Source organism: Clostridium sp. TF06-15AC (assembly GCF_003481165.1).
Lineage (GTDB): Bacteria > Bacillota > Clostridia > Lachnospirales > Lachnospiraceae > Otoolea > Otoolea fessa.
This window is the reverse complement of record NZ_QUKS01000005.1, coordinates 114507-229849: the sequence shown is the minus strand read 5'-3', so window position 1 is coordinate 229849 and position 115343 is coordinate 114507. Positions and strand designations below refer to the sequence as shown.

At 49.1% G+C, this 115343-nt stretch carries 108 protein-coding genes and 1 tRNA gene (2 of these 109 cut by a window edge); 18 read left to right on the top strand and 91 right to left on the bottom strand.

Annotation, left to right across the window (positions count from 1 at the left end; genetic code table 11):
• From DXC57_RS11670 to DXC57_RS11420, 50 genes are all read right to left on the bottom strand, one after another.
• Nucleotides 1–334, bottom strand: partial view of a phage tail family protein gene (locus DXC57_RS11670; protein WP_118652730.1) — the 5' end (the start) only. It extends 554 nt beyond the left edge of the window; only the first 334 of its 888 coding nucleotides appear in the window; the start codon lies at nucleotides 332–334; the stop codon falls past the left edge of the window.
• A 3-nt stretch (nucleotides 335–337) separates the two neighbouring features.
• The gene (locus tag DXC57_RS11665; RefSeq protein ID WP_118652728.1) at nucleotides 338–3334 is read right to left on the bottom strand and encodes a PblA; all 2997 of its coding nucleotides are present in this window, start codon (nucleotides 3332–3334) and stop codon (nucleotides 338–340) included.
• 205 nt (nucleotides 3335–3539) lie between these two features.
• Nucleotides 3540–3944 (bottom strand): hypothetical protein, encoded by a 405-nt coding sequence (locus DXC57_RS11655; RefSeq protein ID WP_009297822.1) that lies wholly within the window; start codon nucleotides 3942–3944, stop codon nucleotides 3540–3542.
• A gap of 49 nt (nucleotides 3945–3993) precedes the next feature.
• Complete coding sequence (locus DXC57_RS11650; protein ID WP_002591275.1) at nucleotides 3994–4557, bottom strand: major tail protein; 564 nt, start codon at nucleotides 4555–4557, stop codon at nucleotides 3994–3996.
• Nucleotides 4558–4564: 7 nt separating this feature from the next.
• Nucleotides 4565–4891, bottom strand: a complete 327-nt coding sequence (locus DXC57_RS11645; protein ID WP_118652726.1) for a hypothetical protein — start codon at nucleotides 4889–4891, stop codon at nucleotides 4565–4567.
• Complete coding sequence (locus DXC57_RS11640) at nucleotides 4888–5319, bottom strand: hypothetical protein (protein WP_002591273.1); 432 nt, start codon at nucleotides 5317–5319, stop codon at nucleotides 4888–4890. Before DXC57_RS11640 ends, DXC57_RS11645 begins: the two co-directional genes overlap by 4 nt.
• 2 nt (nucleotides 5320–5321) lie before the next feature.
• On the bottom strand, nucleotides 5322–5660 hold the full coding sequence (locus DXC57_RS11635) for a hypothetical protein (protein ID WP_227129905.1): 339 nt from the start codon (nucleotides 5658–5660) through the stop codon (nucleotides 5322–5324).
• Nucleotides 5650–5985, bottom strand: coding sequence for a DNA-packaging protein (locus tag DXC57_RS11630; protein ID WP_118652724.1), 336 nt, complete (start codon nucleotides 5983–5985; stop codon nucleotides 5650–5652). The genes DXC57_RS11635 and DXC57_RS11630 overlap by 11 nt, the downstream gene beginning before the upstream one ends.
• Nucleotides 5986–6002: 17 nt before the next feature.
• Nucleotides 6003–6383, bottom strand: a complete 381-nt coding sequence (locus DXC57_RS11625) for a hypothetical protein (protein WP_021904695.1) — start codon at nucleotides 6381–6383, stop codon at nucleotides 6003–6005.
• A 52-nt stretch (nucleotides 6384–6435) separates the two neighbouring features.
• Nucleotides 6436–7668 (bottom strand): phage major capsid protein, encoded by a 1233-nt coding sequence (locus DXC57_RS11620; protein WP_118652722.1) that lies wholly within the window; start codon nucleotides 7666–7668, stop codon nucleotides 6436–6438.
• A 28-nt stretch (nucleotides 7669–7696) separates the two neighbouring features.
• The gene (locus DXC57_RS11615) at nucleotides 7697–8293 is read right to left on the bottom strand and encodes an HK97 family phage prohead protease (protein ID WP_009297816.1); all 597 of its coding nucleotides are present in this window, start codon (nucleotides 8291–8293) and stop codon (nucleotides 7697–7699) included.
• Entirely contained in the window at nucleotides 8283–9563 is a 1281-nt protein-coding gene (locus DXC57_RS11610; RefSeq protein WP_009297815.1) for a phage portal protein, read from the bottom strand. The genes DXC57_RS11615 and DXC57_RS11610 overlap by 11 nt, the downstream gene beginning before the upstream one ends.
• 17 nt (nucleotides 9564–9580) lie before the next feature.
• Nucleotides 9581–11023, bottom strand: coding sequence for a terminase large subunit (locus DXC57_RS11605; protein WP_243032069.1), 1443 nt, complete (start codon nucleotides 11021–11023; stop codon nucleotides 9581–9583).
• Between the two features lie 219 nt (nucleotides 11024–11242).
• Nucleotides 11243–11596, bottom strand: a complete 354-nt coding sequence (locus DXC57_RS11600; protein ID WP_154253358.1) for a hypothetical protein — start codon at nucleotides 11594–11596, stop codon at nucleotides 11243–11245.
• A gap of 105 nt (nucleotides 11597–11701) precedes the next feature.
• On the bottom strand, nucleotides 11702–12001 hold the full coding sequence (locus tag DXC57_RS11595; RefSeq protein ID WP_055056147.1) for an HNH endonuclease signature motif containing protein: 300 nt from the start codon (nucleotides 11999–12001) through the stop codon (nucleotides 11702–11704).
• 181 nt (nucleotides 12002–12182) lie between these two features.
• Nucleotides 12183–12761, bottom strand: a complete 579-nt coding sequence (locus tag DXC57_RS11590) for a hypothetical protein (protein ID WP_118652720.1) — start codon at nucleotides 12759–12761, stop codon at nucleotides 12183–12185.
• A gap of 20 nt (nucleotides 12762–12781) precedes the next feature.
• A complete protein-coding gene (locus DXC57_RS11585) occupies nucleotides 12782–13177 on the bottom strand; it encodes a single-stranded DNA-binding protein (protein WP_118652718.1) in 396 nt (131 codons plus the stop codon).
• Nucleotides 13178–13257: 80 nt separating this feature from the next.
• A complete protein-coding gene (locus DXC57_RS11580; RefSeq protein WP_118652716.1) occupies nucleotides 13258–13536 on the bottom strand; it encodes a DNA-binding protein in 279 nt (92 codons plus the stop codon).
• Nucleotides 13533–13700: a hypothetical protein gene (locus DXC57_RS15535; protein ID WP_002591258.1), complete on the bottom strand. Its 168-nt coding sequence runs from the start codon at nucleotides 13698–13700 to the stop codon at nucleotides 13533–13535. The genes DXC57_RS11580 and DXC57_RS15535 overlap by 4 nt, the downstream gene beginning before the upstream one ends.
• On the bottom strand, nucleotides 13693–13926 hold the full coding sequence (locus DXC57_RS11575) for a hypothetical protein (protein WP_002591257.1): 234 nt from the start codon (nucleotides 13924–13926) through the stop codon (nucleotides 13693–13695). The genes DXC57_RS15535 and DXC57_RS11575 overlap by 8 nt, the downstream gene beginning before the upstream one ends.
• Nucleotides 13919–15187, bottom strand: coding sequence for a DUF3850 domain-containing protein (locus tag DXC57_RS11570; protein WP_118652714.1), 1269 nt, complete (start codon nucleotides 15185–15187; stop codon nucleotides 13919–13921). The genes DXC57_RS11575 and DXC57_RS11570 overlap by 8 nt, the downstream gene beginning before the upstream one ends.
• A gap of 208 nt (nucleotides 15188–15395) precedes the next feature.
• Nucleotides 15396–16199 (bottom strand): ParA family protein, encoded by an 804-nt coding sequence (locus DXC57_RS11565; protein ID WP_118652712.1) that lies wholly within the window; start codon nucleotides 16197–16199, stop codon nucleotides 15396–15398.
• 27 nt (nucleotides 16200–16226) lie between these two features.
• Nucleotides 16227–16637 (bottom strand): VRR-NUC domain-containing protein, encoded by a 411-nt coding sequence (locus DXC57_RS11560; protein WP_055214531.1) that lies wholly within the window; start codon nucleotides 16635–16637, stop codon nucleotides 16227–16229.
• A 215-nt stretch (nucleotides 16638–16852) separates the two neighbouring features.
• Nucleotides 16853–17026 carry a hypothetical protein gene (locus DXC57_RS11550; protein ID WP_003023394.1) on the bottom strand — a complete coding sequence of 58 codons (174 nt, stop codon included), beginning with the start codon at nucleotides 17024–17026 and terminating at the stop codon, nucleotides 16853–16855.
• A gap of 1 nt (nucleotide 17027) precedes the next feature.
• On the bottom strand, nucleotides 17028–17795 hold the full coding sequence (locus DXC57_RS11545; protein WP_022279754.1) for a hypothetical protein: 768 nt from the start codon (nucleotides 17793–17795) through the stop codon (nucleotides 17028–17030).
• A 171-nt stretch (nucleotides 17796–17966) separates the two neighbouring features.
• Entirely contained in the window at nucleotides 17967–18473 is a 507-nt protein-coding gene (locus DXC57_RS11540; protein ID WP_118652710.1) for a hypothetical protein, read from the bottom strand.
• Nucleotides 18470–18790, bottom strand: a complete 321-nt coding sequence (locus DXC57_RS11535; protein ID WP_002591249.1) for a hypothetical protein — start codon at nucleotides 18788–18790, stop codon at nucleotides 18470–18472. The genes DXC57_RS11540 and DXC57_RS11535 overlap by 4 nt, the downstream gene beginning before the upstream one ends.
• Nucleotides 18780–19034 (bottom strand): toxin PIN, encoded by a 255-nt coding sequence (locus DXC57_RS11530; protein ID WP_117552286.1) that lies wholly within the window; start codon nucleotides 19032–19034, stop codon nucleotides 18780–18782. Before DXC57_RS11530 ends, DXC57_RS11535 begins: the two co-directional genes overlap by 11 nt.
• A complete protein-coding gene (locus tag DXC57_RS11525) occupies nucleotides 19024–19752 on the bottom strand; it encodes a single-stranded DNA-binding protein (RefSeq protein ID WP_118652708.1) in 729 nt (242 codons plus the stop codon). Before DXC57_RS11525 ends, DXC57_RS11530 begins: the two co-directional genes overlap by 11 nt.
• Before the next feature lie 20 nt (nucleotides 19753–19772).
• Complete coding sequence (locus DXC57_RS11520) at nucleotides 19773–20072, bottom strand: hypothetical protein (protein WP_118652706.1); 300 nt, start codon at nucleotides 20070–20072, stop codon at nucleotides 19773–19775.
• 12 nt (nucleotides 20073–20084) lie between these two features.
• Complete coding sequence (locus tag DXC57_RS11515; protein ID WP_118652704.1) at nucleotides 20085–20426, bottom strand: long-chain fatty acid--CoA ligase; 342 nt, start codon at nucleotides 20424–20426, stop codon at nucleotides 20085–20087.
• 5 nt (nucleotides 20427–20431) lie between these two features.
• Nucleotides 20432–20674 (bottom strand): hypothetical protein, encoded by a 243-nt coding sequence (locus DXC57_RS11510; protein ID WP_118652702.1) that lies wholly within the window; start codon nucleotides 20672–20674, stop codon nucleotides 20432–20434.
• A complete protein-coding gene (locus DXC57_RS11505) occupies nucleotides 20671–21657 on the bottom strand; it encodes a DNA cytosine methyltransferase (protein WP_117552290.1) in 987 nt (328 codons plus the stop codon). Before DXC57_RS11505 ends, DXC57_RS11510 begins: the two co-directional genes overlap by 4 nt.
• A complete protein-coding gene (locus DXC57_RS11500; RefSeq protein WP_242994050.1) occupies nucleotides 21620–21970 on the bottom strand; it encodes a hypothetical protein in 351 nt (116 codons plus the stop codon). The genes DXC57_RS11505 and DXC57_RS11500 overlap by 38 nt, the downstream gene beginning before the upstream one ends.
• A 235-nt stretch (nucleotides 21971–22205) precedes the next feature.
• Nucleotides 22206–22279: transfer RNA gene (locus tag DXC57_RS11495), tRNA-Ile, on the bottom strand.
• A gap of 19 nt (nucleotides 22280–22298) precedes the next feature.
• Nucleotides 22299–22688 (bottom strand): hypothetical protein, encoded by a 390-nt coding sequence (locus DXC57_RS11490; RefSeq protein WP_118652700.1) that lies wholly within the window; start codon nucleotides 22686–22688, stop codon nucleotides 22299–22301.
• Nucleotides 22689–22717: 29 nt separating this feature from the next.
• On the bottom strand, nucleotides 22718–22912 hold the full coding sequence (locus DXC57_RS11485) for a helix-turn-helix domain-containing protein (protein ID WP_002591239.1): 195 nt from the start codon (nucleotides 22910–22912) through the stop codon (nucleotides 22718–22720).
• 255 nt (nucleotides 22913–23167) lie between these two features.
• Nucleotides 23168–25333, bottom strand: coding sequence for a glycoside hydrolase family 13 protein (locus DXC57_RS11480; RefSeq protein ID WP_118652698.1), 2166 nt, complete (start codon nucleotides 25331–25333; stop codon nucleotides 23168–23170).
• 587 nt (nucleotides 25334–25920) lie between these two features.
• Nucleotides 25921–27729: an ATP-dependent zinc metalloprotease FtsH gene (gene ftsH, locus DXC57_RS11475; protein WP_347502051.1), complete on the bottom strand. Its 1809-nt coding sequence runs from the start codon at nucleotides 27727–27729 to the stop codon at nucleotides 25921–25923.
• A gap of 57 nt (nucleotides 27730–27786) precedes the next feature.
• Entirely contained in the window at nucleotides 27787–28311 is a 525-nt protein-coding gene (gene hpt, locus DXC57_RS11470) for a hypoxanthine phosphoribosyltransferase (RefSeq protein WP_022360393.1), read from the bottom strand.
• Nucleotides 28304–29695, bottom strand: coding sequence for a tRNA lysidine(34) synthetase TilS (gene tilS, locus DXC57_RS11465; RefSeq protein ID WP_243101468.1), 1392 nt, complete (start codon nucleotides 29693–29695; stop codon nucleotides 28304–28306). Before tilS ends, hpt begins: the two co-directional genes overlap by 8 nt.
• A 264-nt stretch (nucleotides 29696–29959) precedes the next feature.
• The gene (locus DXC57_RS11460) at nucleotides 29960–31378 is read right to left on the bottom strand and encodes a SpoIIE family protein phosphatase (RefSeq protein WP_118652694.1); all 1419 of its coding nucleotides are present in this window, start codon (nucleotides 31376–31378) and stop codon (nucleotides 29960–29962) included.
• A gap of 166 nt (nucleotides 31379–31544) precedes the next feature.
• Nucleotides 31545–31889 (bottom strand): septum formation initiator, encoded by a 345-nt coding sequence (locus DXC57_RS11455; RefSeq protein WP_181986250.1) that lies wholly within the window; start codon nucleotides 31887–31889, stop codon nucleotides 31545–31547.
• A 7-nt stretch (nucleotides 31890–31896) separates the two neighbouring features.
• A complete protein-coding gene (gene yabQ / locus DXC57_RS11450; RefSeq protein WP_118652692.1) occupies nucleotides 31897–32295 on the bottom strand; it encodes a spore cortex biosynthesis protein YabQ in 399 nt (132 codons plus the stop codon).
• A 10-nt stretch (nucleotides 32296–32305) separates the two neighbouring features.
• Nucleotides 32306–32590, bottom strand: coding sequence for a sporulation protein YabP (gene yabP / locus DXC57_RS11445; RefSeq protein WP_022360387.1), 285 nt, complete (start codon nucleotides 32588–32590; stop codon nucleotides 32306–32308).
• A gap of 85 nt (nucleotides 32591–32675) precedes the next feature.
• Nucleotides 32676–39584: a carboxypeptidase regulatory-like domain-containing protein gene (locus DXC57_RS11440; protein ID WP_118652690.1), complete on the bottom strand. Its 6909-nt coding sequence runs from the start codon at nucleotides 39582–39584 to the stop codon at nucleotides 32676–32678.
• Complete coding sequence (locus tag DXC57_RS11435; RefSeq protein WP_118652688.1) at nucleotides 39554–39820, bottom strand: hypothetical protein; 267 nt, start codon at nucleotides 39818–39820, stop codon at nucleotides 39554–39556. Before DXC57_RS11435 ends, DXC57_RS11440 begins: the two co-directional genes overlap by 31 nt.
• Nucleotides 39821–40055: 235 nt before the next feature.
• Complete coding sequence (locus DXC57_RS11430; RefSeq protein WP_118652686.1) at nucleotides 40056–40721, bottom strand: TetR/AcrR family transcriptional regulator; 666 nt, start codon at nucleotides 40719–40721, stop codon at nucleotides 40056–40058.
• A gap of 38 nt (nucleotides 40722–40759) precedes the next feature.
• Nucleotides 40760–40999 carry an RNA-binding S4 domain-containing protein gene (locus DXC57_RS11425; RefSeq protein ID WP_118652770.1) on the bottom strand — a complete coding sequence of 80 codons (240 nt, stop codon included), beginning with the start codon at nucleotides 40997–40999 and terminating at the stop codon, nucleotides 40760–40762.
• Nucleotides 41000–41131: 132 nt separating this feature from the next.
• The gene (locus DXC57_RS11420) at nucleotides 41132–41407 is read right to left on the bottom strand and encodes an HU family DNA-binding protein (RefSeq protein WP_022360642.1); all 276 of its coding nucleotides are present in this window, start codon (nucleotides 41405–41407) and stop codon (nucleotides 41132–41134) included.
• Nucleotides 41408–41940: 533 nt separating this feature from the next.
• Here DXC57_RS11420 and DXC57_RS11415 point away from each other — a divergent pair.
• Nucleotides 41941–43269, top strand: coding sequence for a Na+/H+ antiporter NhaC family protein (locus DXC57_RS11415; RefSeq protein WP_347502032.1), 1329 nt, complete (start codon nucleotides 41941–41943; stop codon nucleotides 43267–43269).
• A 425-nt stretch (nucleotides 43270–43694) separates the two neighbouring features.
• Here the strand turns inward: DXC57_RS11415 and spoVT are convergent, their stop codons facing one another.
• The 4 genes from spoVT to DXC57_RS11395 form a co-directional block, all read right to left on the bottom strand.
• Nucleotides 43695–44243, bottom strand: coding sequence for a stage V sporulation protein T (spoVT, locus tag DXC57_RS11410; protein ID WP_107001695.1), 549 nt, complete (start codon nucleotides 44241–44243; stop codon nucleotides 43695–43697).
• 125 nt (nucleotides 44244–44368) lie between these two features.
• Entirely contained in the window at nucleotides 44369–45757 is a 1389-nt protein-coding gene (locus DXC57_RS11405; RefSeq protein WP_118523026.1) for a uracil-xanthine permease family protein, read from the bottom strand.
• A 954-nt stretch (nucleotides 45758–46711) separates the two neighbouring features.
• On the bottom strand, nucleotides 46712–47287 hold the full coding sequence (locus DXC57_RS11400; protein ID WP_242995794.1) for a chromate transporter: 576 nt from the start codon (nucleotides 47285–47287) through the stop codon (nucleotides 46712–46714).
• Complete coding sequence (locus tag DXC57_RS11395) at nucleotides 47284–47826, bottom strand: chromate transporter (protein ID WP_118469435.1); 543 nt, start codon at nucleotides 47824–47826, stop codon at nucleotides 47284–47286. Before DXC57_RS11395 ends, DXC57_RS11400 begins: the two co-directional genes overlap by 4 nt.
• 228 nt (nucleotides 47827–48054) lie before the next feature.
• Between DXC57_RS11395 and DXC57_RS11390 the strand changes: the two genes are divergently transcribed.
• Entirely contained in the window at nucleotides 48055–48993 is a 939-nt protein-coding gene (locus DXC57_RS11390) for a LysR family transcriptional regulator (RefSeq protein ID WP_118652684.1), read from the top strand.
• Nucleotides 48994–49134: 141 nt separating this feature from the next.
• Here the strand turns inward: DXC57_RS11390 and DXC57_RS11385 are convergent, their stop codons facing one another.
• The 9 genes from DXC57_RS11385 to DXC57_RS11345 form a co-directional block, all read right to left on the bottom strand.
• Nucleotides 49135–50631: a Na+/H+ antiporter NhaC family protein gene (locus DXC57_RS11385; protein ID WP_107001699.1), complete on the bottom strand. Its 1497-nt coding sequence runs from the start codon at nucleotides 50629–50631 to the stop codon at nucleotides 49135–49137.
• 154 nt (nucleotides 50632–50785) lie between these two features.
• On the bottom strand, nucleotides 50786–51070 hold the full coding sequence (gene spoVG, locus DXC57_RS11380) for a septation regulator SpoVG (protein ID WP_118467740.1): 285 nt from the start codon (nucleotides 51068–51070) through the stop codon (nucleotides 50786–50788).
• Between the two features lie 35 nt (nucleotides 51071–51105).
• Nucleotides 51106–52227: a glucose-1-phosphate adenylyltransferase subunit GlgD gene (gene glgD, locus DXC57_RS11375; protein WP_022359575.1), complete on the bottom strand. Its 1122-nt coding sequence runs from the start codon at nucleotides 52225–52227 to the stop codon at nucleotides 51106–51108.
• Complete coding sequence (locus DXC57_RS11370) at nucleotides 52224–53498, bottom strand: glucose-1-phosphate adenylyltransferase (RefSeq protein ID WP_107001700.1); 1275 nt, start codon at nucleotides 53496–53498, stop codon at nucleotides 52224–52226. Before DXC57_RS11370 ends, glgD begins: the two co-directional genes overlap by 4 nt.
• A 256-nt stretch (nucleotides 53499–53754) precedes the next feature.
• Nucleotides 53755–54717: a LysR family transcriptional regulator gene (locus tag DXC57_RS11365; RefSeq protein ID WP_118652682.1), complete on the bottom strand. Its 963-nt coding sequence runs from the start codon at nucleotides 54715–54717 to the stop codon at nucleotides 53755–53757.
• A gap of 138 nt (nucleotides 54718–54855) precedes the next feature.
• A complete protein-coding gene (locus DXC57_RS11360) occupies nucleotides 54856–56145 on the bottom strand; it encodes a TRAP transporter large permease (protein ID WP_207722853.1) in 1290 nt (429 codons plus the stop codon).
• Nucleotides 56142–56642: a TRAP transporter small permease gene (locus tag DXC57_RS11355; RefSeq protein WP_107001703.1), complete on the bottom strand. Its 501-nt coding sequence runs from the start codon at nucleotides 56640–56642 to the stop codon at nucleotides 56142–56144. The genes DXC57_RS11360 and DXC57_RS11355 overlap by 4 nt, the downstream gene beginning before the upstream one ends.
• A gap of 23 nt (nucleotides 56643–56665) precedes the next feature.
• Nucleotides 56666–57745, bottom strand: a complete 1080-nt coding sequence (locus DXC57_RS11350; protein WP_118652680.1) for a TRAP transporter substrate-binding protein — start codon at nucleotides 57743–57745, stop codon at nucleotides 56666–56668.
• A gap of 43 nt (nucleotides 57746–57788) precedes the next feature.
• A complete protein-coding gene (locus DXC57_RS11345) occupies nucleotides 57789–58652 on the bottom strand; it encodes a DUF6282 family protein (RefSeq protein ID WP_118652678.1) in 864 nt (287 codons plus the stop codon).
• A 351-nt stretch (nucleotides 58653–59003) separates the two neighbouring features.
• Between DXC57_RS11345 and asnS the strand changes: the two genes are divergently transcribed.
• From asnS to DXC57_RS11330, 3 genes are all read left to right on the top strand, one after another.
• Nucleotides 59004–60395: an asparagine--tRNA ligase gene (gene asnS / locus DXC57_RS11340; RefSeq protein WP_022359577.1), complete on the top strand. Its 1392-nt coding sequence runs from the start codon at nucleotides 59004–59006 to the stop codon at nucleotides 60393–60395.
• A 127-nt stretch (nucleotides 60396–60522) separates the two neighbouring features.
• Nucleotides 60523–61593 carry a DNA repair exonuclease gene (locus DXC57_RS11335; protein ID WP_117796652.1) on the top strand — a complete coding sequence of 357 codons (1071 nt, stop codon included), beginning with the start codon at nucleotides 60523–60525 and terminating at the stop codon, nucleotides 61591–61593.
• Nucleotides 61594–61598: 5 nt separating this feature from the next.
• Nucleotides 61599–63458 (top strand): AAA family ATPase, encoded by a 1860-nt coding sequence (locus DXC57_RS11330; protein ID WP_118652676.1) that lies wholly within the window; start codon nucleotides 61599–61601, stop codon nucleotides 63456–63458.
• A gap of 122 nt (nucleotides 63459–63580) precedes the next feature.
• On the opposite strand, the gene DXC57_RS11325 is transcribed toward DXC57_RS11330, so the two are convergent.
• The 5 genes from DXC57_RS11325 to DXC57_RS11305 all read right to left on the bottom strand — a co-directional run bounded on the left by DXC57_RS11325 (nucleotide 63581) and on the right by DXC57_RS11305 (nucleotide 69588).
• Nucleotides 63581–64762 (bottom strand): ribose-phosphate pyrophosphokinase, encoded by a 1182-nt coding sequence (locus tag DXC57_RS11325; RefSeq protein ID WP_022359580.1) that lies wholly within the window; start codon nucleotides 64760–64762, stop codon nucleotides 63581–63583.
• A 107-nt stretch (nucleotides 64763–64869) separates the two neighbouring features.
• Nucleotides 64870–65862, bottom strand: coding sequence for an ATP-binding protein (locus tag DXC57_RS11320; RefSeq protein WP_118652674.1), 993 nt, complete (start codon nucleotides 65860–65862; stop codon nucleotides 64870–64872).
• On the bottom strand, nucleotides 65849–66913 hold the full coding sequence (locus DXC57_RS11315) for a DnaD domain protein (protein WP_118652672.1): 1065 nt from the start codon (nucleotides 66911–66913) through the stop codon (nucleotides 65849–65851). The genes DXC57_RS11320 and DXC57_RS11315 overlap by 14 nt, the downstream gene beginning before the upstream one ends.
• A 548-nt stretch (nucleotides 66914–67461) precedes the next feature.
• Nucleotides 67462–68853, bottom strand: coding sequence for a UDP-N-acetylmuramate--L-alanine ligase (gene murC, locus DXC57_RS11310; protein WP_118652670.1), 1392 nt, complete (start codon nucleotides 68851–68853; stop codon nucleotides 67462–67464).
• 225 nt (nucleotides 68854–69078) lie between these two features.
• Nucleotides 69079–69588 (bottom strand): QueT transporter family protein, encoded by a 510-nt coding sequence (locus DXC57_RS11305; RefSeq protein WP_107001712.1) that lies wholly within the window; start codon nucleotides 69586–69588, stop codon nucleotides 69079–69081.
• Nucleotides 69589–70005: 417 nt separating this feature from the next.
• Between DXC57_RS11305 and sstT the strand changes: the two genes are divergently transcribed.
• Nucleotides 70006–71229 (top strand): serine/threonine transporter SstT, encoded by a 1224-nt coding sequence (gene sstT, locus DXC57_RS11300; RefSeq protein ID WP_118652668.1) that lies wholly within the window; start codon nucleotides 70006–70008, stop codon nucleotides 71227–71229.
• Nucleotides 71230–71618: 389 nt separating this feature from the next.
• On the opposite strand, the gene DXC57_RS11295 is transcribed toward sstT, so the two are convergent.
• On the bottom strand, nucleotides 71619–72383 hold the full coding sequence (locus DXC57_RS11295) for a type III pantothenate kinase (protein ID WP_107001714.1): 765 nt from the start codon (nucleotides 72381–72383) through the stop codon (nucleotides 71619–71621).
• A 6-nt stretch (nucleotides 72384–72389) separates the two neighbouring features.
• Nucleotides 72390–73013, bottom strand: coding sequence for an ECF transporter S component (locus tag DXC57_RS11290; protein WP_022359587.1), 624 nt, complete (start codon nucleotides 73011–73013; stop codon nucleotides 72390–72392).
• A 598-nt stretch (nucleotides 73014–73611) separates the two neighbouring features.
• Here DXC57_RS11290 and coaBC point away from each other — a divergent pair.
• Complete coding sequence (gene coaBC, locus DXC57_RS11280) at nucleotides 73612–74805, top strand: bifunctional phosphopantothenoylcysteine decarboxylase/phosphopantothenate--cysteine ligase CoaBC (protein WP_118652666.1); 1194 nt, start codon at nucleotides 73612–73614, stop codon at nucleotides 74803–74805.
• 109 nt (nucleotides 74806–74914) lie between these two features.
• Here coaBC and DXC57_RS11275 read toward each other — a convergent pair whose 3' ends face one another.
• The 3 genes from DXC57_RS11275 to DXC57_RS11265 form a co-directional block, all read right to left on the bottom strand.
• Nucleotides 74915–75190, bottom strand: a complete 276-nt coding sequence (locus tag DXC57_RS11275; RefSeq protein WP_107001717.1) for a hypothetical protein — start codon at nucleotides 75188–75190, stop codon at nucleotides 74915–74917.
• Between the two features lie 59 nt (nucleotides 75191–75249).
• Nucleotides 75250–75519 carry a hypothetical protein gene (locus DXC57_RS11270; protein ID WP_118492978.1) on the bottom strand — a complete coding sequence of 90 codons (270 nt, stop codon included), beginning with the start codon at nucleotides 75517–75519 and terminating at the stop codon, nucleotides 75250–75252.
• A gap of 434 nt (nucleotides 75520–75953) precedes the next feature.
• Nucleotides 75954–77087: a M20/M25/M40 family metallo-hydrolase gene (locus DXC57_RS11265; RefSeq protein WP_118652664.1), complete on the bottom strand. Its 1134-nt coding sequence runs from the start codon at nucleotides 77085–77087 to the stop codon at nucleotides 75954–75956.
• Between the two features lie 333 nt (nucleotides 77088–77420).
• On the opposite strand from DXC57_RS11265, the gene bsh reads away from it, so the two are divergent.
• From bsh to DXC57_RS11225, 8 genes are all read left to right on the top strand, one after another.
• A complete protein-coding gene (gene bsh, locus DXC57_RS11260; protein ID WP_118524016.1) occupies nucleotides 77421–78395 on the top strand; it encodes a choloylglycine hydrolase in 975 nt (324 codons plus the stop codon).
• Between the two features lie 194 nt (nucleotides 78396–78589).
• Entirely contained in the window at nucleotides 78590–79030 is a 441-nt protein-coding gene (locus DXC57_RS11255; protein ID WP_022359593.1) for an FKBP-type peptidyl-prolyl cis-trans isomerase, read from the top strand.
• A 284-nt stretch (nucleotides 79031–79314) separates the two neighbouring features.
• Nucleotides 79315–79767, top strand: coding sequence for a MarR family transcriptional regulator (locus DXC57_RS11250; RefSeq protein ID WP_118469461.1), 453 nt, complete (start codon nucleotides 79315–79317; stop codon nucleotides 79765–79767).
• Nucleotides 79757–81115 carry an MATE family efflux transporter gene (locus DXC57_RS11245; protein WP_118652662.1) on the top strand — a complete coding sequence of 453 codons (1359 nt, stop codon included), beginning with the start codon at nucleotides 79757–79759 and terminating at the stop codon, nucleotides 81113–81115. The genes DXC57_RS11250 and DXC57_RS11245 overlap by 11 nt, the downstream gene beginning before the upstream one ends.
• 294 nt (nucleotides 81116–81409) lie before the next feature.
• Nucleotides 81410–81928 (top strand): Hsp20 family protein, encoded by a 519-nt coding sequence (locus tag DXC57_RS11240; RefSeq protein WP_022360671.1) that lies wholly within the window; start codon nucleotides 81410–81412, stop codon nucleotides 81926–81928.
• Nucleotides 81929–82086: 158 nt separating this feature from the next.
• Nucleotides 82087–83274, top strand: coding sequence for a J domain-containing protein (locus tag DXC57_RS11235; RefSeq protein ID WP_118652660.1), 1188 nt, complete (start codon nucleotides 82087–82089; stop codon nucleotides 83272–83274).
• Between the two features lie 366 nt (nucleotides 83275–83640).
• Nucleotides 83641–85482 carry an NAD(P)-binding protein gene (locus DXC57_RS11230; protein ID WP_118652658.1) on the top strand — a complete coding sequence of 614 codons (1842 nt, stop codon included), beginning with the start codon at nucleotides 83641–83643 and terminating at the stop codon, nucleotides 85480–85482.
• A complete protein-coding gene (locus tag DXC57_RS11225; protein ID WP_118652656.1) occupies nucleotides 85476–87230 on the top strand; it encodes a [FeFe] hydrogenase, group A in 1755 nt (584 codons plus the stop codon). Before DXC57_RS11230 ends, DXC57_RS11225 begins: the two co-directional genes overlap by 7 nt.
• 116 nt (nucleotides 87231–87346) lie before the next feature.
• On the opposite strand, the gene DXC57_RS11220 is transcribed toward DXC57_RS11225, so the two are convergent.
• The 5 genes from DXC57_RS11220 to DXC57_RS11200 form a co-directional block, all read right to left on the bottom strand.
• On the bottom strand, nucleotides 87347–88309 hold the full coding sequence (locus DXC57_RS11220; protein ID WP_181357259.1) for a carbohydrate kinase: 963 nt from the start codon (nucleotides 88307–88309) through the stop codon (nucleotides 87347–87349).
• Between the two features lie 97 nt (nucleotides 88310–88406).
• Nucleotides 88407–89882 carry a glycoside hydrolase family 32 protein gene (locus tag DXC57_RS11215; RefSeq protein WP_118570563.1) on the bottom strand — a complete coding sequence of 492 codons (1476 nt, stop codon included), beginning with the start codon at nucleotides 89880–89882 and terminating at the stop codon, nucleotides 88407–88409.
• A gap of 36 nt (nucleotides 89883–89918) precedes the next feature.
• Entirely contained in the window at nucleotides 89919–90905 is a 987-nt protein-coding gene (locus tag DXC57_RS11210) for an ABC transporter permease (protein WP_107001726.1), read from the bottom strand.
• A complete protein-coding gene (locus DXC57_RS11205; protein WP_107001727.1) occupies nucleotides 90905–92413 on the bottom strand; it encodes a sugar ABC transporter ATP-binding protein in 1509 nt (502 codons plus the stop codon). Before DXC57_RS11205 ends, DXC57_RS11210 begins: the two co-directional genes overlap by 1 nt.
• Before the next feature lie 99 nt (nucleotides 92414–92512).
• Entirely contained in the window at nucleotides 92513–93541 is a 1029-nt protein-coding gene (locus DXC57_RS11200; RefSeq protein WP_107001728.1) for a sugar ABC transporter substrate-binding protein, read from the bottom strand.
• A 381-nt stretch (nucleotides 93542–93922) separates the two neighbouring features.
• Between DXC57_RS11200 and DXC57_RS11195 the strand changes: the two genes are divergently transcribed.
• Together DXC57_RS11195 and DXC57_RS11190 are read left to right on the top strand one after the other, a co-directional pair.
• A complete protein-coding gene (locus DXC57_RS11195; RefSeq protein ID WP_118652654.1) occupies nucleotides 93923–95920 on the top strand; it encodes a LacI family DNA-binding transcriptional regulator in 1998 nt (665 codons plus the stop codon).
• 136 nt (nucleotides 95921–96056) lie between these two features.
• Nucleotides 96057–96308, top strand: coding sequence for an AAA family ATPase (locus tag DXC57_RS11190; protein ID WP_118652652.1), 252 nt, complete (start codon nucleotides 96057–96059; stop codon nucleotides 96306–96308).
• A gap of 244 nt (nucleotides 96309–96552) precedes the next feature.
• On the opposite strand, the gene DXC57_RS11185 is transcribed toward DXC57_RS11190, so the two are convergent.
• The 3 genes from DXC57_RS11185 to DXC57_RS11175 form a co-directional block, all read right to left on the bottom strand.
• Nucleotides 96553–97551, bottom strand: a complete 999-nt coding sequence (locus DXC57_RS11185) for an isocitrate/isopropylmalate dehydrogenase family protein (protein WP_022360657.1) — start codon at nucleotides 97549–97551, stop codon at nucleotides 96553–96555.
• Nucleotides 97552–97729: 178 nt separating this feature from the next.
• Nucleotides 97730–99043, bottom strand: coding sequence for an SLC13 family permease (locus DXC57_RS11180; protein ID WP_118652650.1), 1314 nt, complete (start codon nucleotides 99041–99043; stop codon nucleotides 97730–97732).
• 13 nt (nucleotides 99044–99056) lie between these two features.
• Nucleotides 99057–99920, bottom strand: a complete 864-nt coding sequence (locus DXC57_RS11175; protein ID WP_022360659.1) for a DUF6282 family protein — start codon at nucleotides 99918–99920, stop codon at nucleotides 99057–99059.
• 211 nt (nucleotides 99921–100131) lie between these two features.
• On the opposite strand from DXC57_RS11175, the gene DXC57_RS11170 reads away from it, so the two are divergent.
• Nucleotides 100132–101052, top strand: a complete 921-nt coding sequence (locus DXC57_RS11170; RefSeq protein WP_118652648.1) for a LysR family transcriptional regulator — start codon at nucleotides 100132–100134, stop codon at nucleotides 101050–101052.
• Nucleotides 101053–101198: 146 nt separating this feature from the next.
• On the opposite strand, the gene DXC57_RS11165 is transcribed toward DXC57_RS11170, so the two are convergent.
• The 10 genes from DXC57_RS11165 to DXC57_RS11120 all read right to left on the bottom strand — a co-directional run.
• Nucleotides 101199–102509: a M18 family aminopeptidase gene (locus DXC57_RS11165; RefSeq protein WP_118652646.1), complete on the bottom strand. Its 1311-nt coding sequence runs from the start codon at nucleotides 102507–102509 to the stop codon at nucleotides 101199–101201.
• Nucleotides 102509–103933: an amino acid permease gene (locus DXC57_RS11160; RefSeq protein WP_118522871.1), complete on the bottom strand. Its 1425-nt coding sequence runs from the start codon at nucleotides 103931–103933 to the stop codon at nucleotides 102509–102511. The genes DXC57_RS11165 and DXC57_RS11160 overlap by 1 nt, the downstream gene beginning before the upstream one ends.
• A gap of 443 nt (nucleotides 103934–104376) precedes the next feature.
• Nucleotides 104377–105585 carry a TolC family protein gene (locus DXC57_RS11155; protein ID WP_118652644.1) on the bottom strand — a complete coding sequence of 403 codons (1209 nt, stop codon included), beginning with the start codon at nucleotides 105583–105585 and terminating at the stop codon, nucleotides 104377–104379.
• A 111-nt stretch (nucleotides 105586–105696) separates the two neighbouring features.
• On the bottom strand, nucleotides 105697–106938 hold the full coding sequence (locus DXC57_RS11150; RefSeq protein WP_182457293.1) for a TolC family protein: 1242 nt from the start codon (nucleotides 106936–106938) through the stop codon (nucleotides 105697–105699).
• Nucleotides 106939–106940: 2 nt separating this feature from the next.
• Nucleotides 106941–107600: a TetR/AcrR family transcriptional regulator gene (locus DXC57_RS11145; RefSeq protein ID WP_107001738.1), complete on the bottom strand. Its 660-nt coding sequence runs from the start codon at nucleotides 107598–107600 to the stop codon at nucleotides 106941–106943.
• A gap of 88 nt (nucleotides 107601–107688) precedes the next feature.
• The gene (locus tag DXC57_RS11140) at nucleotides 107689–110739 is read right to left on the bottom strand and encodes an efflux RND transporter permease subunit (protein WP_118652640.1); all 3051 of its coding nucleotides are present in this window, start codon (nucleotides 110737–110739) and stop codon (nucleotides 107689–107691) included.
• A complete protein-coding gene (locus tag DXC57_RS11135) occupies nucleotides 110736–111857 on the bottom strand; it encodes an efflux RND transporter periplasmic adaptor subunit (protein ID WP_227589701.1) in 1122 nt (373 codons plus the stop codon). The genes DXC57_RS11140 and DXC57_RS11135 overlap by 4 nt, the downstream gene beginning before the upstream one ends.
• A 360-nt stretch (nucleotides 111858–112217) precedes the next feature.
• Complete coding sequence (locus tag DXC57_RS11130; RefSeq protein WP_181357261.1) at nucleotides 112218–112769, bottom strand: TetR/AcrR family transcriptional regulator; 552 nt, start codon at nucleotides 112767–112769, stop codon at nucleotides 112218–112220.
• Nucleotides 112770–112924: 155 nt separating this feature from the next.
• Entirely contained in the window at nucleotides 112925–114604 is a 1680-nt protein-coding gene (locus tag DXC57_RS11125; RefSeq protein ID WP_118652638.1) for a potassium/proton antiporter, read from the bottom strand.
• Between the two features lie 101 nt (nucleotides 114605–114705).
• Nucleotides 114706–115343, bottom strand: the 3' portion of a protein-coding gene (locus tag DXC57_RS11120) for a DUF1576 domain-containing protein (RefSeq protein WP_118652636.1). It continues 643 nt past the right edge of the window; 638 of the gene's 1281 nt are visible here — the last part of the coding sequence; the start codon falls outside the window, past its right edge; the stop codon is at nucleotides 114706–114708.

Here is a 115343-nt window from a genome sequence, read left to right as displayed (position 1 = left end):
TGCAATCAATCACACGCTTAAAGCCGCCGTACTCATACACCAGCGTAGCGCTAAGCTCTGGGTTAAATATCTTAAGCATACGGCGGCGCAGTTCCAATGCCTGCGCCTTATCCCGTGTGTTGATATGTCCCACTACGTCTATGTCCCTCGCCTCGATACGCTGCCCTACGTAGGTGTCGCCGTGCTGTCCCATACTGTTTGTGCTGTAAATGACGCTCGTAACGCCGGAAATGCCCTCTACGTCTTTACTTATATTGCAATGGTATACGCTGTCTACTCCCAGCTCTAACCGCTCGCCCCTTGAATTTATGTAAGTCAGTTTTTCATTTTCCATGTGTTACACCGTCCTTGCTATCATTCTGAACTGTCGGGCTGCCTCTTTCTGCTGTTTTGCATAGTCCGTGGTATTCGCATAAATATACTGATTGACAACTACGCCGCCTGCTGCACTGCCGCCTCTCGGCTTTGGCTTTTTGTCGTCGTTATCATACTTAAATTCATTGCCTACATTTACCTTTGCGTCTACGTCAAATTCCTGCGGTACGCTGTCCTCAATCATTTTCTTAACACCGCCGATTTCATTAGAAAAGCCAACGCCGATACCCTGCGCCAGATATACGCCGATTTCGTCACGCATCAGCTTAGACGGGCTGGCAATTCCGAATAAATCTTTAAGGAAATCGGTAACATCTCCTACCCAGTCGCTTATTTTGTCTTTTATCCACCTCGTAGCGCCGCTTATGCCGTTCCAGATGCCCTCTACCATGTTTTTACCGAACCCTGCAAACGTACTGCCAATATCCTTAAATACGTCTGTTATTCCAGTAATTACATTTTTCATGCCCTCTACGGCTTTGTTCTTTACTTCTGTACCCCATGTAGCCACTTTGGAAATTGCACCAGAAATGCTGTTATAAATCTTTTGCGGTATTTCCTTAACAATCGTAACAATGCCCGTTACCATGGCATTCATTACCTCTTTGGCTTTCGTAAGCATATTGTTGCCCCACGTAGCCACTTTGGTAACTGCCCCTACTATGCTGTTCCAGATTTTCTGCGGCAGTTCCTTAACAATCGTAATAACGCCTGTTACCATGGCATTCATTACCTCTTTGGCTTTCGTAAGCATATTGTTACCCCACGTAGCCACTCTGGTTACTGCCCCTACTATACTGTTCCAGATTTTAGCAGGCGTTTCTTTCACAATCGTTACAATGTTCGTAAGCATTGTGTTCATTACTTCTTTGGCTTTGGTCTGCATATTTGCGCCCCACGTAGCCACTCTGGTTACTGCGCTTACTATACTGTTCCAGATTTTCTGCGGCAGCTCCTTAACAATATCTATAACTTTCGTTACAAAATCTGTTATAACTGTGCCGCCTTTTTCCTGCATATTTGCGCCCCACTCTGCTATTTTCTCAACGCCCGCAGCGATTGCCTGCGGTATCAGAGTAGGTAGCTCTTTTATTTTATTTATGATTGTCGTTACCAGCTTGCCCGCCGCCGTCAAAATCTTAGGCAGCCCCGTAATCAGTCCTGTTACAATGGCTGCTATAATCTGCGGTATGGCTGCGATTAAAAGCGGTACTGCATCTATGATGCCGTCAATCAATGCAACTATAATATCGCCCGCACTTTCGATAATAAGCGGTATGCCCTCAACCAGTGCATTTATGATAGCCGTTATGATTTCCGGCAGTGCCTCAATCAGTACGGGCAGCGCTGCTACAAGCCCCTGTGCCAGTCCCGTAAGCAGCTGTAATGCTGCTGTAATCAGCAACGGTATATTTTCTATCAGCATGGTTACAATGTTCGTAACCACCGTTACGATTGTTGGCAGCAATGTAGGTAACGCTTGTGCGATACCTTGCGCCAATTCCGTAATAATCTGTACGCCTGCCTCTAAAAGCTGCGGTAATATAGTAAGCAGCGTATCTATGATTGTCGGTATAATCTGCCCGATTATGCTTATCATTTCCGGCAGCATTCCAACCAGCGTATTAAGCAAGTCCTGTACGCCGCTCATTAAAGGCGGTAATAACTCCTGTATAACCTGTGGTATATACGTTGCAAGCTGCTCTACGATTTCTCCCAGTCCGCTTACCAGCCTCGGCACTGTTTCTATTACCCTCGGTGCTATATTCCCTACCACTGTTACAATACTGTCTACCAGATTGCTTGTAAGCTGTGAGAAATTCGCCTCGCTGTCTGCCATTCCAGCTACCCAGTTGTCCCACGCTGAACTCATAGAACTAACCGAACCCTCTATTGTTGTACTTGCCTCTTTTGCCGTTGTCCCTGTTATGCCCATTTCCGTCTGTACGACGTGAATAGCGTCTACAACGTCTGAATATGATGAAATATCATACTTAATGCCGGATAGCTTGCTTGCATCATCAAGCAGTCGCTGCATTTCCTCTTTTGTACCGCCATATCCCAGTTTTAAGTTATCCAGCATGGTATAATTCTGCTTTGCAAAACCGTTATAGGCGTTCTGTATAAGCGATATATCAGTACCCATTTTATTTGCATTGTCTGACATATCCGTAATTGCCACGTTTGCCTTTTCTGCTGCCGCTGCCGTGTCATTATTCATACTGGCAAGCAGCGACGCTGAAAAGCTGGTAACTGTTTCCATGTACTCATTTGCAGACATTCCGGCTGTTTTATATGCGTCGTTTGCATAACCAACAACCGTATCAGACGACGTTTTGAAAAGAGTTTCTACACCGCCTACAAGCTGTTCCTGTGCTGCGTATCCCTCTATCGCTTTTGTGGTAAGCGCTCCTATGGCTGTTGCCGCTCCCGCAACTGCTGCCGCCGTCGCCGCTGCTGCTGCTTTAAGCGCTGTACCCATTCCACTTAGCACGCTTGTAAATCCAGAAAATTTCCCCTTTGCGTCGTCTGCCTGTTCCCCGCTGTCTTTTATTTCCTTTCCCATTTCGTCAGCGGCTTTTTCTGCTTTTTCCATTTCGTCAGTCGTTTTGCCTAATTCCTGCTCTGTCTTTACAAGCGCTGCTTTCTGGTAATTTAACTGGGTTTCAAGTTTTTTACTTTCTTCGCTATTGTCTCCTGTTGCCTTGCGACATTTTTCTAATGCCGCCTCGGTTTCTTTTACCTTTTTTGCCTGCTCGTCGTATGTTTTCTGTAGTACCGTCTGCTTTGCTTTCAGCGCATCTACGCTGCTTGCATTGTCCTTATATTCAGCCGTTACAAGTTTCATTTCAGAATTAAGCACTTTAAGGGTGCTGTTAATTTCCTTGCAGGCTGCTTTATACTCTGCCTCTCCGTCAAAACTTAACCTTGTTTTGACGTTCTGCGTCTTATCTGCCATAATTAAAAGCCCCCTAACGCTATGTCTATATCGTCCATGTTTTCTGTGGCTGCTGGTGTCCCCGCCTGTTTCTGTCGGAAAATGTGCGGGTTATATTCCTTGTGATATTTAAACAGTGTCGTTATCTGGTATGGTGTTTTTCTCCACGCCTCACGTTCCCTGTATCTCAAAAGCACTACTGCAATATACAAAAGCCGTGCAGTATCTAATTTTCCTGCACGGCTGCCCTGTTTCCCTCTTCTGTTGTTTCTTCTCCGTCGTTTTCGTTCTCTGTGTCGCTGTTGTCTCCCGCAGTTCCTCTGTAGAACGATTTAAAAATAGCGTTCTGTACTTCCTGCAAATTTCCTGCGTGTATCAGTCTGCCTACCCTCTTCTCTTCAAGCAGCTGGGCGTTTTCGTCCTCTGCTAAAAGTGCCTCGTTAATAAGCAGCGTAAGTAACCACCTTGTATCTTTAAAAAGGTTTGGGTTATCTTTATTGAATACCTCGCTTAATTTGTCGTAGCCCCCAAACTTTTCCTGTACTTCGTCTAATGCGTTCAGCGAAAAAAGTAAACCATATTCTTTGCCGTTCAGCTCTACGGGAAAAGCCCCGCTCTTTAATGCTCCCATGATATAAAATTAAGGCGCAGCCCATGCTACGCCTCTCTCCTTTCCTGTTTTATACACTTTCCATTGCTGCTGCCTTTTCCGGCACTGCTGTAAACCACGTTTTAGCCGCTGCGCTTTCCTCTGTTCCCACAAAGTCTGCTTTCCACAAGTTATCTTTCTTTCTTGTTGTAAAAGATGCCTCAATGTCCGGCGTGTTAAATTTGATACTCTCGCCCTTTGTTTCGTACTTTTCAGACGGTACTTTAAATTTTGCTTTAAGCAGCCATACGTAACGGTATTTACCACCCGTTTTCTTAGCTCTGAACCCTACAGCAACATACGGCGGCTCGTCCTCTTTTCCCGCCCATACTACGCTGTTCTTATCTACTGCCTGTCCCAGCAGCTCTGCCAGCACTTCCGGCGTAAGGTCTTTAATTCCCAGCTTAAGCGTTCCGCTTGCAAACTCCGTGACGCTCTCGCTTAATGTGTCGTCTGCATACAAGCTGCCGTCTGCTGTCTTTACGGATAAATCGGCGCTCATTGCCTCTGCCATTTTCTTAGGTGTCCCGTAGCTCTCTGCTCCGTCTGCCTCTGTGCATACGGCGTAATATAAATCTTTCAGTCCCAGTGTCATTGTTTAATCACTCCTCTTTCAAAATCTCGACTGTGATAGGCACTAACCAGTACCCCGTTTCTGTTTCGTAGCTTTCTGCGTCTATGCTGTTGATATAAACGCCTGCTGCTTTCAATACCTCTTTTGTCTTATCAAGCTGCGCCTCAAAATCGCCCTTATGGAAAAGCGTAACTCTATACATTTCCCTGCGCTCTTTCTCTTCGTCGTCTGCATTTACCGCAGGCGTACACAGCAGCCGCAGAAACGTATAATATGCGTCTGGCTTATCCCGTCCAGTGTAAACGCCTCTCTGGGCTGGCAACCCTGCGCTTTCTAAAATCTCCTGTATACTCATTCGCCTGTTTCACTCTCCCATATACTGCGCTGTGCCTCTACTACCTTTTCGTGCGCCTTTTCGTTTGCCACTGTCATATAAGGGCGTGCAGCGTGGCTACTTGTGCCGTACTCTGCCACAAAGCCGATTGTTGCATAGCGCACCTTGCTTTTATCTCCTTTTCTGTCGTTTCCATGCTTTGCCCGTCCCTGTGGGTATATCTCTACGTATTTCTCCGTATCGTCGCCCTTTACGTCCGTAGCTTTTATGGAATTGATAAAACCGCCCGTTTCATTCAGTCCCATTGCCTGTGCCTCTGCTCTCTGTGCCTCTATCAGCACATCAGCACCAGCTTTAAGCATTTTGGGGACTGCCTCAACTGTAGCCGCCTCTCTCCGGCTAAAAGCGTCTATAATATCTTCCAGCCCGACTGTGTTAAACTCTCCCATGCTTACACCTCGTTTCTGTGGCGTAAATCTGTAAGCGTAAGCTCTATGGTGTCTGTTCCTGTATCGTAGGTCTTAAGTACAAAATAGCGCCGCCCGTTTACTTCTACTACGTCCTCGCCGCCATAATCTGCCTTGTGTACCTCGTACTTTGCCTCTACCAGTTTTCCTGTCTGCTGGCTCTTAAAATATTCGCTGTACCCTACTGATTTTTTGTTACAGAATACAGTGCGGGTGCTTTCTTCCGGCTTTACTGCAAAGCCGTTTTTATTTACCCTGTTTTCTGCTGTTGTTTCTGCAATAAGTGTTAATTCGTCCAGCCACTCCACCGCTTTACACCCCACTTTCTGTGCTGTTGGTGTCCGTTTCGGACACTTGCGGCGCTGTGTTGTATTCTGCTGATAAAGATAAGCGCATTTTAAGTGCGTCGTATGACTTTCTAAATTGTTCCGCAGCATTGTTAAAACCAAACTCTGCCTTGCAATACAGTGTAATTGCTCTGATAATCAACCCGTCTGTCTCTTTTATCACTTTTACGCCGTCGTTTTTCATATCAGCTTTGCAGGCGGCTATACAGTCGTTTATTTCCTCTGTGATTTTCTCACTGGTGCTGCTGATACGCAGCGCCGCCCGCATTTTCTCGGTTAATGTTGTGGTATCTGCTGCCACAGCCTGCACCCTCTTTCTTACTCTTCTATTACTGCTGCTACGCCTGCCTCTTCCAGAACTGCTGCACGTTCTCTGCTTACTGCGTATTCGTCCCCAGTATCCTTAATCTGGTTTAATTCCTTGTCAAGGAAACGGCGCTGTGCTTTTACTTTTACAAGCTCTGTGGCTGCCTCTTCCTCTTCGGCTTTCGCTGCTGCCTCTGCTGCCGCCTCTTCCGCTGCTCTTTTATCCTCTTCTGTAAGCTCGCTTTCGTCCGGTATGTCTACCTCAACCGCTGCGCAGCGTGTAGCAATTTCTTTCTTTGTTCCCTCTGCATCTACACCCAGCTGCTTTGCCAGTTCCTGCAAATCTTCTTTCTTGTAGCTTTCCAGTTCTTTAGCGTCTAAATACCCTTTCATGGTCTACCTCGCTTTCTGGCAGCCAGTGTTTATACACCAGCTGCCTTGTTAATTACACTGCTTCGATTTTCTTTACAACTACAAGGCTGTTTTTGTCTACTACCTTGCCGTCTACAAGCATAATGCCCTTTGTAATCTGGTCGTCTGTGTCGTTGTCCTCATACTTCTTTACGCCCATAGAGTAGTTTGTATTAAGCACGTAGTCCTTGAAATTGAAAAGGAATGCAAAAATTGTATCTTTCGCAAGTGCTGCGCTGTAGCTTGCTACGTAATCGCAAAGTACAACTGTTCTGCCTAAAAGCGTTCTCTCCGGCTTTCCAGATGTTCCATAGTTCACTTTTGCGATAGGCTGCCCGTTCTTATCTGTCATGCCTACATACTCCATAAAGGTCTTTTTACTCATGCACCACACAGCGCCATTTTCATAAGCCATAGGTAAAGCACCCTCTGCCTTAATCAAATCACTGTAAGACGGTGCGGCGCTCTCGATTGTCTGCCCGTCGGCTGGTGTCTCTGCTAAAATTCCTTTCGGTTTTCCTGTTCCGTTTCCGTCAATGATTGCCTGCTCTAACGCTTTTGTCATTGCCTCAACAATATTGTTAATAAGCAGTGTTTCAAAAGCGCTGATTGCCATTGTATCTACTTCCAGAGATACGGCTACTGCGCAGCGCAGCTTATGGTATGCAAAAGTAATCATGCCGTCTTTTGCAATATTCTTTTTCTGCTTGTCGCTGCCTGCTCCCTCATTTACCCATGTTGCAGTAGGCTTTACAGTAGATACAGGGATAGAAACGCCGCCCTTGTATGCAGTTCTGGTTACAAGGGCTAAAATCATACCTGTGCTTTCCAGCTTTTCTACAATCTGGTTAAGCACTGTGGTAGGGATAACTGCGCCTACGTCTGTGCTTTTGCTTACCGCATCTGCTCTGTACTCTTTCGGCAGCGCCTCGCCTCTGCATACATATTTCATAAATGCTTTGCGGTATTCCATGCTGCCGTATTTGTCGTCGTTATCGCCCTCGCCAGCTACTCCCTTGAAATTTCTAAGCACTCTCTGCTGTCCGCTGCCGTCTCCCTCTCCGTCGCCTACGCTTTCGCCTGCTGCAATTCTCGCAAGCAGTGCGCTACGCTTTTCTGCTGCTGCCTTAATTGCCGCTCTCTCTTCCTGTAAGGCTGTTACCTCATTCTCCAGCGCTGTAATTTCTTCCTCTTTCAGCTCCGCTGCTCTTGTGGTAAGCTCGTTTTTAATTGCTGCTAATCTTTCCTCAATTTCTTTTAATCTCATTGTTATGTTTCCTTTCTGGTCTTGGATTTTATAAGCTCGCTCTAATCTTTAGTATTGCTGCCCGCCTCTTAAGCAACTCCTGCCGCTCCTGCTCGTAACTCCTACTCGCAAAAGCACGGGCGCTTATTTCAGTATCGCCGTTTGCTGGAATGCTCACGGCTGATACATCATAAACTTTCTTGATTTTCAAAATCGTCCTTGTATGTGTTTCTCTGTCGTAGCTTTCCTCTGCTACGCTAAAAGCCCATGACATTTTATTTATCATGCCCGCCTCTATGTCTTGGTATAGCCCACGGGCTAAATCTGTCTTGCCTAAATCAGCCGCCACCTTAAGCCCTTTATAGTCCGGCTGTAAAATCAGTGTCTTATTTGACTGTCTGGCAAATACCCTGCCCTCATGGTCGTACTGCATGATAACGTCGCTCATGTCTGCACCGTCTAAAGCGTGTGCGTCTATTCTTTCGTAAATCTTTGTGCCGTCCTCAAATTCATACAGCAAATATGGCGTATCAAACGTAGTGGCGTAACCCTCTACGTAATACTCCGTCTGTATCAATTTCGTTGCACTCTGCGCTGTCAATGGCGCTGCCAGCGCCCTATATTCCCGCTCTTTCTTAATCGGCATTATTTACACCCTCTTTCTCTCCCAGCCCGCCTGCTGGTTCGCCTGCTGCCGCTGGCGGTGTCTGCTGCGGCTCTGCCTGCTGCCCTGTTGCTATGGGCGCTTGCTGTATAATTATCTGTGGCTTTCCATTACTGTTTTGCAGTTCGCTTACCTCGGTATACTCTTTGCGGATATAATACTTTTCCCCGTCCTCAACGTGTGCCATGTTCCATATATCCATAACGCCGTTTCTGTTCAATAGCGCACGGTCAAAAAGCTGTGTGCTTACACTTAACTTTGTGGCGTTGCTGGCATATTGCAGGCGGTTTGCTGAAAAGAAAATAGCATTACCGCAAGCTCTTTCTCTCTCGGTAAAACTCATATTTGTCATAACAAGCGATAGCTGTATTGCAAACGGTTCTATTTTCCCCTCGTAGTAAGCATTCCACGTATTTTCATCAAATTTATTTTGTAAAATATCCATGTTTGTACCAAAATGCGTGCATACATTTTCCTGTATATTCTGCATCTGCAATGCGTTTGGCGTGTATGGTTTGCTCTCTACCTGTTTCAGCTCACTAAACTTGTTATCATAAATTATCATGCCGCTATCGTTGTCGGCGCTTAAGTTATCCTCGGTAAAACGCTGTCGCTCTTTCTTTATATCCTCTGGTTTCAACATATTTGCCACTTTTGCCAGAAAGCGGATATTTGCAGAATTTTTGACAGCGTTTATAATTCCCTCGTTTTGCGTATGTATCAGCTGCATTGTTGGCTTAAGTGTTCTGTTGTCCTCTCCGAAAAGGTCGTCTGTGTATTCAAAGTCTGTCATAATGCCTACACGTTCAAACTCTATAGCTCCATGCTCGCCATTTGCAAACAGATACCGTAAATACACCTGCCCTGCTGCCTCTACGACTTCGCAGCGTTGTGCTCTCAATGGATACCAGCCACAAAGCCGCCCGTACTCGTCCTCGATAGGTATAATAAAAGCGGTGTGTTCCACCGCTACATACGTTGCCAGACGCTTAATAAATTTTGTTGTGTCCATAAAATAGTTGGGCTTATGCTGTAGTGTCTTTTCCAGTGACTTAAGGGCGCTGCCCTCAATCTCCGGCTTAAGTTTACTGCAATGTGTCGCAAAGCTGTTTACTGCCGTTCTGGTTAAATCCATTTCATATACGCCGCCGTTATAACTGGTAAACGTCGGGCTGTATCCGTTCAGCATTTTAAAATAGCTGTCGATATATCGCAGCTCTTTACCATGAAAAAGATAATCTAAAAATTTCATGCCGTTTACTCTCCTTTCTATGCGGCATTTTTAAGCAGCTCGCCGCACTCTTCCCAGTATTTCTGCCGCACGGTCATTGCATCTATGACAGATACAAAGCCGTCGATATGCGCCCGCTGCTCGATTTTTATAGGTCTGAATTTTCTTGTTTCCATGTTGTGCTTAAGCGCAACATTTAAGAAATGTGTCTTTAGTAAATTGTTGTCGGCTATCTTAAAATCGCCGTCTTTTATGATGCCCTCAAACTCCCTTATAACTGGTGTAAGGTTTTCGCCTTGGTAAACGTCGTCCATGTGAAAACCATAATTTGCCATATCGGTAATAAGGTACTGGGCGCTGTATCTGTCGTAGCCGATTTTTAAAGGTCGTATGCCGTAATCTTCCAGTAACATAGTAAACCAGTCGTAAACGTCGTGGTAGTCTACGTAATTCTCGCCGCTTAAGGTTATCAGCCCCTTTTTAACAAATATGTCATACGGCACGCCGTCCGTAGCCTGTAAGTATTCCAGCCTGCCCCGTGGCATAAAGAACTGCGTAAACGCATACAGTGTGCCGTCTTTCTGAATAACCACACTGGCTGCCGTTAAGTCCGTTGTCTGGCTTAAGTCAATACCGCCCACTGCGTAGCAGTCCCTAAAGTCCTCTAAGGTCTTTTCTACTCCGGCGTTCTCTACTGTCTGATATTCCAGCCATGCAATAGAGCTGTTCTGCTTGATATTGCAATACTTTGTAAGGAACTCTGCTTTTTTACTTAAGCTGCCCTCTGCTACTGCTATCTCGTCCATAAAGAAACTTTCTTTTACGGATACGCCCATGTTAGGGTTAGCCTTTTTCAGTTCGTCTATGTCGTTCCACTTCTCCACATCATCAATCATGTAAAGGAATGGTAATAGCCTGCGCTCTTTGCTGTTTCCTTTCAAGAAACTTGTGCTACGTTTCATTAGTTCATCATAAATACTGTCGTTGATATATCCGGCAGTGCTTATGCTCAATATCATAGGTTGAGTACGTGCGCCTAAAGCGGATTTCATAACCTCATACTGCTTTAGTCCAGCGTCCCCGCTCCATGCTGCCATTTCATCACATACCACAAGCTGCGGGTTAAATCCGTCTGACTTCTTGGCATTAAAAGCAATCGGTTTTATTACCGTGTTGCTCTCCGCAATATAAATATCGCTGCGCCGTTTCTTTGCCAGCTCCGCTAACTCGTCCTCTGCCTGTACCATTTGATAAAATCCGTCATACACCAGCGCCGCTTGGTCTAATTTCGGCGCTAAGCAGTATATTTCTTGTCCATACTCCGGCTCTAAGTACGCCATATATGCAATAATCGCAGATGCAAATAAACTTTTTCCGTTTTTTCTGCCAATTACAATAAAAATTTCACGGAAAATACGTATTTTTTCTGCGTCCTGTATGCCAAAAATAACAGAAACTATGGCTTTCTGCCATAGCTCCAACTTGATTAAATCATTACGTCCCTTGCTGTGGTGGCAAAAGTTCTCTATGAACCGTATAGCCTTATTCGCAGCCTTTGCATTAAAAAAATACTCCTGCTTTTGCAGCCCGTTTATAATGATTTCGTATATTTTCTTTATCCATTTTCCCGCTATGATTTCGCCGCTTGTAATCTTTGCGTGGTACTCATAGATATAATTTCGATAAGGCGGCAATATTGCTTACTCTTCCCGCAAAGCCGCCAGCCTGCTTGTCTTTCGTTTCGCAGCTGGTACTAATTCCGTAAGCTGCTTAATCACTGCTGCATAGTTCTTACTAAGCGCTATGTAGGTTTCTGCCTCTGGGCTTTTCTTTGTTCCCCACTGGTTCTGCCCGTTCTGGTACTCGCTCGTCCAGCCGTCTTTTTCAAGTTTCGCCTGCAAGTCGTCCAGCTCAACGCTCATAAATGCAGCCTTTTCTATCAGCGGCGTTACTAATTTTCTTTTGTTTTCGTCTAAGTCCTTGAAAATTCCCTTAAGTCTGGTCTTTTCGGTCTTTATCCTCTGTTCTTTGGTTTTCTCTTTCTTTGTTGCCATTCCTTTACCCCGCTTTCCATTCCTGCGCCGCACCACACCCCCTACACCACCCGTGCGCACGCCCGTAGGGTAATTTTAGGGTATCCCCCTCGGTATTCGCCCCCTTTAATTATTTTTCTGATATGGGGGGAGTATGCCGCCGTTCTCGTCGAACTGATACCGCTTATGCCTCTCCTGTTTGTGGTGTTCCTTGTTGTGACAGTCTTGGCACAACGCCTCTAAGTTATCCCAGCACAACGTAACGCTTATGTCGTTTATGTTCTCTCTGTTAAGCCAGCGCTTATGATGCACTATCTTTGCGGGCTGCCCGCAGCGTTCACAAATATAATCTTGTGACATTAAATAAGCGGCTCTGGTTTTTTCCCATGCCGCTGATAAATAAAAACTCTTAGCCCATGCTTTCATACTGTCCCCTCTCTTTCTTCATTCCCCAGCGCCCTAAGTTTCATGCGCTGGGTGGAGGCTAAAGAATGAATAGAAAAAGAGTAGGCAACTGCTGCCGCACATGGCTTAAGCTATCGCCTACTCATTTCATGCTACCATTGTATCTCTTTTGTTTTCCCATGTAAACACCACGTTTTTACCATTACTTTACCACGCCAGCTGTGCGCTCTTCATCAATCCCCCACAACAATACTGACAGCTCGTTTATGATACCTGTTACCCAGCGCCTCGGTGTGTTCTTTCCTGTGTCCAGTTCCTCTGCAATTTCCGCATAGTCCATGCCTTGCATGAAATACATTTCAAACGCTTTATACTCTACGGCTCTTCCTGCTGCCTCTCTGCGGCGCTCTATCTCTTCTACCGCTTTGTCTATATGTGCTGTCATTATCAATGTCTTAAAGCGTGTGCGTCTGATACTCTCTAAGTATGTACGCTGCTGCTCGTCCGTCATGCCCTTAAGCTCTAACTGCTGCCCGTCGCTTATTGCGTTCTCGATATGAAAAGCCATATCACGGTAACATTTCATAAGCGTAAAAGTGTTGTGGTATTTTTCTTTCTTCCGCTCCTGTTTCTCCTGTCGTTTTAGTTCCGTTATTGCAGCCTTTGCCTGTTTCTGCATCAGCTCTGTTAATTCGCTTTCATGCAGCTGTACCCAGCTTTCAGCCTCTGGCGGCATTTCTACCCCTGCCGCCGCTGTTGTCTTTGTTTCTTCCTGCTCCATGTTCTGTACCTCGCTTTCTGTTAATTAAATGGTAGCTCTTCGTCTGCTCCCTCTGGTATGTTCATAAACCCGTCACTCTCCGGCAGCTGCTGCCCTCTCGCCTCTGCCTCTGCTTTGCTCTCTCCAAATCCTACGTTATTTGCCACAACCTCTGTGTAATATACCTTACTGCCCGTGCGCTGGCTCTCGTAGCTGCCTGTTTTAATCTTGCCCGTAACCTCTGCCCTGCTGCCTTTGCTTAACCATTTCTGCGCCCATTCCGCAGTACGTCCGAAACACTTAATATTTATAAAATCTGTGTCTTTCCCGTCGTCTACCGCAAGCGTAAAGCGGGTAATAGCTGTGCTGTTATCCTGCCCGCCGTATCTAAGCTCTGGTTCTCTTGTAAGCCGCCCTGTAAGTGATACGTTATTCATGCTTTCTGTTCCCCTCTTCCAGTTTGTCCATCTTTGAAAATATAGCCAGCAATTCCAGTGCTATAATTCCCAGTAAAATATTAGTCATTTTCTACCGCCTCGCTTTCTTCTCTCAATCCCGCTGCCATATTGCTAAGCGCCGCTGCTACGTTCTCACATAATGTCGCCAGTGCTGGCTTTATACTCTGCACCCAGCTGTTAATAGCTGCCGTCAATGTTTCTGCTGCTGTTGGCAATGTTTTATTTATCTGTCTTGCCATTTTTCTTGCAAGCCTGCGCTGTTTTCGCTTGTCCAGCTCTAACGGCGGGTTTACTCCGTGCTTTTTCTTGTAGTTCTTTTTCCACTGTCTGTATTTCATTCCTTGCGCCCCTTTCTCCACATTTTATACGGCAGCAGCCATACTGGCGCTGTTATTATCAACGCCAGTTTTGCTACACATATCAGCATATATACCGCTATGTCTACTGCTGCCTGTCCAAATTCTTCCACTGCATTTACTATGCCGTCCATATACTCAAACATTTACTACCCCGTTTTCCTGCTTAATCTCAATATTTCTGCCGCCTCGCTGCTTTATAATTGCCTCTACGTGCAAGTATGCAGGCAGCATAACCACGCTGCCTGTTCGTAACTGATATTCTACGCTTTTCCGCATCTTCTCGTATTGCTCTGCCTTGCAAAATGCCGTACAACCCAGAATAATTGTAAATACCTGTGCTTTCTTCTTTTTCCGCTGCCGTCTATTCATGCTCTACCCCGCTTTCCGTGTCCGTTTCGGACACCTTACCCGTATAGTCTGTTACTCTGATACCCAGAATACAGTAGCCCTCTGTAAGCCCTGTGTAATCTTCCAGCATATAAATAATATCTGCATCAATCGTGCGCCCCGTGTGCTTACCGTCCTTAAATTCCAGCATTTTAAGGCTGTCGCCCTGTTTGTAGCCTCTGTCATTCTTCCGCAGCTCAAAGCTCTTTTTCCCGCTTACTACGTCCTCGTAATCAGATGCCACTATTTTTATCTCATGCTGCTTATGCTCTATATTTCCCTCACTTGGCAGATGCTCCATTTTTTCTGCGTCTGCCCGTTCCTGCAATTTCTTCTTTGTCTGGCGGTCTATAGCGTCCTGCTCTTCGCTGTATCGCTGTTCGTCTGTCTTTTCAGCCTCTGCCTTGTTTATGTACTGGTCGCATTTCTGGCACGTTCCCGTTTTTACGTTGCAGTCCTTGTATTTCTGGCAGGAATAGCACAAGGACGTTATGCTCTCTGGGTGCGGTGTTTCGTAATCGTCCCCCGCCTTTTTCTCTGCTACCTTTTCCGCTATTTCCTTTGCTCTCACATTTTCGCCCGCTGCTGCTTTTTCCGCTATTTCTTTCTGCTCGTCCTCGTCCAACTTGGCTGCCTCGTATGCAGCAGTGATACCTAAATTTCCCTCTTTCAGCTGCTCTTTAATCTCCGGCGTTGCGTTGTTGTTGATTGCGTCCATTCTCGCTACGTTTGTGCTGCTCTCATTTATCATAGCCGCCACTAAATCACGCATTTTGCCCTGTATCTCTAAGCCGTCCTCTTCCTTGGCTCTGATAAGCGCCGCTTTGGTACGCTCTACTAATCTGGTTTTTTCATAGGCTGTAAGCTCCTGCGTAAATCCGTTGCCAGCCAATAAGCGCAGCTCATACATTGCCTCGCTCATATCCATAAAGCGGTAAAGCACTTTCTCATACTCCTTATGCCCCCGCTCTAAGTTCAAAATATTTGCCGCATTACGTCTGTGTCCGTCGATTATACGGTATTCCCCGTTTACTCTTGCCAATACTGTAGGCTGTTCCTGTCCTACGTGCAAAAAGCTGTCTGCCAGCTCTTCTATGTTCTCTAATTTCTGGTGTGTATTCTCCTGCGCTGCCTTTACCTCGTAAGGGCTTAAATAAATCTCTTTGTATCCGTCCGTCTGTGCCTGCTGCCCTGCTGCTTTCGTCTTTGCGTTCAGAATGTCGTTAATGCCAAACTTTGCCATATTCTCTACCTCGCTTTCTCAATCCTTTGTTTTTTCTTACACTGTCCCATTACTCCGTTACACATTTCGCACGTTCTCCAATGCTCGCAAGCGTCGCTTTGCGGGCATTTCTGCCCTGCAAATTTGCCGCCCCAGTTCCAGCACTCCGTACCGCCAGTCCTGCGGCAATGCCAGTAAACGCATAATCTCTCTTTATGTGCCACGCTTGCTACCTCGCTTTCCCTGTATACGCTGTTACAAATTTCTTGTACCCCTGCGCCGCTCCGCAGCATGGGCTATACTCATAAATCGGCTTACGCATGAAAGTATTTTCTGCTACTTTCTTGGAATACCGAATAATACCCAAAATATTAAAATCTGTCTTTTGTTCCAGCCACTCTATGCCTGCTGCCTCTCCGTCTGTGTTCTGGTATGACGTAATCAGTACGCCTGCCAGCTTTAATGCTGGCTTAAACGCCTTTGCGTCCTCTATCTGCTCTGTCACAATGTCCAGCCCCTCTAAAGCGTCCTCGTCCACCTTTACGGGTACTATTACCTCGTCCGTGATTGCCAGCGCATTTACAACATTAAGCCCAATATCCGGCGGGTTATCAATGATGCAGTAATCATACGCCCGCTCTGTTTCTATGTAGTCAAATTTTGCATACCCGAACCCCAGCACTTTCGCTGTTACCAGCGCTTTGTATCTCTCTATCTGGTTTTCGCTGTCCTCTTTTGTTAAATTCCATGTAGCCCCAAATAGTGACATATTCGCCGTTACAATGTCGATACCCTCATACTCTGTATGCTGTATCAGCTCGTCTGCGCTTTCCCAGTCCCCAGCCAGCAGCCTTGTAACTGGTGCTACGTTCTCTGCATCATATCTGCTGTACGCCTTGCTTAAATTTCCCTGCTTGTCGTTGTCAATCAGCAGCACCTTATAACCTCGCCTGTAAAGCTCATACGCCATGTTTGCCGCTGTAAAGGTCTTGGCTACGCCGCCCTTTAAGTTCAAAATGCTTATTGTTTTCATTCTTTGCCTCTCTTTCCTGCGTCGCCTCTAACGCATGGTTACTGTTTCCTGCTCTTTTGTAAGCTCGTCTGAATGTAATAAATACTGCTCTATCAGCTGCGCTGCTGGCTGCCAGCCGTAGCAGACGGCGGTATAATATCCCTGCTGTCGCAGATACTCTAACCACTCTTTCTGTTTCTTGGTCGTCGTGTTCTCGCCTGCCTTAAGCTCTATGTAAAGCCCATGATACCCAGCCCTTGCAGCTGGTAGCATAATATCCGGCACGCCAGCCTTTACGCCCTGCCTCTTAAGCACCGCTGCTGTTGCTTTATCACGTTTGCCACCGTTTGGCACATGATACATATATTGCAGTTCTGGCATAAGCCCTGTTCTGTATGCAGCCCAGCTAAATAATGCCTCTTGATGCCCGCTTTCGTCGTCCAGTCTAAAGTTTCTCATTTTCTCGCCTCGCTCTCTGCTTAAATTCTACATACTGGCAAATTCTGAAAAGCAGCCCGTCCTTATGCGGCTTGCTGTTCTCTATCGCCAAAAGCGTTATTGTTTCCTCGCTTTGTAGTCCCGCATTTCCCAGTACGTCCCAGCGGCATATATCGTAGTATCTGCACCGCAGGCAGCAGCGCTTACAGTCCTTGCCTTTCTGGAATAACCAGTATTTAATTTTTTCTATCATGTTTTCTGCCCTTTCTGCTGCCGCTGTCTTTCCAGCTCTCCTGCTGCTCAAAAATAGCCGCCGCAATTCTAAACGCCAGATATGCCGCCACAATCAGCGCCAGTAGTCCGGCTATTATCAGCACTGCTGCAATGGCAATGCCCTTGATTATCTGCATTTCAGCCCCCCCTATCTGTTATTTTTACTAATGTGTATCTTAAATACCCATAGCCGTAATATTCTGGGCTATGTACTCCCATGCTTACGCTGTTCTTATCCACGTAATAGCCCTTTATTGCCTTTGGCTCTTTCTTGAAATACTCACGGTCTGAAATTATGTGATACTCTGGCTCTGGTCTTACTAAATTCTTGCTGCAATTCCAGCGCTTTCCCTGTAATGCTCCGTCAGTACCCTTTTTGTGCGTTCCTGTGTACTTGATTAAATAACTTGCCAGCTCTGCATAGTTGCCGCTGTCGTCCAGTGGGAATACCTTAACCCTGTTATGCCCCTCGTATGCCTTATACCAGCAGCGCTGTAAAATCTCTGTGTCAATTTTATTTACTACAAGGTGGTGATGCCTCGCACCTTTCTTGCCTATCTCCATAACGTGTATGTATTTGAACTCTAACCCTGCTTTTCTGTACTCCTTTCTGCACTCCCTCAAAAATACGTCTATGTCCTGCCGCATCTGCTCCGGCGTTCTGTCTGGCTCTCCTTTCCTGCGGATATAGTCAAGCACTAAATGGTAGTCCCCATAGCCATAGTTCGCATTTATGAGTATCCTTAACTTTCTCTCTGCCTGTCTGGTGTTTACTTTCTCCTGCTCTTCTTTTGTTGGCTTTACCTTATCCCCTCTGCTAATACCTTTCTTTTTGTATCTGCTGGTAAAGTACCTCTCTATCTCTATCGTATTTCCCGCTTTTGTTACCCTCTCTACGTATGGCATATATCTACCTCTCTGTCGGTTCGTTAATACTTTTATCAAGTGTTAAAACGGGCTGCCTGCCCGTTAAATTTCTTGACTTTGCGCCATACATAGCTTATAATTTTTATAGTATTTCAAAGCTGTATAGCTTAGCGCCTATGGTGTTTCCCCACCGTAGGCGCTTTTATTTTTTCATGTTTCCTGCCGCTCTCTTATGCGGCTTAAGGCATACTCATAAGCCCGTCTGTATGGCTCTCTGCAATCGTAGCCCGTGCAGCTGTATAATTTGCTGCCCTTGCAAAATTCGCAGCTATGCAGCTTTGCGTAATCGCTCGCCGCCCTCTCCTGTCGCTTTTCCCCATATTCCAGATGCCGTTTAATCTGGTTTGCATCTATAACCGTAATTCCCAGCATATTTGCTGTATGTATTTCTCTGTCCATTCCCTCTGTTATGCCGTATTTCACACCAGCAATAACAAAATCGCAGCCTTTCAGCAGCGCAAGCCCCGCAGCCATGCCCCTTGCCCGCTCTTCCGGCTTTTTATCGTCCATGCACTGCGTCATATATAAATGCGGCGTAATGGGTGCTAAGCCCGCCTCTAACGCCTGCCGTGTCAGCTGCTGCGCATAATCTATGTTTCTGTCCAGCTCTGCGCCGTCTTTCGCCCTGTATGGGCTGCATATATAAACCTTTCTCATGCCTTTTTACCCGCTTTCTGTTGTGCCTCTGCCCGTGCCTGTTCATTTCCTGCCAGATATGCTGCTAAGCACATCAGCTCGTCTGCTCCCTTTTGGTCTATAAAATTACAATCAACGCAGCATTTACAGTACCCCGTAATCTGTAAATATCTGTCGTATACTTCCTGTGGTGTCTGGCACTGCTTTAAGCTGTCCACCATGCCTGCAAGCTGCTGTATTGCCTTTATGCCTGCCTCGCCGCCCTTTCCGTGTATCCCTACTGTAATCTGCCGCATTTTTGTTGCGCCGTCTGCTCCTAAAATTGTTTTACTCTTCATTCTGTGCCTCGCTTTCTTCCTTAAACACAGCCAAAAGCATAGTCATTGCATCTATCGCTGTATCAAAATGTTTCCCCAGCTCTGCTGCGTCAATAAGCCCCTGCTTTATGTTTCTTCCGTTCCCTTTCATTACTTGCGCTTGCAAAATAGGTTTTAACTGGCTAAGCCCAGCTATGCTGTTCTCTAACTCTTCCTCGCTCACGCAGATTTTTACATAACCCTTGCCGATATGTTCAACGCTCATTTTCTGCCTCTTCCTTTCTTCTAATCAGCCGTACCGATACCTCATAAGCTGTGCGCTGTTCTCTTTCTCCTGTGGCTGCGTCAAGCACCTTTTCATACTGGCGGCTCTGATACCGTCCCAGCAGCTCTACAGTGTCGCCCTGCTGCCACTGCGCCGCCTCGTCTGCCTGTTCCTGCCAGCAGATGCACGGTAAAAAGCAGCTGCCGCCTGTAAGCTCATTTCTTACCTTTACCGTAATATCAGTAATGCGCTTGCCTCTCGGTGTTTTTCTGTATGTTGGCTTATTCGCTATAACGCCTCTTACTGCTGCCTCGTCCTGCTCTACTGCCTTTTCCGATACCGCCACAAAATCTGCCAGAATATATACCAGCAGTCTACCGCTCTGGAAGTCCTTAAGCGTCTGCACCTTACCTGTCAGTAAAAGCCTGCTGCCCTCTACAAATTCCTGCATAACGTCAAATTCTATGCCGTTGCAAGCCCTGTATGGTACGTCCTCTGCAAATACTACCGTTACCTCGTCCGGCACGCCGCTTGGTCTTACCGTTTCCAGCTTTGCCATATAACCACAAAGCGGCAGCCCGCATAGCTGCTTAATTTCCTTAATCTGTGTAAGCGTTCCTACCAGTCCCGCTACATTTCCCTTGATACCGCCACCTGTAAGCTCGTCCATGATTGCAGTATCTAAATCCCGTAAAAAATCTGGCTTTTTCTTTGTCATACTTCCTGCCCTTTCCTTTCTTATATGTAAATGGTGTAGTAAAGCGACATCTGCAAATCACTAAACTTATACTGTGCTGTCTGTTCTGGCTCTAATGGTTTCATAAGCCCCAGCTCTTTCCAGCGTCTGTGCGTTATCTCCGGCACTGCTCTAAACTTCTTTACCTCATGCCCGCTGTATTTTCGGTATTCCTCGCTTATCTCATGGTCTGCAAACGGTTTGAACGCTGCCAGATACCCTACGTAAGCCTCTGCTTTGCCCTCGATAATGCGCAGGCGGTCTGAACTTTCCAGCGTGCCTATAAATTCCTTTACTGTCACTGTCTGCCTCTCCTACTTCTCCGGCATTTCGTACAGCCTCGGTATTACTGCCGCAAACGGCTGTACGTCCATGCCGCCCCTTATTACGGCTGCACCACCAGCCGTAAACAGATAACTTACGCACGCTTTCTGTATCTCGTCCAGCACTTCTAAGCAGCGCTCTTTTGTGGCATACTCTCCAATTTCTTCTAAACACCCGTCACTTATGCAAATTACGTGGCGCTTTTCGTCTGCCTCTGCGCCGCCTCTCTTTTTCTTTATGTCCTCGTGCTCTCCATACTCTACGCAGGCGTAATTACCGCCCAGTCTATACAGCTTTTCTTTATTCTGGCTGCGTATATATACCTCGCTCATTGTCTTTATCTCCTTGCCTCTAAGTTTTCCATTTCAGAAATGCAGTTTGACGGTATCAGCTCATAAGCTGCCGCCTCTATTTCTGTAAGCACCTCTTTGTACTCAATGTATCCCCACGCCTGCCGTTCTATCTCTGGTACGTTCTGCCGTTCCTCAAAATTTTCTATATGTAAAATCTCGTTTCCCTGCGGCTTTGGAAATGTTCCCAGTGATAACGGGCGTAAAGGGCTGTAATATCTGTGGCTCATTCTCCCGCCCCGCTTTCCGTTGTTTCGCCCAGCAATATTTTTCTAAACATACTCTCAAAAATCGGTACTGGTATGCTGTTCCCCGCCTGCTTATACAGTGGCATTGTGTAACGCCCTACTTTTTTATGTACCGCAGCCGCCGCCTCGTAGTCTGCATCTGTATAGCCTTGCAAGCGCCAGCACTCCCGTTCTGTAAGGTATCTGTAGCGCCCGCCGCCCATATCTATTACCTGTGCTGGTGTTCTGTCTTGCCTTGCGGTAATTGTAAAAGCGCAATCCTCTATTACCGTTGCCCGTCGTATTCCTTTCTTTCCGATTGCATCTAAAACGCTCGGCTGTGTCACGTCATACACTGGCGGCGCATCTGGTAGTAAAAAGTCGTTAATATCTTTCATGGGCGTTTTTATTAAATCATCAAAAGAAAATTTTTCTTTTCCCAATACAGATACTGTGAAAACTCTTTCTCTTGATTGTGGTAAACCAAACTCTCTTGCGTCCAGTATTTCAAAATTGCTACTATATCCCAGCCGTTCCATTTCTGATAAATACAAGTTGAAATTTACCCGCATATAGCGGCTTAACACATTTTTGACGTTTTCCCATATTACGTACTTTGGTTTCCATTCTCCCATTTGTTCGATAATATGAATTGTTTCCCACATAAGGCTTGAACGTGTGCCGCTACCTTTGTCTGCTCCCTTACCTCTATTTATCCGTCCCGCCTCTGCTGTCGCTTTTCCTTGGTGTCCTGCTATACTAAAATCTTGGCAAGGGCTGCCATGTATTAAAATGTCTGGTTTTAAATTCCAGCCTACGACGCTTTGCGTCTTATATGGCAGCTCGTCCGCAAACATTGCGTTATAGGAACGTACTGCCTTTTCGTCTATCTCTACATAGTCAATGGCTTTTACTGGTATGCCAATATTGCGCAGTGCGCAACGTGGGCTACCTATCCCGCCGAACAATTCTAAAATCTGTATCATGGTTCTTTTTCCTTTCTTTCGTAGTAAAATAGTAATCATTCATAATCAGCATTTCTTTACTGAAAATGCACGTAAGCCCCAGCGGTACTGTAATAAATGCTATCGTTATGTCGCCCTCTGTCGCCCATACTGCCAGCACGGTAATTGCAAGCATTGCAAGCCCACAGGCTTTCTGTTTAATGAAATACCAACGGCGGGCTTTCTTTGCCTGCTCCTGTTGCCGCCTCTGCTCTTTTTTCTTACGCATATCTGCCATTGCATCTGCGTAGCCTTTCTGGTATGCGTCCTCTACTATCAATGCCTCTGCTGCCATTCTCTGCCTCTCTTCCTTTCGGCGGCGCTCTCTGTCTTTCCATGTGTGCCGCTCTCCTGTTCTGGCGTTTGGTTTTACCGTGCGGGCTGCTTTTCGCATTAAAAAGCAACTGAAAACCTGTTGACTGTCCACATACTTTCTGGCTGGTATGACCGCCGCTATTTTTCCACGGTATACAGATTGCAGCTATTAGCCTGCTGCCCTCTGCCGCAGGCTCGCCATGCCTGCTACACAATGTGCCGTGTGGGACTTGAACCCACGACTTGCCGCTTATGAGGCGGCTGCTCTAACCAACTGAACTAACGGCACTCGTGGCGGCTGCTGCCGCCTACTCATTAAATAAAAAGCCTTTTTCTATTAAAAACCTTATCCAGTCGCAGCCCGTTACGTCGTCCCGCTCAATGAATTTGTAAAAGCTCTCTGCGTCCTCTATTCCGTATTTCTTCAAAATGTTTCTTGCGTTCTTTACTGCTGGCGTAGTAAAAACATTCTCTGCGTAAAATGTAGCCTCTATAGTCCCGTAGCTGTTCTTTCCTGCTGGTGTTCTCATTTCCACTACGACTACATTCTTTTTGCTTTTTCTTCCTACGCCCTTTCTTATTACTACTGCCTCACTGAATAACCAGCCATTCCAGCCGCTACGCATAGGTGCAAACTGTGTGCGTGGCACTTCTACTAAGTCGCCTACCTGCAATTTATTAAAATCTACTTTTTTCATGTGTCTTACCTCTCTTTTGTTATTCTTGTTTATAACGCCTGCTGCCCTGCTGCCGCCGTGTAGGTTTTCAGTGTGGCGTTGCAACGTTTGAACTCCCTATAAATTGTGTCCCTATGCGTTCCCAGTGCCTCTGCAATATCGCTTACACTGCTGCCCTGCTTACTCATAGCCTCTATGGTCTGCCTGTCCTCGTAATGCAGACGCTTGTACTTTCGTTTCGCCATGTTCTATGCTCCTTTCCGTCCTCATTTGCTTTTATGGTAAAAAAATAAGCGTGTCAGAGTCTTTACGCTCTGCACGCTCTTCTTTTCTGCTGTTTTCTATAAAAAAAGAAAATCGGCAGAGGCTTTATAACCTCTTGTCGATTTTCATTCTAAAACTTATCTATTTTATTTAATATTTTTATTTCCATTTTTTCCTGCTTTTGATTCTTCTCGTTCAACTGCCAGAAATCATATATCTTGTCGAAGCCGCATTTCCTACAATGCCGTATCATTTCCCGTCAAAACGATACTTCCGACCGGTGGGATTTTCACCTCGATATAGCCGTCCTTTATCTCATGTTCAACCTGTCCGGCGTTGTAACCGTCCTCATAGGTCATCATTTCCCGGCGCAGGACCGCCCCGTCGCGCGCCCCGATCTGCCAGACCGGAATCTTGAGCGTCAGCCAGTCATCACCTGTATTGACCGCCGTCACGCCGCAGCACGCGCCGCCAGCTCTCTGAGCACTCTGAAAACGTCCATAGGCAATATAGCCATCTCCCGCCGCCAGCGCTTTCAAGGAACCATTTCTAAATGCCGGACAGCGTTTCCGGATGCCGCTCATGTATCGGTGGAACTCGATCAGCTCCAGGTTTTCCCCGCCCCACGGGTACGTCCGGCGGCTGTCCGGATCGGTCCATCCACAGACGCCCGCTTCGTCGCCGTAATAGATCGTCGGCGCGCCCGGCCAGGTCATCTGCATGACAACACCCTGGCGGAAAATGCCATAGCTGATGCCTTCCTCCGCTGCTTTTGCACCTGCCGACGCAAGACGGCCCACCCGGCGGTTTGTCCGCGTCATAAAGCGGGAGTGATCGTGGTTGGACAGCTCGTTCATCGCACACTGCACGGAAGCCGTCGGCATTTCACTCATATGGTAGCGCATCGCCTCAAAAAAGGCGCATCCATCCCCAAACAGCGTCGGATTTTCTTCGTCACTGTGCTTCTCCATCCCGGTCAGAAACCATGACAGCGGCTCCATAAACGCATCATAATTCATGACCGTATCCCACTGATCGCCCTTCAGCCAGTCATACGGGCTGCCGTAATGTTCCGCGATCATGACCGCCTCCGGATTTGCCTCCTTGACTGCCGCGCGGAAATCACGCCAGAACTGATGGTTCATCCCGGCGCTCCGCCCCAGATCTGCCGCCACATCCAGCCGCCAGCCATCTGCTCCAAACGGCGCCGACACCCATTTTTTCGCAATCCCCAGAATGTACTGGTACAATTCCGGCGATTCCTCGTAATTGAGCTTCGGAAGCGTCGCGTGTCCCCACCAGCCGTCGTAGCTGTCATTAAACGGCCAGGCATTTTCATTGTGGAACTGGAAAAAATAGCGATACGGGCTGTCCTCCGAGACATATGCCCCCTGCGGATAGCCGCCCGCGTGCTGGTACAGAAGTTCCGCATCCAGCCATTTATTGAAAGAACCACAATGGTTGAACACACCGTCCACCAGCACCCGGATTCCCCGCTTGTGTGCTTCCTCAATCAGGCGGGCAAAAAAGGCATCGCTCGCCTCCAGGTTCTGCTCATCCGCCGTCCGCGTCATATATTTATGTGCGCGGTCATTGTCCGTATCTTCCGGGCACACCAGCCCGTCTGCGTCCTCCAGAATCACTCCATAATGCGGATCGATATGGTCGTAGTCCTGACAGTCATACTTATGGTTCGACGGTGATACAAATACCGGATTTAAGTAGATTGCTTCTATCTTGAGACTCTTTAAATAATCAAGTTTATCTAAAACACCCTGCAGATCACCGCCGTAAAACCGTCCCACATCGAGTGTACTGATCGGTTCCTTCCAGTCCGTCACCCGGGTGACCGGCTTTTTCAGATAAATATATTCATTGGTTTCCGTATCGTTTGTAGGATCGCCGTTGCAGAACCGATCCACATAGATCTGATACATCAGCGCGCCCTTGCTCCACTCCGGCACATGAAATCCCGGAATCAGGCGGAACGGGTGCGCCGCCGCATCCTCTGTCAGCCCGATCCGGTTGTAAAGACAGACGTTCTCGCCCCAGGTTACCTGAAATACATACGAAAATGTTTTCGTTCCCAGAGTCAGCGCACAGCTGTAGTAATCAAAACGGCTGTCTGACTTGTCAGCCATACCGCTACCATCTATGCCTCGATTTGTATCTGCACCGTTCCCAACGCTGCCAGCACAGCACTCCCACGAAAGCCGTTTCATCTGCCACTCCTGCAAAAGCGCCCCGGTCTCCGGGTCATATTCCAGCAGTACAACCGCATCTGCTCCATTTTTCTCTGTTCTGAAATAAAATGTAACGACTTCACCCGCATCTGCCTCCGAAGGACAACGGTAATCCTCTGTCTCGTCACAAAATAGCGCGTCGCGATTGATCTGCTCCATCTGTTTCCCTTTCCAGCGGTTTCACCGCTTTCACAATCATGTTATTTTCTGCCCATATTTTACAGGATTTCCCAAAATTACACAAGTTATTTTCACACCCCTAATTTTAGGTAATAAAAAAGAATGTGCCTTGGCACATTCTCGCGCCGAGCGCGGTCGCTTGCGACATGTTTCTGCTTCGCGCGAGTGCGCATCCTCGCGGAGCGTTTTTTGTTTCATAGGACGTAATTTCCTATGAAATAAAAAAGGTCAGCGGGGTAGCTGACCTTTTTAGGAGAAGGTATTTCGTTTTATGGGGTGTAGCAAAAACTATATAATGTATTGGGGGGGTTACGTCTATTATAATAGCATAGGAGCGGAAATAAGTGTGCACAAACATCGTTTTATTTCGATTTCTTTTTTGTGCAAATCAACACTCTCTCCCGAAATGTCCAGCAAAATCCGCCTGAAATTTGCATAAAAGAAGGTGCCGCCGCTGCCATTTCCATCTATCCGATGGCTGTCCGGGATGTCTCCCGCACATTCTGGCAGCTGACTGGCACCTTTTTTCAGGCTTATTTGCAGACCTGTTTCATGCTTTGAACTTTTTATGCTTCTGTCACCGGAGTTTCAGCTTCCCCTGACGGCTTTTCTCCATCCTGGAACAGCGCTTCAAACTCAGCCTGACCGATCTTCTCTTTCTCCATCAGCAGGGCACAGCAGGAATGAAGGACATCCTCGTGATCGAGAATGATCTGTTTTGCCTTGGCATAGCATTCGTCGATGATGCGTTTTACCTCACTGTCGATCTCGCTCGCCACTTCCTCGCTGTAGGTTCTCGTATGCGCCAGGTCGCGGCCAATAAAGACCTCGTTGTTGTCTCCACCGTAGTTGATCATACCCAGTTTTTCTGACATACCGTACTCGGTTACCATCGCGCGCGCCATCGAGGTCGCCTGCTTGATATCCTGGGAGGCGCCGGTCGTAATGTCGTCAAAGATAATCTCCTCGGCGATTCGTCCGCCCAGCGAAACCATGATATTCTGAAGCATTCTGCCCTTCGTCATATGAAGCTCATCCTGCTCCGGAAGCGGCATCGTATAGCCTGCCGCACCGACACCGGTCGGAATGATCGAAACGGTGTGAACCGGTCCCACATCCGGGAGGACATGGAACAGAATCGCATGACCCGCCTCATGGTATGCGGTAATCTTCTTATCTTTCTCAGAAATCACCTTGCTGCGCTTTTCAGCACCGATTCCCACTTTAATAAAGGCTTTCTCAATATCCGTCTGGGTCAGGAACTTACGTCCTTCTTTTGCGGTATTGATCGCCGCCTCATTCATCAGATTTTCCAGATCGGCTCCGGTAAATCCAGCGGTCGTCTGCGCGATGCGGTGTAAATCCACATCCTCGCCCAGCGGTTTTTCCTTCGTATGAACGCCGAGAATCTCCTCGCGTCCCTTGACGTCCGGTCGTCCGACTGCCACCTTTCGGTCAAATCTGCCCGGCCGCAGAATCGCCGGGTCGAGAATATCCACGCGGTTCGTCGCCGCCATGACGATGATGCCCTCATTGACTCCGAAACCATCCATTTCAACCAGGAGCTGGTTGAGCGTCTGCTCTCGCTCGTCGTGACCGCCGCCCATGCCGGTACCACGCTGTCTGGCAACCGCATCGATCTCATCGATAAAGACAATACACGGGGCATTTTTCTTGGCTTCCTCAAACAAGTCGCGGACACGGGATGCGCCGACACCGACAAACATTTCAACAAAATCCGAACCGGAAATCGAGAAGAACGGGACACCCGCCTCGCCCGCTACGGCCTTAGCAAGCAAGGTTTTACCAGTTCCTGGAGGTCCGACTAGGATCACGCCTTTCGGGATGCGCGCCCCGACACCGGTGTATTTCTGCGGGTTTTTCAGGAAATCTACGATCTCCTCCAGTTCCTCTTTCTCCTCTTCCAGACCGGCAACCTTGGTAAAGTTGACCTTGCTGGTCGATACCATCCGGGCACGGCTGCGTCCAAAATTCATCATCTTGGCATTTGCCCCGCCGCCGGAACGGGAATTGATAAACATAAACAGGAAGATCAGGACGCCTGCGGACAAAGCGATCGGCAGGATCACCGTCATAAAATAGCTGTCCTGGCGGACGCTGGTGGTCGTGTACGGAACCCCCGCCTTGCGCAGCGCCATCTCTACTTCCTTCACATCCAGCACATTGAACTCCTCCCGGTCGTCGGAGGTTGTCTCAAAAATAACCTCACCGGTCGGCACCTCGCGGTTCGGGCGGATCTGTGCACTCTCTACGGTCTTATTTTCCAGATATACCATGAACTCCGGATAGCTTAATTCCCGCTCCGTCGCCATTCCAGGGACTTTCAACGAGAAAAACATGATAACGAGCAGCATGAGGATCAGAAGCCCCACGCCTCCCATCGACTGACGTTGTTTCAACTGGCTTCCTCCTTATACTTCCACAACACCGATGTACGGCAGGTTGCGGTATTTCTGATCATAATCCAGGCCGTAACCTACGACAAACTCATCCGGGATTGTAAAGCAGGTATATTTAACCTGAACCTGTTTTTTCACGCGGCGCTCCGGCTTGTCAAGCAGGGTGCACAGCTCGATATTTTTCGGATTTCTCTGTTTTAATACCTCGATCAGATATGCCAGGGTGCGTCCGGAATCGATGATGTCCTCCACGATGATGACATTCTTGCCCTCCAGCGGCTCGTCCAGATCCTTGATAATCTTTACCACACCGCTTGACTTGGTGTCGGAACCGTAGCTGGATACAGACATGAAATCCAGGGAAACCGGAATAGTCAGGCGTTTTGCCAGTTCGCAGGTAAAAAATACGCCGCCCTTTAAGATACAGATCAGGTGGACTTCCTTTCCCTCATAATCTTTGTTGATCTGTGCTGCCACTTCACTGATCTTCTTGTTTACTTCTTCTTCCGTTAATAATACACGAATCTTATCAGCCACTGCTTTTTCCTCCGTTAAATTCCACCTCAAGGATGGTTTTTGTCTGTTCTGTTATCTTATAATATGCGCTGATCCGGTGCCCCACTATCCACAGGATATGTTTTTCTTCCGCCAGAAGCCAGATTTGCTCCCGCTCCTGTCTCGGAATTTTCTCATCAATCATCCAGGATTTCAGTGTTTTCCGACCACCGGACGGCAGTGTCAGGTAGTCCCCCGGCTGCCGGTGTCTCAGCGATAAGGTACCTTTTATTTTATCATAGTCAAACCATTTCGTATACTGGTTTTTCGGAAATTCATCCCCATTTTCACAGGGGAAAATATGCATCTGCAAAAGATTCTCATCCTGGCTGCCCGGAAGCAAAACCTCTTTTCTTTCCCCTGGATGACTAAGCGAGCGCACTTCAAGAAATCCATATACATTCACCGCCCGGAACCCATGCGGCAGCGAAATACTCTTTCCGGTTCCCTGATGCAGAAGTTCCCGCACCGCCTGCACATGCGTCTCCGTCACGTCCCGGAGCGGCATTTTGCTCTTTAAAAACAACCGCCGCACAATATAGCCCTGCACAATCTCCGCCTGTTCTGCCAGCGCTCCTGCATCCGCCTTTCCGTCCGGTGCATGCTTTTGAAGCCATTCCTCTGCCACCTCTTCCAGATAGGCATCTGCCTGCCGGATGCGTCTGCCCGCCTGGTCGATATGACGGACTGCCTGTACATTCAGGCGCTCTTCTACCGCCGGAAGCAGTTCATTCCGAAGCCAGTTGCGGCTGTATTCACTCTCCCGGTTCGTCGAGTCCTCGACCCAGTCCTGTCCCTGCTGCAAAAGCCATGCCTGAATCTCACTCCGCTGCGCCCAGAGAAGAGGACGGATGATGCGCCCCCGCACCGGAGCAATGCCGGAAAGCCCGGTCAGACCGCTTCCGCGGAACAGGTTAAAAAGAACCGTTTCCGCATTATCATCCGCATGGTGGGCGGTGGCGATGTGAACCCGGGCGGCTGCCGCCTCTTTTTCCCCCGCATTCTCCGATGTCAAATCCGGACACATCTCTTTCTCCCACGCAAGCGCCGTCTCCTCATACAGGCGGTACCGCGCCTGCCGTCCCGCCTCCTCGATGGAACATTTCCGGTCAAGCGCCTCTTTTGCCGCATCGATACGGAACTCATAAAAAGGAATTTCCAGCCGTTCACACAGCATCCGTGAAAATGCCGCATCTCTATCCGCCTCCGCGCCGCGCAGCCCGTGATGGACATGGAGCGCCCGCAGGGAAATCTGAAACGTCTCCCGCAGCTTCCAGAGCACCAGCAAAAGACCGACGGAATCCGCTCCCCCGGATAAACCGACCAGAACGCCATCCCCCGGCCTGGTCATATGATTTTGTTTCATATAAATTACTGTTTGTTTCTGCATTCTTTTATATTTCTTTTTATCCCTCTTAAAAATAAATCCACTCGTAACTGTTCAGTACCTTCACAGTATAACGGATCTCTCCTTATTTCTCAACCTGCCAGATTCTACGTTACTGTTCACGCATACGTGCCCAGTAACGGAATTTGCCGTGGCTTCGCATTTAAATACGGCAAATTCCTGCTGCCACCACGTTTTCTTACGGCACTTTCGGTTCCAAAAGTGCCTACCCGTAAACAGTAACTACCCACGTTCCAGCACCGTCCCGACCAACACTGTGCAGTCATCCACCACACCCCCGTCCGAAAGCCCGGACGCAAACGCCAGGATCTGTTCTGCCAGTTCCTGCGGGTTGCCGCCGGAAAGGTTTGATACAAATTCCATGAACGTCTCTTCCTTGTGTTCCCCCGGCATCGCTTCGAGAATACCGTCGCTTATCATAATGATTTTTTCGCCGTCCCACATTTTCCGCGACATCAGAACCGGCTCCGCGTTCTGTACGATTCCCATCGGCAGCCCGCCTGCTTCCAGAAACTCAACACCCTCACGCCCCAGAATAAAGGTCGGCACCGCGCCCAGCTTCATCGCTTCCAGCACACCTGTCCCCAGATCGATACAACATAGATCGATTGTTGCCGGATTCTGCTCCGTACCCGCCAGCAGAAGCACCGTATTTACCAATTTGAGCGCCGATCGCGCCGAAAATCCCGTCTCCAGCAGGCGCTGGGTCAGCTCAATGACCTTCTCGCTGTCCTCGCTGGCGCTTCTGCCGCTTCCCATGCCGTCCGACAGGCTCATAATCACCTGCCCCGGAAGCCCGGTCTGCACCGTGCACGTGTCGCCTGAAATCGGTTCTCCCTCCCTGGGGCTGCACGCCATGCCGTACACCATCCGGTATTTACCTTCTTCCACAAAACGGAAGGTCGCCGCATTGCGGGTGATCAGGCTTTTGCTGTCTTTCGCCACACTCCAGTGGCTTCCGGCGATCGCGCGTCCCAGAAGTTCCGCCACATCCCGCGCCGTCATGCATCGCCCGTTGACGCTGCGCAGTGTGAGAAACGCCTCCTTCTGCTGATTTTCATATTGAAGCACCAGCATGTTGTCCACACGCAGATGGTTTCTGCGGAGTATCCCTGAAAGCACCTCCTCCCAGGATGCCGTCACATCCGCCGCCTGTTCCATCTGGTTGGAAAATTCCTCCAGAATCGCCGCCAGCTCCCGGAACTGGACGATTACCGCGTCCCGGCTTTCCAGAAAACGGTTTTTCCACCCCAGATTCATCGTCGCCCGCCCGAGACTCCGGTTCAATTCCCGCAAATACGCCTCTCTCTGGGAACAGATCTCATGAAACAGGCGAGGCATGTCCTCCAGGTCGATTTTCCCTTTCTGCTCGAACGTCCGAAGCAGATAATAGAGATAATAACTGTCGTCCCGGCGGCTGCCATAATACAGGTTGCACCGTGTACAATCGCCGCATACCGCCGACGCCGCCGTCTGCATTGCCGCCAGCCCGTCCTCCTTCGTCAGATGCCCCTGCCCGCCGATCTCATCCGCAAACGCCTGCGCCAGACCGCCCAGCGACAGTGCCATGCTCTTTAAACGTCTTGCCGTGTAGACGTTGACATCAGCCATATCTCTATGTAAAGTTCTCCGTTTAAGCACAAAAAATCCCTCCTAACCTGTATAACGCCATTATATACAGGCTGGAGAGAAATATTTGTCAAACGGACAGAGCAAAACCAGGGAAAACTTCGACATTTTCCGACCTATCTATGAACACTGCTCCCCCGTGTGCCATACTCCAGGCATTCTATGATGTGCTGCAAGTCTAATTCGGATTCGACGGCTTGAGCAGGATCTCATTGCGGTTTACAAGCCCCAGCTTCTCCTTCGCTACCTTCTCGATATACTGCTTGGTCTGCACGTATACGCGGTATTCCTCAAGCTGTTTGGCACGTTCTTCTTCTTTCGCAACCTGCGCCTCCAGATTTTCCTCACGAATTGAATAACTCCTATCCTTTTCCTTGAGATCGATGCCCTTGATGTGCACGGCAACCGCCAGACTCAGCACTACCATCGTAACGCCCACAAGCGCCATCCGGTTGTTTAAATTATCCTTTTTCTTTTTCCGCACATTTCCACCCGGTCTGCCTTCCGACATCTGTCTACGCATTCTCATCTCACTTCCTTTCCATGTTTTCTGCCTGTCCCCTTGTTGTACGTTTCTTTCCGGTCTTCTGGCTTTTTTTGCCTCTTCTTTTCATTTTAATCCATCCGCTGCATTTTTTCAATACCGCAAACAAAAGACGGCTGCCCGTCCGGTCATAAAACACCATGCCGCCGAGCACGCCCGCCACCGCATAGCCGCGCAAGACTCCGTCATTCTGCCCGAACAAAAGCCGGAACGTCGCAAAGCTGGCAAAAAGCCAATACGCCGCATCCTCCATGCCTGTCCAAAATGAGCCGTGCCGTACCAGCCACCGGAAGATCCTAAGCCCGTCATACATCATCATCAGCGCGATTCCCGTACACACACTGCCGCCAAGCAGCCATATTTCCCCTCTCACCGTCCCGTTCATCCGCCACCACCTAACGGAACAGCCGTCCAAAGAACGACTCCTGCGATTTCCGGTGGGACTCGTTGCAGGAATACGAAAAGCTTTCAAACTCGCCCTCAATATCCACTTCGCCCTTTTCCAACGTCAGACGGCTCACATGCAGCGCCTTCCCACGCACCGTCAGAAGCCCCATGTTTGTATCGAGAATCATCTGGTTCTCATCAAATGACACCACATCCTGGATCCCCGTCACACTCCCCTTTTCCCGGTTCAGAAGCTCCAGCTTGTGAGGTCTGGCATCCAATTTTTCTTCCATGCAAAAAACCTCCCAATTTATCTAACTTATAGCCTATAGCTGCCTATTGTTAAATATATTGGGAGGTTTTCAGGTTTATGAATGATTATCTGGCCGGTTCCCAGACACCGTCTGCATTTACATAATAGCCGTCCGGTGTCCACTCAGCCATATAAAGGGAGCCGTATGGACGCCCTGCGCCCTCCATGTAAACCCAGGTTTTTAATGCTTCATCATACGCCCAGGTCGGCTGCGGTGCATACGGATTTAAGTATACATAGCCTAAATCCGGAATCAGCTGCCACTCCGTCAGCATCTCTCCCGTTACCGGATCCAGATAATACCATCTGCCGTCCTGCGGATCCAGATACCAGCCCGTCCGCATGCCTGTGTTTTCATCCACATAGTACCATTTGCCTGCGCTGTAATCATAGACCCAGCCCGTCCGGATATATCCGTCGGCTCCAAATGCCCACCATGCGCCCCGGAGCTGTTTCCACACAACCTGTTCAACCTGCCTGCCGGTCGCCGGATCCAGAACCAGGCTTCCGGACAGATACGTGCCATTTGACAGGCGGTAGCGCCATCCGGCACTCTCTTTTACCCATGTGCTGGTACTTCTGTCGCGGCCGGAAGTGGCCGTTCCCTGCGGATTGCCTGGGGTGGACGGGGTCGGATTCGATGGATCCGGTTTCGTCGGATCGGACGGGTCAGACGATGCTTTCTTTGTCTGGACCGCGACCGCCTCGCTGGCTGCGGATGCCGTCGTATTGACACCTTCTTTGAGTCTCACATAGAAATTGTAAGTCGTTTCCGGTGTCAGCCCGGTAAATAGCGGTGAATCCTGCCATTCTCCCTGATCCACGCAGTATTCCAGTTCGTATCCCGCCGGAATCGCGGTTCCATCCACAAATGCAGACGTTGCTTTCAGGGTCACGCTGGTGTCTGTCCACGCTGCTGCCTGCGGTGCTTTCGGGGTCTTCGTTGCTATCTTCTTGATCGTCAGTTGCACCGTAATCGGATCACTCATATAACTTACGTTGCTGTCCGGGATCTTAATCTTACAGGAATACGTTCCCGCATTGGTCGGCGGTGTCGTGCTGGAATAAACGGTTCCGTTCACACCTTTATAGTACACCTCATACTGACCCAGAAACTGTTCCGAAAGATCCTGTCCACCTATCGTTGCCTGAATTCCATCCCCCACAGACTTCGGCGTTCCATCGTAATCAACCTCTTTATCCGTACCATTCAGTGTAACCTTATCTTTGTCCCCAAAATACACATGTGTCTCAACATCCTGCGCCGGCATCTTAAAGGAAGCCGTCCATTTGCCGTCGGATTCGGTAAATTTCGGCGGGTAAATAACTACAAGTAAACCACCGCTGTATGTAAGGCAAGCATTCTTGTTCGGATTCTCCTTCATCCGTCTGACACCTTCATCTGTCAAGGTCGCCGTTACCTGCTTCCCGGCGTTTGCTGTAGTCTTGTCCAGCGTATAATAAGAACTGCTTTCCGGCTTCTTCGTAATTGAAAATACTGCACTTGGATCATCCTTAACCTCGATATCCACAGCCACCATGCCCGGTCCATCTAAGTATACATAGAGAGTCGGGAGACCGGTTGTATCATCTGTTTCAATGCAATAATCGCCGTTGTTATTAAGATCTGCTTTCCTATTTACCTTTTTCGGTGTAACTGAATCTTTCTTATAGAGCGACATTGACTTTATCTTAAATTCTTTAAACAGCTTGCCGTTGATAATCTTTGTTACTTTCAGAGAACCAATATGGTCGCCTCCACTCCACTCTTCGGTTTCAAAGGCTGCCGTTGTTCCCCAAGTACCCCATTCCTGTCCTACGAACCAGGTATACTGGTACGCGTTCATATTTTCCGCATAGGAAACCTGTACGGAGGCATCTGAACATGGCATCGTAAAGCAATACACCGTCGGATTCTCCAGATTGCAAATTGTCGCATTCACTTTTGAATTATTCTCACCGGTAATCGTTACTTCGCTTACGACATCTTTCGGATCCAGACCCGTAAATGCAAGGTACACTTTTTCTCCGGCTTTCCGTGAAAATGTAAATGTACCAGTTTCACTACCTATCGTAGAAATCGGATTTGTTTCCTTTTTTGCATCATCCAGGGATGCATACGCTTTCACAACTGCATTCAGGGAGTTTATCGTATTCTCCCGTCCTACTGTAACTGTGTGCTCCGCCGTATCAACTGTCAGCTGGCATTCTGCCTGCTTGGAAGGATCCGCCTTGCTGATGGCTGTGATTATATAGGTTCCATTTGCCACATCCGCAGCGGTTACCAAGCCGTCCTCTACCTTGACTGCCGGATCACTGCTTTTCCACGTCACTTCTCTGGACGCTCCGTTTGCCACATCGACGGTTGCAGTAAGCTGGACGCTTCCTCTTGGGTAAATCGTCTCATTGGTCTTATCCAGCGTAATTCCGGTAACCGAAGGTGTCAGATCCAGCGTCAGATCCGGACGTAAAGTCTGGTTTTTCAGAATCGGGAAGGCATACTCGCCGGTTGAATCCATCATCCAGGTAGAATCAAAATCCCAGCCCAGCCCCTTATAAAATGCCGGATTTTTCAGATCTGCCGCCGCTGCGTCCGCTCCATATAGCTTATCTGCCCCCATCATATCCGGTTCCGGGGTCAAAATCATTCCATCTGATTTTCTCGCAACTGTGCCGGCAAAGCCGTAGTTGTTCTGGTAACTTCCCGTTCTTCCACCAATCCGGTTGAGCGATCGCATCTCCGGGAAAATGCTGACACAGGAGGAAATCGAACCGTTGCTGGAAATGCCCGCCACGGATGCGCCAGTGGGATTTTTTGTCAGCGTTTCGCCTGCCGCGTAGCTGTGGGAGATCGTTACGTTGCCGCTTCCTACCAGTCCGCCGATATAATATCCCTTATCAACGTCCATATCCACAACTGCATAGCTGTTGTCAATGGTTGTAGTTCCACCGGTCCAACCGACCAAACCACCTGCAAATCCCTTGTCGGTGGTTCCTTTGATTTTAGCATCTGCATAGCAGGACTTAATATTTACCGAATAATTCGAATACTCCCTTACGTTTCCAATCAAACCTCCTGCCGATTCAATCTTATTTGTTCCATCTGCAGTTTCGATTGTTCCACTGACGTAACAATTTTCTACTGTCAGAGAACCATATACATCACCAACCAGGATGCCAACTCTCGCTTTATCGCCGGAAGCCTTAACCACCGCATTTTCTATGGTCAGATTCTTAATTTCACAATTCGAAGAAATTGCTCGAAACAATCCCACATAAGCATCGCCGACTACATTCAAGCCTTGAATCGTATGTCCGCATCCATCAAATTCAGCTCCGGCCTGATTAATCGGGGCAAAGTCGTGACCGCCCATATCAATATCGCACATCAGTTTCGCTTTCCAGTTTGAACTGTTCGTATCTCGGAAATACGCAAGCTCTGCCCCTGTACTAATTTGATAATAACCATTTTCATCTTTGGCCGGTTCCACAACCGCCTGTCCATCCCACTGATCCTGCACCCATACCGCCTTAAATGTCACATTTCCTTCCGGCATTGTATAACTTGCACCGCTGGCATATGTCTTAGTTTCGTCACTCCAGCCTCCAAAATTCATGCCGTATACCTTAAAGGTATTCTCCGGAAGCGTAATCACGGTTCCGGCTGCGGCATTTTCCAGTGTCGGCGCCTCTCCCTGTGAATCCTTACGTCCAGACGTAAAGGTAATTGCATACTTCGCCGCGATTGGAAGATTTATTTCGATTGTATCTGTTTCTGTTGACGCGCTATCAGCGGTATAGCTCAAAACAATCGTTCCCGTGATACTTCCGTTTTGTCCCGGATCTGTTTCGTCTGTTGCCGGTGTTAGCTTAAAACCTTTTTCATCGGACCACTTCGCCTGAATTTTGTTATTTGTGATAACAATCTGTACAACCTGCAAAATTTCCTCTGATGTCGTCTCATTTGTCACTGTCTTCGCCTGCAGCGCTGCCGCTACCGCTTTTTTGACATCCGCTAATGTCTGCTCGGAAAATTCATAGGTTCCACTCTTCTCTTCCTCGCTGTCATCATAGGTTGAACCATCGCCCGTTGCTTGGACTCCAAACGTATAGGTTCCGCTATCTGCAATCTGGGAGGTAAAATCGTAACTGGCTGCATCCGCCCCAAGTGTTACCCCAGCCCCCAGTGATGAACCATTCTTATAGAGCTGTACTTTATAACCCGACGCATTCTCAACCGGACTCCAGACGGCTTTTCCTTTTACTGTCTCATCCCATTTGACATCCGCAGGCGCTGCAAGCTGAACAAGATTCACCTCTTTTGTCAGCGTGATTGAGCCAATCAAGCTTCCCTTATAATGGACATAAAGCTGTTTTTCATTTATACTGCCAAGAGCCAGCGATTTAGCAAATCGAATCTTTATCCCCCATCCATTTTCTGTTTTTTCCACTCCAGAAATTGTAACTTCGCCATACTCCATTCCATCTTCCTCGGATGAAAGGGTAAAATCTTTCGGCTGCAAACTATCTGTTCCTGCATATATAAGTTTAATTTCCCCTTCTGCTGTGGCACTTTCCGCATCGGTTGTCTGGAAAGTTCCTGTCACAGTTTGTCTCGCAGGCATGGAAACCGGGTTGGCTTCCAAGGTGAAATCAAGGTTTCTTGGAATTGTAACACTATCTGTCCACGTCAGATATCCGGTCTTTTTGATTGTTACCGTATAAATTCCGTTTGCGAGTTCAATCTCAAAATCACCATCTGCATTGGTTGTGGTACTTTTTTCACTATTCCCCTTCTTAAAGATAATCTCCGCACCATCAAGTCCTGTTTCTCCAGAGCTTACAGTTCCTGTTACCATATTGATTGCCTGGAGGTAATCTGGTAAATCATCACCTGAAAATATCACATCACCATTTGTTGTTTCCAGCGAAGGGAACTGATCTGCTTCAATTTTCCAGCTTGAATTTGAGTCATTTCCCCAGCCGATCTTGTTTTCCCAGAAATTGGTTGTTAAAAGTTCTGCTTTCGTGACACCTTCGCCATGGTGCTCTGTATGTTTGTTAGCAAAATTTCCATTATATCCGCCTGCCATATTTTGATAAGCATAATTTTGATTTCCTGATACATAAACGGTTGAATCTCCACTATAGCCAAAAATTCTATCTACATAACTACTAAGGTTTTTTGTGGAAACTGTTTTCTGTAATGCTACACTTTTTTCGATTATAACATTTACATTTCTTCCGCCAACTAAGCCACCGCAGCCACTATTACACTCTGTTGAAACACTTCCCATTGCCATGCAATTTTCAATGTTTAATATATTTTTTGCTGAAACCAATCCAACCAAACCACCAGCCAATGAATTTTGAGAATCTGAGCCTGTACTCTTAACATCCGCATTAACAACACAATTCTTTACCGTCAACGTGCTACTTGAAGGAACCTGTCCAATTAGTCCACCCGCTGCGTAGTTTCCTGTATTAAGAATCCCCGCATCATCATCGCCATTGTCCTTGGCACCTTCAACATAACAATTTTCAATGATGGCTGTACCTGCTGTCGTTCTAGCAATCGCGCCTACATGTTTGAAATTTTTCGCCTCTTTAATTTTCACATTCGATAAAACTAAATTTTTTACCGTTCCTTTCACACTGCTAAACAACGGCTGTGAAATTCCACTCAAAGTATAGCCATCACCGTCTAAGCAAGTTGTTAATGTTCTTTCCTCCCACGGGTCAACTTCGCTAAGATCAATATTATTCCCCAATTTAATATATTTATTTACATTAGAATTGTACTGACCACTTCCATTATACTGATTTTTATTTCCTTTACCCATGACGATAGACCACTGATCTGCCGTCGTAATCACATACGGATCTTCCAATGTACCGCTTCCCGTGATTCCTTCATCCGCATACAGCGCAATCCCCGCGTCTCCCACCTGCACATGGATCTCCGGCAAATCAGTGTCTTCCGGTATCTCTTCGCTTTCCGGAATCACCGGAATATAGGTATAGATCGCCCCATTGTATTCTTCATTGGCTTTATCGTAGCCCTCCCAGGTCTTTTCTTCAGTTTCTTCTGGTTCGCCGTCCTCATCGAAGCGGTCAAAATAGTCCTCCGGTGCCAGTCCGCCCTGAAATTCGGAATAGTCGCTGTTTTCCTCATCCAGTTTCCACGTGATACCCGACAAAGTCCGCTCGGTGGTTTCTTCTCCCATCGTCTCACGCACGGTGAGAGTCTCCGGGAACTGGATGTCGGATTCTTTGCTTCCAAGCGGGAGAATCTGATCGGTGATCGATTCTTCCAACGGTGCAAATTCCAGCGTCGTTTTCGCCTGCTCTTCTTCCAGGACCGTGATCTGGATCACTGGAAGTTCGTCCTCATCTACCTCATAATTGCTGCTTTTCAACTCTGCACGGAACAGGTAGATACCCGGATTTTCTCCATCATAACGGGATGCCTGGCTCTCTTCTGCATCCAGAACCCAGCGCACCTTTACTTTTCGCCAGAAACCTTCCTTTTCGTCAATCTCTTCCTCGGTCTTCTCATCCGTCTTGACATCTTCCCTCGGTTCATCCGTTTTTCCGTTCGAAGAACTGCCCTCTTCATTCAAATCTGCATTTCCACCTGAAGAACCAGAATCTGTCTTACCGGAATCGTCTTTCTCATCGGATTCACCGTTCCCCGGATTTGCATTTTCATCCTGAGAGTCCCCATTTTCCGCCGAATTTCCATCTTTCCCAGAATCTCCCTGTTCACCTGAACCGGATTCCGCTTTCTCTAAGCCCTCTCCACCTTCGCTTTTGTCTTTGCTATTCTCTCCGGCATCTTTTCCTTCGGTATCTTTTCCTTCAGTATCTTCTTTTTCTCCATTCTCTTCACCGTCCGTCTTTTCCAGCACGGCATCATCATTTGTGCGGTTGGCAAACGCAGCTACATTCTCATCGCTCCCTGCGTCAGGCACATCTTCATTTTGCCCCCCCCGCTGACAAAAACGTCTATGCTGTCCGGCATCTCCAGATCCTGATACCGGGTTCCATAGGGAACTTTCTGATACAGAACCTGTTCCGATAAACTCTCGATCTCCCTGATCTGATAAAAATTCGTGTTCGCATAAACTCTAGGCACAGAGCCATATGAACTGCACGTTATCACTACCACCATTCCTGCTGCCAGGATTCTTCTTTTTCTCCTTCTCATACGCTTTTTCCTCTCATTCTCGAAATGTTGATTATCCGTCATAAAGTGTGTATACACAAATGAGTCGTCACTATATTTATATTATAATAATCAACTCTTACAAATTCAAGACAGAATCTGTTCTTTTAAGCGCATAAAGAAAAACGAGACGACCGAAGTCGTCTCGTAAAAGTCTAACTTTGAGGGGACACCTCAATTCTCTTGACTTCTTTTTTTATTTCCGTTCTTTATATGATTATTTCTCCAGGTTCTCCGGGGTTCTGCACCATGTTAGGAGCATTTCTTTTAAAAATTCCAGTTCCTGCGTGTGGTCTGCCTTGTGATCGTCCGCCCACACAATTCCCTGTGCATAGCGCTCAGCCACCGCCAGCATCGCAATCGCAACGCTTGTAAATAACTGCTGCTCCGGGATATCGGTCCGGATGCTTTTATCGCTCCTCGCCTGCTCATAGAACTTATGATACAGCGCTCCTGCCGGCTTCAAAACATCCAGATGTTCAGCCAGCGCTTCCTCCTTGATTTTCTCCCGGGAGATAAAGTTTTTATAGTTATTACTGAACCGGAGTATTTCCGGGCGTTCCCGGTAAATCCGGATGATCTGGTCCGTATAAAACTCAATGTACTGATACGCCGTGAATGATTCAAATATCTCCGATCCCTTTTCTTCCAGAATCTCCTTCCAGAGATCGCCCCAGATTTTTCCGCTGATCGCTATCACAAGCTTGACCTTCGTCTGATAATAGTTATATAGGGTCGCAACGCCCACTTCCGCAGCGTCCGCCACTCTTTGTAAGCTGACATTCTCGATCCCATATTGCGAAAACAGCCTGAATCCAGCTTCCATCAGCTGTTCTTTCCGGCGCATCGCCTCTTTTTCATCCCGCTCTATATTTCTTGGCATTTCGTCCTCCGCGCCTTTTACTGACGTCTCTTGGATTTTTACAGGTATTCAAACATTTCTTTGGCATCTTCCTTGCGGATGGTCTCCTGTACGCTTGTAATGCGGACCTTCACCGATTTATTGCCGAAGGCAATTTCAATCACATCCTCAACCTTAACCTCTGCACTGGCTCTTGCCACTTTATCATTCAGCATCACTCGTCCGCTGTCACACGCTTCATTGGCTACGGTTCTTCTCTTGATGATGCGGGACACTTTCAAATACTTATCTAGCCTCATATTTTTCCTTTCCATACCCCCTTGCAGGGCACTTTCATATCCTGGCGGAATCCCTTCGCTCCTATAATACTAAAGCCCTCCATGATATTTCATCACGAAGGGCTGTCTGTCACACATATATGTCTGAGATAATTATGCGTTTACCATATCCTTTAATGCTTTACCAGCTTTGAACTTCGGAGTCTTGGAAGCTGCGATCGGCATGGTCTCGCCGGTCTTCGGGTTTCTTCCCTCTCTAGCTGCTCTCTCAGCTACCTCAAAAGTACCAAAGCCAACCAGCTGAATCTTTCCGCCCTTAACCAGTTCCTCGGATACTGCATCTGTGAAAGCCTTGATTGCCTTCTCTGCGTCTTTCTTGGAAAGCTCTGCTTTCTCAGCTACAACTGCGATTAATTCTGTCTTGTTCATCGTATATTCCTCCTAGCTTATATCTTTGCACATGAATCCTCTTAGTTTTCTTCGTACATGCCCGCAAATCTTACTTTACATTTATATACATTTCTCCTTGCTTTGTCAAGGTTTTTTGCACTTTTCCTCACATTCCGAACCGACAATCGTTACGACTCGCAAATAGGAATTTTCTAAACTGAAAATTCCGTACGATGCCGTTTAGGCAGCAGATTATTCCGATTTTAAATGCGAAGCATCGCCAAAATCATAGTGTGAAGCACACGCAAGCACTTCACACTGTGATTTTTTGGTGAAAACCCGTGTAGTATCTGTGAAATCCCTTGTGCTTTTATCTCATTTCCGATCATATTTTCTATCGTTTTTGCATGCTTTTCTCCGTCTTTCAGAATATCGTTTTTACAGGCTTTCGTCAACCTTTTCATTACAGTTACACTGTCTTCTTTACTTGCCTGAATCCCATTCTTATGGTAAGATCAAATAATGTATATCCGGCCTATTACGGCAAACATATAGAAAGGCTGAAAATTATTATGAAAAAGCAAAAACTATCTTCCCTTCTGCCTATCGCTGTATTTCTGATCTTTTATCTGGGGCTAGGAATCTGGTCAGAATATATCATGAAGATCCCGATGGGCTTTTACAACATTCCGATTGTTGTCGCATTTATGCTTGCGATCCTGACGGCCTGTTTCCAGAACCGTTCTCTTTCCTTTGACCGGAAACTGGAGCTGATGGGGCAAGGCATCGGAGATAAGAACATCATCACCATGCTTCTCATCTTCCTGACAGCCGGAACCTTTGTCGGTGTCGTAGGACGAAGCAGTGCTGAAAGCGTTGCTTATCTGATGCTGTCTCTTATCCCGGCCCGTTTTTCCGTTGCTGTTCTCTTTGTGGTAGCGTGCTTTGTCTCTACCTCCATGGGAACCTCCGTTGGAACCATCACCCTGATCGTTCCGATTGCCACTGCCGTATCTGAGACCTCTGGTTTCTCTCTGGCCCTTTGCGTCGCATCTGTCATCGGCGGTGCCATGTTTGGAGATAATCTCTCTTTCATCTCCGATACAACCATCGCAGCCTGCAACGGTCAGGGATGTGCTATGAAGGATAAATTCCGTGAGAACTTCGGCATCGCACTTCCGGCTGCCATCGCTTCCCTGGCACTTATCCTGGTCGTTTCCTTCCATCAGGATCCGGGAACTGCCATCATAAAACCATACAACCTGATTCAGCTGATCCCCTATCTTCTGGTATTAGCAGGCGGCATTGCCGGTATTCAGGTATTTGTCGTTCTGTTAGTCGGAATCGTATCCGGTGCCATCATTATGCTGGGCTCCGGCCAGACTACTCCCTGGGAAATGCTTACCAACATGGGTTCCGGCACTTCCGGCATGTTTGAGACCAGTATGGTTGCCATCTTAGTTGCAGCTATGTGTGCACTAATCCGTGAAAACGGTGGCTTCGACGTTCTTCTTAACGTTATTCATCGCATCTTCCGTGGAAAACGCGGCGGTCAGTTTGGTGTCGGCCTTTTAGTTACCCTGCTGGATATCGCAACTGCCAATAACACAGTAGCTATCGTTATGGCCAACCCTATTGCAAAGGAAATTTCTGAAGATTATGGCATCAGTGCCAGAAAGACAGCCTCCCTTCTGGATACCTTTTCCTGTATCTCCCAGGGAATCCTGCCTTACGGTGCTCAGATGCTGGTAGCATTATCGGCGGTTCATGAGCTGGGCTATGAACTGTCTGCCTTTGAGGTCATGCCGCTTCTGTTCTATCCAAGCATGCTGTTTATCAGTTCTTTAATCTGTATCTTTCTGCTTCCAGAGCGCGGAGACCGTGTCAAAGCAAAAAAATAACAGCGGAACCCTTTCCACTGCACACATAAACGCATTGAGGCATAAAGAAGAGCTGTCCGACTTTCTCGTCATCAGACAGCTCTTTTATAAAATATCTCGAAGTTTCACTATATAACCTCTCTTTCTTAATTTTAACAAAAAAGGGGGCGTGTTCACAATTTATTTACTCATGCGTTTGTCGTGCGCCTTGCTGTGTTTTTTCTGTGAAAAATCATGGAGTATCTATGAACTTCCTTGCGCTTTCGTCTGTTTTTCGATATATCTGTTATATCAAATACCAGTTTTTATCAAATACAGGACTATCAAAAACAGGATCGATGGACAACCGCCCAGGAGTTTTATCTCTCTTTACGTTTTCCATCGATCCCGTCTTCTTTTTTCTCTCATCGCCTGTTTCCAGGCAGATTTATCTCATTTATCTTTTTTTATCCTTCCATCTGACGTCCCAGAAATCCAGCTGCCGTCGCCGCCAGCTTCATCTCCGCCCCTCCAAGCGCCTGCTTTGCCTCCCGGCTGAGGAGAATCACCGCCCCGATCGCATCGCCCTCGCTCAAAATCGGCACAATCACCTCGGCGCTGCTCTCCTCCACCTCATCCGAGGTAATCGGGATAAATGCTTTTTCTCCCCGCGCCGCACAGATATTCTGACGTTCGGAAACTGCCAGCTCCAGCGCCCGGCTGATCGTCTTCTGGTAATATTCCTTCTTTGGTCCCCCGGATACCGCAATGATCTGATCCCGGTCCGCGATGCAGACCATCAGCCCCGTGGACTGCGCCATCGCCTCCGCGTACTGCACGGCAAATGCCGCCAGCTCCACCATCGGTGAATATTTTTTCAATATAATCTCGCCCTCGCGGTCCGTGAATATCTCAAGCGGCGTCCCTTCCCGAAGGCGCAGCGTCCGGCGTATCTCTTTCGGGATGACAACGCGACCCAGATCATCGATTCTTCTCACAATTCCTGTAGCTTTCATGATTCTTCCTCCTGCATACCACGTTTGCCATATCGTGTGTCTTATGGGTAGTATGTGGAAATGCAGGCGGATTATACATCTGAAATGGTTCGTCCCAATTTTGGAACTGAAAATTTTTGCGTTTTTTATTCCTGCCGTTTCTTCGGATTCGGATTGATCGCCACACCGCGGTTGATGTCGCCCTGTAAATTCTTGCCGAACTGGTAATCATTACCCGGAAGAATCACATTGAGCAGAACGCCCGCAATCGCTGCGATCGCAAGACCTGTCAGGGTAACCGAGGTTCCTGCCGCCTCAAAGGTCAGACCGTCGGAGAATCCCAGCCCGCAGACCAGAATTACCGCAGCGATTACCAGGTTCCGGGATTTGGTTAAATCCACCTGGTTTTCGACCACGTTGCGGACACCGATCGCGGAGATCATACCGTATAGCATAAAACTAACGCCGCCGATGATGGCAGACGGCATCGAACCGATGACCTCTGCCATCTTCGGAATAAAGCTCAGAATCACAGCAAAGACAGCTGCAATCCGGATGACACGCGGGTCATGGACACGGCTTAATTCCAGAACGCCCGTATTTTCGCCGTAAGTCGTATTGGCAGGACCGCCAACGAGTGCCGACAGAGATGTTGCGATACCATCGCCGACCAGCGTCCGGTGCAGTCCCGGATCCGCAAGGAAATTTTCTCCGACCGTCGCGGAGATCGCCGACATATCGCCGATATGTTCCATCATCGTCGCAAGCGCGATCGGCGCCATTACCATGACCGCCGTCGGGTCAAATTTGCACAGCTGGAACGGAGGAAGTCCGACCCAGGAAGCCGTCGCTACCTCTGAGAAATTCAGGATCGCACTTCCGTCCGGGTTTGTCATTCCCATCATCTGGAAGACTGCTGCCGCTGCATAGGAGATCACAACGCCCATCAGAATCGGAATGATCTTGAACATTCCCTTGCCCCAGATATTAAAAACGATGATGGTTCCCAGCGCGATCAACGCAATCAGCCAGTTTGTCGATGCGTTGGCGATCGCGGACGGCGCCAGTGAAAGACCGATACAGATAATGATCGGACCTGTCACAACCGGCGGCAGATAGTGCATGACGCGCTCCACGCCTGCCAGCTTGATGATCAGCGCCAGAATCAGGTACAGCGCACCCGCTACCACGATACCGCCGCAGGCATATGGCAATTTCTCGCCCATCGTCATATCTGCAAAAATACCGCTGTCCAAGTTTGCCACCGTCGCAAATCCACCGAGGAATGCGAACGAGGAACCGAGGAACGCCGGAACTTTTAACTTAGAGCAGGCATGGAAAAACAGTGTTCCCAGACCCGCGCACATCAGCGTTACCTGAATTGAAAGTCCCTCTCCCTCAAAATAGGTATTGACCAGAATCGGCACCAGGATCGTCGCGCCGAACATCGCGAACATATGCTGCAAACCTAAAAGCAGCATCTTCGGCAGACCCAGTGTTCTGGCGTCTTTAATGACCATGTCGTTTTCATTCATTTTAAATAGATACCTCCAGCAATTCCCTACATTTTATAATGTACATAATTTTCATTTTCCAGAATATCCTTTTTGACTTCATTCGTCAACCTTTCTGCCGCGCTTGCTTCGATTTTCTGTAAACAAAACAAAGGATGTGCCTTTTTGTGTAATGGGGAATTCCAAGGAATTTCCTATTGCACAAAAAAAGAGCTGTCCGACTTTCTCGTCATCAGACAGCTCTTTTATGAAATATCCCGAAGTTTCACTATATAACCTCTCTTCCTTTTATATTTTGTTTTAAATGTGCTATGGACCTCTTCCTTTCATATGAATCTCCTCCTTTGATTACATGTATCTATGTAAACTCTTTTAGAGATTGTATGATGATGGATTCCATCAATACCGATTTTTATCTTTTTATTTATTTGATAAATTCGGTTTTTTAAATCATGATCATGTTTTTTAGTAACTAACTATCCCATTGGACTGTCCTCCTTGTTCCTTATTTCGTCCTAGAAACTATGGTAACCGTTTGTTGGGGTTATCTCTGTTTCTTTTGATGGTTTTATTTTACTAGATAATTTCCATTTTGTCAAGTATTATTTCTAATTATTTTTCATATTTTTCTTTATTTATCTGATTATATTTTTGTAATTGTTGTGTATTTCTGTTTTATTTATTCTGTTTCTAACTATTATTGCGCTTTGCGATCGCAATTTCTTGTATTTCTTGTTTTATAGGACGCAATTTCCTGTAAAATGAAGAAAGTCCCATGAACAAATCATGTGCCTTGACACATCCGGGCTTCTCGCACGGCCGCTTGCGGCATGTTTCTTCTTCGCGTGAGTACGCATCCCGCAGAGCGTTTTGTCATAGGACGAAGCTTCCTATGACAAAAAAGAACCACCCCAAAAGAATATGCCGATACCGAACTACCTCTTCTGGAAATGGTTCTATTTTCTTCTATCTTCCCTAGTGGAACTGGAACACGATTCCGGCCACAGCCGCCACCACGATATAGAGGATCGGGTGCTTTTTCCATTTAACTAAGCCGTACCAGATCGCAAGCGACAGTACGATCGCTTTCCAGTTGATGATGGAAAACAGCTCGGAAAACGCCAGGCTGCCATCCTCGCCGACATGGAGGAACGCTATCTTTGCCACGCCGATACCGGCTGCCGCAATCAGGGCGGTAGATGCCGCGCGCAGACCATAGAGGGCATTCTGTACGATCGAAGAGGATTTAAACTTATCGAGAATCTTCGAGATAATCACAATGATGATGACCGACGGAAGCACCAGTGAGAGTGGCGCTGCCAGTCCGCCGAGAATCCCCTTAATATGGAAGCCGACGTAGGTCGCCATATTGACTCCCATCGGTCCCGGTGTGGACTCGGAGACAGCGATCATGTTGGAAATATCATTAAAGGTATACCATCCCGTCTCCTTGGAAATATTGTAAAGGAACGGGAGGGTCGCCAGTCCGCCTCCAATCGCAAACAGTCCGCAGCAGAAGAAGCGGAAGCATAATTCAAGTATCAGCATCATTTCTTCTCCCCCTTTCCGCCCTTCAGTACAATCCCGATCGCACCCGCCACGACAACAAGAAGCGCCGGGGAAACCGATGTAAACAGTGACAGTACAAACACAACCGCCGCAATCGCGATCGCTCCTTTATCAACCAGCGATTTCTTCGCCAGCTTGACAACCGCACTGCCGATCAGCACACAAACGCAGGCGCGGATGCCTGCAAAGGCGCTGCTCACAAAGCTAAGTTCAATAAAGTTAGAAATAAATGCCGCAATAATCATAATGATGACAAGCGACGGCGCAATGACTCCCAGTGTCGCCGCAATCGCCCCTGGAATTCCCCGATTCTTATAACCGACAAACGTCGCCGTGTTGACCGCGATGATACCCGGTGTACACTGACCAATCGCGTAGTAATCCATCAATTCTTCATCCGTCGCCCAATGGCGTCCATTGACTACCTCTTTCTGCAGCATCGGCAGCATCGCATATCCGCCGCCGAAGGTAAACCCTCCGATTCTGGCAAACGTCAAAAACATATCCAGCAGTTCTTTCATTTCTGCCCACTCCCTTCCGTATTATCCCTACACTTTTATTTCTCTGGAATTTCCAGTATATACCTGCTTATGTATCATACCAGAATTCAAGGAGTCTGAAAAATACCATTCGGATATAGAATATATATCGGAAAGATATAGTTCGCCTGTTATTCTATCGGATTTTGTTATATAATATATCTGCCGTATACACAGTTTTACAACGAATCCGAACAGGAAGGAGCATTTATGGAACTTCGCCAGTTATCCTACTTCACCACCATCGTCAACGAGGGAAATATTTCCCAGGCAGCCAAAAAACTGAATATCTCACAACCTCCGCTCAGCCACCAGATGAAGCTTCTGGAGGCAGAACTGGGTGTGACGCTGTTTGAGCGCGGTTCCCGCCGCATCCGACTGACACCTGCTGGAAAGACGTTCTACGACCGGGCGCTTGCGATCCTCGATCTGAGCCAGGCTGCCCGCACGGAGCTGACTGCACAGAAACAGGAGATTCAGGGCGTTGTGCGCCTTGGCATCATCTCCTCCGCCGTCGAATTTGTGACCCGGCATTATCTTGCCCCATTCCGGCGATCCTATCCCAAAGCCCTGTTTGAACTCCATGAGTCCAATTCCTACCACCTGCTCGATCTGCTTCACTCCAACCAGATCGACCTCGCCGTGATCCGGACGCCATTTGCCAAAGCCGGGCTGGAGATGCAGACACTGCCGCCGGAGGCATTTCTGGCGATCGGGCGCGAAATGATCTGGAGCCATTACCAGGAATGCCCGAATGCCCTTCTGACTGATATTCCTGCTTCCGAACCACAAAAAAGCCATACGCCCACATCTCTTCCCCTCTCCGCCCTCACCCGCGCGCCGCTCATCCTTTACCGCCGCTGGCAGCCGCTGATTCTGGGATATTTTGAGGAACAGGCGCTGGAACCGAACATCGTCTGCATTGCCGACGATGCCAGAACCGCCCTTTTATGGGCGTCCGAAGGGCTGGGCATCGCGCTCGCGCCTGAATCTGCCCTCTGTTTAAATTCCGATCCCGCCCTGATCCGCCGGATCATCACCCAGCCGCAGATCCACTCAAGTATCTGTCTGGTCAAACGGAAGGAACGGAGTTTATCGCTGGTGGGGAATGCGTTTTTCCAAAGTTTCCATGCCACCACTATTTCATAAAGAGGGTGCGGACAGTCTTCTGCTCTGGCAGAAACAACCGCAGCTGCTACCGATGCCCCGGCGGAAGATACGACCGCTTCCTCCGATGAAACGAAAGAAATCGGCAGTAAACGAACCAATTTTCGTTTACTGCCGATGCTTTTACGCCTCTTTCGTCCCTTTATTCTTTCGATCCAAAATAACCAGAACCACAATCAGCGCTGCGAATCCCACGCCGGTTCCCACCCAGCCATTGGCGGTAATTCCGGCCGCCAGATAACCGAGGAAACAGCACGCCGCTACGCACAGCACATACGGGATCTGGGTCGATACGTGGTTGATGTGGTGGCACTGGGCGCCAGCCGACGCAAGGATGGTCGTATCCGAGATCGGGGAAACATGGTCGCCGCAGACCGCACCTGCCAGAATCGAAGCCGTCACGATCGTAAGGCTGTTCATATTTTCAGCGCCAACCACCGCAAATGCAATCGGAAGCAAAATACCGAAGGTACCCCAGGACGTACCGGTCGAGAACGCCAGCCCCGCCGCGATGACGAACATCAGGGCCGGCATCAGGGAGCCGACCAGCGCATTGCCGCCCACTACCTCTTTGACATAGCCGCCGATGTTTAAGTAATCCGCACTGCAGATACCAGACAGAGTCCAGGCAAGGCACAGAATCATGATCGCCGGGATCATCGCCTTGACGCCGATCGTGAAGGATTCACAGAACTCATTGAACCGGATGACACGGCGGATCATGTAAAATGCAAAGATAAACACCAGTGTGAAGAAGGAACCAAGCACCAGGCTCAGTGCCGAATCACAGTTAGCGAACGCCTCGACCAGACCAACGCCGTCCAGGATGCCGCCTGTATACAGCATACCGCTGACGCAGAACGCAATCAGAACCAGGATCGGAAGAATCAGATCGATAACCTTTCCGTTGCCGGAGATCTCCATCGCCTCCGCCTCGACCGTCGTCTCTTTTCCGGTCTTTTTCACCTGTTCTTCATAGCGTTTCATCGCCGCAAAATCAAAATCGCCTGCTACCAAAAAGAGCATGAAGCAGATCGTGAGAAGCGCATACAGATTAAACGGAATCGTGTGAAGGAACAGACTGAAGCCGTCCACCCCGCTGTCCTCCGGAAGCGAAGAACCGACCGCTGCCGCCCAGCTTGAGATCGGCGCGATGATACAGATCGGCGCCGCCGTCGCATCGATGATGTAGGCTAACTTCGCACGTGTGATCTTGTGCTTGTCCGTCACCGGACGCATAACTGTGCCGACGGTCAGGCAGTTAAAATAGTCATCCACGAAAATCAGCATTCCGAGGAACATGGTTGCAAACAGCGCGCCCTTCTTCGTGCGGATCGCGTGGGACGCCCACTCACCATAAGCCTTCGACGCACCAGACTTTGTGATCAGTGCTACCACGATGCCGAGAAATGCCAGGAAAAGCAGAATGTTGACATTGCCCCCGATCTTCTCGCCCATGATCGCGATCATTGTTTCCACCGCATGAAGCGGATTTGGACCCGTAAATAAAAACGCGCCCGACATAATACCTATCAGCAGAGACAGGTACACCTCTTTCGTAATCAATGCAAGCGCAATGGCTACGATAGGCGGTATTAAAGAAAAAATCGTACCGCTCATAATTACCCCCTTATGGATTATCTGTACACATTCGGGCAAATCTGCCCGTTTTTGAGCATACTATACCTACATAATAAATGTCCCCGGGCACTTTGTCCAGCGTCCGGGGACATTTTTTCATATTTTCTCTCTTTTTACTTTCTTTCCCTGCTTTTTACTCTGCTTTCTCCAGCTCTGCCAGTTCCAAAGCTGTCGCCTCGTATTTGGCAAGAATGACATTCTGAATCATGTCTCTGGTTCCCGAATTAATCGGGTGGGCAATATCCCGGTATTCTCCATCCGCAGCCTTACGGCTCGGCATAGCAATAAAAAGTCCTTTTTCTCCCTCAATAACCTTGATATCATGAACCACAAATTCATTGTCAAGTGTGATGGATACGATGGCTTTCATCTTACCTTCCTTCTCTATCCGCCGCACTCTTACGTCTGTAATCTGCATACCCATTTACCCCTTCCGTCTGTTCTTTGATGTACCTATAATGTAAACCGCTCGTTCTTCTCAATGACAATCTTTACATCTTCCGGCGTACCGATGTGCGTCGTGTTGGCGCGGATCGTATCACGGCTCTCTACAATACAATTCTCAATCACTGTATTGTCCCCGATGTAAACATCATTTAAAATAACAGAATTCCGGATGATACAGTTATTGCCTACATATACCTTCTTAAACAGAACCGAGTTCTCCACCGTACCATTTAAGATACAGCCGCTGGATACCAGGCTGTTCTTGACATTTGCACCCGGATTGTATTTTGCCGGCGGAAGATCATCTACCTTGGAGTAGATCTCCGGGTATTCCTTGAAGAAATAGTGGCGTACATCCGGTTTTAGGAAATCCATGTTCGTCTTGTAGTACGAATCAACCGAAGCGATGTTGCTCCAGTAAGTTCCTAACTTATACGCGTAAATGCGTTTGAGGTTCTTATATCTGACTAAAATATCGGTAACAAAATCATACCGATCCTCTGCTGCACAGCGCTCCAGAAGTTCGATGAGCTGACGGCGGCGGATTACATAGATACCGCAGGAGATCATGCTGGAGGTCGCCAGCATCGGTTTTTCCTCAAAATCTGTGATACGTCCGTCATCGTTTAACTTCACCAGACCGAAGCGGGTAACGTCCTCCTCCGGAGGCATCTCCTTGCATACTACGGTAATATCCGCTTTCTTTTCAATATGATACTCCAGTACCTTGCCGTAATCCAATTTATAGACACAGTCGCCGCCTGCAATGACCACATACGGCTCATGACTTTTCTTTAAGAAATCGAGGTTCTGATACAGCGCATCTGCGGTACCGCGGTACCAGTCGCTGCTCTCTGCCGTAATCGTCGGTGTGAATACATACATGCCGCCCTGCTTACGTCCGAAATCCCACCACTTGGAAGAACTCAAGTGCTCATTCAGGGAACGGGAGTTGTACTGCGTCAGTACCGCCACACTCTGGATGTGGGAATTGCTCATATTGCTCAGAGCAAAATCGACACTGCGGTAGCTGCCTGCGATAGGCATCGCTGCGATGGCTCTCTTATTGGATAATTCTCTCATTCTCTTGCTGTTGCCGCCAGCTAAAACAATCCCGATCGCTCTCATTGTATTCCACCTGCCTTTATGATATAATCGCCGCTCTCCAGCTCGCCGCCGTGATAATCTTCTGCCGTCGTCACGCCGGAAATCGCTGTGTTCCGTCCTATCTTCACTCCATCCGGTATCACGGAGCGCTCTCCGATCGTTACCAGATCGAACTGATATACCTTCTTGTCGTACTTGCTCTCGGCATATTCTCCGACGCCGACCTCGGCATTCTCACCGATGGTAACGTCCTCCGCCACGATCGCCTTATCCACAACCGTGCCAGCGCCGATCGTCGTGCCCTTCATGATGATCGAATCACGGATCACCGCACCTTCTCCGATCGTAACGCCTGCTCCGATGACCGAGTTAATGACTTCGCCGTATACCTCGGTGCCCTCGCCGATGATACTGCGCTCTATCTTGGACTGCTCCGATATAAATTGTGGGGGAATAATATCGCTCTTCGTGTAAATCTTCCAGTATTCTTCATACAGGTTGAACTCCGGAATGATGTCGATCAGTTCCATGTTTGCCTCCCAGTAGGAGCCAAGGGTTCCGACATCTTTCCAGTAGCCGTTGTACTCGTATGCGAAGATACGTTTTCCAGCTGCATGGCAATACGGGATAATGTGCTTTCCAAAGTCACATCCAGGCTCGTCCGAGAGCTTGATGAGCGCTTCCTTGAGCACCTTCCAGCTGAATATGTAAATACCCATGGAAGCTAAATTGCTGCGCGGATTCGCCGGTTTCTCCTCAAACTCCGTAATGCGGTTGTTGTCATCGGTTATAACGATACCGAAACGGCTTGCCTCCTCCATCGGAACCTGCATCGCCGCGATCGTCACATCCGCATTGTTTGCTTTGTGGTATTCCAGCATTACCTCGTAGTCCATCTTGTAGATGTGGTCGCCGGACAAAATCAGCACATACTCTGGATTGTACGTTTCCATGTATTCCAGGTTCTGGTAGATCGCGTTCGCCGTACCGGTGTACCAATCGCTTCCTTTGCTCCGCTCATACGGCGGAAGTACCGTCACACCACCTACGTTGCGGTCCAGATCCCACGGAATACCGATTCCAATATGTGCATTCAGCCGCAGCGGCTGATACTGGGTCAGAACGCCTACCGTGTCCACTCCCGAATTGATACAGTTACTTAACGGAAAATCGATGATTCGATACTTTCCTCCGAAAGAAACCGCAGGTTTTGCTACTTTTTGAGTTAAGACACCCAGACGACTGCCCTGTCCGCCTGCCAACAGCATAGCTATCATTTCCTTTTTAATCACGATATCACCCCTCGATGCTCACATATAATGTGTATTTTAAACCTGTTTTTATTATAACATACTTCACGAAAATAGTGAACAAATTTTTAATAGAATTTGTCCCAATTTTGTACATTTTCCGACATTTTTCGTTCCTTTTACATAATATTTTCGTAATTCCGGGATGTGGAATCTGAGAGTGAACCTCCCGTGAACTGAAAAAAGCCCTGAATCTGAGACACTTTTGACTCAAAAGCATTTCCGATTCAAGGCTTTTTTACTGTATACTCTTTCTCAATTCTTCCAGACTCATCGAATCTGCAATCCGCGGCAACTCCTCCTGTAAGATATGGACAAAGTCCTGTATATACATCGGATGCATCGCATTCCGATGGCTGACCAGCTCGATCTTTAACTCCCGTCCCAGGTTCCGGATCGGGAACATATAGAGTTCATCCTCCGGTTTACAGGTCTGATTGTGACGGTACGCGGCTGCCAGCAGCATTTTCGGACACAGCGCCGCACAGATGCCGGACGCGCAGAGCAGAATCTGCGTCTCACTGTCACTGATGTTATAGATGACATTGAGCTTTACATTATAACTGTCCAGATATTCCTGGATCGCATGGTTGACTTTTCCAGTCTTGAAACTCTGCGTAAACGGAATATTTGAAAATCGTTTCAAATCAATCCCATCCTCCATCTGCCGGATCTCCTGCTCGGTAAATTCCCGCCTCAAAAGCTTGGCGGAGATAACCAGGATGATCTCGTCCGTTGTCAGAGTCTGGATCTTATAATCTGGATGCGGCGACGTATTGACCCCGATAAATAAATCCACCTGTCCGTTCAGCAGGCGTTCCTCCAGAATCTGTGTGTCCTCCTCCGTAAAGGATATATTTACCTTCGGGTAACACTGGTAATATCGGGGCAGTATGATTGGCGCGCGGGATGTACTGATTCCCAAGGTAAAACCGCCCACCGTCCCCTCCGCTATCCCCGCTAGGCTCCGGCTCATGCTCGTCTCCATAATCTGGATATTTAACAGGTTATGAAGCATGATCTCGCCCGCCTGCGTCAGACGGAATTTGGGACGCCGTTCAAACAACACGACATTATACTCCTTTTCCAGCCTCTTTATATGATCGCTGGCGCACTGCTGTGTAATATGAAGCTCATTTGCAGCTTTTGTAATACTCATTTCTCTGGCTACCACCAAAAAAACTTCGAATCCTATTTTCATTGTTTCCTCCGCCAGTTCTCAGTTCTATCTATTTTCTTATTCTAACCAAAAGGAGCCGTAAAAAAACAGCGCATTGACCTTTCAAGTCTCTTCTGCTGTCTTTTCACAGCCCCTTTTTCTTACGTATTTTTCTAATACTTAGTATCCGTACCCCATTAGTCTCGGAAGCCATGTGATGATTCCCGGTACATATGCAAATACAAACAGAAGCAATATTTCCGTCAAAAGGAACGGAAGCGCTCCCTTTACAATCTGTTTGAAATTCAAGCCTGAAATCGAAACCGCCGTAAACAGATTATATCCAAACGGAGGTGTTACGAATCCAACTACCAGGCAAATACAGAACAGCATACCGATGTGGAGTTCATTACATCCAAGTGCAATTCCAACCGGAATTAAAATTGGTGCCAGAATCAGAGTTGCCGCTACGTTATCCATCAGACAGCCTACAATTAAGAGCACTACAACTAGTACGAAGAGATAAAGTGCCTGGCTGCCACCTACGAAGCTGATAAATGCATTGGAAATCACGATTCCGATCTGGGATTTCGATACAACCCAGGAGAACAGGGACGCCGCCGCGATGATGAAATTGACCATTGTCGATGTTTTCAGGGAATTGATCAGGATCTTCGGTAAATCTTTTACTTTCAGTTCTTTCAATGCAAAACCCAGAATCAGCGCATAAACAATGCCGACCGCTGCGGATTCGGTCGGTGTAAAGATACCGCCATAAATACCGCCCAGAATCAGAACCGGAAGTCCCAGAGCGCCCAGCGCTTTCCAGAACAATTTCATGGATTCTTTAAAATCAAACTTCATCGTCTTCGCATGTTTCAGAACCTCCGGATTCCTGTATGCGAATACGACATTGACTAACGATAACGCCAGTGCGATAACAAGTCCTGGGACAACCCCTGCCATAAACATTGCCGGAATTGAAAGATTCATTGTAACTCCATAAATAATCATGGGAATACTCGGAGGAATGATTGGTCCCAATGCACCTGCCGATGCAACTAACCCCGCGCTCGTTTCTCTGGAATAACCTGCCTTCAGCATGGAAGGAAGCATAATTGAACCAATCGCTGCTACCGTCGCCGGACCGGAGCCCGTCAGCGCTGCAAAGATCGCACAACTGAATACGGTTACAATTCCAAGTCCGCCCGGAAGCCAGCCTAAAATACTCTTCGCCCAATCGGTCAGACGTTTGGAAATACCACCGAAATCCATCAGGTTTCCTACCAAGATAAACAGTGGGACTGCAAGCAGTGTGAAGGAGTTAAGACCGTAAATCAGCCGCTGTGCGACTACCAGCATACTTCCTCCCGTTGTCGCCAGATATGCCATTCCGGCAGAAAGGATTGCAAATGCAACCGGAATGCCTAAAAGCATCAGACCAAATAATACTACTAATACAAGTGTCATAATACCGGTTTATCCTCCTTTCTCTCTGTCGCTGATACGATCATCGCAATCGCTACAAATGCCTGGAACATCAGAAGGATTCCGCCGACTGCCACGGAGGAATTGATACACCACATCGGGACAGAAAGCGCGGTACTCAAGTTGGTTCTGGAGCTGTACGCAAGCTTTAAGCCTGCATACAGCATTACGGTTCCATCAAAAAAGATAACTAATTCAATGATAATATCGACAATTTTTCGAAGCGTTCCATGCATCAGATCCAGGATTGCTGTTACTGTAGCATGTCCGCTTCCCTCAATCAACAAGGAAGCGCCCAGCATATGCATCCAGATAAAACAGTACCGGGCAAGTTCTTCGCTCCATGACAGTGAATTATTCAGAATGAAGCGGAAAAACACCTGTGCCACACAGGCAACAATCAGGACAATAAAGATCACCATTCCTATGTAACTGACGCACTTATTAATTATGTCTGAAACCTGCTCTAATTTTTTCATGCTGTCAAACCCTCTTTCTGCAATCACCCCTCCGTGCCGGTCAGGGATTTAATCTGATCCACCCACTCAGAACCGATGTAGGATTCCATCTCGTCATAGCACGGCTGTACGGCACTCTGGAATGCCTCTGTATCTACATCCTCAGAAGATACGATCGTCATGCCCTGAGACGTCAGATCCGACTCCATCTTTTCAGCGGTTGCATCGTTATTTTCACGTGTTTCTTTGGCTGCTTCCTGTGCTGCTTCTTTTAAAATCGCCTGATCTTCCTCAGATAAGGACTCATATACGCTGGTAGAAATACATACCGGAAGTGGAGAATAGAACAGGTTTACATTATCAATGTATTTGCAGATATCCGGGAAACCGTTGGTATATAATACGCTTAACGGTGCATCACAGCCATCTACGGTACCCTGCTGCAGAGCAGTTAAAAGCTCGCCCCATGCCATCGGGGTTGCATTTACACCCAGTGCCTTATAAGCAGACAGGTAAATCTTTGTCTCCATGCAGCGGATCTTCAGTCCATTCAAATCGGACGGTGCTTTGATTTCTTTGTCCTTTGTACATAACTGACGGAATCCGCCCTCAGAAAATGCAAGACATGTAACGCCTGTTCCGTCCATATTGTCGATCAGGGACTGACCGAAATCGCCGTCTACGATCTCACGTGCCTGTCCCAGATCGCTAAAAATGAACGGAAGATCCAATGCACCGTTTGCCGGTACATAAGAAGAAACATATGCATTCGTCATGACTGCCATGTCGCATGTTCCGGTCTGCATGCCTTCCCACATCTCCGGCTCGGAACCAAGCTGACTGCTCGCATACAGGTTGACCGCAATTCTGCCCTCGGATTTTTCTTCCACGATCTCTTTGAATTTGGTTGCTGTAAAGTGATACGGATCATCCGCGTTTGCTGCGGTCGTATAACCGATGCTGAGTGTTGTCTCGGCATTCGGGTTAGCGGTGTTCTCGGCTGCCGCCTGTGTTCCTGCCGCCGCTGCCTGTGTGGTGCCACCTGCCTGTCCGCCGCCGCACGCTGTCATGCTGAACGCTGTCACTGCTGCTAATGCCCCTGCCAATACTCTGTCTTTCCTCATAATGTAAAATCCTCCTTCTAAAAAAATGTGCATTTATATAAATTTATCTGCATACCATTTCTTCCGGTACCTTCTGGACCATGTCCCGTATCTGTGCTTCCGCAATCCCACAGGTCAGCATCACGGCGATAAACCGTTTCAATTCCGAAACGGGTGTCGGTGCCCCTTTCTGCCCGCGGTCCGTTGCCAGATATACGTGTCCGCTTCCGACGGTCCGAATCGTCTCTGCCATCTCTTCCGGCATCACACTTTTCTGTGCCAGATTGAACCAGTTCTTCTCAATCACAACCCCCAGCTTCGCCAGTTCCGCCTGATCGTCTCTTCCTATTCTCGTCCTTGGAAACTCTGGATGTGTCAAAATCATATTGACCCCCCGTTTCCGTCCTTCCCTGCATAAAATCAGGGATTCCTCCGGGCTGATATGCCCTGTTGCCAGAAATGCGTCCTTTTCCTTGATAGCATCCATGATGTCGTAGACGCATTCTTTTAATGTTCCATCCTGTTCCAGAATGGTAATACCCCTGCGGTCAAAGAAATCTCCCTCCATGTTTCCGAATACTAGGCTGTTTTTCGCATCCCGGGTCGGCATCCATACAATTTTTGCCCCCGCCCGCAATGCATTTTTCACCGCGTATACATTCAAGCCCCCTGCCGGGCAGTTGAGGCAGAGCCCGCCATACGCTTTCGCCTTACAGCCGCTGTAGCGGTTGATCAGTTCTGCCCGCAAAGCCGTTGATTCATAATGACTTTTCAGCATCACTCCCGCCATTCCTGCTGCGTCTGCCTCCCGGATCAACTGGAATCCATCCAATTCTCTCGGAAAAACAGAGGGCGATGAATGTACATGTAAATCGTACGCACCTTTCAGAAGCTCTTCCGCTTTTTTATTTGCGTCAAGTTCAGTCATAATTCTTCTGTCTACACCCTTTCCGTTTGATAGACTCTTTGAAAGTATTCCGCGGTTTTCTTTCTTTATCCCCATTCTAACACCGGGCATTTGTCTCTGTAAAACAAGTATTCACAGAGTTGACACAATACCCAGCTTGTTTTCTGCCCTTTCCTTCTGTTTTTGCATTTGTTTTTGTTAATTTTTAAAGCTGTCACTTTTTATACGGGCAGGTTTCTTCCCCTAGCAAATTTCCCTCCGTCCCTTGAATCTACAAGAAAAATACAGTATAATGAAAGTTAAACACGGTCTGCACACTGCAGGGCAGTCCGCATGAGAAAGTTTATTTTGCAAAATAAGGAGTTTACTGAGATGAATTTAACCACTGTAAGAGAAATTTACCGTTCCAGAGAGACGTATCTGGACAAAGAAGTTCAGATCGGCGGCTGGGTACGAAGCGTGCGCGGTTCCAAGAACTTTGGCTTCATCGTTGTGAGCGATGGCAGCTACTTTGAGACGCTTCAGGTTGTTTACCATGATACAATGCCGAACTTTGCGGAGATCTCCAAGTTAAACGTAGGCGCATCCATTATCGTAAAAGGTACCCTGGTTGCAACCCCGGAGGCAAAGCAGCCGTTCGAGATTCAGGCGACCGAGGTAGCCGTTGAGGGACCGTCCGCTTCGGATTATCCGCTTCAGAAGAAACGCCACAGCCTTGAGTATCTGCGTACCATCTCCCACCTGCGTCCGAGAACTAACACCTTCCAGGCTGTGTTCCGTGTACGTTCCCTGGCAGCTTACGCGATCCATCAGTATTTCCAGGAGCGCGATTTCGTGTATGTCCACACTCCACTGATTACCGCAAGTGACTGCGAGGGCGCCGGTGAGATGTTCCAGGTTACCACGATGGATCTGAACAATGTTCCGAAAAAGGACGACGGCACGGTTGACTACTCCCAGGATTTCTTCGGAAAACCAACTAACTTAACTGTCAGCGGTCAGTTAAACGGCGAGACCTACGCGATGGCATTCCGCAATATCTACACCTTCGGACCGACTTTCCGCGCAGAGAACTCCAACACGACCCGTCATGCAGCTGAGTTCTGGATGATCGAGCCGGAGATGGCATTTGCGGATCTGAACGACAACATGGAAGTTGCCGAGGATATGTTAAAATATGTCATCCGCTACGTCTTAGAGCACGCACCGGAAGAGATGAATTTCTTCAACCAGTTCATCGACAAGGGACTCCTTGACCGCTTAAACCACGTATTAAATTCCGAGTTCGGTCATGTAACCTACACCGAGGCTGTCCGCATCCTCGAAGAGCACAACGACGAATTCGACTACAAGGTATTCTGGGGCTGTGACTTACAGACCGAGCATGAGCGCTACTTAACCGAGAAGATCTTCCAGAAACCGGTCTTCGTTACCGATTATCCGAAGGAGATCAAGGCATTCTACATGAAGATGAACGAGGACGGCAAGACCGTTGCAGCGATGGACTGTCTCGTACCGGGCATCGGCGAGATCATCGGCGGCAGCCAGAGAGAGGACAACTTAGAGAAGTTAGAGGCGCGTATGGACGAGCTTGGACTCAAAAAAGAGGACTACGGTTTCTATCTGGATCTGCGTAAATACGGTTCCGCAAGACACTCCGGATTTGGTCTTGGATTCGAGCGCTGCGTGATGTACTTAACCGGCGTTTCCAACATCCGTGATGTCATCCCGTTCCCGAGAACCGTAAACAACTGTGAACTGTAAACAATAAGCAACTATGGGGCTGTCGCAAATACTGGAATCTGCTTTCTGCTATTTGCAGCAGTCCCTTTTCTATTATTATTTTAATATGTACATACGGAGCGACAGACTCCTGAAAGGGGGAGAGAATGTGAAATTTATCCATACCGGCGATATCCACTGGGGCATGTCCCCGGACAGCGACAAGCCGTGGAGCCGGGAGCGCAGCCGCGATATCCGCGATACGTTTACCGCCATCATCGCCAAGGCAAAGGAACTGCGCGTGGACTGCCTGTTCATCGCGGGGGATCTGTTCCACCGCCAACCGCTGCTGCGCGACCTGAAAGAGGTCAATTACCTGTTTTCCACGATCCCGCAGACACAGGTTGTCATTATCGCGGGCAATCACGACCGGATCCGCAAAAATTCAGCTGTTTTAAGCTTTTCCTGGGCTTCCAACGTGACGTTTCTGGAAAGTGAGGATGTCTCATCCGTCTATTTTGAGGATATCAACACCGAGGTGACCGGCTTTTCTTACTATACTGCGGAGATCCCGGAGCCGCGCCTTGATGCTCTTGAAGCACCGGAGGATGGAAAAATCCACATTCTGCTGGGGCACGGCGGCGACGCGAACCACGTCCCGATCGACCGGGCGGCGCTGGCTTCCTCCGGATTTTCGTATATCGCACTGGGGCACATCCACAGGCCAGAGATCCTACTGGACAAAAAGATGGCATACTGCGGTTCCCCGGAACCGCTTGATAAGACCGAGACCGGCAGGCACGGCATCCTTTACGGCGAGATCGACCCGGAAAGCTGTCAGGTAACGACACTGGACTTTATTCCGATGGCGAAGCTCCGATACATCCCGCTCATCGTCCGCGTCACGCCGGATACGACCAACACGGAGCTTTACTTAAAAATCGCCCATGAGATCGAACAGCGCGGCAATGACAATATTTTCCGCTTCAAGGTGCAGGGCATGCGCGATCCTGATATTTCCTTCGATCTGGACGCCTTAAAACTGCGTTTCCGCATCGCGGATATCATCGATGAGACGGAACCGCAATACGATTTTTCCGCCCTGTTTGCCGAGCATCCAAGCGATATGATCGGCTTTTACATCCAGGCACTGAAAAAACCGGACATGAGTCCGGTGGAGAAAAAGGCGCTGTTTTACGGCATCCACGCCCTGCTTCTCACCACCGATGAAAGGAGTTAGCTTCCATGCGTTTTCTTGATCTTTATATCAGTGGGTTTGGAAAATTTCATGACACAGCCGTCTCCTTTGAGGACGGGTTAAACGTCATTTACGGTAAAAATGAAGCTGGCAAATCCACAATCCACACCTTTATCCGCGGCATGCTCTTCGGCATCGAGCGTCAGAGGGGGCGCGCCGCCAGAAACGACATCTACAGCAAATATGAGCCGTGGGAAAACAGCGGCACCTACGAGGGGCAGCTCCGGCTTGAATCCGACGACGGCACCATTTACCGGATCGAGCGCTCGTTCCAGAAAAATAAGAAGGAATTTACCGTCATCAACGAGGCGACCGGACGCGAGGAACCGGACGGCCGCGCCGTTTTGCAGGAAATTTTGGGCGGCATGAGTGAAACCATGTACAACAACACCATCAGCATCAGCCAGTTAAAGAGTGCGACCGATGAAGGCATGGTTTCAGAACTGAAAAACTATATTGCTAACATGAATACCTCTGGCAATATGGCGCTCAATATCACTAAGGCGACCGCCTATCTGAAAAATCAGCGCAAACAATTTGAATCCCAGTTAAGCCCGGAGGCTTCGGTCAACTATACCTCCCTTCTTAGCGAGATCCGCGCGCTGGAACGCGAGCTTTCTTCGCCAAAATATGAGAATCAGTTACAGGAATACTCAAGGCTGCGTGACTCGGTCCGAAATGAACTGGAACATCAGAAAATAGAAAAAGAAGATTTATCCGATCGGCTGCAGAAGAGCCGTCAGGTACTGGATGAGTTTTCCTTTACGGACGAGGCGTCCATCGAGGCGTACCGCAGTCAGGCTGAAACACTCTACCAGGACTATCAGCATGCACAGGTGTCTTCCTCCAGCAAGGGATCCCGGTTTTTCCAGGTGTTTTTCTTTGTCACAGCGGCGATCTGCGCCATCTGCGCGGCATACTGCGGATATCTGGCGTTCTTCCCGCTTCCGTCCCCGTGGCTGGGAGCTGGTCCCACCGCCCTCATCTTTGGCGTCGCCGCTCTTGTGCTTCTCATGCTGGGAATCTGCGTCACACGGCACCGGAGCCGCCGCAGGCAGGAGGCGGAGAAAAGTGCCTCTGTTTTATCGGAGATTTTGCGCCGCCACCTGGGCGAATCCGAGATTTCGGATGAATCTATGAAGCTTTTGTCCCAGCGGCTGGACCGCTTCATCACGCTCTGCCACGCCGTTACAAACTCGGAGGATTCACTGGTAAAACGTTCCGAACAGATCTCGGCGCTGATGGCAAAGCAGAATGACTGCAGCCTTGTCATCGAGGAACAGCAGCGCGTCCAATGGGAGTTAGAGAAAAAGCTGGAGCACCTATCCGCCTGCAAAGACCGGGCAGCGGCGCTCAAACACATTTTAAATGAAAATGAACGCATCCATCAGGAGATCGCCTCCGTGGATCTGGCGCTTGATACCTTAAAAGAGCTTTCCACGACCATCCGGGATTCTTTCGGCCTGTACTTAAATAAGACTGCGTCCGACTTGATCGCCGGAATTACCGGCGGAATTTATTCCAGCATCAGCATTGATGAGAACCTGAATGCGTTTTTAAACACCCGCCGGAAGCTGATCCCGCTTGAACAGGTCAGCAGCGGCACCGCCGACCAGATCTATCTGGCGCTGCGCCTCGCCGCCGCCCACTTTATCCAGGGCGATGCAGACCGGCTGCCGCTCATCTTTGACGACAGCTTCGTCCTCTACGACGACGAGCGCCTGAGAACCGTCCTCAAATGGCTGCCAACCGCCTATTCCGGGCAGATTCTTGTATTTACTTGTCATGAGAGGGAGATGCGGGTGCTGAAGGAAGAAGGAGCTGCGGTGCATGAGGTGCGGTTGTAGGACTCCTTTCATACATAACCGTGACATTGCCTGTTTCCTATGACATTAAAAAGAACGCCATTTTCTGACATGTATTGGTCCGGAAATGACGTTCTTTTTGTTTCTATTTTAAAGGTCTATTTTTAGTCCCGTATTCCCGCCCGATACTTCGCCAGCAGCTTATTGATACGTCCAGTCGGATTTAACAGCTCGCTTAAGGAGGCATCGTGGTTCAGGTTATCGATGATGAGCGCGATGTATTTGCTCATATCGACGCTGATATAGTACGGTCTGGAGAGAAGCTCCGGTGTCTGGTATACCAGGTTGGTGGTCAGGACGCGGTCGATCAGACCGTTCTCATAGTACTCGTCAAACTTCTGCAGTCCGTTGGTAAACAGACCGAAGGTCGCGCATACGAATACCTTTCTCGCCTTGCGGCTCTTTAATTCCTTCGCTACATCTAACATGCTCTCGCCAGAGGAGATCATATCATCGATGATCAGGACGTCCTTGCCCTCTACGCTGGATCCCAAGAACTCATGAGCAACGATCGGGTTGCGTCCGTTGACGATCCTGGTGTAATCGCGGCGTTTGTAGAACATACCCATGTCGAGTCCCAGCACGTTGGAGAAGAAGACAGCGCGGGACATACCGCCCTCATCCGGGCTGATGACCATCATGTGATCGCTGTCGATCTCCAGCTCTTTCTCATTTTTCAGCAGATATTTGATAAACTGGTAAATCGGCTGAACGGTCTCAAAACCCTTGAGCGGAATCGCGTTCTGGACACGCGGATCGTGTGCATCAAAGGTAATGATATTCTCAACGCCCATATCTACCAGCTCTTCCAGTGCCAGCGCGCAGTCTAAGGACTCACGGCCGGAGCGCTTATGCTGGCGGCTCTCATACAGGAACGGCATGATTACGTTGATACGACGTGCCTTTCCGCCTGCTGCCGCAATGACACGTTTCAGATCCTGATAATGATCATCCGGGGACATATGGTTTACCATGCCGCACAGAGAATATGTCTGGCTGTAGTTGCAGACATCCACGATCAGATACAGATCATCGCCGCGCACCGACGCCTTGATCTCGCCCTTTGCCTCGCCGGAACCAAATCTCGGTGTGTTTGCCCCGATGATGTAGGAATCTCTCTGATAACCTGAAAATGCGATCGACGTCTTGTGCTCGCTCTCGCGCTCATTTCTCCAGTCCACCAGATATTTGTCTACCTTGCCTACCAGCTCCTCACATCCCTTTAATGGGATCAGTCCCAGCGGACCTACCGGTATCGTCTCAATGATTTTCTCTTCGTACAGCATTTTCCATTTTCCTCCAGCCTGTTTACTCTCTGTTAATACACTTTTTGCATATGTTAGCGCATTCTAACGTCTCTTTTATATCATTATGTCCCTTATAAGTCAACCCATTACCGGTTTTCCAGCTTTTTTCGGATTCGGATATCCTCGCCGTAGAGCGGAATGATCTGATACTGGCTCATGATCCGGGACATGACGCGGTCGGTGAACTCGTCGCGCATCTCATTAGCCGGCAGATTGGTGGAAATGATCGTGCCTTTCTTCCGGTTTAAGCGCTCGTTGACCACATAAAAGAGCTGGGAAGTCGTAAACGTATTCACCAGTTCCGTCCCCAGATCGTCGATGATCAGCAGATCGCACTCTAATAAATACTGGGATCGGTCGCGGTCCTCATCGGTCGCATCGTTTGCGAAGCGATCCCTTGAAAATATCTCATACATCTCCACCGCCGGGAGATACACGACGCTGAAACAGCGCTCAATCAGCTCTTTCGCGATGCAGTTGCTTAAAAACGTCTTTCCAAGCCCCGTTTTTCCGGTAAATAAGATATTTCCCTTTTCTTCTTTAAATCCGTCCACATAGCGGCGGCAGAACGCTGTCACCTGCTCCATATACGCGCGGGCAGTCTTGCCGCTTCGCGGATCGATCTTCGTATCATCAAAATAATCATAGGAAAAATGGGAAAAATTCTCCCGCTCCAGCACTTCCCGGATATTCGACTGGGCGTATAACAGATCGATCTCCCGCTGACGGAAACAGTGGCATTTTTTGCCGTCTTTGTATCCGGTATCCTTACAGTCCGGACAATTATACTGCATCTCCAGATAGTCCGCCGGATAGCCGTAGGCGCTCATCAGCACCTGGCGCTGCTCTTTCAGGTCTGCGATTGTCTCTCGCAGACGTTTCACCGCGTCCGCATCGCCCGCCAGAAGCTCTTTCGCGCTCTTGACCGCTGCAGCGGCGATCGCATCGTTCATCTCCCGGACCGCCGGTATTTTCTCATAGACCTCGTCAACCCGCGCGTCCAGCTCATGTTTCTTCTGAAGCTGTGTCCGGTTATAGACACGCATGATCGATTCATACTGCGAATTACTGAGTGCCATCGTCCCCTCCTGTCTTCTGCGCTCCGTTTATCATGCTCCATACCATCTCGTCGTAATCATATCCGTGTTCCTCCAGATTGTGGAACCGGTTGGAAGAACGGCTGCTGCCGGCAGACGCCTGCCGGCGCTTCGCCTCGCCTTCTTCCTTCCGTTTTTTATCTAGCTCTGACACATCCCGGAAGCTCTTGACGCCGGCATTTTTCCAGTCCCGCAAGATCTTGTCTGCATAGTCAAACGACGGTTTATGTATCTGCCGGATCGTGCGGCTGCACGCCTCGACGATCAGCTCGCGCGTGAAACCGTACTCCCAGAACCATTTTTCGATAAATTCACTCTCGACCTCCGCCGGGCTCCGGTCCGAAAGCCCCATCGCCCGCATAACCGCGAATGAACCCTTCGTGTAGCCCCTGCCGCTCGCTTTCGCCTGTTCCACATCCTTGATGCCGCGCTTATGCCAGCCGAGCGCCACCTTTTCCATATAGCGCAGGCTGGTGTGGTGGTTCTGCACACAGTACTCAATCAGGTATTCCAGCAATTCCCCGGAAAATCCCAGATTCGAATAGAGATTTCCAAGAATCTGGCAGTCCGTCGGTGTGAGCAGCTTGTTTAAATACTGCTGGGCAATATAAATGAGCTGCTTAAACGACTCATCCGAGGTCAGGCGTGACATATCGCAGGCTGCGGCTTCCCGGGCGGCAGTTTTTGCAGATGGCGCAAAGGAACCAGCGCCTGCCAGGGATTCCGTTGAAGCAAAAACCGGTGAAATTTGCTGTCCCGGCGTCTCCGGAAACGATCGCTGTGCCTCTTCACCGACTTCCGTTCCCAGCACCCCGGCTCTCTGCCAGTATGCCAGCGCGCGCTGCACGTCCGCCTCCGTGTGGTTGAGCGCGTCCGCGATCTGTCCGATCGAGACTTCCTCCTGCTGGTGGCGGAGCAGGTACAGATATACCTTCACATATTCTCCACTGGCTCCCGCCATATATGTATCAATAAATACGTCCGGAACCGGCGTCGCGCCCACCGCCAGCCGGTTTTTGAATCCTATTCCCATCGTCTAACTTCCCTCTTAGCCATTCTGTGTCCTCACATTTCCTGTTACCATTTATCTATCAGCAGCCTGCGGCTGTGTAAACCATTCAAACTGCTGTATTTTACTTTTATTTTGAAATATTCTCTATTTGTTCCATCCAAATCTTCCTGTTTTCTTACTTTTCCACCGTTTTGATTTTGTTTCCGGACTTTTCCACAATTTTGCTCCGGACAAGACAGTTTTCATCCATTTATCACAGGTTCACTGCGTCTGTTCCTATCATAACATACCTTTTTTTAAAATGAAATACTCCTAATTATGGTTCGCGGCCGACACTTTTAGACCAATTTTTCCACTATTTTAATTGTGGATAATGTGGATAATGTGGAAAAAGCCTTCAAAAATCCTCAAAAAATAACCTTTCCTCCGACAAAATCCTTATTTTATCAACATTTTCGGCATTTCGCCATTTTCACATTTAGGCGCAAAAAATCCACATAGTTCCTTTACATAATATGTTGAAAACTATGTGGATAATGTGGATAACTATATGTACTCTGGGAGTGCATCTATTTCGCAAGGAGGTTTTCCCCTACATTTACAACGTCTCCGGCGCCCATGGTTATCAACAGGTCGCCCTGTGTACAATGTTCCATGACAAATTTTTCTATTTCATCGAACGTCGGCAGATACCATGCTTCTTTTCCTTTTTCTTTTAGAAGTTTCACGATATCCTCTGAGCTGATGCCGAGCGTGTCCGTCTCGCGCGCCGCGTAGATATCCGCCAGAATGACTTTATCTGCCAGTGAGAGCGCCTCGGCAAACTGCGGCAGAAATGCCTTCGTCCGCGTGTAGGTGTGCGGCTGGAAGATGCACCAGAGTGTCTTGTGTGGATAGTTCTGCGCCGTCTTTAAGGTAGCCTCGATCTCATGCGGATGATGCGCATAGTCGTCGATGATGGTAAATCCATTTACCTCACCCTTCTTTTCGAACCGGCGGTTGGTTCCGGTAAAATGTGCCAGTCCCGCGCGGATGGCGTCCATGGAGATGCCATTTTCCAGGGAAACAGCGATGGCTGCCAGCGCATTGTATACATTGTGCTCACCTGCCACACCGAGCGTCAGGCGCTCTTTCTTCTCACCGCCGATATAAAGATCGAAGGACGGATGCGCGTAATCGTCATACTGGATATCACCGGCACTGTAATCGTTGCCGCGGCTGTGACCAAAAGTAATAACCTTGCCTTTTGCCTCTTCTATGATCTCCTGATAGTTCTCGATATCGCCGTTGATGACAATCGCGCCCTGAGCCGGTACGCGCTCGGCAAACAGCTTGAAGGAATGACGGATATCCGCCAGATCCTTGAAGAAATCGAGATGGTCTTCTTCTATATTAAGGATGACCGCCATCGTCGGGTAGAAGGATAGGAAGCTGTTGGTATACTCACACGCCTCCGTCACGAAAAATTCCGGTCCGCCGACGCGGATGTTGCCGCCGATCGCCGGAAGGATGCCGCCGACCGAGATCGTCGGGTCATTTTTCGCCTGCAAGAAAATCTCCGTCACCATCGAAGTGGTTGTCGTTTTGCCGTGTGTTCCGGCAATCGCGATCGCATTTTTATAGTTCCGCATCATCTCGCCCAAGAGTTCCGCACGGGTCAGCATCGGGATGCCGCGCCGTTTTACTTCCTGAAATTCCGGGTTATCCGGGTGAATCGCCGCCGTGTAGACTACCACATCGATGCCATCCTGGATATTCTCCGCTTTCTGTCCGATATATACCTCCGCGCCGCGCGCCTCCAGGTTATCGGTCAGCTCCGAACGGTGTGCGTCCGAGCCAGACACGGTAAATCCCTCGTCCATCAAAATCTCTGCCAGTCCGCTCATGCTGATACCGCCGATTCCGATGAAATGGACGGATTCTGGTTTATTAAAATCAATCTGATATACATTCTTACTCATATTTGTGCATTCCTTCCCCGCCGCAGGCGGTTTTTGTTTTCGCAGACGCCATAGAAAAACGATATGGAACCGCGAGGCATTGTGTTTTCACGTCCTTTTAATTTAACTTCTTTTACATGAAATTGTCAATATAAGGCAAAAAAAAATAAAAGATACACGCCAGCCATCGCACTGCGATCCGTCTGTAACATGCATCTTTTATATCATTTAAGTTATGTCTTTTTCTTAGCGTCCCGTTGCCAGACACTTGCCGAACAGCATGGTTTTATAACGGTTTAACGCCGCCAGAAGAATGCTTCCCAGCACACCGATTGCCAGCACCTCGCCGATCCCGACGGTCAGCATCATGAACGGAATCAGATCCTCAGAGCCGTATGCAAACCGGAGCACCCACGGTACAATGATCGTGTTGGCCAGGATCGGCGGTACACATACCAAAACCTTGCTTCTGCGGAGCGCATAGGAGCCGACTGCCCCGATCAGGGTTGCCAGGCTTCCGAATACGATATCCAGTCCGGCTGCCCCGCAGAACAGATTGGATAAAAAGCATCCGACAAAGAGTCCCGGGATCGCTGCCGGGGTAAAGAACGGCAGGATGCAGAGTGCTTCCGAAATACGGAACTGCACCGGTCCGAAGCTGATCGGCTGGAATGCCATCGTCAGCGCTACGTAGATGGCTGCGATCGCCGCGCCATACGCCAGAAAATACGTGTTTTTCAGGTTGTTTTCTTTCATATTCAATTCTCCTTTAGTTTTGTTTTACGAGTGGAAGGTCACGAACACTCGATTCATTTTACGCCGGAAATCGGCGGCAGCCCTGTAAGACCTTGTTTTTGCGGGCTTTGCAACGGGTATGAGTATAACATAGAGCAGATAGAAATACAAGTTTTCTTTTCGCTTATCGCCACTGCAAGTTCTGCCACTGGCCACACGGAACACGGGCAAAAATTTTTTCTCTATTTCTCTATCACTCTGCCATAAAAAAGCACTTTCCCTTTCTTTCTATCTCCTGTATAATAGAATCTACATGATTTTGTGCCGGATGCTGCACAGACAGTTGAATCATTCGGGAGATATTGCATTTGCACACTTGAATCAGCTCCCCGACACTCGTCGACCCCATTTCATCATCACAAAGGAAGTATGTATTTTATGAAAGCACTCTATGAACGCTGGACAGCCATCAGCCTGCCTAAACGAATTCTGGGCGGCATGATTCTCGGCGCTGTTCTGGGAATGGTGATTCCGCAGGCAGTCGGAATCTCAATCCTTGGAAATCTATTTGTCAACGCATTAAAGGGCATCGCGCCCCTGCTCGTATTTTTCCTTGTTATCAGTTCCCTCTGCCAGGCAAAGCAGAGCCACGGCGGCATCATCCGCACCGTTATCTGCCTTTACCTGTTCAACACACTGCTCGGCGCTGTGATCGCGGTCGTCGCAAGTAAACTGTTCCCGATCACCCTGACACTTGCACAGGCTGCTGAAGAAACCTCTGCCCCGCAGGGAATCGCAGAAGTCCTGCAGACACTTTTATTAAATGTCGTAAAGAACCCGATCACCTCCATCGCAGAGGCAAACTACATCGGTATCCTGGCGTGGGCGGTTCTCTTCGGCGTGGCGATGCGCGGCGCCAGCGAACGGACGAAAGAAATTATGGACAATTTCGCAGCGGCACTGTCCAAGGTTGTCACCTGGATCATCAACTTTGCCCCGTTCGGTATTCTCGGACTTGTGTTTGACACAGTATCCACCAACGGTTTACAGGTATTCACCGAATACGGACGGCTTCTCGCCGTACTGGTTGGAGCGATGCTGTTTATCTACTTCGTAACCAACCCGATTCTCGTATACTGGTGCATCCGTCAAAACCCGTTCCCGCTGATTTTCAAGTGTCTGAAACGAAGCGCGGTCACCGCCTTCTTTACCCGGAGCTCAGCGGCAAATATCCCGATCAACATGGAAGTCTGCGAGGAAATGGGACTGGACAAAAATACCTACTCTGTTACCATCCCGCTCGGTGCGACCATCAATATGAACGGTGCGGCTGTTACCATCACCGTCATGACGCTGGCGGCAGCCAATACGCTGGGAATTCCGGTGGATATTCCGACCGCCATCATTTTAAGCGTCCTGTCGGCACTTTCCGCCTGCGGCGCATCCGGTGTTGCCGGTGGTTCCCTGCTCTTAATTCCGCTTGCCTGCTCTCTGTTTGGCATCTCAAGCGATATCGCCATGCAGGTCATCGGTGTCGGATTTATCATCGGCGTGGTGCAGGATTCCGTCGAGACCGCCCTCAACTCTTCCTGTGATCTTCTGCTTTCCGCAGCGGCACAGTTTAGGGAGTGGAGAAAAGAAGGACGGGAGATTACCTATTAAAATTATATTATATGCATATTGAAATCAATTTTTCCATATGCTATAATGCCAATAGGCAAACGAATGACAGTACTCACAGAGTACACAAAAAGCCCCCGGTGTGTGCTGACACCGGGGGCTCGCCTTTTTTGAAAAGGAGGCTTAAACCTTTGCTACCTACTCATCTCCATCCAGCCACTTACAAATATAGTAAGCCACAATGCTGGCTATCACAGAGAGCACGAATGACAGTATTCCTCCCACACAGTACACCCCCTTTCCGCACCTGTCTAGGGGTGGTAGCTGTATCAGTATAACACAGAAATTAATCACTCGCACTATATTTGTGCTTCTGCATCTTTTTTAATTGCATTTTAAAAGCGGCTTGATTTTTTCCAGCCGCTTTTATCTTATTTATTCTTCTTATAGATAATCCACAACCCCCGCAATAACAATTCATCATCTAATTCTATCTGATGCCGGCACAGCGGAATGATTTTTCTGGCAAGACCGCCGGTGGCTACAACGGTGGCTTTCTGGCCGAGTTCCTCTTCAATCCGATCTACCATGCCGTCGATGCAGGACGCATTGCCATAGAGAGCGCCGCTCTGCATACATTCAACCGTATTCTTGCCGATCAGGCGCTTTGGCGGGTCAAGGCTGATGCGCGGAAGCTGGGCGGTCCGGCTGGTCAGGGAATTCATCGATACACCTATTCCCGGCAGAATCATGCCACCGATGTACTGCTTGTTCTCATTCACCACACAAATGGTGGTTGCCGTTCCCATATCGATCAGAATGAGCGGCACCGGATACCGGTTGATTCCCGCGACGGCACCGACGATTAGATCGGTACCGACGGAGGACGGATTGTCCATCAGCACTTCCAGACCGATATTCATATCCACATTGACGACCAGAGCTTCCTGCCCCGTCACCTTGCGGATCGCCTCCCGCATCAGGGATGTAACCGGCGGCACTACCGAACCGATGATCGCGCCGGTGATCTCACTTACCTTGATTTCCCGCAGCTCCAGCACCATTTTCAGGGAAATCGCATAGTCAAGCTCTGTTTTCCCGCTGTCTGTCGCCATCCGCTCGGTAAAGAGAATTTCCCCATCCGCAATACAACCGAGAACCACATTCGTATTTCCGATATCCAATGCCAAAATCATACTGTCTTACCCCCTGCTTTTTTCCAGAGCCGGTACAAATTTTGCCCGGTAAAGCGCTGCACCGACTGCACCGGTGAGGATTGTGGACGATACCATCTCGCATACTGCATTGATTCCTACGAAACCGCATACGAACAGGATGATATTTTTTCCGCCGATCAGCCCCTGCATATATTCGGTATTGCCAAACAGAACGACTAAAGCCGTCATAAAGAAAACTGTATTTAAAAACGCGGAACAGAATCCGGTTACCAGACTTGCCATGTACGCATCGGTTCTGCGGCGTACAAACTGGAAAATGTAGCCTAACAGAAGACCATCCAGCATACGCGGAACGAATCTCTGTACAAATGCCAAAAACGGGTTAATGCTGAAAAGCATCGCGCCCATCGCACTGCTGCCGCCGATGCCGATGCACTGTAAAAAGCTGGTCATGCCGAAGACTGCACCGATCGCTGCGCCGCCTGCCGGTCCCAGTGTGATCGCCGCGATCGCAACCGGAATCACATTAAATGTAATCGCCAGCGGCCCAATATTCAGATATCCGAGGGGAGTGTACGCCATCAGCAGAAGAATGCCGGTCATAAGACCTAAGATGACAAGTTTAGATGTGTTGTTTGTTGTGTTCATGAAATTTTCCTCCTTGTTATTATTCCCGTTCGAAAAACCTGCTGCACCTTTTGTTCGCCAGACTGCCGCTTACCTGCGCCAATATCATGTGCATAAAATCCTTACAAATTCCGTTCTTTCCGGCGATACCATCCAGAAAAGCTGCGAGCCAGGGCATTTTAATTCCCCGTCTCTTCCGGTATGATTCTCCATCTCAGATACAGATCCGTATGCAGATACGCACATTCCGGCAGAAGTTTCTTCTGCCGCTTTCCGCGGATTTGCTGCCAGCACGTTCAGTGCCTGTTTTCTATGGGATACAATACAACTGCTGCCGCCTGTCTCTGTTCACATCCAGTGAAAACCAGGCCAGTCAGCAGACACTTCCACACTATATCACATCACTTTTCAACATACAACCAACAATTCTACCAGAATATGTACTGTTTTTTATTGTCTTTTCACAAAATACATGTTTCTTTCCCCTCCTGTTATATGCGCTTACCAAAGAATCTGGCAGAGAACGGAAGCCAAAAATGGTTTACAATTTTTCCTCCAGATGCTATGCTGTTCAAAAATGACCCAGAAAACCAGAGTACAAACCGAAAGGATATATATTATGTTAACTGGAAAAACGATTATTTTGGGAGTAACCGGCGGAATCGCCGCATACAAGGCGGCGAACCTTGCCAGCCTTTTAAAGAAACAGCACGCGGATGTACACGTGATTATGACTAAAAATGCGATGGAATTTATCACACCGCTTACCTTTGAGACCCTGACCGTCAATAAATGCCTGACGGACACCTTTGACCGGAATTTTAAATTTGAGGTAGAACATATCGAACTGGCTAAAAAAGCGGATCTGGCTATCATCGCACCGGCAACCGCTAACGTCTGTGCCAAACTGGCACACGGACTTGCCGATGATATGCTGACGACCACGCTCTTAGCCTGCCAGTGCCCGCGCATCATTGCTCCGGCGATGAACACACGGATGTATGAGAATCCGATCACACAGGACAACCTGCACCTGTTAAGGCATTACGGCTTTACCATCATCGAACCGGCAAGCGGTCTGCTCGCCTGCGGCGATTCCGGAAAGGGCAAATTTCCGGATGAGCGGCTGATCCTGGAATATATTCTCCGCGCGATCGCCTACCCGAAGGATCTCGCTGGAAAGAAGATCCTTGTGACCGCCGGTCCGACCCAGGAAGCGGTCGATCCGGTGCGCTACCTCACGAACCATTCGACCGGAAAAATGGGCTATGCGCTGGCACGGATGGCGATGCTGCGCGGTGCTGACGTGACACTCGTCACCGGCGAAACTTCACTGACTCCGCCTCCATTTGTCAATACTGTCCACATCAAAAGCGCACACGACCTCTTTGAGGCAGTCACCTCCCGGAGTGAGGAACAGGACATTATCATCAAGGCGGCAGCCGTCGCTGACTACCGTCCGGCAGTCGTTTCTGATGAAAAGGTCAAGAAATCCGACGGCGATCTGAGCCTGGCGCTGGAGCGCACTGAGGACACTTTAAGCTACCTCGGCGCACACAAACGTCCGGGACAGCTGCTCTGCGGCTTCGCGATGGAGACCTCCCAGCTCGAGGAACGCGCACGCGGCAAGCTGGAACGCAAAAATCTGGATCTGATCGCTGCCAACAACTTAAAGGTAGCCGGCGCCGGATTCGGCACCGATACAAACGTCATCACGCTGATCGATAAGCAGCAGACCCGCCATCTGGAGCAGATGAGTAAGGAAGCGGCGGCGATGGAGATATTGACGGTTTTACGCGATATGATGAAATAGATTTTGATTGAAATAGATAGAGAAAGAGGAAGCAACCGAGGTTGATGGACGGATGCCTCCTCTTTCATTGAATATGGAATATATCATAAGCGTTATTTTTAGAATGTGGCTATTTAAAACGAATCCGCCATACTCCTATGATCAAGATAATTTCAGAAAGCAATCGCAATACTTTCGTGATTCGATAAGCTGTATCCTCTTTTATCTCTGGACTCTCCTGCAAGTATTTGCATTCAATAAAAGCCCTTGCCGCAATTTCTCCAAAAACTGCCAGCGCTAAAAATAAAGAAAAGCCTGCCATGCCTTTTGCATAACTGTACAATGACAGTAAGAATAAAATAGAGACGCCTATATTGTATAATGTCAGCCAGAATTTTTTCTTCATATTGATCACCTCTCGATTCAATCCAAGTGTAACAGAGTCTTTTATTAAGCAAAAATGTTCTAATGACGAGGCCATACTCCTACCACCAAAATAAGACCACAAAGATATCCGAGTGTTTTTGCGATCCGATAGGTTTTATCCTTTTTGATTTCCGGATTCTCTCGTAAAAATTTCCATTCAAATTTTGCCTCTATAATACTTGCTGCCAATACCGGTATCGCTAAACATAAGGTCACCGTTGTCAAGCCTTGAAGAGACGTGTACAGTAACAATAAAAGTACCACCGAACCGCCTAAATGGTATAATATCAGCCAGAATTTTTTCTTCATATCGATCACCTCTCGATTCACTATCCTGACAGGGCTGAAATCTCACAAAACAGCAACCTCTCTTTATTTTTGCAAAACCAGACATGTCTCTTATTTATTCTAATAATATCAGATTTATGTTCCAAAATATATAGATATTTTCTTACAAAATAGTTACAAAAATAACTCTACCAAAATGAAAAGGTACTTTTATAAATGAGAATATCCGCCCTCTTTTAATATCTGCTCTCGAATATCCCTTGCCTTTGGATATCCCTTGCCTTTGGATATCCTTCTTCCATAAGCTGGATGGACATTTCATTCAGCGCTTGTCGATGTTATTTTCATTCCAAATCACCCTATTTTTTGTTCGAACGGCTATATAATTGTTTTGGTGAAATAATAAAGCCGTTCGGCTATGTCAACATTTTTCAGTTTTACTCTATACCCGCTTCTTACCCCTGCGTAATCAGTTCCGCGATCAATCTCGCCCCATTCACAATATCCCCCACCTTCGCATACTCCCGCACGGAATGAACATCGTACATACCGCAGGAAAGCACCGCGCATGGGATTCCGTGCTGCATCATCGTGTTTCCGTCGCTGCCGCCGAAGGTGCTGCCGAATTTCGGCTCGATTCCCAGGGTGCGGCAGGCCCCGGCAAAATGAACTGCCACCGGCGCGTCCGGTTCCAGATGGAAGGCTTTGACATGGAGGCGGTGTGTGAAAGAAAGCTCTGCCCCCGCCTCTTTGACAGCGGTTTCAAACACCGCACGGACATCTTCCAGGGTCTCCATTGCCTTTTCATGGCTGTAGCTGCGGATCTCGCCCCGGCAGGTGCAGAGTTCCGGCACTGCATTCACGACCGAGCCGCCCGAAATCAGCCCCACATTCAGGGTTGTCTCCTCATCCACATGTCCCAGCCGTAACGCGGCGATCGCGCGGGCCGCCGTCTGAATCGCGTGGATGCCTTTCTCCGGCTCAAATCCAGCGTGCGCTGCGCGCCCCTTGACTGCCGCCTCAAAGGAAAGGATCGTCGGTGCCTGCAGGATCGCTGTTCCGACTGGTCCGGTCACATCTAAAACATACGACTCCCTCGCTTTCACCTGGCTGAAATCGAACTCCGAGCTTCCTCTTGTAAACGGCTCTTCCGCCGCCGCAAAGAGGATCTCGATATCCCGGTGCGGGATTCCTGCCTCCTGCACGGCACGGATGCCTTCTAAAATGGCGATTACCCCGGTCAGATCGTCCGCGCCAAGCACGGTGGTTCCATCCGAAGTGATGGTTCCGTCCTCATGAAAAACCGGCTTCTTTCCGATTCCCGGCGCGACCGTGTCCATATGCCCGGACAGCAGGATCGGCGTGCCAGACAGTCCGCCCTTTAACGTTCCAAACAGATTTCCCGCATTGCCTCCTATTTTCTCGGCTGTGTCATCTTCCTTTGCCTGGATTCCCAGCTCTGCGAGCTTTTCCTTCAAGCGATCCGCCATCTCGCGTTCCCCGAAACTTTCTGAGTCAATCCGCGCCAGCTCGTCAAATTCAGCGCGGATGCGGGCTTCGTTTATCTGGATTCTATCTGGATCAGCCATGGGTGAGTCCTCCTGTAAAAAAAATTATTTGCCTATCATTTCTATTTGTTTATGCCCCTTATTATATACCCAGACAATACATTTGTGAAGCAGATTGATTTTACCTTTCACTTTAAGTCCTAAAATGATCTGACCAATCTCTTTCTATTTCCATATCCGCTTTTCCTCTATATTTTTCTCAAAAATTTGATATACTAAATATACTAAAAACAGCAAGATTCATTTCCACTTTTACAATGATGCAGTTGAGTATAAAGCATACAACAAATAAATAGAACATTGATAAACACCATCTGACCCACACACTTTGAAACAGAAAAAGGAGAAATGACCATGTGTACAGCCGCAACCTACAAAACCGCCGATTTCTACTTCGGCAGAACTTTAGATTATGAATTTTCTTACGGGGACGAAGTAACCGTCACACCTCGCAACTATCCACTTACTTTCCGCCACGCAAGCGCGGTTTCGACCCACTATGCCATCATCGGCATGGCACATGTGGCGGGGGATTATCCGCTTTATTATGATGCTTTTAATGAGAAGGGGCTTTGCATGGCGGGACTGAATTTCGTCGGCAATGCCTCCTACCAGAAGCCGCAGGAGGATCATGACAACATCGCACAGTTTGAGTTCATCCCCTGGATTCTCAGCCAGTGCGCGTCCGTGAAAGAGGCTCGCGTCCGCCTCGCCCAGATGGTACTGACCGACACCCCATTCAACGAGCAGTTTGCCCCGGCGCAGCTTCACTGGATTCTTGCCGATAAAAATGAATGCATCGTCATCGAGCCGATGGCGGATGGACTGCATATCTACGACAATCCGGTGGGTGTCCTGACAAACAATCCGCCGTTCCCGCAGCAGCTGTTTTCCCTCAACAATTACATGAACCTGTCCCCGAAGCAGCCGCAGAATACATTTTCTGCCGATCTGCCGCTTACAACCTACAGCCGCGGCATGGGCGCTCTCGGACTTCCGGGAGACCTCTCCTCCGCTTCCCGGTTTGCACGGGTCGCTTTTACAAAATCAAATGCCCGCTCCGGCGCATCCGAACTAGAAAGTGTCAGCCAGTTTTTCCATATCCTAGGTTCGGTTGACCAGCAGCGCGGATGCTGCGAGGTCTCCGATGGAAAATATGAAATCACACTCTACACCTCCTGCTGCAATGCGGATAAGGGGATTTACTACTACACGACATATGAAAACCATCAGATCACGGCAGTGGATATGAACCGGGAGAACCTGGACGGGGAGACGCTTTCGCGGTTTCCGCTGGTGCAGGGGGAGCAGATTCGATGGGAGAACTGATCTTCTCTGCTTCCAACTTGCCCCATCCTCGTTGCAAAAAAACGACAATATCGGTACCGGAGAGACAACTTTTCTCTTTCCATTCGCCTTGTTTTCTAGTATACTGATAAATATGCATCTGAAATCACTGGAAATTGTCCGTTTGAGGAAGATTGTCCATTACCGCATATCAATATCATTTGGAGGATTTTAAAATGTCTGAAATCACAGGACGCAACGTCGGCAAAACCTGCCGCACACATTACAGAGGTACTTTTAACGATGGCACACAGTTCGATTCTTCCTACGATCGCGGCGAACCGCTGGAGTTTGTCTGCGGCGCCGGTCAGATGATCAAGGGCTTCGACGCCGCTGTCGCTGATATGGAAGTCGGCGAGGTAAAGGAGATCCACCTGATGCCGGAGGAAGCTTACGGCATGCCGGATCCGAACGCAATTCTGGAGCTTGAGATTGCCAAACTGCCGGGTTCCGAGGAACTGCAGGTAGGTCAGCAGGTTTACTTAACCAACCAGATGGGACAGCCGTTCCCGGTAAAGGTTATCGCAAAGGATGAGGTAAATATCACGTTTGACGCCAATCATGAGATGGCTGGTAAGGAGCTGAACTTCAAGATCGAATTAGTTGAAGTAAAGTAATTACTATTATTTATGGTAAATACCATGGAAAGTGAACGTACTATCCAAACACATTGCGGCTATGGAAATTTTTCATACTTCATAAAATGCCACGCCGCTGCATTCTGTGTTGCTGCCCACCTACATACAAACAGCAACACAACTGCCCTTACATTATAACAACACGCGCCGTCAGCGCCCATCCCGGGAGCTGGCGGTATTTTTTTCTTGACAACTTCTCATTTTCCCATATAATTATCTATGATAATTATCACAAGCAACTATTTGATAAGGAGACTTTCTATATGACCATCGAAACAATCAAGCGGATGTTGGACGCCTGTTATCAGGGCAAGCGGATCCGGGATATGCTTCCGCCGCTGCCGAAGGGAGTCACTTCCTCCTATATTCAATATCTGGATGTCATCCAGTCGCTGGAACGAAACGGCATCCACGTGAAAATATCGGACATCAGCGATGCGCTGAACCTGCCGCGCCCCGGCGTGACCCGGACCGTCAAGGAGATGGAGACGGGTGGTTATCTGCAAAAGAAAACCTCGCCGGACGACAGACGCATCACCTACATTTCCATCACCGAAGCGGGCAGGGCACTCTCACAGACGTATGACGCCGAATACTTCAGCGCGCTCGCCCCCTCTTTAGATACCATCTCTGAGGAAGATGCCCGCCAGATGGTTCAGACGATGGAGACATTTTATCAGATTATGTGCAAACGGAGGGATTCCCATGAACAATGATAAAGCTGATTTTACACAAGGCAGTATTCTGAAAAAACTGATTGCCTTCATGATTCCGGTACTCGGCGCACTGATTCTGCAGGCGGCATACGGCGCGGTCGATCTGCTGGTGGTTGGACGGTTCGGTTCGACTTCCGGCCTTTCCGCTGTCTCCACCGGCAGCCAGGTCTTAAACCTCGTCACCTTCGTCGTAATCCAGTTCGCTATGGGTATCACGGTTTTGATCGCCCGCTATCTCGGTGAAAAGAAACCGCAGCAGATCGGCGCGGTTGTCGGCGGAGCTTCGATCGTGTTTACGCTCATTTCCGCCGTTTTATTCGTCGTCATGGTCTTTTTTGCCCGCCCGATCGCCATTCTCATGCAGGCGCCCGAAGAGGCGGTGGATCTGACCGCCAGCTACATCCGCATCTGCGGAGGCGGCATTTTCTTCATCGTCGCCTACAACCTGCTGTCCGCCATCTTCCGCGGGCTCGGTGACAGCCAGTCGCCGCTTCTCTTTGTCCTGGTTGCCTGCATCGTCAATGTGATCGGCGACCTCGCACTGGTAGCTGGTCTTCATATGGACGCCGCCGGCGCCGCCATCGCGACTGTCTCCGCGCAGGCGCTCAGCGTCGTATTTGCGATTCTTCTTTTAATTAAGAAAAAACTGCCATTTACGATCACCCGGCATGATTTCCGGTTCAACCCCCAGTGCCCGAAATTTCTTTCCATCGGGCTGCCGCTCGCGCTCCAGGAATTTTTAACCCAGCTTTCCTTCTTAGCCCTGTGCGCGTTCGTCAACCGCCTGGGACTGGAGGCATCCTCCGGTTACGGTGTAGCCTGCAAGATCGTCAATTTCGCCATGCTCGTCCCGAGCGCCCTGATGCAGTCGATGGCTTCCTTCGTCTCCCAAAACGTAGGGGCAGGGAACGTCAAGCGTGCCAAGCACACCCTTTTTACGGGAATCGGCGTCGGTCTGTGCGTCGGCTGTATCGTCTTTACCCTGGTTCTCCTAAAGGGCGATATCCTGTCCGGCTTCTTCTCGACGGATGCGGCGGTCATCCAGAACAGCTATGATTACCTGAAAGGATTCGCGCTTGAGTCCATCGTGACCGCGGTTCTGTTCAGCATGATCGGATATTTCAACGGAAATAACCAGACACTCTGGGTTATGACACAGGGACTCATCCAGACACTTCTGGTGCGTCTCCCGCTAGCGTATTTCATGAGTATCCAGCCGGACGCCAGCCTGACCAAGATCGGTCTCGCAGCCCCGGTTTCCACGATCGTCGGCATTGTACTAAATATCGGATATTATATCTACTGGACCCGGAAACAGCAGCACCCGCCAGTGGAAGAAATCATATAAAAACATAGGAACTGCTCCGTAACAGGCAGGCACTTTCAGAGCGAAGGTGTCTGCCTGTTATCATTACGGTACTTTCGGTTCCAAAAGTGCCTACCCGTGAATAATTACGTTGTTCACAAAAACTTCACAGAAAATTAGCACTCACCTCTTGACAGTGCTAATTATGTGTGTTATATTACAGCTAGAACAAAGGAAAGGACAAGGAAATGAATGAGTTCCCCTTTTCCTCCCAATGTTTTTACATAGATGATAACTACAAAGACATTTACAGATAACTAAAAGGAGAGATGACTTATGTATATGCCGAGTATTTTTAATAATAGTGTATTTGATAACTTTGATAACTGGATGGATTTTTCCTTCCCGAGCTTTAACCAGAGACTGTATGGCGCTTCCTCTTCCCAGCTGATGAAGACGGATGTCAAGGAAACCGATAAGGATTATGAAGTTTCCATCGACCTGCCGGGATTTAAGAAAGACGAACTTCAGATTGAGCTGAAAGATGGCTATCTGACCGTCAGCGGTTCGAAAGAAGTTACATCGAAAGATATGCCGGAGGAGAATCAGAAAGATGCAACGACCGCAGAAGCAGATGCTTCCAAGAAGGACGCTAAAGCCGAGCAGAAAACCGTTAAATATATCCGCCAGGAACGCTACAGCGGCAATGTAAGCAGAAGCTTCTACGTCGGCGAGAACTTGGAAGAAAAGGATATCCATGCCAAATTTGAAAATGGCACTCTGACCCTGACCTTCCCGAAAGAGCTGGAAAAGAAAGCGGTTGAAGAGAAGCATTTCGTTTCCATCGAAGGTTAATAATCAGATAGGCAGCTGCGGCTCACACATTGTGTTGCCAGCAGCCAGATAGGTTCAGAAGCTGTCGCAGGGATGCGGCAGCTTCTATCATACCCAATCTTTTATCATAACCTAAATAATTGAAACTTAAATCACTGCATCTACGGAGGTGATAATCAATGGCAGAGAAAAGAGACTATTATGACATACTGGGGATAAAGCGGGACGCCAGTGCGGAGACGATCAAAAAGGCATTCCGGAAACTTGCCAAAAAGTATCACCCGGATTCCAATGCCGGTAATCCCCAGGCAGAGCAGATGTTTAAGGATGTCAACGAAGCCTATTCGATCTTAAGTGATCCAGAAAAAAAGAAACTCTACGATCGCTTCGGTCACGCCGCATTTGACCCGAACAGCGCCGCATACGGCGGAGCTGGCGGTGCCGGCGCTTCTGGAAATGGTCCATTTGGCTCCGGCTTTGGCGGTACCGGTCAGGGCGGTTCCTGGCACTATCAGAGCGGTCCGGGCGGTTATGCAGAATACCATTTTACCGGGGATGACATGGACGATATGGGTGACATTTTTGGAGATATGTTTGGCGGCATGTTCCACGGCAAGAGTTCGGGCGGCAGTTCCCGCAGCCGACATTTCACGGGCGGTTCCGGGTTTGGCGGCTCTGGGACTCATTTTACCGGTGGTTCCAGTTTTGGCGGTTCTAGCGCTCATTTTGGCGGCGGGTCTGGCTTTGGCGGCTTCGGCGGCAGTCAGGGCTTTCACAGCGCCGATTTCCGTGAGAAAGGTTCTGACCTCACGTCCGATGTAACCATAAGCTTTGATGAAGCCGTATCCGGCTGCGAGAAGCTCATCACTCTGCAGAACCCACAGACTGGCAAGCGCCAGTCTTTACAGGTTCACATCCCAGCGGGCATCGATACCGGTAAATCTATCCGTCTGAAAGGAAAAGGCATGCCGGGAACCGGTGGCGGTGAGGCCGGTGATCTGCTCCTTAACATTACCGTGGCAGAAAAACCGGGATGGGAGCGCAAGGAGATGGATGTTTACTCGACCGTCCGCATTCCGTTTACCACCGCAGTCTTCGGCGGTGAGGCGCTGGTTTCCACCCTGTACGGCAATGTCCTGTGCAAGATCGCAGCCGGGACGCAGTCGGGAACCAAGATTAAATTAAAGGGAAAAGGCATTGTTTCCATGAAGAATCCGTCCATCCATGGCAATCAGTACGTGACGGTTCAGATCGATGTCCCGAACCATCTGACCCCCGAGGCAGAACAGAAACTTCGCGAATTTGAACACGCCTGCGGACTGAACAAAAACAGTCAGGGCGGACCCAACGGCAGGAGCGCAGCTTGACGGCTCCTGCCGTTTTTTACTGAACGTCTGTAAAGCCAAAAATATCATAGAATTTTTGCCCTATTATTTTCATATATATGGTTGTGATTTTCATAAATATGATATTTTAATTGTAGGCAATCCACAATTTCATCACTTTTTAATTGTCATGAAATTACCACAGCTATATATTCAACATTTTTTCACACTTTATACCTATCTTTCTTATCTATTTTATCTGTTTTTACTTCACTTTCATTTCTTTTTTTAGATATTTTGCAATAAATATCTTGTATTTTTCGCTCGTTTTATGTTATAGTAAACACATAATTGCATCGAAAAATATAACGCATTTTATTTCACATTTATGAAAGGAGTTTACACCTTATGAGCAGACTCGTTATACCTACTAACAGCGAGGCTCAGAATGTCGTAGAAGGGCTTTACAAGGATCTGGAACGGCGCATCATCGCCAGCCCGCCAGGTCTTTGTCCTGTCGACCTGACCGCTGCATTTTTAAAAATGTGCCATGCACAGACCTGCGGCAAATGCGTTCCCTGCCGAATCGGTCTCGCGCAGCTCTCCAATCTTCTGGAAGACATCCTGAACGGAAAAGGAACCATGAAGCATTTAACCATGCTGGAGGAAACAGCCCGTGTCATCGAAAGCACGGCTGACTGTGCCATCGGCTATACCGCTGCCCAGATGGTTTTAAAAGGACTGGACGGCTTCAAAGAGGATTTTATGGAACATATCTTACACAACCGCTGCCGCAGTAATCTTGATCAGCCGGTTCCCTGTGTAGCTCTGTGCCCGGCCGGAGTTGATATTCCGGGTTACATCGCCCTGACCGGTGAAGGACGCTATGCCGATGCAGTCCGCCTGATCCGCAAGGATAACCCATTCCCAACCGCCTGTGCGCTGGTATGCGAACATCCATGTGAGTCCCGCTGCCGCCGCAACATGCTGGATAATTCTATCAATATCCGCGGTATCAAACGTGTAGCTGTGGATATGGCAGGATATGTACCGGCACCGGCCTGTCCAACCTCCACCGGCAAGCGCATCGCGATCATCGGCGGCGGCCCCAGCGGCCTGAGCGCTGCTTATTATCTGCAGCTGATGGGACATCAGACCACTGTATTTGAAAAACGCAAGAAACTCGGCGGCATGCTGCTGTACGGAATTCCAAGCTACCGCCTGCCACGAGAGCGCCTGCAGGATGATATCAATGTTATTCTGGAAACCGGTGTGGAAGTCCGTCTCGAAACTTCAGTCGGCAATGAGCCGGGACAGCTGTCTCTGGAAGAACTCCGCAAAGAATATGATGCTATCTACATCGCCATCGGCGCTCATAGTGATAAAAAGATTGGTATTGAGGGAGAAGATGCCGGCGGTGTTATCTCCGCTGTCGAATTTCTCCGTGCCATCGGTGACGGCAAATATCCGGATCTTAGCGGCAAGAAGGTCTGTGTTATCGGCGGCGGCAACGTAGCCATGGACGTAGCCCGTTCTTCTGTCCGCCTGGGCGCAGACAAGGTGGCAGTTGCCTACAGACGCCGCAAAGCTGATATGACAGCTCTTCCGGAAGAGGTTGAAAGTGCCATGGCTGAAGGCGTAGAGATCATGGAACTTTACGCACCGGAGCGGATTGAAGCAGACGAGGACGGCCAGGTAAAAGCTCTCTGGGTAAGCCAGCAGATGCCGGGAGAAATCCGCGGCGGACGTCCTTTACCGAAGGCTATCGGCACCGACTCTATCCCGGTTGAATGTGATATCGTCATCGCAGCTGTGGGGCAGGGCATCGAAAGCCGTTACTTCGTAGAACAGGGTATCGACGCAAAATGGGGCATCATCCAGGCAACCGGATGGACCTCCATTCAGAATATGCCGGGTATCTTCGCCGGAGGCGACTGTGCAACCGGACCGGCAACCGTGATCCGTGCAATCGCTGCCGGCAAGGTAGCCGCAGCCAACATCGACCAGTATCTCGGCTACAACCACGAGATTACCTGCGATGTGAAGATTCCGGAACCGGATCTCTCCGACCGTACTCCTTGCGGGCGTGTCAACATGACAGAGCGGCCCGCCGGAGAACGCAAATGTGACTTTACACTTACCGAATGCGGCATGAGCCTCAAGGAGGCTGGCCAGGAAGCCAGACGCTGCCTGCGCTGTGATCACTTCGGTTATGGAAACTTCAAAGGAGGGCGGACCACATCATGGTAAATACGAATCTTGTATCCATCAAAATTAATAATATACCACTGCAGGTTCCAGAAGGAACCCGGATTCTGGACGCCTGCCGCGACAACGGTTTTCACGTTCCTTATCTTTGCTATCTGAAAGATATCAATGAGATCGGTGCCTGCCGTGTCTGCGTTGTAGAAGTGAAGGGAATCCACCATCTCGTTACCTCCTGCAACAACCAGGTTCAGGAAGGCATGGAGATTCTCACAAACTCTCCCAGAGTCCGTGAAGCCCGCAAGATCAACGTAGAACTGCTTCTTTCCCAGCATCACACCAACTGTCCCACCTGTGTACGCAGTTCCAACTGTGAATTAAAACAGGTGGCAAGTGATCTGAACCTGACCGTTGACCGTTATAAAAACGAATATCCGGAAATGATCTGGACTTCTACTTTCCCACTGATCCGCGATGCGGGAAAATGTATCAAATGCATGCGCTGCGTCCAGATCTGCGACAAGATCCAGACCTTAAATATCTGGGATGTGTCCGGAACCGGTTCCCATACAACCGTCGATGTTTCCCACAATCTGGAAATCAAAGAATCCGACTGTTCTCTCTGCGGACAGTGCGTTACCCACTGCCCGACTGCCGCTCTCCAGGAGCGGGATGATGTGGAAGCCATCAATGGTATCCACGGTGAACTGGCAAATGATGACAAGGTAACCGTAGCGGTTGTCGCTCCGGCTGTCCGGGCCGCATGGGGTGAAGAATTTGGTCTTTCCCCGGAATTTGCTACTGACAGACGTTTCGTATCCACCTTAAAATCCGTTGGATTTGACTATGTATTCGATGTTGACTTTGCAGCCGATCTGACCATCATGGAGGAAAGCAACGAGCTTTTAGCCCGCTTACAGCAGCCGGATAAATACAGCTGGCCTATGTTCACCTCCTGCTGCCCTGGCTGGGTCAGCTTTGCAAAGAGCCAGTATCCGGAGCTTCTGCCGCAGCTTTCCACTGCCAAGTCCCCGCAGCAGATGTTCGGTGCTGTCATCAAAACTTATTTTGCACAGAAAAAAGGCATTGCACCGGAAAATATTACCTGTGTTTCCATCATGCCGTGTATGTCCAAGAAGCGCGAACTGACTCTTCCGGGCATGGACAGCGCCGGAACCGGACAGGATATTGATTATGTTCTGACCACCCGTGAGATATGCCGTCTCATCAAGGCCGATCATATCGATGTATCCAGACTTCCGGAGTGCGATTTTGACGATCCTCTCGGTGAAGCAACCGGAGCCGGTGTGATCTTCGGTGCCAGCGGCGGCGTACTGGAAGCAGCGCTTCGTACCGCTTACCACACCGTAACCGGTGAAAATCCGGAGATCGACGAGCAGAGTCCGCTGAAGGTTCTGCGCCAGATCGGTTCCTTTAAGGAACTGGAGATCGATATCAAGGGTGTGAAACTGCACTGTGCAGCACTCAGCAGCCTAGGAGAGGCCAGACGCCTCATTCAGGCGATGAAACGCGGCGAATGCCACTATGATTTCGTTGAAGTCATGGCATGTCCGGGCGGCTGTATCAACGGCGGCGGTCAGCCGATCCGCCCATCCTTCCAGAATAAGCCGAAGGACTGCGCAGACCGCGACCAGTGCCTGCGCGGCTACGACGCCCGCAGCGCCATCCGGTTCAGCCATGAAAACAAGGCGGTTCAGACACTGTATGACGAGTATCTTGAAGCTCCGTTATCCGATCGTGCACATCATCTGCTGCATGTGGAGGAATATTAATATATCCAAACAGCCACACAACAAAACCCCAGAGAGTTGCCGCTCTCTGGGGTTTTGTGTCATTCACAGATGACCAATCTGAGGCTAGTTACCAACTACTTACTCTATCTTTTCTTCTAGCCTCTCAGCCTCTCTTCAATCTCCTCCATCTCCGGAATTGCCGAGATTCCGCCGCGGCGTTCGACGCACAGGCTTGCCACTGCGTTGCCGACCCTGCCAAACTGAATCATCTGCGCCCGGGTCAGGTGTTCCGGCGAGGTTTCTTCCTGCAGATAGGAGGCGAGAAAACCTCCCCAGAAGGAATCACCAGCGCCGGTTGTATCGACCGCATGGGAGGAAAAGCCCTCCGCTTTTACGATTCCATTTTCATTGCCGATCAGGGCGCCATCTCTTCCGAGCGTCACTGCCACCAGGTGCACGCCCTGACGGAGCAGATACTGAATCGCTTCCTCCGGGTCCTGATACGGGGTCAGAAGCGAGGTTTCTTCATCCGAAATCTTCATCATATCTACATAGGGAATCAGCGACTGCATCCGAAGCTGTGCGGTCTCCGGATCACTCCAGAGCGCCGCCCGGTAGTTCGGATCGTAGGAAATCACCGCACCGCTGTTTCTAGCAATATTGATCGCCTCATAGGTTGCCGTCCGGGATGGATCATCGGTCAGCGACAGGGAACCGACATGAAATACTCTCGTATTTTCCAGGATCTCCGGATCGATCTCTTTCATGCACAGATTCGTATCTGCCCCCGGCTTTCTCGCAAAGGCAAATTCGCGCTCCCCGTTTTCTTTCAGGCTTACAAATGCAAGCGTGGTAAAATACTTCTCATCCTGAATCAGGTTGTCCGTATTGATACCTGCCCGGATCAGGGTTTCCTTCAGGAAATCACCGTGCATATCCTTACCCACCTTGCCAATAAATGCTGTCTTCCTTCCAAATTTCGCAGCCGCCGCCAGCAGATTGGCCGGCGCACCTCCCGGATTCTGCTCAAACAGACGCATTCCCTGCTGTGAAACGCCTGCTGGAGTAAAATCAATCAGAAGCTCTCCCAGCGCTGTGATGTCTGTTTTTATTCTCATACGAATCATCCTCCGTATTACAAGTTATATCAATGGTGCCGCCATCCAGCCCTCTCACAGGCGGACAGCCACATCCGTTCGTCTCTCACAAGGAATTTTACTTCCGAATCGCGATATTTGCAAATTCTACTTTCGCGTCCTGCGCCAGCAGACCGAGCTCGTACTCCGGTTTCCGGAAAATACGATAGGTAAATGCCACCTGCTCGCCCACAAATACCTCTACCATGTCATGATCCACCGAAATCTTGACGTCGATTGCCGCGCCATTTTCAATCGCGAAGGTTTTCTCTGCCACGCGCACGCCATCCGGTCCCGGTTCCGTTGCTTTCGGAACCGCCTGGCAGGACTGCTCCCAGAACGGGTCAACTCCCATCGGCAGGGACAGAAGGGACACTCGCTGCATCGCCACATCAAACTCTAAGAACAGGCAGCCGCTTGCCTCCCAGTCGGATTTCAACAGGATTCCGAAGGAATCATTCGCTTCTTTCGGGATCACCGTGCCGGTAAACAGGAACTTTTCTTCCGGCTGCTCCAGGAAACCATACGAGGTTGTCCCGCATCCATCCAGCTCAACCGTTGTATCTCCATACAGCTTGTATTCTCCCATGACCGGAAGGTATTTCCAGTCAACTTTCTCTTTAAAGCAGTTTACATATTCTTCCGGAAGCTTCACGTCCAGCTGTCCGTCTGCCGTTGCAACGACCTCATGCGGAATACAGAACGTGCCGCCCCAGTACCACTCGCCGCGGTCGCTGTTTTCTGCACGGTCATGCGCCCAGGCAAAATAGAAACGGCGCCCGTTGTCATCCTGCATGGATTTAGCTGCATAGAAGCGGCGTCCGCCGATGCCGTCTTTCTTCGGCTTTTTCCACGGTCCAAACGGAGATTTGGAAGTGCGGTAAATCGTGTTGACAAACTCGGAAAAGCGGGAATAGGAAAGATACCAGGTATCGCCTATCTTGTACATCTCGCTGCATTCCGGACAATTCGTATTGCCTGCCGAATACAACGGACCATAATACTCCCAGTTTACCAGATCTTTCGAGCGGTACAGGACGATACAGCCGCGTCTTGTCACCGGCATATCCAGCCGTCTCGCCGAGATCAGAATCCAGTAGCATTTATCTTCCTCATTATAAAATACATACGGATCACGCCAGTCCAGCTTTTCATATAACTCTATCATCGGCGTGATAACCGGGTTTGCCGCGTCCTTCGTCCAGGTGATACCATCCTCGCTCGTCGCATGGCAGATCGTCTGCTGATATTCTGCCGTCAGGCAGTAACCCGTATAGAATGCGTGATATTTTCCTTCGCCGTAGATAACCGATCCCGTCCACACGCCGGACGCATCCGGCTCATCGCCCTCGCCCGGATACAGTGCTGTCGGCAGCTCCTCCCAGTGCACCAGATCCTCCGAAACAGAGTGGCTCCATGTAGTACGCAGTCTCGCCGGATATACCGTGGTTCCTGGCGGGGATGTCAGTGAAAAAATATGATATTTACCTTCATGATAAAACGGAATCGCGTCACCGGTCGAATCCGCAAATGACATTTTTCTGAAAAAGTCCATTCTTCTCTCCTTGCCTTTCTAAATGTGCTCTTGGAATCATTTCTTTTTTCTGAGGAGTGCCAGATTGCCCTTCTGGGAATCCAGTACAACCGCGCAGGCAATGATCAGACCCTTTACAATCAGCTGCCAGTAGGAGCTGACACCGATCAGATTCAGACCATTGGAAATAATACCGATTACCATCGCACCAAATACTGTGCCGCTGATACGTCCGCGTCCGCCTGCCATCGAGGTTCCGCCGAGGACACAGGCTGCGATCGCATCCATCTCATAGCCACTTCCGACGGACGGCTGTCCGGAATACATTCTCGATGCCAGAACCAGACCTGCAAACGCCGCCAGGGCGCCCGACAATGTAAACACGATGATCTCGACTTTCTTGATCGGAACACCAGAGAGACGCGCCGCCTCACGGTTTCCGCCGATTGCATACACATAGGTACCAAATTTTGTTTTAGAAAGCAGAAAACTAAATACGATAATTAAAATAACCATATAGACAACCGGCAGCGGAATAATGTTAAACAGATAACCCGTTCCGATTGCAATGAAAAACTTATCCGTAATACGGGTGGACTGTCCGCCCGAATATACATACGCGATACCGTTGCAGACATTCATCATTGCCATCGTAATGATAAATGCCGGAACACGGAATTTCGATACAACCATACCATCAATCAGACCAGCCACAACACCGATGATGATGCCAGCCGCAATCGCCACGCCAATCGGAAGTCCCTGATTAACTACAAATCCTACGGTCAGAGTTCCGCTCATCGCTACGATCGCGCCAACTGCCAGATCGATGTGTCCGAGAATAATAATCAACGTCATTCCCAGTGCAATGTATGTATTAATGGAAATCTGTCTGAGCACTGAAATGATATTGCTCGGTGTCAAAAATTTATCGGTTGCCAGTGCGACTACCACACATAAGATAACCAGCACTCCAATAATTCCTGTATTTCCGGTAAATACCGAGAGTACCGAATTGCCTGCTGTACTTTTCTTTCCGTTCATCACTCTTCGCCTCCTGCTGCATACTGCATGATTCTCTCCTGATCCAGTTCTTCTCTTCCGAGCATTCCCGTCATTTTTCCCGCCTTGATGACACATACGTTATCGCACATATTGATGATCTCCGGCAGCTCGCTGGATACCATGATAACGGCGATACCCGCCTTCGCCAGCTCATTAATAACGGAATAAATCTCAAACTTCGCATTGACATCGACGCCTCTCGTCGGCTCGTCCAGAATCAGGACATCCGGCTTGATTGCCAGCCATTTTCCAAGGACAATCTTCTGCTGGTTTCCGCCGGAAAGACTTCCCGCTTCCACCAGTTCCACCCGGTCTGCCACTGCTTTGATATGAAGCTTTTCTTTATAATAATCAATCACTTCCTGACATTTCCGGTCGCTGATGGCAATTCCGTTAATATAAGAGTCAATCGATGCCAGCGTGAGGTTAAAACCGACCGTATTGCCAAGGACAAGTCCCTGTTTTTTCCGATCCTCCGGCACCAGTCCGATGCCCGCCTTGATTGCCTGGATCGGTGTCGTGAAGCGGACTTCCTTTCCATTTAAAAGAATGGTTCCGCTCTGGTATTTTCTGGCTCCAAAGATACATTCCATGATCTCGCTTCGTCCGGCTCCGACCAGACCCGCAAATCCCAGGATCTCTCCCTTTCTTACCCGGAAGCTGATATCTGAGAACACACCCTCACAGGTTAAATTCTTCACTTCCAACGCCGTTTCTGCATGTCCCAGATCGTTGTAATCTCTGGCATAGAAGCTCTCTAACTCCCGTCCTACCATCATGGCTACCAGCTCGTTCGCATTCGTCTCCGATGTTTTTTTCGTTCCCACATAGGCGCCATCGCGGATGATGGTAACCCGATCCGAGATCCGGAACAGTTCTTCCATACGGTGGGAAATATATATAATGCTTACCTGTTTTGCTTTTAATCTCTCAATGATTCCAAATAACTGTTCTACCTCGTCATTGGAAAGGGAGGACGTCGGCTCGTCCATGACGATGATCCGTCCGTCGAAGGATACCGCCTTTACAATCTCAACCATCTGCTGCTGGGCGATCGTCAAAGATTCTACCAGCGTATCCGGGTGGATATTGACCCCGAGGTTTGCCAGCATCTCGCCTGCCCGGCGGTTCGTCTCCCGCATATCCACGGTGCCGAATTTCGTCTTGATTTCCCGTCCCAGGAACAGGTTCTGCGCGACCGTCAGATACGGAACCAGGACGATCTCCTGATGTATGATTCCGATTCCTTTCTCCTGGGCGTCCGAAACACCATTTATCTCAACTTCCTGACCATTAATCTTGATTGTTCCGCTGTCCGGTTTATAAATTCCTCCAAGGACCTTGATAAGCGTTGATTTACCCGCTCCATTTTCTCCCAGAAGCGCATGAACCTCGCCCATTTCCAGGGAAAAATTGATCCCTGACAATGCATAGATCCCGGAAAAACTTTTCTTGATATCTATCATTTCCAGAATTGTTTTTCCCATAGAACCCTCCGTTTTTTAGAAATGCGGCAATGAACCCCATCGCCGCATTTTCCATGTTTTATTTTATTTCACGTAACTATTAAGCTTCCTCGCAGTTCATTACTGCCAGTCGTTCAGAGTCTTCTCTGCCTCTTCTTTCTCTACCAGATGGGAATCCAGATATACTTTCTTCTCATCGATTGCGGTATCGCCGCCTACATATTTCTCAGCTGCGTCAAATGCATATTCTGCAATCTGAAGCGGAACCTGGCATGCAACTGCGGTGAACTCGCCGTCTAAGAGTGCCTGTTTTCCATCCGGGGATGCATCGATACTATATACACCGATCTCGCCGGTCTTGTTTGCTGCCTTGATAGCTGCTGCCGCACCCAGGGCAGACGGGTCATTGATACAGAAGAATGCTTCCAGATCCGGGTTTGCTGTGATAATATCCTCAGCCAGTCCCATCGACTGATCCAGCGCTGCACCGCCATCCTGCTGTGCTACAATCTCAAATTTATCTTTCTGATCGCCAAGGCCCTCAAGGAAACCATTGACACGATCCACGCAGCTTTCATTGGACGGGAAATCCAGAACTGCAATCTTTGCGCCATCCGGATAATCTTTCGTCATCTGCTCGCCCACTAACTGGCCTGCCATATATGCGTTGGTTCCAACGAACTGTGTCACGAACTGTTCGATATCATCATCGATGACCGCGGTATCTACGTTGAAAATCGGAATACCCGCATCTGCAATCTCAGCCAGTCCGGAGGTAATACCTGCGGAGTCAACCGGGATAACAAATACTGCATCGTAACCGCTGTTTGCACAGTCAGATAACTGGCTGAGCTGCTTGTTTAAATCATAATCCGGATCCAGGCAGGTATAGGAAATGCCGTTTTCCTTGCACAGCTCGCTGAGCTTTGCATCAATGGAACTCTGGAAAGTATTGTTTAAAGTATTCGTACAGAATGCAAACGATAAATCGCTGGTCTTTGCCTCAGCCCCCTGCGTATCTGCCGCTGCCTCAGAAGCATCGGCTGCCGCTGTTGTATCGGTACTGCTGGAAGAGCCGCATCCTGCCAGCATTGCTGCCATCATGCAAACTGAAAGACCTGCTGCTGTAAATCTAAGACTTTTTTTCATAAATCTGATCCTCCTCTTACTTCATCACTGTTTAGTGCATTTCAAACGGATTGTTATAGTTTTCTTTTTATTTTTACGTAAAAATTTTTCTCTCTGGAAGGAGTCTCCCTGTCTGATATCTAGATATTACTCTATTCCATGCCCTTTCGTCAATACTCTTGTGGCATATTGCACTAATTTCAGCGATATATTCATCCTGTTTTATTGATATTTATGCATTTCTACCGTTCCTTTTATTTTTTTACGTAAATTTCATTCATCTTATCGTTTTACCCCAATTTTTGTGCTATAATCAAAAACAGAAATATAAAACTGCGGCAAATCCAAATCCAGCCGCGCAGGAACCGCCGGACTAAATCCGTACCAGCAAGGGGGAGTTTTATGACCATCAAAGAAATCGCCGCAAAGGCAGGCGTCTCCATCGCCACCGTTTCCCATGTTATCAACCATACGCGCTATGTCAGCCCGGAACTGGTGGATAAAATCGAAGCTATTATTGAAGAAAGTGGATATTCTGAAAAAATCAAAAAAAAGGTGCGTAAAATCCGCAGCGGACGCAGTTCACAGATTGTCGCTGTCTTTCCAAATATCAAGAGCGCGCTCTACTGCGATCTGTGCAATCAGCTGCAGTCCTACGCGACCAGCCAGGGCTATCAGTTTTACACCGCCGTCACCAACGACAACCTGGAAGAGGAGAAAAGCATCCTGCAAAACTTAATCTCCAGTGCCAAGACCATCGGCATCTTTCTCTCCCCGGCAAGCAGCAATCCGGCTGCCTATTCATTTCTCTATGAATCCGGTATCCCGTTTGTCTGTGTCGAACGATTCATCGATGACGATGTCACTCCACGGATCCTTTTTGATTACACCAAAGCATTTCACTCCGCTACTTCCTATTTTTTTGAGAGCGGACACGAAAATGTGCTGTTTCTGGTAGAAAAAACAGACAGCCTCGCCAAACAGGACAAGATTGCCGGATATGAGCGGGCGCTTCTCTCCGCCAACCATACCCTGAGCAGTTCCTGCATCGCGGAGATCAATCTGTATCAGTCCAGTGATACCATCAGCCTGAATATTCAGAAAAGCATCACCCGGTATCTCCCCACCGCTATCATCGCCGGTGGAAACCGGCTGACTATGTTTCTTCTCAAGGCGCTGCGGGAGCTGGGAAAAGACTGTCCGCGCGATATTTCCATCATCGGATTTGACGATATGCTCTGGTGCGAGCTGACCGCCCCACCGCTATCCTGCATCCACCGGGACATCGACCAGATGGCAGAACTCGCCTCGCAGGCACTCTTTGACGAGATCAACCACCTCTCCGGCGCGCCTTTGACCCGCTATGCAGATGTAGAGCTGATTTTGCGTGATTCCACCCGGATCATCGACAACGGTCCGCTCGGTGAACACGCCGTCTCCCCGGACAGCATCCGCCTCTCCAAGGAGGAAAAACAGCTTTTGCGAACTGGAAATTACCGCGTCGCCATCTCCTTCCACTACACTGGAACCGCCTGGGCTGCCCTGCATCAGAAAGGCATCCGGGATGAACTGGAACAGTACGGAATCGATATTATTTCCACCATGGACGCCCATTTTGATCCTGCTCTCCAGAATATGCAGCTCGAAAGCATCAAAATGCAGCACCCGGACGCCGTCATCGCCATCCCCACCGACGATGTCCAGACGGGTCCGGCATTTCAGGAATTGTCCAAAATGACGCGGCTGGTCTTTTTAAGCAATGTCCCGCAGAATTTTAGCCGGAACAATTACGTCTCCTGTATCTCCGTCAATGAGCGGGAAAATGGCACCAATACAGGGCGCATGATCGGTGAATATCTGAAAGAAAAACCGCATGCCAAAGTCGGCTTCATCATCCACGGTGCCATGTTTTACGGCACTACTGAGCGTGATAACTGTGCCGAAAAAATATTAAGGGAATCCTATCCCAATATCGAGATCACTGCCAGAAAAGGCTTCATCCAAATCGAAAATGCTTACAAGGTATGCTTTGAAATGATAAGCGAGCACCCGGATATCCAGGCGCTCTATGTGAGCTGGGACCGCCCCGCTCTGCTCGCCATCAAGGCCCTGAAAGCTTTGAACCGGACAGATATTGCTGTCTTTACCACGGATCTGGATTTTGAGATTGCAGAAGAAATGAATCAAGGATTTGTAAAAGGACTCAGCACCCAGAGACCATATGACCAGGGAAAAGCGGCCGCTCTTGCAGTCGCCAAATCCCTGGTCAGTGATAACGTCCCCAAATATATCGGCGTGCAGCCCTATGTAGTTCATGAAAAACAGCTGAAACGTGCCTGGAAGGATATTTTCTTTGAGGCACTGCCGGAGGAGCTGGGGGAGAAGCAGATGGGTCAGTAGCTATTTTCCAAACCCATACACCTCTTCCGGATATAGGCGCATCCCGCTTTCTTTTAAAATTTTGCCAACCACCTCCCCCCATGATATGATAAAGTTATTCGTAACAATTCCGTATCTTCAGAAAGGAGCATCATCGATGGCACCCCTAAAAATCCCTGTTGGTATTTCTGATTTTAAAAAGCTGCGCGAAGACGGCTATTATTATATTGATAAAAGCGGGCTGATCGCTGATCTTCTGACGAATAACTCGGAAGTCACCCTGATTACCCGCCCGCGTCGTTTTGGAAAAACACTGGCGATGAGTATGCTTGCCAATTTTTTTGATATTCGAAAAAAAAGCCCGAATCTTTTTACCGGACTTCAAATCGAATCTCGTCCAGATCGATGAACGCATGTATACAAAAGAATTTGAAGGAAATTATGATGAAATTTTCTGTTATGGAATTTCCTTCTTCAAGAAACGGTGTATGGTAAAGGGGATAGGTAAATAATGCTGGCATCTGTTTTTATACACAAATAGGGCGTCTGTCGCATTTACAAATATGCTGGCCGATAACCCTATTTTATAGCCAAAAGGAGCTGCTGCACGGTTTGTGCAACAGCCCCTTCTTACATCTTCACTTATTAAATTCTTACAGTCTCGCAATCACTGCGTCCACATATTCCTCGGTGGTTGCAGTTCCATGCAGATCTCTTGTCAGGTGCTTGCCTTCTGCCAGAACCTCATCCACAGCCTTGCGGATGCGTCCGGCGGTCTCATTTTCACCTAAGTACTCTAACATCATGCAGGCAGACCACAGGAATGCGGTCGGGTTTGCCAGGTGCTTGCCTGCAATATCCGGTGCACTGCCATGTACGGCCTCAAACATAGCATAGTCAGAACCGATATTGCTGGATGGAACGAGTCCCAGGCCTCCGATCAGGCCGCTGCACAGGTCCGAAAGAATATCTCCGTACAGGTTCTGCATTACCATAACATCAAACTGGTTTGGATTCATGACAAGCTGCATGCAGGTGTTATCGATGATTTTATCATCACCTTCAATCTCCGGATATTCCTTTGCAATCTCTTTGAAAATGGAAAGGAACATGCCATCGGACATTTTCAGGATATTTGCCTTATGAATACAGGTTACTTTCTTGCGTCCGTTCTTTTTCGCATACTCGAATGCATCGCGGATAATGCGCTCGCTTGCCTGTCTTGTAACAATCTTAATTGCATGAACCGTATCCGGATTTACCTGCTCCTCTACACCAACATAAAGACCTTCTGTATTTTCGCGGAAAATCACGATATCCACATTCTCAAATGGAGTTTTTACTGCCGCGTTGGACTTAACCGGGCGGATATTGGCATACAGGTCATACTGTCCGCGAAGTGTTACATTCAGGGAGCGGAATCCTTTTCCAACCGGAGTCGTAATCGGGGATTTTAAGAGTACTTTGGTGCGCTCGAAGGAAGCATAAGCTTCCTCTGGAATCAAAGCACCGTTGCGTTTCCACTCATCCTCACCAACATTGAAAATTTCATATTCCAGCGGTGCATCTGCCGCTTTTAAAATCTTTAACACATTATCAACTAACTCCGGACCGATACCATCGCCGCGAAATACTGTAATTTTATGACTCATTTCTTTATCCTCCTTCTTGATTTTCCCAATCGTAACTGTTCAGTACCTTCACAGTCACGCGCAGTAAATGCGCAGACCTACTGAACAGTTACTTCCAATCTTCATATATTATCGAAAGCTGCCAGAACAGGCTGACAGCTTTTCGAACAAACAACTTCTCATTCAAGTCGAACGTCCCTTACAGAACAACTGCTACAATCAGGTTATATGCCGCACAGCAGATAACGCTGATCGGCACTGCCACAAAAAGCAGGCGGTTGAACAGGTGATTTCGGTCTTCCTCGTTTCCGCAGGAACCAAGAATCAGGCTGCCGCCGGATGAGAACGGGCTGATCGCACTGCTCTGTGCACCAAGAATCGTGCAGGCAAAGAGTGCTGCCGGATTTAATCCGGTTGCTGCCGCAAGTCCCGGAATCAGCGGGAACAGGGCCGGTGCTACAACACCGGTTGTAGAACTGAAGAAACTCATAAATGCGCCTACAAAGCTGAATGCCAGCGGAATCAGGGCTGTCGGAACATTGGAACCAATCCATGCGGATAATGCATCAATGGTACCGGCCTGAACTGCAACGGCGATAAGCATGCCGGCTCCGGCAATCATGAGGATGGTGTTCCACGGCACACGTGCGATAACTTCCTTCTGCGGTGCCAGATCAAAGAGCAGTGCGATGATGGTAAAGCAGAATGCCACCAGTCCTACATCAACCTTTCCGGCAATTTTTCCAATCAGCTCATTGCCAGGAACTGCCATCTTTAAGAGCGGGAATACCAGGACAATCACCATCATCAGAATCATTAAATGCAGGGTTGTTTTCTGCTTTTTATCAAAGGGTTCCGGACGGTTGAAGGTTACGCCCTTTCCAATACCGCGGTTGCTCTTGAAACCGAAGCGGAAAATTGCAATCAGAATCAGGGAAAATACAATCGCGAAACCAAAAATTTTCATTTCATCTACAAAGGAATTCGTTGCTTCAAATGCCGGTTCTGCTTCATAAGCAGTATCAATCAGACCGCGGAATACGACGCCCAGCGAAGCTGTGGGGAAGTTTCCGCCTGCCAGTGCACCGCAGTTGATCGCCACCGCACCGGTCAGCTTGTCCATCTTTGCTTCCTCACAGATAAGGATGGTAATCGGTGCCAGGAATGCCAGAACGGTAAAGTATGCAGCGCCCATAACAGAAAGTACAACTGCTACAAAAAATAATGCAAAAGGAAGCATGCCCGGAAACTTACGGCACATATAGAGAAGACTGGCCGACATTTTTTCAAGGGTTCCATTCACAGCTGCAAAGTTGTAAAACAGTGATACTGACAGGATGACGAACATGGTGCTGACCGGCCAGAAGCCAATCAGTTCTTTTGTTTTCAATCCCATGCCAAAACAACCAATCAGGTATGCAAAGGCAATACAGAAAAATCCCGTATTGATTTTCGTTTTATATCCCAATATAACGGCAACCGCAATGGATGCCACCAAAACTGCACTTAACATATGATGCGTCCCCCTATTCTTCGATGCCCAACAGTTTTGCCGGAATAGTGTGTGTCATATGGTACACGTGTTCTTCCGGAATTCCATGATCTACCAGATACTGCATATATTCTGCCAGCGCCAGCTCCCAATGCGGGTTTTCTGTCTGGCCGCCATCGGTATCAACCATGACATTTTTATAGCCAACCTCTTTGATGAGTTCCAGGTTGTCTGCCAGATTGCTCTTATACTTTCCGCCGCCCATGTTCTGTGCATAGCAGCGCTCTAAGATAACGTCATAATCCTTTACCAGGCGAAGCTGATCCTCATGGCTCATGCCTACAATCCACCATTCAGGATGGGTTACAACGATGTTTTTTACTCCCATATCCCGTGCAGCTTCCACAACTGTGAAAATCTCCTCCGGTGCGATGTGAGCGGTTCCCAGTACCGCATTGTGGTCGCGAATCAGTTCCAGCACGGAACGAAGCTCCGGAACGATCTTTCCATCTTTTACGACCTCCACGCTCTGGCTCAGATCCTGGTTCATCTTCTGCATATGGTTCTTCGCCGACTGGGTCGGAAGCCATACCACCTTTGCTCCCAGGCGAAGTGCCACATCGACTGCCTTCGGATTGATGCCGCCGACTACCTTATTTAAGGTAATACTGCCAAACATCGTAAAATTGTTCGTTTTCCCGTGTACAATCTCGTTGTGGCGATTGCACAGATACGCCCGATCCATCGTGGTTCCCTGATGCGTCTTGATGACGATAGCGCGTGCCCCAACCCGGATCGCCGCCTCCATCAGTTCGAAATCATCATACGCCCGCAGACGCAGATCTGGATTCGTGTGAACGTGCATGTCGATAACACCCTTCATTAAATCCTGTTTCATCTTGCTTATTCCTCCTATTTATAGTCGTCCACAAAGGCTTTTTCAAAGCTGCGTTCCCTCGCCGGATTTCTATTCGATTTTCCAGCCGCTGCTTCAGTCTCTGCCATTGATTTTTGCTTGTTTTTATCTTATACTATTTTTGTTATAGGAGAAAGACAAGATTTGTTATACCATATATCGGAAATTCCGATACCTCGTAAGGGAGATTTTCATGGATTTAAAGGAACTAGACTATATCGTAACCGTCGCTAACGAGGGAAGCATCTCCCGCGCAGCTGAAAAACTGTTTATGGCGCAGTCGAGCTTAAGCCAGGCGGTTCGCCTGTTTGAACAGGATCTGGGGACGCCGATTTTCGTCCGTACTGCCCGCGGGGTCCGTCCAACCTCTGCCGGGGAGGCATTTATTTTCCATGCCAGACAGATTTTACAGCAGTACCAGGAGGCACGCAGCGAGGCTTCGGATATTGAAAATTTAAAGGGCGGCACTGTCATTTTCGGCATCAGTACCTACCGGGGAACCTACCTGCTGCCGCCGGTCCTGAAAAAATTCCATGCCCTGTATCCACGGGTTCATGTGGAGATCTGTGAGATGGACAGTATTGATCTGGAAAATAAGATTTTAGAGGGACTTTTAGATCTGGCGCTGATAGCCGCGCCGCCGGTTCGGATCAAACACGGTGTGGATTTCTTGATGCGGGATGAGATCATGATCGCCACCACCGCCGACCACCCGGTCATGGCGTTTGCGAAGCCATGTGAATCGGAGCCGGAACAGATGTGGATCGACCTAAAGGACACCGCACCATTTGAGTATATTCTGGGACCGCCCAGCACCGTCCTCGGACGGACTGGCCGCCGCTCCCTGCGCGAGGCTGGCGTGGAACCGCTGGGACTCGACACCTACCTCTCCGCCTCCTTCGCTGCGGCGATGGCGCGGGAGGGAGTCGGACTCGCATTCACCTACCGTTCCTGCCGCATCATGCGGGATGAGTTCCGCTATCTGCGGATCGGGAAAGATGGTATTTTCCTCGATCTGGCGCTCGCCTGGCCCGCTGGAAAATACCGCTCGCGGGCGGCGATGGCGCTCGCGAAGCTGTTTCAGGAGATGGCGCCGGAGCTGCTGCGGAAATAATTTTCGCGAATTAAACATCAAAACAAAACGTTTCAGCGCTGCTGGATTTACCGTTTTTCCGTTTTCTAACCATTTTCATTCTATCAAAAACAGCCGCCCCGCGATTCATTTCATCCTTCGCGAAGCGGCTGTTCTTTTAACTATATTTACTCAAAGCAAACCCGCTCTGCCCCTTCAATCTGAAGAGTGGTCTGGTAGAATTTCGTCAGTGCGCGGATTGCGTACTCAACGTCCTTCACACCTGCCGTTTCGTAGCAGGAATGCATCGCAAGCTGCGGCAGACCGATATCGACGGCATGGACGCTGACCTGCGTGTTGGAAAGGTTTCCAAGGGTGGAACCGCCTAAAATATCACTGCGGTTTGCAAACACCTGAACCGGAACACCTGCCTCATTGCAGACATTCGTAAATACCGCACGGCTGAATGCGTCCGTGGTGTATTTCTGGTTCGCGCTCTCCTTGATGACGATACCTTTGTTCATCCAGGAGCAGTTGACTGCATCCGTCTTCTCCCCGTGGTTCGGGTGAACGGCGTGTGCGTTGTCGCAGCTTACGAGGAAAGAACCGGCAACTGCCTGATAGTAGTCCTCCGGCGTCTTTCCAAGTGCGCCGTTGATGCGGTGCAGGACATCCTGTAAGAAGGTGGACATCGCCCCCTGCTTCGTATTGGAACCAACTTCCTCATTGTCGAAGCAGCAGTATACGCTGACATCGCGCTCATTCTTCGCCTCCAGGAATGCTTTCAGGGAAACGTAAGCGCACTGTAAGTCGTCCAGTTTCGGGCTGGAAACGAACTCGTCCGCATACCCCCAGATCGTACCCGGCTGGCGGTTTACAAGGAAGAGATCCTTCCCTAAAATGTCCTCCGCTGCCACACCAAGCTCTTTCGCAATCATCGCGTCAAACGCGCCTTTTTTCAGCTCACCAGCGGAGAACAGTGGGCATAAATCAACCTGACGGTTGTATTTGTATCCATTGTTCACCTCACGGTTGAAATGAATCGCTACGTTCGGAATGATGAGCAGATCTTTATCGATGTACAGAAGTCTCGCGCTCACGCCCTGACCGTCTTTTACCAGTACACGGCCTGCAACGGTCAGAGGGCGGTCAAACCAGGTGTTGTCGATCATGCCGCCGTATGCTTCCACATCGAGGCGCAGATACTCGCCCGGACCATTTAACTCCGGCACACTCTTGATCTTGTAAGTCGGTGAATCACTGTGGGAGGCACACATCTGGAAGTGATAATCAGTCAGCTTCTCTCCTACGCGAAACGCAATGATACTGGAATGGTTGCGGATTGTATAGTAATCTCCGCCCTGTTTCACGTCCCAACGAGCCGACTCCGGCAGGTATGTAAAACCTGCCTCGTCCAGCATACCCTTGATTGTCTCGATGGAATGAAACATACTCGGGCTGTTCTCAATAAAAGTCAGTAATTCATTTGCAGCATTCATTATGCAGACTTCCCTTCTCTCTTCTTAATCGCCGGTAAGATAAGTCCCAGTGTTACCAGGACAATCGGCGTAATGACATTCAGCACAGTTGTATACATATCGCCCTGCTTGTACATGCCTAAGATACAGCAGGCTGCTGTTACGAAGAAGCACCATGCACCGAAGCCAAGAGCGACTCCGTTATTCTTTACAAAGCGGTACTCACGTTCAAACTTGTTCGTGTGTTTACGAAGCATGAAGTAAGCGAAGAATACCCACAGATAGCGCATCGGCATAGTAACCGAGTTTAACTGGGTCAGCTGACGCAGTACAGTATCTGCGTTCGGAACCAGGACCTGAGCCAGGATAATGGAACCGGACAGGATAACAACCATCCAGATACCATTGATGTACGCGCCGAATTTGTTCTTCTTTAACAGCTTGGTCGGGATGAACTGACGCGCATCCTCGTTGTCAAGCAGCATACGCAGCGGTGCGTCGATGCTGACTACCAGCGTCGAGAACTGTCCGATCGCGTTGCAGGCTGCGTAGATAATCATGAGCAGATTGCCGACACCGTAGTACTCACCCAGTTTCTGGAATGCCCAGTAAGAACCGTTTGCGTTGTAGGAGTCAAAATTCTCCTCAATCAGTACCGGATCAAACATCATGCCCATTGCGATGGTACCGAAGATCGCGCAGACAATAACCATGATTGCTGCAAAGATCATGCTCTTCGGGAATCCCTTTGCCGGATCCTCTACCTTGTTTACATACGGGGAGATCTTCTCACAGCCGCCGACTGCAAAGACAAGAATGGACAGGCTGCTGAAATACTTCCAGTTGAAGGCCGGGATCATGTTCTTTAAGCTGAAATCCACCGACAGGTAACCGCCGTTCGGATTGATGGCCGGCGCAGCAAACATCAGCAGGATGTACAGGATACTCATGACGAACATACTCGTTCCCGCCAGGGTAGCCAGTTTCTTTAATGGGTTTAAGCCGCGGCTCGCAACCCAGCAGAAGAACAGCAGTACCGCAAAGGTAACTAACTGAACCTCTTTCGTGTTAAAGGACGCATACTTCTCTGCGTTCTGGAAAATCATCCAGCTGAGCGCTTTCAGACCGCCGGAACCTTTGGATGCGATGTAGGTGACATGACACGCCCAGTAGGTCCAGCCTGCGTAGTATGCAGCCTTCGCACCGGTTGTCTCATGAATCCAGGAACTGACACCACCGCCCGAATTCTTAAATGCGGAGCCAAGCTCTCCGACCATCAGTGCGTACGGTACAAAGTACAGTGCAAACATCAGAATCCAGGAGAAGATAACCTGTGTTCCATTGAAGTATATGAAACCATTTAAAACGTTTCCAAATGCCCAGAGGGTGGAGAAACACATAAAGGAAAGCATATACCACTTGATTTTGTCTTGTGACTTGTTCATATCTTATTTTTTCTCCTTACTGCCAGTATCTTTTTTATTTTCTCATATGCCGCGTTAATTGTCAAAAGTATTTTTTATTAACCCAGTATTTTCCAGTCGGATTTGGTAGTATTCTGTTGTTTGTGTGTATTTTTTGTTAAAGTCTCACAATATATACCTATTTCCCTCGCAAAAAAAAGCGGCGTTCCGTTCCGAATCGCCGCTTTTTTGCCTCTTTTTGTACGTGTCACAAAAACATACGGTCTGTGAACTGCCGTATCGTCCGTGACAGAAATACACTTTTTGTCTAAAAATCCATTTTTTACCGGGCAAATGCCGATCCATGAGGATTTTATGCCCCTTATTTTATAAGCATTTTATTATATCATTTTCGATATACACACCTCCTCCAGCGCCACGTTAACCCCCGCGCAGAGGAAGTGCCAGAGACTTAACTTCTGTCCCTACTTCATGTAACCTTTCAGCGCCCACTCATACGTCTCGATCGCCTGCTGCAGGTTCATGTTAGCTGTCTCTTTGTCGATCTGTTTCTCCAGGAAGGAAACTTCCTCGCTCTTGTACTCCAGCTGGGTCGCCATGCCAAGCTCCAGCTTCTTCTGCATCGCATTCATCGTCTGCGTCTCTGCTGCCAGGGACGCATCGGCAAGCTGCAGGGCTGTCTGCTTCTGCATGATGTCGTTGTAGAGTGTCTGCATACCGGAGCGGATCGTCTGTTCCTGGTTCTTGATGGTGCGGTCCATGTTTTTCTTATCGGCTGAACCTTCTGCCATATTGGCATAGCCGCGCTTGTTGGACTGTAAGGACAGATTCTGTTCGAGCGCCGTCTGTGTGTCCGCTGCCAGGTTCATGGCTACGATCCGGGTGAGATCCGCCTGCGGCAGATCCTGGATATCTGGTTCCGCGTCATAGGACCATCCGGTCTGGACGCAGAGCTGCTGATGCTGGGCCTGAAGTCCCGCTTTTGTCTGGGTCAGCGTGGACTGGAGCGACTGCAGCGACTTCTGTGCATTTAACACATCAATCTGGGTCGCCTGACCGAGCTGCTGGCGCTTCTGGGTCATTTCCAGTGAAAGTTCCTGCAATTCCAGCGATTTCTCCATCAACGGAATTGTCTTTTTAACCTGATTATAAGCAGCAAACGCCGACTGCACCTGCGCGACAACCGCATCCTGGCTGTTGATATAGTCCAGACGGTCCATCTCGCTGTCGCGGTAAGAAGCATCGGCAGACTGCTGGGTTTTTAACGCATTCTGCTCCACCATGACGGACGCTGACATCAGGCTTGCGTAAGCACTCGCCATGCCCGGCACCGCCAGAAAATCCTCAATCTGATCCGCCTGATCCCGCAGGTTATCCGCGCTGTCGTACAGATCATTCGCCTGATTGTACTGCTTATCCTGCACTTCCTTCGCATTCTTTGTGTCGCGCCCTGCCTGATAGGTCGTCTGATTGTTTAAATACGTCGGGTTGTACTCCTGTACCAGATACGGCAGTTCGCTGTATTCCATCACATTGTCCTGAAGCTTCGCCCATGTATCTGCGTCATAAGCAAACTGCTGGCTGGCTGCCAGCGCCGCAAACGGTCCCTGCAATGCCAGAACCGCTGCTGCCGCTGCGGTCAGAAGCGCCGTTTTCCTTCTTCTATGTTTCATTTCCGGTTCCTACTTCCTTTCTCTTCCCATTCACATTACTGTTCACGCATACGTGCCCAATAACGGATTTTGCCGTGGCTTCGCATTTAAATACGGCAAATTCCTGACGAACTACTTGCTTACAATCAGGCCTCTAACTGCCCACTCATAATTTTCCACCGCCTTGGTATATTCCAGCTCGGCGGTCTTATACGATGCCACGCTGCTGAGCCAGGAACACTCAAGCCCCAAATAATTGGCTCTTGAGAGCATTCCCAGTGCGTTCTGGCGCTTTGCCGCCTCGTAACTCTGCGCGGCCGCCTGATATCCGGCTGCTGCACTGTCATACGCCTGCTTCTTGGATACTACCGCCGCATAGAGGTTCTGGATTGTGATCGCCACCGAATCCTCGGTATAAGCAACGTTTCTTTTTTTGACCGTACGGTTGGAAGAACCCGTTGCCTTATTTGCACGTACCGACATCAGATCATAATTCGCACTGACTGCCGCCTGTGTATCGGTACCCAGATCCATTGCCGCGATCCGGGACGCATCCGGAACCGGCACATCCGCAAAGGTTACCGGCGCATCCGCGTCAAATCCAAGTAGCATTAAAATATTCTGTTTGAGCTGCAATGCCCCGTTTTCTGCCTGCTGGGCGCTGGAATTGGCCTGTTGCAGCGCCTTCTGCGCCGTCAGGACCTCCTGCGCGGAAGCACGGCCGAGCGCCTGCATCTTCTGTGCGGCATCGGCATTTACCTGGCACATTTCCACATTCTTTTTCGCTGTTTCCACCTGCGGGAGCAGTTCCTCATACTGGATGAGCAAGTTCTGCACCGCCTTGACTAACTTATTCTTTGTCTGACGCAGGGTCCGGGCATAGGTGCCGGAAAGCTCCTTGTTCGTAAGCTTTGCCCCCTGTTTGCGCAGCTCTCTCGCTGCCGCCTTGTAGCCCTCAAACAGCTCTCTCGTCTCCGCATCCATATCGTCGGACTTCAGGTCCATCGCATCTTCCATGAGGGCGCTCGCCTCTGCCGCCAGGGCAGTTCCCGCCGACTGGCTGGTCGTCTGGCTGTAGAGCTGGGAACGCAGGTTTAAGTACGTGCTGTTGTACCCCTCGATTCGCCATGCGATCTCGCCATATTCCAGCGTCCCATCCTCTAGCTGTTCTTTGGTGTACGGGGAAGTTTCCTCCTCCACCTCGGTATTGCCGCCCGTCAGCACCGGACCGGTCGCATCGTCGCCAACCAGCGCATCTGAGCCGATCCCCGGCGTTTTAGCCGCATATGCCGGCATCGTCATAGCCGTGCTGACTAACGCCGCCTGTAAAAGAATGGCAAACAGTTTTTTCCTGTTTTTCTTCATCTTACTCATCTTCATTTCCTTTCGGCGCTCTGCGCGCCCGCTCCCGATTCTATCCCAGCGCCCCGTTTCAGGATGCCGAGTGTCAGGGCAAACCGTTCCCGGATACGGTTTTCCGGAACTCCGTCGTGAAAGCTCTTGATCTCCATCGCGATCGCCATCATCGCCATGCGGAAAAAACTCATATATTCCTCCCAGCCCATCTTCCGCAAGGATTTTCCCACGCACGACTCATAGGCGGCACGTTCCAGCTTCCGTCCACGCACGGCGCGTGGACTGTCCGGATCGGAGCTGAATATATCAAAGATCAGCGCCTCGCGGCTGCTGCACTCCATGATGTTGCGGATGAAATCGGTGCGTCTCTCATCGCGGCACAGGGCAAGCGAACCGTTTAAAAACTGCCCTAACATCTCCCAGATGTCCCCCTGCGCCTCTTCAAGGCAGCGCACGCCGCACTCATAAAATTCATTGATAAAACTCTCACACAGATATCCTAAAACATCCCATTTACTGTCAAAATACGTATAAAAACTGCCCCGGGAGATCCCGGCATCTTCTATCATACGGTTGAGCGATGCTTTTTCTATCGTTGTCCGCGTATATTCAGCCATACACGCGTCCCGGATTTTCTTCTGTTTTTCCTCCGGCAATCGCTTAAATCGTTCCGACGGCATCTTCTTCTCCCCCTTTTTCTATCCGTACAGGCAGCTTCCCCGCCCCGGGTCCGCCGCCTGACAGATTCACTGCTTAACCTGCTTTTCCTTAGTCGCAGTCCAGCTTATCATACTCATCTTCTTTGCCTTTTCCCATGTTATAAACCACCCGGTAGAAGGACGGAAGCAGTACCAGCGTCAGGATCGTCGCCGCAACCAGACCGCCGACGTTTACAAGCGCTAAGCCCTGCATCATCTTGCCCGCCTTACCAAATGCCAGACAGTTCGGGATCATCGCAATGATGGTCGTCAGTGTCGTCATGCAGATTGGGCGTACACGGATCGCACCGGCTTCTACCAGCGCCTCGTCTAACGGCATCTCCATCCGCAGCTGGTTCACCGTATCCACGTATAAAATACCGTTGTTTACAACCGTACCGACCAGCATCAGGAAACCAAGCATGGAGTTCATACTGATCGGGCAGTCCGCCAGAAACAGGAATCCAAAGGAACCGATCAAACTGAACGGGATCGTTGCCATAACCATCAGGGAGAATTTCGGGGACTCAAACTGGATCGCCATGACAATGAAAATCAGAAAGATCGCTGTGACAAGCGCCATTCCCAACGCGGAAAGCTCCTCGCCCATCGACTCATCCAGGCTATTGGTCGCCATCTCAACGCCGTACGGGAATTCCCAGTTCTGCACGAAGCTCTTGACATCTTTTTCAGCCGTCTTCTTATAATCTGCCTGTGCCTGCATCGTGATCGATACCTGGTACTGTTTCTCTTTTCGTGAAATCTCCTGTGGGCTATCCTGGTAGTAGATCTCTGCCAGATCCTCCAGCGGAAGCGTATTACCCGTCGCCGTCGTGATCATCATGCCCTGCAGTTTCGCGATGGAATCGTAGCGATCCGGCGCAAATTCTACCTTCACGTCCTGATCATTGCCGTTGACGGAGATCGTCGCCGCTTTCACACCGCTTAAATTACTGTATACCATCGAACCGATGCTGGCCGGGGTCAGTCCCTCTGCCTCTGCCTTAACCGGATCCACATTTACCTTGATAACCGGCGCCGCATTCTCAACAGAAGAATGTACCTGCATAACATCCTCGCGCTTGCGAAGCTCAGTTACCAGATCATCCGCTGCCTTCTTTAGGGTGTCGTAATCGGTACTCTGCAGATCCACCTCAATTGAATCACCGCTGCTCATGCTGCTGCTCATACTGCTGCTGCCCTGTTCCAAGGTAATGGTCGCATCAACGTAGTTCTGTGTCGCATATCTCCACTTCTCGATAACCTCGTCCGTGGAAAGTTTTCTCTTATCTTTTAAGTAGGCATTCAGCGTCACATCACTTCCGGAAGTCATGCTGACACCACTGTTTCCATATGTCATCAGGTAATGATCCACATCCTCGTCTGTCTCTACCATATTTTCCAGATCGAGCACAGTGTCACGGATCGCCGATACCGAATAACCCGGTTTCGTCTTGATCGTCATCGTGACGATACCTTCATCGATCGAAGACATCAGCTCCAGGTTCAGTCTGGACGCCATGAGGATGGACAGGACAACCAGCACTGCAGTCGTTCCGAATACAAGCGCATAGCGCTTGATGACATGCGGCATATGCTTGCGGTACCAGGCCTGGATGCCTTTGATGATGCGTCCTGCCGGCGCATGATCCTTCTCAACCGGATGCCAGAACATATAGCAGAGCGGCACGATGATGACTGCTGAGAATAAGGAAGCCGTCATACAGAAAATGATCGTGTACCCGAGCTGTGTAAAGAGCTGTCCAGACATACCATTTAACATCAGAAGCGGAATAAATACAACACAGGTTGTCAGCGTACCGCCGGTGATCGAGCCGATCATCGTGCGCGTACCTTCCAGCGCCGCATCATAGAAATCCAGTTTTTCCTTTGCCCGGAAACATCCGTCGAGGACGTTGATCGAGTTATCAACCATCATACCTACACCGAGAACGAGCGACGTCAGGGAAATAATATTCATTGAGAATCCCATCGCCGCCATACAAATGATCGCCAATACAACAGAGATCGGAATGGACGTACCTACGATGACCGACGCACGCAAATCGCCATAGAATAAGAACAGAATGATCATGGACAGGATGATCGCCAGGATCAGGGTCTGGATTACGCTGCTTAAAGACTGTTTCAGCGTGTCACTGGCATCATCTACCACGGTGATTTTAAGACCCGGATACTGCTTTTCAATTTCCTGCACCTTCTTGGTTACCTGGTTGGAAACCTCGATCGCGGTGGAACTCTGCTGTTTTTTGATTCCCAGGGAGATAACATCTTCGCCATTGTAACGTCCGATCGAGCTTGCATCCTCCAGCGCCTCATAGACATTTGCGATATCAGAAAGATGGATCGTCTCACCGTTTGCCAGCGGAAGTACGACATTTTTCAGACTTTCCGTGCTCTTAAATTCGTTGCCGACACTGACGTCGAGATCCTGTTTTCCAACCCGGACATCGCCCGCCGGGATCGTGAAATCGGCGGCACCGACTAACTGTGCAACCGTATTCATATTCAGGTGGTACTGTGCCAGTTTTTCCGGAATCAGTTCCACGCGGGTGTAGCTATCCTGACCGCCGGCAATCGAAACCTCGCCGACCGAGCTTAATTTCTCAAACTCAGGAACAATTTTGTCATCTACATATGTATAAAGGTTCTGATCAGCGTCGCCGCTGACTGCCAGCGTAACCGTCGCCATCGAGTTGATATCCAGCTCCATGATATTCGGATCGTTGGCATCGTCCGGCAGATCGCTCTGAATGCCATCTATCGCCTTTTTCAGGTTAATGTATGCGGTATCCATGTTGGTACCGTACTCATACTGGACAATGACGATCGATACATTTTCACGGGAAATGGACTGTACCTTATCGACCGAGTCCAATGATGTGATCGCATCTTCTTCTTTCTTGGTAACCAGATCGGTTACGTCCTCCGGGCTGGCTCCCGGATACACCGTAGCGATGATTAACATCGGCATCTCCATCTCTGGCGTCAGTTCCAGCTTCATGCCCATGACGGACTGAAGGCCGAAGTACGCGATGGTAATCAGACAGAGAATGATGGTAACCGGACGCCGCAGTGCGAGTTTTGTCAGTCGAATCATTCTTTGTCACCTGCCTCTGTCGTCTCCGCTGCTGTCTCATTGTTTCCGTCTGTCTGCGCGCCATCGGTATCCTGTGCTAACAGGACTTCTCCCTGATCCACCAGCTCGTTGCTCCAGCTCACGATGACCTGGCTGTCACTCGTCAGACCCGATTTTACTTCCATATTTTCATCGTCATAGATACCTGCTTCGATCTCGGTCTTCTCCGCTTTTCCATCCTCATAGAGATATACAAACGGGGCACCGTTGTCATAGCTGACTGCATCGACCGGAACGGTCAGCACCTGGCTGACATGGTCCATGATAACCGTCATTTTTACGCGAGAACCATTCGTAAGACCTGCTGCATCCGGCACCATCGCACGCGCGTCATAAAGGCCGCTGCTCTCGTTGACCATAGATCCGATTTCGGTTACAGTACCGGTGTAATCCGCACCATTTTTCTCCAACGTCACGCTGTCGCCCAACTCCATCGTCTGGTGGATCTTCTCGGTGATGCCGAATTTAACCTGTAACTGGCTGGCACCGGAGATCGTGCAGATCTCGCCTGCCGGAGATACATGATCATGCGGCTCGACGCTCCGGGACTCGATCACACCGTCGATCGGCGCCGTCACGGTCGTGTATTTCACCTGCAGATCGTACTGGTTCTTCGCAGATTCATAGGAAATCTTCGCATTCTGTGCGCTGTTTTGTGCCTGCTCCATCGCCTCCTGGGAGACAAAACCATCAGCAAAGAGCGCCTGGGTACGGCTTAAATTGCTGTCCGCATTCTTTAAGGCAACGGAAGCCGCATCCACCTGTAGCTTTAACGCTGTCAACGCGTCGGAATCGATCTTGCACAGCGCCTGCCCTGCCTGGACCGTATCACCCGCCTGGAAGTAAACCTCCAGCACCTCGCCGCTCATCTTCGGCATGACGCTCGCGCGGGACTGCGGCTCTACCAGTCCGGTCAGATCCGTGTACAAGCTGATGTCCTGACGAACCGGATTTTCTACTCTTACGGTTGGACGGGATTCATATTCCACCGCCGTATTCTTATGACCGCATCGGGACAAAACGACAGCGCCAACAACTACAATCGCAGCCAGCGCCAGAATCTTTCCTCTTTTTTTCATAATTTCCTCCATCTATGCTTGTTCTTGGTAAAAATTTTTCTCAGTCTATATTTTACTCATCTCGTATACACTTTGCCACTCCCAAGTTCGGACAGGTGTGTACACAAATTCGCCAAAATGTATCTATCCATGTTCATCTTTTTTTCATGGCACCCGAATTCTCCTGCCGCTGACCGTTTTTTCCGGGTACATGACAGCAAAAACGCAGAAAAAACCAACCAAATACCGCTGATTCCTCCTGCGTTTCCTTGTTCCATTTTCTAATTGATAATAATTCGTAACTGTTCAGTACCTTCACAGTCACGCGCAGACCTACTGAACAGTTACAATAATTCTCAAAACTGCCGGAAACCTGCTTTCCTAACGGACCTGCATAGGGTCACGCCCGGTGCATTTGCGGATCACGCTCATGAACGTGGCGACGCGCTCCTTCACATCCGCCTCATCCTTAAACGGCGCGTCAAACGCAACTCCCATAACCGAGAAAATGATGATCTGCACCGCCATCGCCGCCTCCGGCATCGTCAGGTTCTTAAACATACCAATCCGCTCCAGATGGTTATAAAAATACTGGTACACCTTTTCTCCCATCTGACGGCGCAGCGCCATGAACTGTACCGACTCGGACAATGCCCTGATATGCTTCTGATTTTCCATGATATACATATACAGCTGTGTCAGCGCCTTCTCCGGATCTGGCTGGCTCATCGTCTCTTCCATGACGCGCTTCATCTCGCGTTCCATCCGGTATTCCATCAAATCATATATATCTTTAAAGTAATAATAAAATGTTTTTCTTGTGATCCGGCTCCGCTCGACCAGCGCCGTGACCGTGATCTTCTCGACCGGTCTTTCCGACTCCAGCTCGATATAAGCCTCTACAATCCGTTCCTTCGTATTTCCCTGCTGCATACTCTTTTCCTCCGGCAAACCGTTGTTGTTTAAGTATAGTTTATAATTCAACAAACTGCAAGTATTGCCTGAAATTTCCATGTTCCTACTATGAATCCGCGTTACTGTTCACGGATAGGCACTTTTGGAACCGAAAGTGCCGTAAGAAAACGTGCTTACTTGTGAACAGCAGCCGATACGGCCGGTCCGATTTCGTGTTTCACACGCCCTTCCACCTGCGGCAGTTTCTGCGAGTATACAACCACCCGGTCGCCTTCCAGTATCTGCGTACCGCCGTCTGGAATGATGATCTGGCTGCCCCGCTTTATCATCACAATGATCGTATTCTTATAGAAGCGCGCCTCCGCGATCTTCTTACCACACCAGCGGTGATCTGGTGTCATCAAAATCTCTTTTAAAAGGATTCCCTGGCTGTCCGTAAAGCCCTCTGCACCCAAGACGACGGTATCCCCTTCCTGAATGACAGTCTGTCCTTTGGGCACAATCGTCTGCGCGCCGCGCCGGATCACTGTGATTAACATACCCGGAAGCATCTCGATCTCACAGATTTTACGGTTTTTCCACGGATGATTGTCCCCGATCGGAAGCTGCACGAACTGAATCTGCATATCGCCCGTATAGTCCGAGAACGTCCGCATGACATCGGTCGAGTTGTCGATCATGTCACATTTTTCTGCCACCTTCGGAAGCAGCGAACCCTGAAAAATGATGGAAAATAAAACAACGCAGAACACAATGTGGAATATATCATATTTCATATATCCCTCACTGAGCGTCGCCATGATCGCAAATACGATTGATGCCGCACCGCGCAGACCCGCCCAGGAAATAACCAGATACTGCCCGATCGGCGGTTTCGACGGTGCGAGCAGCAAGCCAACCGCCGCCGGACGCGCCACAAATGTTAAAAACAATGCGATTGCGATCGACGGAAGTACGATCGACGGCATCTGCGAGGGAAACGCCAGAAGTCCCAGTAGGAAAAACAGAAGCATCTGCATCATGCCGGTAAACGCATCAAAGAAGCCGACCAGCGCTTTCTGGTTTTTCAGATCCTGATTTCCAAGGATAATACCGGTCAGATACACGCTTAAGTAGCCATTTCCGCCAATCTGGGATGCAAGCGCGTAGGAAATGATTGCCGCCGCAAAGACAAAGATCGTGTCAAATCCCTCGCCATAAAAGGCATACCGCTTTAAAAGCCATGTCACCAGAAACGCGATCGCCGCGCCGGTCAAAAGCCCGAATGCGAGCTGGCGGATCAAAAGCAGAACCGCCGAACCGCCGCTCACACTCCCCGTCATCGCAGACAGCAGAATCACCGTCATCATGTACGCAAACGGGTCGTTGCTTCCGCTCTCTAACTCCAGCATGGATGCCGTGCCGTATTTGAGGTTCAGCTTGCGCGAACGCAGGATCGAGAACACGGATGCCGCATCGGTCGATCCAAGAACTGCGCCGAGAAGCATTCCTTCCATCAGTGCCATCTTAAGCACCAGATGACAGAACAGGCCGGTCAAAAGCGCCGTCAGCACTACACCCACCGAGGATAACAAAATCGACCGCCCCGCGACCGGCTTCGCCTCACTCCAGCGCGTGCCGAACCCGCCGTAAAACATGATAAAAATCAGTGCCACCGAGCAGACCTGTTCCGCCAGTGCAAAATTGCCGAATGGAATCTTAAAAATACCGTCCGATCCAAACAGCATTCCCAGCATAATAAAAATAAACAACGTCGGCACCCCCAGCCGCCCCGAAAGACGGCTTCCCGCGATGCAGACAAGGATAATAATCGCTACGACCAGAAGCGCAAATGAAGTTGAAATATGTATCATTCCTTTCTATGTTTAGTAGGTATCATAAATGTGGTGTTTTTATAATGATACAATATCTCTATGCCTCTTTCGTGTTAAGATTCCATTAAAAAGAGGAAATCTTACAGCGACAGATCTCCCTTCGCCCGCGCCCTCCGGTCGCGGATCGACTGGATCACCGGCACCAGGAACATTGCGACGATACCGCCCGCAAATCCATTGTTATAGAGGTTCATGCCCCCATACACGATCCCGACATTGAGCGCCACCGACGCGTGCAGAAAACCGGCTAACACGCCGCATAAAATTCCAAACTCTCCGGCGATCGGCGCCAACGTCGTGGAAAAGAGCAGCGCCAGAAGTGCCGACGGATTCGTGATATCCCACGCCCGGACGGTACTCGCAATGCAGACGCCCGCCATGATCGGGAAAATATTCCGCAAATGTTTTCCAGTCGCACTGAATCCAACGATGGTAAAGATTCCGCCGATCGTCGGTCCATTTAGGTTTCCGCCGACTGCCAGCACAAAGAAGGTCGCAAACAGACCATTGAGTCCCATGTTGAGAAGCGTCACCGCACCGCCCAATTCCAGCAGGTAATCGGTACCGCCGATTCCCGTTGTCGCAAGGAGTTTTTCATACCCTAAAAGCGTATCTTTTCCGCGCCACAGCACTGCCACCACCGACATGCCTGCAAACAGGACAAATAGCAGCCCTAAAAGCATCGCATCATTGCCGGAGGACCAGATAAGACGCGCCT

Excerpts from the sequence above, each read along its gene's own strand:
- DXC57_RS11205 (WP_107001727.1), bottom strand. The coding sequence starts at position 92,413 with ATGGGAAAAACAATTCTGGAAATGATAGATATCAAGAAAAGTTTTTCC.
- tilS (WP_243101468.1), bottom strand. The coding sequence starts at position 29,695 with ATGAAACAAAATCATATGACCAGGCCGGGGGATGGCGTTCTGGTCGGT.
- DXC57_RS11270 (WP_118492978.1), bottom strand. The coding sequence starts at position 75,519 with ATGAAGAAAAAATTCTGGCTGATATTATACCATTTAGGCGGTTCGGTG.
- DXC57_RS11510 (WP_118652702.1), bottom strand. The coding sequence starts at position 20,674 with ATGAGCCACAGATATTACAGCCCTTTACGCCCGTTATCACTGGGAACA.
- DXC57_RS11580 (WP_118652716.1), bottom strand. The coding sequence starts at position 13,536 with ATGAAATACAGACAGTGGAAAAAGAACTACAAGAAAAAGCACGGAGTA.
- DXC57_RS11165 (WP_118652646.1), bottom strand. The coding sequence starts at position 102,509 with ATGAATGCTGCAAATGAATTACTGACTTTTATTGAGAACAGCCCGAGT.
- DXC57_RS11645 (WP_118652726.1), bottom strand. The coding sequence starts at position 4,891 with ATGAGTATACAGGAGATTTTAGAAAGCGCAGGGTTGCCAGCCCAGAGA.
- DXC57_RS11625 (WP_021904695.1), bottom strand. The coding sequence starts at position 6,383 with ATGAAAGGGTATTTAGACGCTAAAGAACTGGAAAGCTACAAGAAAGAA.
- DXC57_RS11175 (WP_022360659.1), bottom strand. The coding sequence starts at position 99,920 with ATGAAACAGGATTTAATGAAGGGTGTTATCGACATGCACGTTCACACG.
- DXC57_RS11515 (WP_118652704.1), bottom strand. The coding sequence starts at position 20,426 with ATGAGCGAGGTATATATACGCAGCCAGAATAAAGAAAAGCTGTATAGA.
- DXC57_RS11425 (WP_118652770.1), bottom strand. The coding sequence starts at position 40,999 with ATGAGGCTAGATAAGTATTTGAAAGTGTCCCGCATCATCAAGAGAAGA.
- DXC57_RS15535 (WP_002591258.1), bottom strand. The coding sequence starts at position 13,700 with ATGTTTGAGTATATGGACGGCATAGTAAATGCAGTGGAAGAATTTGGA.
- DXC57_RS11640 (WP_002591273.1), bottom strand. The coding sequence starts at position 5,319 with ATGGGAGAGTTTAACACAGTCGGGCTGGAAGATATTATAGACGCTTTT.
- DXC57_RS11170 (WP_118652648.1), top strand. The coding sequence starts at position 100,132 with ATGGATTTAAAGGAACTAGACTATATCGTAACCGTCGCTAACGAGGGA.
- DXC57_RS11570 (WP_118652714.1), bottom strand. The coding sequence starts at position 15,187 with ATGGCAAAGTTTGGCATTAACGACATTCTGAACGCAAAGACGAAAGCA.
- DXC57_RS11320 (WP_118652674.1), bottom strand. The coding sequence starts at position 65,862 with ATGGCACTCAGTAATTCGCAGTATGAATCGATCATGCGTGTCTATAAC.
- DXC57_RS11130 (WP_181357261.1), bottom strand. The coding sequence starts at position 112,769 with ATGCAGCAGGGAAATACGAAGGAACGGATTGTAGAGGCTTATATCGAG.
- DXC57_RS11480 (WP_118652698.1), bottom strand. The coding sequence starts at position 25,333 with ATGGAGCAGATCAATCGCGACGCGCTATTTTGTGACGAGACAGAGGAT.
- DXC57_RS11180 (WP_118652650.1), bottom strand. The coding sequence starts at position 99,043 with ATGTTAAGTGCAGTTTTGGTGGCATCCATTGCGGTTGCCGTTATATTG.
- murC (WP_118652670.1), bottom strand. The coding sequence starts at position 68,853 with ATGAGTAAGAATGTATATCAGATTGATTTTAATAAACCAGAATCCGTC.
- DXC57_RS11420 (WP_022360642.1), bottom strand. The coding sequence starts at position 41,407 with ATGAACAAGACAGAATTAATCGCAGTTGTAGCTGAGAAAGCAGAGCTT.
- DXC57_RS11365 (WP_118652682.1), bottom strand. The coding sequence starts at position 54,717 with ATGAAAATAGGATTCGAAGTTTTTTTGGTGGTAGCCAGAGAAATGAGT.
- DXC57_RS11325 (WP_022359580.1), bottom strand. The coding sequence starts at position 64,762 with ATGCTGTACGAAGAGAAAATCATTGAGACGATACCGGTAGGTCCGCTG.
- yabP (WP_022360387.1), bottom strand. The coding sequence starts at position 32,590 with ATGGAAGAAAAATTGGATGCCAGACCTCACAAGCTGGAGCTTCTGAAC.
- coaBC (WP_118652666.1), top strand. The coding sequence starts at position 73,612 with ATGTTAACTGGAAAAACGATTATTTTGGGAGTAACCGGCGGAATCGCC.
- DXC57_RS11575 (WP_002591257.1), bottom strand. The coding sequence starts at position 13,926 with ATGAATAGACGGCAGCGGAAAAAGAAGAAAGCACAGGTATTTACAATT.
- glgD (WP_022359575.1), bottom strand. The coding sequence starts at position 52,227 with ATGAGAGCGATCGGGATTGTTTTAGCTGGCGGCAACAGCAAGAGAATG.
- DXC57_RS11540 (WP_118652710.1), bottom strand. The coding sequence starts at position 18,473 with ATGAGAAAGGTTTATATATGCAGCCCATACAGGGCGAAAGACGGCGCA.
- ftsH (WP_347502051.1), bottom strand. The coding sequence starts at position 27,729 with ATGCTGCTCGTTATCATGTTTTTCTCGTTGAAAGTCCCTGGAATGGCG.
- DXC57_RS11150 (WP_182457293.1), bottom strand. The coding sequence starts at position 106,938 with ATGAGTAAGATGAAGAAAAACAGGAAAAAACTGTTTGCCATTCTTTTA.
- DXC57_RS11235 (WP_118652660.1), top strand. The coding sequence starts at position 82,087 with ATGGCAGAGAAAAGAGACTATTATGACATACTGGGGATAAAGCGGGAC.
- DXC57_RS11395 (WP_118469435.1), bottom strand. The coding sequence starts at position 47,826 with ATGAAAGAACTGCTGGATATGTTTTTGACGTTTGCCAGAATCGGAGGG.
- DXC57_RS11595 (WP_055056147.1), bottom strand. The coding sequence starts at position 12,001 with ATGAAAGCATGGGCTAAGAGTTTTTATTTATCAGCGGCATGGGAAAAA.
- DXC57_RS11290 (WP_022359587.1), bottom strand. The coding sequence starts at position 73,013 with ATGAACACAACAAACAACACATCTAAACTTGTCATCTTAGGTCTTATG.
- DXC57_RS11305 (WP_107001712.1), bottom strand. The coding sequence starts at position 69,588 with ATGAAAGAAAACAACCTGAAAAACACGTATTTTCTGGCGTATGGCGCG.
- spoVT (WP_107001695.1), bottom strand. The coding sequence starts at position 44,243 with ATGAAAGCTACAGGAATTGTGAGAAGAATCGATGATCTGGGTCGCGTT.
- DXC57_RS11350 (WP_118652680.1), bottom strand. The coding sequence starts at position 57,745 with ATGAGGAAAGACAGAGTATTGGCAGGGGCATTAGCAGCAGTGACAGCG.
- DXC57_RS11615 (WP_009297816.1), bottom strand. The coding sequence starts at position 8,293 with ATGCCGATTAAGAAAGAGCGGGAATATAGGGCGCTGGCAGCGCCATTG.
- DXC57_RS11400 (WP_242995794.1), bottom strand. The coding sequence starts at position 47,287 with ATGATGCTGATACTTGAATTATGCTTCCGCTTCTTCTGCTGCGGACTG.
- DXC57_RS11135 (WP_227589701.1), bottom strand. The coding sequence starts at position 111,857 with ATGAAAAAAAGAGGAAAGATTCTGGCGCTGGCTGCGATTGTAGTTGTT.
- DXC57_RS11650 (WP_002591275.1), bottom strand. The coding sequence starts at position 4,557 with ATGACACTGGGACTGAAAGATTTATATTACGCCGTATGCACAGAGGCA.
- DXC57_RS11245 (WP_118652662.1), top strand. The coding sequence starts at position 79,757 with ATGAACAATGATAAAGCTGATTTTACACAAGGCAGTATTCTGAAAAAA.
- DXC57_RS11345 (WP_118652678.1), bottom strand. The coding sequence starts at position 58,652 with ATGACTGAACTTGACGCAAATAAAAAAGCGGAAGAGCTTCTGAAAGGT.
- DXC57_RS11125 (WP_118652638.1), bottom strand. The coding sequence starts at position 114,604 with ATGATACATATTTCAACTTCATTTGCGCTTCTGGTCGTAGCGATTATT.
- DXC57_RS11195 (WP_118652654.1), top strand. The coding sequence starts at position 93,923 with ATGACCATCAAAGAAATCGCCGCAAAGGCAGGCGTCTCCATCGCCACC.
- DXC57_RS11240 (WP_022360671.1), top strand. The coding sequence starts at position 81,410 with ATGTATATGCCGAGTATTTTTAATAATAGTGTATTTGATAACTTTGAT.
- DXC57_RS11295 (WP_107001714.1), bottom strand. The coding sequence starts at position 72,383 with ATGATTTTGGCATTGGATATCGGAAATACGAATGTGGTTCTCGGTTGT.
- DXC57_RS11385 (WP_107001699.1), bottom strand. The coding sequence starts at position 50,631 with ATGAGCGGTACGATTTTTTCTTTAATACCGCCTATCGTAGCCATTGCG.
- DXC57_RS11220 (WP_181357259.1), bottom strand. The coding sequence starts at position 88,309 with ATGAGAATAAAAACAGACATCACAGCGCTGGGAGAGCTTCTGATTGAT.
- yabQ (WP_118652692.1), bottom strand. The coding sequence starts at position 32,295 with ATGAACGGGACGGTGAGAGGGGAAATATGGCTGCTTGGCGGCAGTGTG.
- DXC57_RS11600 (WP_154253358.1), bottom strand. The coding sequence starts at position 11,596 with ATGGCAACAAAGAAAGAGAAAACCAAAGAACAGAGGATAAAGACCGAA.
- DXC57_RS11535 (WP_002591249.1), bottom strand. The coding sequence starts at position 18,790 with ATGAAGAGTAAAACAATTTTAGGAGCAGACGGCGCAACAAAAATGCGG.
- DXC57_RS11360 (WP_207722853.1), bottom strand. The coding sequence starts at position 56,145 with ATGACACTTGTATTAGTAGTATTATTTGGTCTGATGCTTTTAGGCATT.
- DXC57_RS11620 (WP_118652722.1), bottom strand. The coding sequence starts at position 7,668 with ATGAGATTAAAAGAAATTGAGGAAAGATTAGCAGCAATTAAAAACGAG.
- DXC57_RS11315 (WP_118652672.1), bottom strand. The coding sequence starts at position 66,913 with ATGGGAATAGGATTCAAAAACCGGCTGGCGGTGGGCGCGACGCCGGTT.
- DXC57_RS11665 (WP_118652728.1), bottom strand. The coding sequence starts at position 3,334 with ATGGCAGATAAGACGCAGAACGTCAAAACAAGGTTAAGTTTTGACGGA.
- DXC57_RS11405 (WP_118523026.1), bottom strand. The coding sequence starts at position 45,757 with ATGAATGAAAACGACATGGTCATTAAAGACGCCAGAACACTGGGTCTG.
- DXC57_RS11560 (WP_055214531.1), bottom strand. The coding sequence starts at position 16,637 with ATGAGAAACTTTAGACTGGACGACGAAAGCGGGCATCAAGAGGCATTA.
- DXC57_RS11160 (WP_118522871.1), bottom strand. The coding sequence starts at position 103,933 with ATGAACAAGTCACAAGACAAAATCAAGTGGTATATGCTTTCCTTTATG.
- DXC57_RS11610 (WP_009297815.1), bottom strand. The coding sequence starts at position 9,563 with ATGAAATTTTTAGATTATCTTTTTCATGGTAAAGAGCTGCGATATATC.
- DXC57_RS11415 (WP_347502032.1), top strand. The coding sequence starts at position 41,941 with ATGAAAAAGCAAAAACTATCTTCCCTTCTGCCTATCGCTGTATTTCTG.
- DXC57_RS11330 (WP_118652676.1), top strand. The coding sequence starts at position 61,599 with ATGCGTTTTCTTGATCTTTATATCAGTGGGTTTGGAAAATTTCATGAC.
- DXC57_RS11210 (WP_107001726.1), bottom strand. The coding sequence starts at position 90,905 with ATGAACGGAAAGAAAAGTACAGCAGGCAATTCGGTACTCTCGGTATTT.
- sstT (WP_118652668.1), top strand. The coding sequence starts at position 70,006 with ATGAAAGCACTCTATGAACGCTGGACAGCCATCAGCCTGCCTAAACGA.
- DXC57_RS11505 (WP_117552290.1), bottom strand. The coding sequence starts at position 21,657 with ATGATACAGATTTTAGAATTGTTCGGCGGGATAGGTAGCCCACGTTGC.
- DXC57_RS11655 (WP_009297822.1), bottom strand. The coding sequence starts at position 3,944 with ATGGGAGCATTAAAGAGCGGGGCTTTTCCCGTAGAGCTGAACGGCAAA.
- DXC57_RS11565 (WP_118652712.1), bottom strand. The coding sequence starts at position 16,199 with ATGAAAACAATAAGCATTTTGAACTTAAAGGGCGGCGTAGCCAAGACC.
- DXC57_RS11250 (WP_118469461.1), top strand. The coding sequence starts at position 79,315 with ATGACCATCGAAACAATCAAGCGGATGTTGGACGCCTGTTATCAGGGC.
- DXC57_RS11230 (WP_118652658.1), top strand. The coding sequence starts at position 83,641 with ATGAGCAGACTCGTTATACCTACTAACAGCGAGGCTCAGAATGTCGTA.
- spoVG (WP_118467740.1), bottom strand. The coding sequence starts at position 51,070 with ATGCAGATTACAGACGTAAGAGTGCGGCGGATAGAGAAGGAAGGTAAG.
- DXC57_RS11215 (WP_118570563.1), bottom strand. The coding sequence starts at position 89,882 with ATGGACTTTTTCAGAAAAATGTCATTTGCGGATTCGACCGGTGACGCG.
- DXC57_RS11200 (WP_107001728.1), bottom strand. The coding sequence starts at position 93,541 with ATGAAAAAAAGTCTTAGATTTACAGCAGCAGGTCTTTCAGTTTGCATG.
- DXC57_RS11355 (WP_107001703.1), bottom strand. The coding sequence starts at position 56,642 with ATGAAAAAATTAGAGCAGGTTTCAGACATAATTAATAAGTGCGTCAGT.
- asnS (WP_022359577.1), top strand. The coding sequence starts at position 59,004 with ATGAATTTAACCACTGTAAGAGAAATTTACCGTTCCAGAGAGACGTAT.
- DXC57_RS11530 (WP_117552286.1), bottom strand. The coding sequence starts at position 19,034 with ATGAGCGTTGAACATATCGGCAAGGGTTATGTAAAAATCTGCGTGAGC.
- DXC57_RS11255 (WP_022359593.1), top strand. The coding sequence starts at position 78,590 with ATGTCTGAAATCACAGGACGCAACGTCGGCAAAACCTGCCGCACACAT.
- DXC57_RS11145 (WP_107001738.1), bottom strand. The coding sequence starts at position 107,600 with ATGCCGTCGGAACGATTTAAGCGATTGCCGGAGGAAAAACAGAAGAAA.
- DXC57_RS11485 (WP_002591239.1), bottom strand. The coding sequence starts at position 22,912 with ATGGCGAAACGAAAGTACAAGCGTCTGCATTACGAGGACAGGCAGACC.
- DXC57_RS11550 (WP_003023394.1), bottom strand. The coding sequence starts at position 17,026 with ATGCAGATAATCAAGGGCATTGCCATTGCAGCAGTGCTGATAATAGCC.
- DXC57_RS11455 (WP_181986250.1), bottom strand. The coding sequence starts at position 31,889 with ATGCGTAGACAGATGTCGGAAGGCAGACCGGGTGGAAATGTGCGGAAA.
- DXC57_RS11430 (WP_118652686.1), bottom strand. The coding sequence starts at position 40,721 with ATGCCAAGAAATATAGAGCGGGATGAAAAAGAGGCGATGCGCCGGAAA.
- DXC57_RS11500 (WP_242994050.1), bottom strand. The coding sequence starts at position 21,970 with ATGGCAGCAGAGGCATTGATAGTAGAGGACGCATACCAGAAAGGCTAC.
- DXC57_RS11140 (WP_118652640.1), bottom strand. The coding sequence starts at position 110,739 with ATGATTCGACTGACAAAACTCGCACTGCGGCGTCCGGTTACCATCATT.
- DXC57_RS11225 (WP_118652656.1), top strand. The coding sequence starts at position 85,476 with ATGGTAAATACGAATCTTGTATCCATCAAAATTAATAATATACCACTG.
- DXC57_RS11435 (WP_118652688.1), bottom strand. The coding sequence starts at position 39,820 with ATGAGAAGGAGAAAAAGAAGAATCCTGGCAGCAGGAATGGTGGTAGTG.
- DXC57_RS11155 (WP_118652644.1), bottom strand. The coding sequence starts at position 105,585 with ATGAAACATAGAAGAAGGAAAACGGCGCTTCTGACCGCAGCGGCAGCA.
- DXC57_RS11525 (WP_118652708.1), bottom strand. The coding sequence starts at position 19,752 with ATGACAAAGAAAAAGCCAGATTTTTTACGGGATTTAGATACTGCAATC.
- DXC57_RS11275 (WP_107001717.1), bottom strand. The coding sequence starts at position 75,190 with ATGAAGAAAAAATTCTGGCTGACATTATACAATATAGGCGTCTCTATT.
- DXC57_RS11585 (WP_118652718.1), bottom strand. The coding sequence starts at position 13,177 with ATGAATAACGTATCACTTACAGGGCGGCTTACAAGAGAACCAGAGCTT.
- bsh (WP_118524016.1), top strand. The coding sequence starts at position 77,421 with ATGTGTACAGCCGCAACCTACAAAACCGCCGATTTCTACTTCGGCAGA.
- DXC57_RS11545 (WP_022279754.1), bottom strand. The coding sequence starts at position 17,795 with ATGCCATACGTAGAGAGGGTAACAAAAGCGGGAAATACGATAGAGATA.
- DXC57_RS11265 (WP_118652664.1), bottom strand. The coding sequence starts at position 77,087 with ATGGCTGATCCAGATAGAATCCAGATAAACGAAGCCCGCATCCGCGCT.
- DXC57_RS11190 (WP_118652652.1), top strand. The coding sequence starts at position 96,057 with ATGGCACCCCTAAAAATCCCTGTTGGTATTTCTGATTTTAAAAAGCTG.
- DXC57_RS11590 (WP_118652720.1), bottom strand. The coding sequence starts at position 12,761 with ATGGAGCAGGAAGAAACAAAGACAACAGCGGCGGCAGGGGTAGAAATG.
- DXC57_RS11185 (WP_022360657.1), bottom strand. The coding sequence starts at position 97,551 with ATGAGTCATAAAATTACAGTATTTCGCGGCGATGGTATCGGTCCGGAG.
- DXC57_RS11490 (WP_118652700.1), bottom strand. The coding sequence starts at position 22,688 with ATGAAAAAAGTAGATTTTAATAAATTGCAGGTAGGCGACTTAGTAGAA.
- DXC57_RS11390 (WP_118652684.1), top strand. The coding sequence starts at position 48,055 with ATGGAACTTCGCCAGTTATCCTACTTCACCACCATCGTCAACGAGGGA.